Genomic DNA, 115,343 nt, shown 5'->3' on the forward strand with positions numbered 1-115,343 from the left:
ATCGAGGGGGGCGCTATCGCGTGCCAGACTGGCATCCCAGATACGCTCATCCATATAGGAGTAGAGTCCATATAGATCTTCGGCCATGGTGCCCTGGCTCATGTCGAGTGCATCCTGCAATCCATGCAACAGCCCTTGCGCCTTGGAGACTGCAATGGATTTTGCCTCCATATCATGCCGCTCAATGGCACCCTTGGCCTGAGCCAGTCGCTCGAGAAAGCCTTGCATCATGAGCTGAATGACACGGTGAGGATCGGCAACCGCCAAATCAGCCGTGATGCTGGTTGCCTTATATGCCTTCAGATTACGGTTGTACATAACATGAGTCCTCGTAATATCACGCTCAATCAATTCTTATTGTTTATTTGTAACGACGTCAGGGCGGATGCCGAGTTATTCATTTTAACAAGCAGGGCATCCAGGCTGCCGTATTGGGCTCGCAAAGAGGCTTCATATTTTGCCAGCTGCGCGCTGGCCGTCGCCGTTTTTTGAGTGAGGCTGCGTAAATCTGAATTCAACACATCTTCTCGTTGTGCCAGCATGCCGCCACTCTTGGTGTACTCTTTCAACCCTGTGTTCAGGGTGGCCGCCAGGCCCTTGTCCCCACCAAACAGCGCTACAACCTGGTCGAAGTTCTTGTCGACGGCCTCGCCAAACTTCGTCTTGTCGAGAGACAGCTTGCCCTTGTTATCCATCTTGACGCCGATCTCGAAGATGGTGGAATAGGTACCGCTGTTCTGGGAAGGGCTGACCAGTAGATTACTCATGAAAGATTCGATGGCTCGGGTGGTCGAATCACCGGCCAGGGCGCCACCATCATCCTGCTTCACCCCCCCCACGAAGGTGCCACGCTTGCCCAGGGTGCCCATGCTGTCTTGCAGGGTGTTGTAACCGTCTACGAACTGCTGGACAAGTTCCTGAATAGAGGTCTTGTCGGTCGTGATATCGACCTTGTTTGACTTCAGTGCTCCCGGCGTGGTGCTGTCTTTGTCCAGGTCCGAGACACGCAACACTGTTATCTTGAGATCCTGGACGGAGTCGTCAAAGGTATTGGTATCGCTCTTGAGGGTGTTGCCATCCACGATAATCTCGGCACTTTTAGCCGGCTGTGTCTGCTTCATGACACCGCCCCCCGCCTCGAAGATGGGGAGCCCAGTGATGGTCAGATCCTTGCCATCCCCCGATACACCGGAGTCAATCATCAGCTTGGCCTTGCCATCGGCGGTATTGACGATGTTGGCACTGAGGCCAAAGTTGTCCCCATTGCTGTTGATGTTCTTGCGGATGTCTTGCAGGGTATCGCCGGCTTTCACATCCACCTTGAAGGTCTTGCCGCCGGCGCTGAAAGTCAGCTGACCATCCTGGGTGACCAGCGGGGCAGTCGAGCTGTCGAAGGTCCCTTCCTGACGACTCGTCTGCGCCAACTTGTTGACGGTGATGTTGTATTGACCGTTGGAAGCGCCTGACTTGCTCTCCACCTTCAGCACGGGATCGTCCTTGCTTTGGGTGATGTTGATGGCGCGCTTGTTGAAAGCGCCGGGGGCACTCAGTTTGTCGAGGATGTCGGTGAAGGCGGAGAGTGAGGATTTGAGCTGGCCTATGCCAGACAAGGTGATCTTGGTACTGTTTTGTTTGGTGATGATCGGTTGCTGCAACTGGGCTTTCTTCGCCGCCACACTCGCCGAAATCACGCTTTCAAGATCGAGTCCAGAACCCGCCCCTGCAGAGGTAATCGCCATACATCCTCCTGTCTATCAACTTAAAAAATAGGGTCACACCTGACCATCGAACAGCAGTCCCGGGAGACTGGCCGGATTGCTACTCGCCTGCTCCATAGCCTGTAACCTCTTGTTCATCAAGAGCATTTCCTCACTCGGGATCTGGCGAATAACCTGCTTGGTATCCGCGTCTATCACCTTGATCACCGGTTGTTCGAGTTCGGGGACCAGAGTGAAATTGATTGTCCATCCCTTCAACTTGCTCAAACTATCCAATCTTTCTTGCAATTCTTGGGCCTGTTTTTCTATATAGGCCTTATCTATACGCGACTCTGCTGGTTTGGTATGCGCCGGCGGATCCTGCGATACCCTGGCTGTCGGCTCGACACTTGCCTGTTCGACCGAGTTATCCCCACCTGATGCGGGAGAAACAGTCATGGCGGCCTGAGGGCCGCCATGTTGAGTGAGCGTCGAAGTAACAGAAGGCAAGGTTATCGATTCATTGACCATCTGCTGCTCCTTATATCAGTGGCTGAAGATGGTACCGGCTTAGCCCAGCAGCGACAGGGCCGACTGCGGACGCTGGTTGGCCTGGGCCAGGATGCTGGAGGCCGCCTGTTGCAGAATATTCTGCTTGGTCATATTGGCGGTCTCAGTCGCAAAGTCTGCATCACGGATACGGGAGCGCGCGGCACTGACGTTTTCCGAGATGTTGGACTGGTTGCGAATGGTCGAATCCAGCCGGTTCTGCACCGCACCCAGCTCGGCACGCTTGCCATCCACCACACCCAGCATGGAATCGACGGCAGCCAATACGTTTTGAGCCGCGCTCTGGGTGGCAATGTTAATGCCACCTGCACTGCCGCCAACGAAAATAGCTGACACCAGCACGGTACCGCCAGTGGCGGTCGTGATTGACGTGCCCGCAGCAGCGGCAATGCCCGAGATACTGAAGCCTGCAGACTGATTCAGGCTAAAGCCGATGGTCTGGTTGGCATCGGCGCCCACCTGGAAGGAGCCGCTGTAGTTGCCATCCAGCAACTTGGTGCCGGCGAAGGTGGTGTCTGTAGAGATGCGGTTGATCTCCGATCCCAGCTGATCCACTTCCTTTTGCAGAGCCTCGCGATCCTTGGCGGAGTTGGAGCCGTTGGCGGATTGCTGAGCCAGGGTGCGCATGCGCTGCAGCATGCCGGTCACTTCATCCATGGCGCCTTCCGCGGTCTGCGCCAGGGAGATGCCGTCGTTGGCGTTGCGGTTGCCCTGATCCAGGCCATTGACCTGGGAGGTCAGACGGTTGGAGATCTGCAGACCCGCCGCATCGTCCTTGGCGCTGTTGATGCGCAGACCGGACGCCAGGCGGGTGTACGAGGTATCCAACGACTTGGTGGTGTTCATCAAGTTACGCTGGGCGTTCAATGATGAAGTGTTGGTATTGATAAACATGGCCATAAAAGATTTCTCCTGATGAACAAGAAACTGCGGGCTCTGCTTGTGTCAACACAGTCAGGATCCCACCGTTCAGATGGACAGCTTGAACGGGTCTGTACCATCTGGCGGGTCCTCTGTTTGAACGGACATCAAACCCGCAGTTGCGCAAATGTTGGACTTCCGAACACCCCTCATTTTGCTTCACATTCTGTAGCGGCATTTTCAACAAAAGCTTTAGGAGATTTATTGCCGCCCTCATCAACCCAGAGGTAAATACTCGCCGCCCGGCGTGATCTGGTTGACGAAACATCACACCGTAAGACCGCTCTGATACGGAGAATAGGCAGCGCGATTGCGGATCAGGACTAGATAGGGAATGGCATGATTTGTGCTTTCTTTATAGGGAGCCGATTTCTCGGCACCCATAAGAAAGGCCGACAGTGTCGGCCAAAGAAGAGCTTACGCTCAGGAGAACAACCTCGAGGGTGACAGAGTGAACGATCTGCGCAACACTCGAGGGGTATACCAATAAGAGAATCATGCTTTCGATAGAACAAGGCGTAAATCCGAACACCCCGTTGTTCCATCTTTCTTACCAGGGCGGCCTGAACAACCGCCCTTTTCTTTTTCTTGGAACTTATCGAGTTAGCCCAGCAGCGACAGGGCCGATTGCGGGCGCTGGTTGGCCTGCGCCAGGATGCTGGAGGCCGCCTGTTGCAGAATATTCTGCTTGGTCATGTTGGCGGTCTCGGTCGCAAAGTCTGCATCACGGATACGGGAGCGCGCGGCACTGACGTTTTCCGAGATGTTGGACTGGTTGCGAATGGTTGAATCCAGCCGGTTCTGCACCGCACCCAGCTCGGCACGCTTGCCATCCACCACGCCCAGCATGGAATCGACAGCGGCCAGCACGTTCTGAGCATTGCTCTGACTGCTGATGCTGATACCACCGGGATTGGAACCGCTGGTGAAAATGGTTGAAACCGCGGTAACGATAGAGCCCGCAGGACCACTGGTAAAATTGGACGCCGCCGTCGCAATCCCAGAAATACTGAAACCACCGACCTGACTCAGACTGAAACCTATAGTCTGGTTGGCATCGGCGCCCACCTGGAAGGAGCCGCTGTAGTTGCCATCCAGCAACTTGGTACCGGCGAAGGTGGTGTCTGTAGAGATGCGGTTGATCTCCGATCCCAGCTGATCCACTTCCTTCTGCAGAGCCTCGCGATCCTTGGCGGAGTTGGAGCCGTTGGCAGATTGCTGAGCCAGGGTGCGCATGCGCTGCAGCATGCCGGTCACTTCATCCATGGCCCCTTCCGCGGTCTGCGCCAGGGAGATGCCGTCGTTGGCGTTGCGGTTGCCCTGATCCAGGCCATTGACCTGGGAGGTCAGACGGTTGGAGATCTGCAGACCCGCCGCATCGTCCTTGGCGCTGTTGATGCGCAGACCGGACGCCAGGCGGGTGTACGAGGTATCCAACGACTTGGTGGTGTTCATCAAGTTACGCTGGGCGTTCAATGATGAAGTGTTGGTATTGATAAACATGGCCATAAAAGATTTCTCCTGATGAACAAGAAACTGCGGGCTCTGCTTGTGTCAACACAGTCAGGATCCCACCGTTCAGATGGACAGCTTGAACGGGTCTGTTCCACCTGGCGGGCCCTCCGTTTGAACGAACATCGGGCCCACAGTTGCGCAAATGCTGGATTTCCGAACCCCCCTCATTTTGCTTCACGTTCTGTAACGGCAGTCCCATCAGAAGCTTTAGGGTGACCCTATCAATAAAGAGGTTGTATATCTCCATCTTGAATAAAGTGATGGCAAAGAGGGCTCTTTATCATCCCCTGGCACCCTGCACTTAATTCGCAATCTAAGGCTGATATCAGGTATCAACGGGGATAGTTAATACGCTCTGATTTATGGTTCATCGTTTTACCGGTACCAATAAGAAAGCCGACAATGTCGGCCAAAGAAGAGCTTGCGATCAGGAGGACAGCCTCGAGGTGACAGTGTGAACGGCTGCCAACCCTCGAGGCGATATATAATAGGATCTCTCTTTCGAGAGAATAAGGCGTCAATCCGAACACCCCGTTGTTCCATCTTTCTACCAGGGCGGCCTGAACAACCGCCCTTTTCTTTTTCTTGGGACTTATCGAGTTAGCCCAGCAGCGACAAGGCCGACTGCGGGCGCTGGTTGGCCTGCGCCAGGATGCTGGAGGCCGCCTGTTGCAGAATGTTCTGCTTGGTCATGTTGGCGGTTTCGGTGGCAAAGTCCGCATCGCGGATACGGGAGCGCGCGGCACTGACATTTTCCGAGATATTGGATTGGTTACGAATGGTCGAATCCAACCGGTTCTGCACCGCACCCAGCTCGGCACGCTTGCCATCGACCACTTCCAACATGGAGTCGACTGCCGCCAGGACATTTTGAGCATTGCTCTGACTGCTGATGCTGATACCACCGATGTTGGAACCGCTGGTAAACACACTGCCAACCGGCGCGCCACCTGCTGCAGTCACCGCAGTCGCAATGCCTGAAATGCTGAAACCGCCAGCCTGGCTCAGGCTGAAGCCAATGGTCTGGTTGGCATCGGCCCCCACTTGGAAGTTGCCGCTGTAGTTGCCATCCAGCAACTTGGTGCCGGCGAAGGTGGTGTCTTTGGAGATACGGTTGATCTCCGATCCCAGCTGATCCACCTCTTTTTGCAGGGCCTCACGATCCTTGTCGGAGTTGGAGCCGTTGGCGGATTGCTGAGCCAGGGTGCGCATGCGCTGCAGCATGCCGGTCACTTCATCCATGGCCCCTTCTGCGGTCTGCGCCAGGGAGATGCCGTCGTTGGCGTTGCGGTTACCCTGATCCAGGCCATTGACCTGGGAGGTCAGACGGTTGGAGATCTGCAGACCGGCCGCATCGTCCTTGGCGCTGTTGATGCGCAGGCCGGATGCCAAGCGGGTGTACGAGGTATCCAACGACTTGGTGGTGTTCATCAAGTTACGCTGCGCGTTCAATGATGAAGTGTTGGTATTGATAAACATGGCCATAAAAGATTTCTCCTGATGAACAAGAAACTGCGGGCTCTGCTTGTGTCAACACAGTCAGGATCCCACCGTTCAGATGGACAGCTTGAACGGGTCTGTTCCATCTGGCGGGTCCTCTGTTTGAACGGACATCAAACCCGCAGTTGCGCAAATGTTGGACTTCCGAACACCCCTCATTTTGCTTCACATTCTGTAGCGGCATTTTCAACAAAAGCTTTAGGAGATTTATTGCCGCCCTCATCAACCGAGAGGCAGATAGTCGCCGCTCGGCATGATGCGGTTGACGAAGAATTGCGCCGTAAGACCTCCCTGATGTGGAGAATGCACACAGGGATTGCAGATCAGGGCTAGATCGAGAATGGCATGGTTTGTGCTTTGTTTTATGGGACGTCAGTTTTCTGGCATCCATAAAAAAGGCCGACAGTGTCGGCCAAAAAAGAGCTTACGCTCAGGAGAACAACCTCGAGGGTGGCAGAGTGAACGATCTGCGTAACACTCGAGGGCGATACCATTAAGAGAACTTCTCTTTCGATAGAACAAGGCGTAAATCCGAACACCCCATTGTTCCATCTTCTTTACCAGGGCGGCCTGAACAACCGCCCTTTTCTTTATTCTTTAATTACCGCTTAATTCTGCAGCAGGGAGAGTGCGGACTGCGGACGCTGGTTGGCTTGCGCCAGAATGCTGGAAGCCGCCTGTTGCAAAATGTTCTGTTTGGTCATATTGGCGGTCTCAGTCGCAAAATCTGCATCACGAATACGGGAACGCGCGGCACTGACGTTTTCCGAGATATTGGACTGGTTGCGGATGGTGGAATCTAACCGGTTTTGCACCGCACCCAGCTCCGCACGCTTGCCATCGACCACAGTCAAAAGGGAGTCAACTGCGGCCAATACGTTTTGAGCAGCGCTCTGGGTAGCGATGTTAATACCACCAGCACTGCCGCCAACGAAAATAGTTGACACCAGCATAGCGCCAGTAGCAGTCGTGATTGACGTGCCAGCTGCAGCCGCAATTCCGGAGATGCTGAAACCATCGGCCTGGCTCAGGCTAAAACCGATAGTCTGGTTGGCATCGGCCCCCACCTGGAAAGTACCGCTAAAAGATCCATCCAGCAGTTTGGTACCCGCAAAGGTAGTCGCGCTAGAGATACGGTTGACCTCAGCCCCCAGTTGATCTACCTCTTTTTGCAAGGCTTCACGATCCTTGGCGGAGTTGGAGCCGTTGGCGGATTGTTGGGCCAGGGTGCGCATGCGCTGCAACATGCCGGTCACTTCGTCCATGGCGCCTTCTGCGGTCTGCGCCAGTGAGATGCCATCGTTGGCGTTGCGGTTGCCCTGATCCAGGCCGTTGACCTGGGAGGTCAGACGGTTGGAGATCTGCAGACCGGCCGCATCGTCTTTTGCGCTGTTGATGCGCAGACCTGAGGCCAGCCGAGTGTAAGAGGTATCCAGGGATTTGGTGCTGTTCATCATGTTACGCTGAGCGTTGAGCGATGAAACGTTGGTATTGATATACATACTCATGACTATTCTCCTAAGCTATTAAATTTTATCTTTAATTCACTCAGGCTTTATTTTGTTCGTGCCTGATATGTTTAGTTAACGGCGCTCTTTGGTGAGACTTTAATTTGTTTTTTACAGCCTTCATGGCCGTAATTGCCGCCTAACCTATATATCGGCCTGTATTTCTCAGCCTTGAGAAAAAAGTTCAGGATTTTTTGTGGCGACTCCGAAGCCGCCCTCCTCGGCCAAGAGCCGTCTCTCCCTCCCGATGGGTGGGAAACGGTCATTTCGCCGGCACCTCCTGACCGCCAGCCCCTGGAAACTGGGCCTGGCTCCCATTTTTACACTCCAGGATTGCTCACTCGCCTGACTTGCCCCTAAAATCGCCGCCCCATCATCTATCGGACGTGAGTTGTTCTCCATGCAGACACTGGTTGAGCAGATTGTTTACATCAGCGACATGTTTGGTACTGCGGTCTTCGCGTTCTCCGGGGTACTGGTGGCCGGCCGGCTGCGCATGGACGGCTTCGGTGTCATGGTCTTGGCGGCGGTGACCGCCATCGGCGGGGGCACCATACGTGACATGATCCTGGGGGCCACCCCGGTATTCTGGGTGCGCGATCCCCTCTATATCTGGGTGGTCATCGCCACGGCGCTGATCGGCATGTGGATGGTCAAGCTGCCAAGGCGCATGCCCTGGTACGTGCTGCCGGTGGCGGATGCCTTCGGCCTGGCCCTGTTCACCGTGATCGGCGCACAGAAGGCGCTGAACTTCGGCACATCGGGCCTGATTGCTGTGCTCATGGGCACCATGACAGGGGTGGCGGGCGGCATGATCCGGGATGTGCTGGCGCGGGAGGTCCCCATGGTGCTGCAGAAGGAGATCTATGCCACCGCCTGCATCCTGGGGGGCATCCTCTACACGGTGGCGCTGGAGTGCGACGTGGACAGGGTCGCCGCCATGCTGATCAGCATGCTCGGGGTGTTCGGTTTGCGGGTAGCGGCCATCTACTGGCACCTGTCGCTGCCCACCTTCTCGCTGCAACGCCACTGAACCCGCCCTGGATGAGCGATATCGCACTCCCGGACAGGTAGCATTGAACCAAGCCGGCTTTTCTGTTGTCATACAGTGGTCGTTTTAAGCCGGAATACCTCATGCAAAAACTTGGGCTCATTACCACGCTAGTTCTGATGACGGTGGCGGCGGCTCATGCCAGCGCACAGGTCCTGTTCGGCCGCCTGGCCTCGACGCCGGTGCAGCAGTTCAACCAGCAGATCCGTCAGGCGAATAGCAGCCAGCAGGGCTGGGTCAACGACTATCGTGAAGTGGCGCGACGTTTCGTCGGCCATAGCGACGTTCCCAGTCGCATCCACGCCCAGCAACTGGATAATGATCTGGTGCTTTCGGTGGCCCTCGATGGCAACAAGAGTGACATGATCTATATCCTGACCCTGTTCCGCAGCAACAATCTGTGGCAGATGCGTCAGGCCGAGATGGGCTGGCGTTGCCAGGGCCAGGAGACATTTACCCCTGTGCCCTGCCCCTGAGCGGCTACCTCTGTGAAATAAAAAAATCCGGCACTTGGCCGGATTTTTTTATTTGGCGGCAATCCCACCGTTAAGGGCGATAGACCTTCACATTGTCAAAGCCCTGCTCCTTCAGATAGAGCGCCTGCAGCTTGCTCATCACGCCGCGATCGCAATAGAGCAGATAGGTCTGCTCCTTGGGCAGATCACCAAAGGTGGTCGCCAGCTTGAAGAAGGGCAGATGTATCACCTCGCGACCTTCCACCACCAGCGGCTTCTCATCACGCTCATCGCTGGAGCGGATGTCCAGAATGACTTCGCCTGCGGCCAGCTCCTGGGTGGTCTCCACCTCTTGCACCTGAGCTGTGGTCTCCTCGCCGATGCGGCGGATGTCGAGATAGCGCGCCTCGCTCACCACCTTGTCCAGGATCGCGAAGTCGAAGTTGCCCTCTTCCGCCTCGATGTTGGACAACACGGCCTTGATGGTCGGCTTCTTGGAGATGACGCCGCAATATTCCGGCATGGTCTCGGCGAACTCCAGGGTACCGATGCGGCGCGCCTCGCTGATGATGTCCGGCTTGTCCCAGGTGATGAGCGGACGCAGGATCACCTTGTCGGTCACCCGGTCGATCACATTGAGGTTGGTCAACGTCTGGCTGGAGACCTGACCCACGCACTCACCGGTCACCAGCGCCGGGATCTGGAAGGTTTCCGCGACCTGGCCGGCGGCGCGCATCATCATGCGCTTGAGCACCACCCCCATCTGACCGTTGTCGATCTTCTCGAGGATCTCGGCCACCACTGGCTCGAAGTCGATGGCGGTGAAACGCACCTTGTGGGAGGCACCGAACTTGCTCCACAGGTAGTAGGCCACCTGCTTCACGCCGATCTCGTGGGCGGCACCGCCCAGATTGAAGAAGCAGTAGTGCACCCGGCAGCCGCGCTTGATGAACTGGTAGGAGGCCACGCCGGAGTCGAAGCCGCCAGAGATCAAGCTCAGCACATCTTCCTGGGTCGCCATGGGGAAGCCGCCCATGCCGTGGTGCACGGCGCTGATGATGTAGAGTTCATCATTTTCCACCTCCAGATTGACCTGGACATCGGGCTTCTTGAGGCGCACACCGGCGGTTTCGCAGTGCTGGTTGAGACCACCGCCCACGTAGCGCTCAAGCTCCAGCGAGCTGAAGTCGTGCTTGCCGACCCGGCGAGCCCGTACGCAGAAGGTCTTGCCCTTGAGGCGATCGCCCCAGACCGCACGGGTCTGTTCGAAGATGTCGTGCAAGTCGGTGAAGTTGCTCAGTTTCACTTCGAGGAAGTACTGGATGCCGGGGATGCAGGCCAGGGTCTCCAGGTACTGGGCGTGGAACTGATCATTGCGGGAGCTCACGACCAGCTTGTCCCAGTCCATCCGTACGCGGGCATCGTCGTCGAAGCGGCGCAACACGTTACGGATGTTGCCCTGCAGCATCTTGGTGAAGCGCTGACGCACTGACTTGCTCTTGATGGTGATTTCCGGGAACAGCTTGATAATGAACTTCATGATGATGACTCGGGTGGCCTCGATTTAAGGGCGCGAATTATATCAGAAGTTTAGGGTCAGCGCCTACTGGCTGAGCACCGGCTCACATTTCCCCACGCAATGTTTGCGACGCGGCGGCGTTCTTGCGTATATTCCCGAGCCTGCGCCTTGGCAACATGCTCGACAACAGATCGATTCGATGAAGACCTATATCTACTACCCCGGCATGGAAGTACGGGATGAGCTCTGGCTCAAGTTTGCCCTGATCTACCTGGAGCGGCTCGCCTTCGTCTTTACCGTGAGTGAGAAGAGCGGCCTTACCGCCCTGCTGGAGCGCCTGCGCCAGCAGACCGATCTGCTGGCCGAGCGGCCGGATGCCAGCTTCTTTGCGGCCATCACCCCGCAGCTGGAGAGCCAGCTCGGCGGCCTCCTCGCCCCCGATTTCGCCCGCCACAAGGTATTTGGCAACCGGGAGCTCATCGACCGCTGGCGTGCGAGCTCCAACCACGACTGCTTCTGCCCGGCCCAGGCCGGGCTGGAGCGGCTGCACGGTTTCTGCCTCGCGACAGGCTTCGCCAGCCAGGACGAGGGCGGGATCAGGATGGCGCGGCGCTTCGCGAATCTGCTCTCCATGCGCCTCGCCCGTGAGTGGGCACTCGCCAATGAGGGGGCGCTCATCACCGATCACGACTACCTGGATCGCCTGTTGCATCTGCTGGAATCCCGCTACCACCACAGGGGCGGCCAGGATTGCTTCCATCTCGAGATCCCGTTGCAAGTACCCACTCACCTTGGCGAGATAGCCTTTGACGAGTTGATCGCCCTGCGCGCCCGCAGCGGCTTTCGCCAGCAGCTGGCCGAGTTTCACCAGGCGCTCGATGCCCTGCTCGCCATGCTCGGCAGCGGTTATGCCGAGCCCGCCGTGCTGACCCGCTTCGAGCAGGCCCAGCAAGGGCTCAATCTGCTGCTGGGGGGCGAGACCCGCAGCCTGCCGCTCACCACGCTGATCAGCACCGGCTTGCCGGCCATGGCGATGATCCATCGGCTCAAGGAAAGCCATCCGGACACAGGGCTCGTCTTCCACCCCATCAAGAAGAGCCACTTCCACCAGCGCAAGAGCCAGCACTTCTTCACCCGGCTCGGTCAGGTCAAGCCCTGACCCACGCAGCAGCCCATATACCCTCACTCGACCGGGTCGGGCCAAGTCCAGCGAAAGTCCCTCCTGCTCAGGAGGGATTCTCCAGTCGAAACTCGATACGATCGCTATTGCCCGCCTCGTCCACCACCACCAGCTGGTAACGACCCACCTCGCTCAACACCTGATCACCGTCCCAGCGCAGCCGTTGGCCGTTGAGGAACCAGTGCGGCTTGCCGATCCCCCCCAGCACCCTGGGCTGCAGACGATAGCGCTGACTGCGGATGAGGTTGCCCTCCCCCAGGGCCACTATGCGAATCGGCGCCTGCAGGTCCGCCTCCCGCGCCTCCCCGGCGCAGCCACCGGCGAGCAGGGCCCCGCGCCGCTCGGCAGGATCCCGCCAGGGCTCCAGCGACAGGGGCCAGAGCGCCCGCCAGGCCGAGTCACTGGCATTGCCGCAGCGGGCCAGGGTCGGTTTGCCCTCCGCCGTCAGCGCGACCTTGCGCAGCGGCGACGGCCAATCCATGGGATCGGGCAAGGTGGGGGGATCCCGCTCCTCCAGCAGCCAGGCGCGCTGATGCTGCAGGCAGGCCTCCGGCAGGGTGGCGCGCTCACTGCGCCCCAGTGGCCAGCAGATGTTGGCCTCGCTGACGGTATTGGGTTGCACCGGCAAGGGGCTGTTATCCCCGAGCCGTGAATAGACAGAGAGCAGCAGCGGTATGGCCGCACTCTGGCCGTAGAAGCCGGGCAAGGGGGTGCCATCGGGACGCCCCAGCCAGACGCCTAGGGTCCAGCGACCGGACACCCCCAGCGCCCAGCTGTCGCGATAGCCGTAGCTGGTGCCGGTCTTCCAGGCCAGTCGGTTGACCCGGCCGGTCGCCTCGCTGGCGAAGGGCTGATCCGCCCGCCCCTGGGCGCTCAGGATCTGCCAGATGATCCAGGCGGCACCCGGGCTCAGCAGGGGGCGCGAGATGGCCTGCTGGCCCGCCTGCCAGACCGGCATCGCCACCTGCCCCTGCCGGCTGAGGGCACTGTAGAGCGCCACCAGCTGCTCCAGCCGGATGCCCGCCGCCCCCAGCGCGATGGCGGGATTGGGTTTGTCGGAGAGCGCCAGCCGCACGCCGGCGTTGTCCAGCCGGTTGACCAGGGTGTCGGGGCCCAGCGCCTCCAGCACCTGCACCGCCGGCACGTTGAGGGATTGCTGCAACGCCTGGGTCAGGGTGACCGGCCCCTGGAAGGCGCCGCTGAAGTTGGCGGGCCTGTAGTCAGAGCCGAGGCGCGGCGCATCGGAGAGCAGTGAGCCCCCGTGCACCAGCCCGGCATCCAGCGCCAGCCCATAGATGAACGGCTTGAGGGTGGAGCCGGGGGAGCGGATCGCCTGCACCATGTCGAGGTAGCCGTGGCGCCGCAGGTTGCCGTACTCGGCGCTGCCCACGTAGGCGCGCACCGCCATGGTCCTGTTGTCCACCAGCAAGAGCGCCGCCGAGGTCTGCTCCGGGAAGCGGCGGATATAACTCTCCACCCGAGCCTCCAGCCAGCGTTGCAGATCCCCGTCTATGGTGGTGTGCACCAGGGCGCCCGGTTGGCTGCTGGCGGCGAGGCGGGCAAACAGCGGCGCCTCCATGGGGGTGAAATGGCCCCGCGCCAGCACGGGCTCGATGCGCCCCTGAGTCCAGACGTTCTCGGGCCAGGCCCCCTGCGTGACCAGCCGCAGCATCACCTTGTCGCGGGCGGCGCGCGCCCGCTCGGGGTGGCGATCCGGGCGGTAACGGCTCGGCGCCTGGGGCAACACCGCCAGCAGGGCGGCCTCGGCATGGCTGAGTTTGGCCGCGCTCTTGCCCAGATAGGCGAAGCTGGCCGCCTGCACCCCCTCCAGATTGCCACCGAAGGGGGCCCGGTTGAGGTAGACGGTGAGCAGGGTGCGCTTGTCATAGTGCCACTCCAGCTGCAGCGCCCGCGCCATCTGGCGCAGCTTGCCCGGCACGCTGCGGTGATAGGGCTCGATCAGCCGGGCCACCTGCATGGTGAGGGTCGAGCCGCCGGAGACCGCCCGCCCATAGCGCAGCCACTGCCAGACCCCGCGCACCATGGCGACCGGATTGACCCCGGGATGTTGCCAGAAGTGGCGATCCTCGTAGCCGAGCAGCGCCTCTATATAGCGGGGGGAAACCTGCGCCAGGGTCACCGGGTAGCGCCACACCCCGCTGGTGTCGGCGAAGGCTCGCAGCGGGCGCCCCTGCATGTCGAGCACCACCCGCGCATAGGCGGGATCCAGCGGTGGCGGCGGGAAGAGGCGATCCAGCGTCGCCAACAGCAGCAGCAGACCGCACAGGCCGCCGCCGGTGATCCGCAGCCAACGGGGCCAGCGTGACCAGGCACGCCACCCCTTGCGGACGAGCGCCAGACCCCGCTGGTTGGCCGGACGGCTCGCGTCCGGCGATGGGGCCTTATTCAGAGATGATCACCTCGTGGATATCCTGTCCCACCGCGCGCAGTTCGGGGCGGTACATGTCCTCCACCTGGGTCGGCGGCACCCGATAACGGCCCGGCGTCACCGCCCGCATCAGGTAGACCAGCTGCTGGTTGCTTCCCTCGCTCAGATCCAGCGCCGCCGTGTAGCGATCGTCTCTGTACTCCTGATGCTTGAGGTAGTCGTTCCACTCGCTCTGCCAGGCCGGTTTGCCTTCGATGCTGAGCTCCTCCAGCTTGATGCTGTTGCCAAGGGCCGGATTTTCCAGCTCGAACCCCGCCGGCAGCATCTCCACCAGCAGGGCGTCGGGCACCGCCTGCTCGCTCGCCACGTTGAGTCGCACCACCACCAGATCGCCGACCCTGACCTTGGCGGGATCGAAGCGCTGACCCTCGGCATTGAACCAGCTGCGGGTCACGCTCATCCCCTGGCTGATACGCTCGGGCGCCTGCTCCGGGTAGCCGATCAGGGTACGCTGCACATAGAGGGAGCCCTTGCCCTCGTTGGTGACACTGGTCACCCCCAGCGCCTCGGGCGCCCCTAGCTGCGCGCTGGCCCGGCCGGCCAGGGGTTGCCCACCGGTGGCCGAGCCCAATTTGGCCTGCCAGTCGGTGGCGGGATCGGCCTGCGCCAGCCGCAGCAGGGCGAGCCGCTCCTGGGTGCTGAGCCACTGACGATGGGCCAGCACCTCCGCCAGCCTGGCGCTCAGCTCGGGCCAGCGCTCGGCGGCCAGCCGGTGCTGGCGCAGCAGAGCGAGTTCGAGGGCCTCGTCCCGCAGCGGCGAGCCGTAATCCCCCAGATAGTCATCCCCGCGCTCGACGCCGAGCGCCTGGGTCAACGCCTTGGCGGCGCTCTGCTCATCCCCCATGGCCGACAGGGCCAGGGAGAGGTGCAGCAGCGGCAGGCCGGAGCGGGCGTGATCCGCCTGCTGCTCCCAGATGAGGCGCAGGGTGGAGAGCGGTGCCTTGCCCACCCGCGCCAGCACGAAGGCGCTGTAGGCCTGATAGGCCAGGCGGCTGTGCTCGGGGGCTCTGCTCCAGCGCTCGCCATACTGGCTGTCGGTGAGGTAGCTCTGCAGGCGACCCAGCGCCTGATTGAGCATGGCCTCCGGCACGGCCTCGCCGGCCTCCTTGCGGGTCAACAGGTAGTCGGCGGCATAGGCGGTGAGCCACTGCTCCTCATCGGAGCGACCATCCCACAGGCCGAAGCCGCCACTCGGCAGTTGCAGCCGTTGCAGACGCTGCAGCAGGGCCCGCTGCACCTCGGCTTCGCTCAGCGGTTTCTCTGTCTTGGGCAGATTCTGTGACCAGGCCTCCCGCTCGGCGGCGGTGCTGAGCTGATAGGGCCAGGCACGCGACAGGGTCTGCTCCAGGCAGGCATAGGGGTATTGCGCCAGCGCCTGCCACTGGGCCGCCGGATCCCAGGGCGGGGTACCGGAGAGACTCAGCAGCCCTTGCAGATTGGCGGGATCCAGCCCCGCCAGCTCAGTCTGGGCAAAACTCATCTGCTGCGCCGGCACCAGCATCTGGTAGCGCTGGCGCGTCTGCGCCGGCCAGGGGGAGCGCAGTGGCAGCGACCAGTCGCGGCTCACGGCAAAATCCTTGCCGCTGGCGGCCAGCTGCAGGCGGGCCACCCCGCTCGCCCCGGTCACGGTGAGCGGCAGCGTCAGCCAGCGCTCCTCGCCATTCTTGAGGTTGAGGGTCTCGGGCAATTCGCCGCCCGCCTGCAAGCCACCACTCAGGGTCCAGGCCAGCGACAGGCTCTGATCCGCACCGCTCATGTTGCGCAGCTGCACCAGGGCACGGGTCTCATCCCCCCTGGCACCGAAGCGCGGCCAGCCTATCTCGGCCACCAGGGGGGCCACCACCTTGACGGCGCGCTCCGCCTGGCCGACCTGCTGCTCGTTCCAGGCCAGCGCCATCAGCGCCAGCTCACCGTTGAAGTTCGGCAGATCCAGCGGGATGCTCGCCTTGCCCGCCTCATCGAAGCTCACCTCGCCACTCCAGAGCGCGGCGATCTCGACCCGGCTCTCCAGCGCCCCGCCTTTCTTGAGGGCCGGCGCATCGCCACCGTAGCTGAGGCGAGCCAGCTTGCCATCCTGAGGCGGGATCACCTGACCGTAGTTATCGAACAGATCCTGGGCGAAGCGCTTGCGCCCGAAGAAGATCTCGAACGGATCGAGGGGCTTGTAATCGCTGATGTTGAGCACCCCCCGATCCACCGCCGCCAGCACCACCCGACCCTGGCTGTTCGGCGTCGAGGCCACCGCCACCTCGAACCGGGTGAGCGGCACCGCCTTGTCCGGCGCACTCAGGGTGAGCTGCAGGCGACGGGACTCTCTATCCAGCACCAGAGGAACCAGACCGACAGATCGCAGACTCTGCACGCTTTTCTGGCTCATTGGCACCGACTCGCTGTCGGGGGCGGCGATCTGCGCCGAGATATGCAGGTCGTGACGTTGCCAGTCGGGGCTGACGGGGATCTCGAACTCGCCGCGCCCCTCCTTCAACTCGATGCGCTGCCACCAGCGCAGGCCGTCGCCATCCTCCACCAGCAGCAGCCCCTTGCCGGGACGGGGAGCGACCAGGGTTACCCTGGCCTTGTCGCCGGCCTGATAGGCCCGCTTGTCGAGGCTGATGGCAATCTTGTCAGGCCGCGCCTGCTCGCCCCCACCGCCCCAGGTGTAGCTGCCGATCTCTACCCTCAGGCTGGATTGATGGCCCTGGCTGTTTTCCACCTCGAGCCGATACCAGCCAGCGGCCAGTGGCAGGCTGAGCCTGGTCGGCTCCTTGCCATCCAGTTGCAGGCTCTGCTCCTGCTCCAGATAGGGCTGGCTGTTGAACTCATACTTCCACCCCTCCCCACCCGCGTAGTGCCAGTAATAGTCCCGATACTCGTTGATGAGGCGCACCTTCACCTCACCGGCCACCGGCTGGCCCTGCTCATCGAGGTTGAGGATCTGGAAGGGCAGCGGCGCGCCCCCCTCCACCCTGTCTGCCACGAAGTCCGCCTTGAGGGCCGGCCACTGGCTCCCCTCGGGCCAACCATACTGGGTGCGGCCACGATTGACCGCACGGCCACCCGGCTCGGACAGGGACACCCGATACGCGACCTCGAGCGGCCCCAGCGCGGCTACGCTCTCCAGCTGATCCCCCAGGGCGACCTGCCCCTGCCCCCTCTCGTCGAGAGTCAGGCTGACGGGTTCCAGCTCCCTGATCTGCTCGCTCAGCAGCACATCCCCCAGGGTGAAGCCCTGCCACTGGGTGAACGGCATCTGGGCACGACCTATCTTCACCTCCGCCTTGGCCTTGGTGCCGCTGGCGGGAGCGCCGTAGAGGTAATCCCCCTGCAATGGCAGCGTCAGTGCCGCTTCTTGGGTCAGCAGCTCCCCGTCCGGTCCGCGGCCGAGCTGCAGCTTGAGCCGCTCCGGCAGGAACTCCTCCACCAGGAAGGGCCACTCGAAGCGGCTGCCGGCGGCGGTCTTCAGGGTGATGTTCCAGCGCCCGAGCGGCGCATCCTCCGGCAACCGCAGGCCGTAATGGGCGGCGCCAAGATGGTCCGGCAGCAGCCGCTTCTGCTCGAGCAGCTGACCGTCCGGCTGTTTCACCTCCAGCTCCACCGCCATGCCCGGCAGCAACTGGCCATCCTGCCCCTTGAGCAGGATCTCGCTGTCGAGCCGCTCGCCGGGACGATAGAGATCCCGGCCGCTGAACAGATAGAGTTGCTGGGCCTGCCAGGGCTGGGTGCCCAGATCGAAGGAGGAGAGATCGAGGGCGGCGCCGTCGAGACGTAGCACCGCCAGATGGCTGCCCTGCTCCGCCAGCAGCAGACGCGCGCCCTGCACCTGTTCGAAGCGGCGATGGCCCTGGGTGTCCGAGCTTTGCACCTGCAGCCGGTTGCCCTTCTCATCGAGCAGGGAGAGCTGCACATCCTTGAGCGGGGCGGCGCTGGCGAGGGAGCTCACGAAGACTTCCAGCTGATCCGGGTAGCGGCGGGCACTGAGCCCCATGTCGCTCACCGCGAAGTAGGTGGTCTCCTTGCGCCAGCGGTAGTCACCGAGGGGCGACATCACCGCAAAATAGACCCCGGCCTCGGCCAGCTGCGGCTCCTTCACGTTGATGAGGCGAGTCTCGCGGCGGTTGGGATCCAGCTCAAGGGCGTAGCGGCCGCTGAACACCCGCTTGGCACGGGCCGTGATCTGCTCCAGCTCCCAGTTGCCCATACCGGCACCGGGCCTGTATTCGGCGAGAAAACGCGGCAGATAGTCGGCGTCTATCCGGAAGAAGTCGATGTTGACCTCATCCACGTTGACCCCGTTGATGGGCAGGCGCAGCTCCTGGCGCAGCGGCAGCACCATGCCGCTGGCGGCGAAGGAGGCACCGGCCTCCAGCGGCCGGGTCTTGAGGGTCCAGCTCTGGGGCGCAGGGCCCAGGCCCGCCTTGAGGGTCACCTCATAACTCTTGTTGGGCTGAACCTGCGGGAAGTAGAGGGTGCGACCATCCTCGGCCAGGATCCAGTCCCCCTGCACCTGCTTGCCCCCCTCGGTCACCCCGAGCCAGGCTTGCCAGCTCGATCTCGGCGCCAGCGGACCGGAGAAGACCAGCGCCAGCGCCGGTGCATCCCGGTACTGGCGGGCATTGGCCTGGCTGATCTCGGTCGGGGTGCCCTCCTCCTGCCGCGCTGCGGGCGCCTGAGCGGTGGGCTCGGGCTTGTCAGGGCCACAGCCTGCCAGGACCAATACCGCCAGCAAGAGCGCAGGCCAGGGGCGCGACAGATGCAAGAAGCGGGAAACGAGGTTGGAATCGGAGAGGTGCATAGGTTTGGTCCCGGATTGGGTTGCCGCATTCACGGCATAATGGCCAATAGAATAAGGGATCCGGACCGGGTAACACAAAACCCATTTCGGGGTGATCCGCACCGATAACAGTAAGCATCACCCCATGTTGCTTTTAAACAAGCGAAATTTACACATAACCCATACGAATCTCCTTGTTAGATAACTATTTTATAGTTAATGATGTCCACCAGTTTTCTGAACCCAAGCTAAACTGGGAGCTATAGATCGCTTGTGCCGATTTTGGCTACTCTTTATTCTCTGCGCTCGACTACGGGTCGAGCCCAGAGAAGAGAAGAGATGCACAGCGCGAGGTGGGGTAAACACTTAATAATTATGATGTTATCTTGACCCCACCCTGCAGTGAGACTTATCTGTTCCATGGATGAAAACAGGTGACGAGACTCTACAAAACACTCATCTCCATATTGAAATACTTTCTAGCTTATTTTATTGCGACTGCAGTTATCCGCAGGCCTGGACTTAGTGCTGGTCACGGATGGTTGTGCACTCATTACTGATTGGGATAACACCACAATGGAAAATAACGATCTGTCCGTAGTCGAAAAAAGGTTGGTTGCCAGATTCCTGGATATGTTCATCAAGTTCGGTCTTATCCTGGCATTGGGCTCTTTCTGCTTTACCGTATTCTCCCCCTTCATGAACATGATGTTGTGGGCCCTCATTCTGGCGGTCACCCTCTATCCGCTCCACCAGCGTTTTGCCACGCGGCTGGGCGGGAAACAGGGCAAGGCAGCGACCCTGCTGGTCCTGCTGGGAGTATTGCTGATCGTCGCCCCGACCGTCGCCATGCTCAGCTCCCTGGGTGACAGCGTCAGCACCCTGGTCGACAAGGTGAACAACAACACCCTGGTGATCCCGGCACCTTCCGCCAGCATCGCCGAGATCCCGCTGGTGGGTGGAAAAGTGCACGCCATGTGGCTGAAAGCCTCGATGGATCTGCCCAGCCTGATCAACAGCTACCGCCCGCAGTTAGGCGATCTCGCCAAGCAGGTGGTGGGCATGCTGGCCAGCATGGGTGGTGGCTTGCTGGGCTTTGTCGCCTCCTTCATCGTGGCCGGCATCATGATGGCCTGGGGTGCTCCGGGCGCAGTCAGTGCCGATCGCATCGCCATGCGCATCACAGATGAACGCAAGGGGCTGGCGCTGACCAAGCTCTGCACCAGCACCATCAGGGCCGTGGCTCAGGGCGTCATCGGGGTGGCCTTCATCCAGGCGCTGCTGGCGGGCATCGTCATGTCACTGGCAGGGATCCCGGGCGTCGGCATCTTCTTCATCCTCGCCCTCATCCTGGGCATCGCCCAGGTGCCTGTCATTCTGATAACGGGTCCGGCCATCGCCTACATGTGGGCGACCGGGGATAACGGTACCGTGGCCAACATCATCTACTCCGTTCTGCTGGTCATCGCAGGCATGGCGGACAACGTGCTCAAGCCGTTGCTGCTTGGCCGTGGGGTCGATGCCCCCATGCCGGTAGTGCTGCTGGGTGCTCTTGGCGGCATGGCAACCAGTGGCATCCTCGGGATGTTTATCGGTGCCACCCTGCTCTCCATCGGTTATCGTATCTTCATGGCCTGGGTCAACGAAGGTCCGGCTGCGGCGGATAAAGTGGCTGCGGATAAATAAACGCATGATCCCCGATCGTTACCTTATGCGCCCCCTGCTCACAGGGGGGGCATGTCTGTTGCTGAGCGCCTGTACCGTGCTCGGCCCGGACTATCAGCCCCCCCAGGTCAAGGAGATGGCGGGCTGGCAAAGCGCCAGCGAGAGCCAGTTCAAGGATTCCCCCCGCGCCGCTGACTATCGCCAGTGGTGGACCCAGTTAAATGATCCCGTGCTGAGCGCTCTGGTCGAGGAGGCCCTGGTCAAGAATCCGGATGTGCGGATCGCCGGCCTGCGCATCCTCGAGGCCCAGGCCCAGCTCGGCATCGCCGAGAGCCTGCTCGGTCCTCAAGCCACGGTCGCCAGCGGGGAATGGCTGCAAGCCGGCCAGACACGCAACGGCCACAGCACTTCAGGAAGCAGCTATGGCGCCGCCTTCAACCTGGGTTGGGAGCTCGATTTTTGGGGCAAGTTCCAGCGTGGGGTGGAAGCGGCGGATGCCAACTACTTCGCCACCCTGGCGCAGTACGATGACATCCAGGTCCTGATGATCGCCCAGGTGGCCCAGCTCTATGTGAGCATACGGACAGTGGAGGCCCGCCTTGAGATCGCCCACGAGAACGCCCGTATCCAGCAACGTAGCCTGGAGATCACCGAGCGGCTGTTCAAGAGCGGCAACAACGCCGAGCTGGACGTGCAGCAGGCCAAGACCCAATACCTGGGGACCCTCTCCAGCATTCCACAACTCGAAACCAGCCTGCGCCAGAGCCAGAATGCCCTGAGCACCCTGCTCGCCAGGGTGCCAGGTCCGCTCCCCGAGATGCTCCCCGGCACCGGCGTGATCCCGCAGGGCGAGCTCGCGCTGGTCGCCGAGATGCCTGCCGATCTGCTGCGCCGCCGTCCCGATGTGCGGGTGGCGGAGCGGCAGCTGGCCGCCCAGTCGGCGCTGATCGGGGTGGCCGAGACCGAGCTCTATCCCTCCATCACCCTGCTCGGCACCCTGGGGGTGAGCGCCACCGGCGGTGGCAGCGAGACTTTCTCCTGGGCTGCCGGCCCCGCCATCAGCTGGGATCTGCTGGATCGCGGCCGCCTCAGCAATCAGGTGCTGGTGCAAGATGCCCGCTTCCAGCAACTGCACGAACGCTACCGCGACACCGTGTTCCGGGCGGCCCGCGAGGTGGACGACTCCGCCGTGGCCTATGCCAACGGCCAGGATGAGATCGAGCTGTTGGGCCAAACCGGCGCGGCGGCTCGCCGCTCTCTGGATATCGCCAACACCCAGTACCGCGAAGGGATGGCCGACTTCCAGCGGGTACTCGATTCCCAGCGCGCCCTGTTCAACCAGCAGGAACGGCTGGTCAACAGCCGCGGCGCCCGGATGCGCGATCTCATCACTCTCTACAAGGCACTGGGTGGCGGATGGGAACAGGGGCGACAGCGTCCCCTGGTGACGCCAGAAGTCGATGCCCAGTTCAGGACCAACTCAGATTGGGCGCCCCTGCTCGATGCAACTCAGCCCCAGCCCACGGCTCAGAAGGTAAAATAGAATGACTGACAGTTCCGCTTCCCCCGGCCAGGCCAGCCGCCGCTCCACCCTGGGGCTGCTTGGGCTGATCGTCCTCCTGTTGATCTGGTATCTGCTGGCCGATCGGTTGACGCCCTACAGCTCCCAGGCCAGGGTGCAGGCCTTCGTGGTCCCCGTCGCCGCCGAGGTATCGGGCCAGATCCGCCAGGTCTATGTGAAGGACAATCAGGACGTGTCGGCAGGGGCCTCCCTGTTCGAGATCGATCCCGAACCCTACGACATCGCCCTCGCCAAGGCGCGCTCCGACTACCAGACGGTGCTCAGCAGCGTCAAGGCGAGCGGTGAAGGCATCAAGGCTGCAGAGGCAAGCCTGCAGGCCATGCGCGCCGCCTATGACAATGCGGCCAAGGATGCCGATCGCCAGGAGCGCCTCTATCGGGAAGATCCGGGTGCCATCTCGGTCCGCCGGCTCGAGGTCGCCCAGGCCACCCGCGAGACGGCCAAGAGCCAGGTGGCCGCGGCCGAGGCCGATGTGCGCCGCGCCATCGAGGCCGCAGGGGTGAACGGTGAGAACAACTCCCAGTTGCTCAGCGCCCGCTCGGCGGTGCACAAGGCGGAGCTGGATCGGAAGAATACCCTGGTGGTGGCGCCCGGTAGCGGCCTCATCACTGACCTGAGTACCGACGTCGGCCAGTTCATCGGCGCCGGCGCACCGGCCATGACCCTGATCGCCATCCACGACGTCTGGATCTCCGCCGATCTGACCGAGAACAACCTGGCCAACATTCAGCCTGACGATGAGGTCGCCATCCTGCTCGACAGCCTGCCCGGCCGTATCTTCAAGGGCAAGGTGCGCAGCATCGGCTACGGGGTGGGTGATGGTCAGAGTCAGCCGGCGGGGTCGCTGCCGACGGTGGACAACAACCGTGACTGGCTGCGCCAGGCCCAACGCTTCCCGGTCAAGGTCGCCTTCACCGAAGACGATCTGCCACCGGTTGCCGCGCTGCGGGTCGGCGGTCAGGCCGACGTGCTGGTCTATGCGGATGAGGGCGGGCTGATGAACCTGTTGGGCGCCCTCTACATTCGCCTGATGAGCCTCTGCTCCTTCCTGTACTGATGAGCCCTATGCATAACGGAGATCGTGCGGTACTCAGGATTGGTGTTGGCATCGCGCTCGCCACCCTGATCTGCTATGGGCTGGCCCTGCCCATGCCACACCTTGGCTGCATCATGGCCTGGGTGGTGCTGTGCCGCCCGGGGGAACCGCTCGCCCTGCGCAAGGGGCTGGTCGGGGGGATCATGCTGCTGGCCATCATGGTCGGTGGCGTCTTGCTGGTCCCCCTGCTGACCCACTATGCCCTGGCGGCCGTGCTGCTCATTACCCTGCTGCTCTATCTGCTGATGCAACAGTCGATGGCCGGCAAGGGAGCCTCCGCCATGCTGCTCATCATGGCCATCACCGTGATCCCGGTGGCGGGCCTCATCGAGCAGACGCTGGCCATCTCCATCGCTCAGATGATGGGGGTGGGGATCCTGATCGGCACCCTGGTCAATCTGCTGAGCCATGCGCTGTTCCCTCCCCAGCCCACGGCCGCCGCCGCGGGCAAGGCCCCCTCTCGCCCCGAGCAGCCGACCCGGCTGGCGATGCGAGCCGTGGTGATAGTGCTGCCGGTCTGGCTGCTGGCACTCGGCAACCCGGCCTTCTACATTCCCGCCGTGATGAAGACGGTGGCACTGGCGCAGCAGAGCACCTCAATCAATGCCAAACACGCGGGCAAGGAGCTGGTGCTGTCGACCCTGATGGGTGCCCTGCTGGCCTTTGTGCTCTGGATGGGGCTCAGCATCTGGCCCTCCCTGCTGATGCTGGTGTTGATGCTGGGCCTGATGACCCTCTGGCTGGCCAGGCGCCTGGTGCGGTTGGTGCCGGGTCGCTTCCCGCCCTCGTTCTGGAGCAATGCCTGGATCACGGCGCTGATCCTGTTTGGTCCGGCCATCGAAGACAGTGCGACCGGCAAAGACGTCTGGCTGGCGGCCGCGATGCGGTGCGGCCTGTATCTGCTGGTGGCCGGTTATGGCTGGTTGTGCATCGTGACCCTGGAGCGCTGGTGGCCCGTTGGCCGACCGGCGGCAGAAACACAGATAGGAGAGTGATATGTTATCCATTTTACTGGTCGGCATCCCCGTTATCCTGGCCAATATGCTGCTGCAATCCGCGGTGTCCGTCGGCGGTATTCGCTTCTACATCAATCACTTCCATGAACGGGAAGGGGTGCTGGCCGGGGTGTTGGCCCTGTTTGGCATCATCATCATAGTGCTGACGGGCAACCTGCTGCAGATCACGCTCTGGGGCGCCCTGTTCCTGTGGCTGGGGGAGTTTGCCACCCTGCAGGAGGCCATCTATCACTCCGGGGTCAACTTTGCCACCCTGGGCTATGGCGACATCGTCATGAGCGCACAGTGGAAGCTGCTTGGCCCGCTGGAGGCGGTCAACGGCGCCCTGATGATCGGCCTGTCCGGCGCCAGCATGCTGGCGGTCCTGCAGCATCACATTCGCAAGCAACTCGGCCAGTAGTGCCACGAATAGCGCCTCTCGCCGGGCGTTCGAAAACATAAAAAAGAGGGGAGCCAATGGCTCCCCTCTCTCATTTCAGGTGGCTTGGGGCCGACCGCTCGCCCGTGCCCCTAACCTCAGCTCGCGGCGATCTGTTCGGTCGCGGTGGCGGAGCCCTTACGCTTGATCTCCCGTACCAGCAGGGTGGAGAGGGCACTAAGGGGCTAATGCCGGAAATGGGCTTCCATTGGAAACCTTTAATCCTTCATCAGATTGGGCGAACACGAGGGGGCGGGTTTCTGATGGCGTGAAATTTCGTTTGGGCCGGTTTTGCAGTATTCTTGCCATCCGACAGTTGTTCAACAGGATAGTGCCAGTTCATGTCGTCTACCGCGCTCAGTCACCTCCCCTCTGCCAGCCAGGCACCGCTGTTTTTTCGCCTGGACACCCGCAGCCAACGGCTGGTCGCCCTGACCGATGTGATGCAGACCCCGCTCCACTGGCTGGATGAGCCCAGGAGCGCCTGGCCAAGCCAGTTGCCGGATGCCCTGCGCCTGCCCGTAGAGCAACGGCTCGCCAGCGGCCAGGGTGGCAAGTTGCTGGTGCGCTTCGCCGATCAGCAGTGGCACATCTCGCTCTCTCACGAACAGGACGCCTTCTGGCTCATCTGCCTGCAGACCCAGCGCCATGAGAGTGCCGCCAATCTGGCGTTGCAGTTGCCACGGTTGAGCCAGATGGCCAGCCAGCAGCAATATGCGGCCATGCTGGAGAGCCTCAAAGAATGCCTTGGCGCCGATCGGCTGATCCTCTGGCACTACCAGGCCAACGGCCCGCTCGGCAGCGAGCAACTGAGCCCGGTGTTCAGCCTGGGGGTTGATTCTCTCGGTGCCATCCGCGGGGATAGCCGCTATATCCGGGCCCTGCGCACCCGCGGCGCCTTGAGTTTCTCGGAGGCGGCCCATCAGCCCATGCTGAGCCAGCACTATTACCTGGCCGATACCCAGGTCAGCTCCCGCCTGGATGGCGCCCTGCTGGAGCAGGAGAAACTCATCGGGGTACTCAGCCTCGAATATGCCGAGACGACCCAGCTCGGTGAGGAGGTGCTGCAACTGGTACGCCACTGCGCCCAGCTGCTGGGCCACTGGCAACCGGCACAGGCCGAGCCTGAGCCTTCCCTGTCGCTGCCCGCCGAGCTGGCCAGCAAGACCGGCCACGACTATTGCCGCGCCCTGATCGGCTGGGCCATGGCCAGCAGCGGGGCCCGCATCGGCTGGCTCGGTGAATACCAGCCGAGGGGGCAGGAGCTTTGGCTGATCCCACACTGCGTGCACAAGGATGGCGCCTTCGTCTCCCGCAGACCGGTCAATATCAACCTGGGGCCGGGTCAGGATCTGTTCCTCCATGGCCAGGCGCTCTATGTGGAAGACCTGCCCCTGCGCTACCCGCAGGCGACCCGCCTGCTGAAGACCGAGGCCAAGGCTTACGTCGGCATCCCCCTGGCCATAGGCTCGGCCTCTCCCCTTGGCCAGCTCACCCTGTTGCTCGACGCCCCCCTTGCCGACCCCATGCCCCTGCTCGATGCCCTCAACAGCCAGCGTGAACGCGCGGCCATCGAGCTGCAGCGCCTCGCCAGTGACGATGCCCTGCGCCTGGCGGAGGTGGCCTTCAATACCCACGATGGCTTGCTGGTGATGGATGACAACGGCATCATCCTCAAGGTCAATGCCTCCTTCACCCGCATCACCGGCTTTCGGGACGATGAGATGATCGGCCTTCACTTCGAGTCGCTGCGACCCACCTACTATGGCGACAGCCTGAGGGACGAGGTCATCTCGGCTGTGCTCAGGCAGGAGTTCTGGCTGGGCGAGGAGCAGTGCCTGCACAAGAGCGGCCACCTCTTCCCGGTGCGGCTCATGGTGAGCGTGGTCAAGGATGGGGCCGGCGGTATCTCCCATTTCGTCTGCAGCTTCTACGACATCACCGAGGAAAAAGAGGCGGCCCGCCACATAGAGCAGCTCGCCTATTACGATGATCTGTCCGGCCTCTACAACCGGCGCAGCCTGAACGACATCCTGCAGCGCACCCTGCTCGCCCCGAGCGGACAATGGGGCGCCCTGCTGCTGCTGGATCTCGACAACTTCAAGTCGATCAACGACTCCCTCGGCCACGCCTGCGGCGATCTGCTGCTGCGGGCCGTGGTGGAGCGGCTCAAGTCCCTGCCACAGGAGAATCTGGTGCTGGCCCGCACCTCTGGCGACGAGTTCGCGCTGCTGTTCACGGCCCTGGGCCAGGGCTATGTCACCGCCAAGATCCTGGCGGAGCACTTCGCCCGCGAGTTGATGGGGATGTTCCGCAACCCGTTCGATATCGACGATAACAAGCTGCACTGCAGCGCCTCGGTGGGGATCAGCCTCTTCTGTGACGAAGACCGGGATCATATGGTCCTGATGCAGCAGGCCGATACCGCCTCCCACATGGCCAAGCGCTCTGGCCAGGGCAGCTATGTCTTCTTCAGCGAGGCCATGGCCGAGAAAGAGAAGAACAAGCTCTCCCTGAACAACCAGTTGCGCGACGCCCTGCGCAACAACGAGCTGGAGTTGCACTATCAGCCCCAGTACCGGGTCGACAACGGCGCGCTCTCCGGCGCAGAGGCCCTGCTGCGCTGGCAGAAGAGCGACGGTACCATGGTACCCCCCGGTGAGTTCATCCCCATCGCCGAGGAGACCAGTCTCATCCAGGAGATAGGCTACTGGGTGATGAAGACCGCCTGTGCCCAGTACAGTTTCTGGCTCAACCAGGGTCTGGTCATCCCCCATCTGTCGGTCAACGTCAGCGCCCGCCAGTTCCACACCGCCGGTTTCGTGCAGCAGGTGGAGTACATTCTGCGTGATACCGGGGTGCCTCCCTCCCGCCTGCTGCTGGAGGTGACCGAGTCAGTGGTGCTGGAAAACCGGCTGGAGAGCATCGCCAAGATCCGCCAGCTCAAGGCTCTCGGCCTCCTGATCTCCATCGATGACTTCGGTACCGGCTACTCATCCCTCGCTTATTTACGCGATTTGCCGGCAGATGAGGTCAAACTGGATAGAAGCTTCATCCAGACGCTGGTCCACAGCGAACAGGACAGGGCCATCGTCAAGGCGATCCTGGATCTCGCCCAGGTATTTCGCTTTACGGTGACCGCCGAAGGGGTGGAAGATGAGGAGCAGCTCAAGGTGCTCAAGCAGCTGGGCTGCCAGCACTACCAAGGCTTCCTGACCAGTCGCCCGCTCACGGTCAAGGCGCTCGAACGGTTGCTGGGGGCCCCATCCCCGGGCTAAACATGTAGGATTTATAGGGCTTTATGTAATAAAATAACGGCCTGCTCGAATCATTGGAGTCGTCTATGTCAGTCATAAACCGGATCCCTGCCGTTGAAACCAGCGGCTCTGCCGAGAGTTGCGGAAGCACGCACCGGAGCCCTGCCGCCAGCGATGCCAGCAGTACCGATGTTATTGGCCGGATCCATTCCGTTGAGACCTGCGGCACGGTCGACGGCCCCGGCATCCGATTTATCGTGTTCATGCAGGGCTGCCTGATGCGCTGCAAGTATTGCCATAACCGGGATACCTGGGACACTCAGGGCGGCCGCGAGGTCACTGTGCCCGAGTTGATGAGCGATCTCACCAGCTATCGCCACTTCATGAATGCCTCCGGCGGCGGCGTCACGGCCTCCGGTGGGGAAGCCATGCTGCAGCAAGAGTTCATCGCCGAGCTGTTTGCCGCCTGCAAGGCACAGGGGATCCACACCTGCCTCGATACCAACGGCTTCGTACGCCATTACGACGAGCTGCTCGATCGGGTACTCGACAACACCGATCTGGTGCTGCTCGATATCAAGCAGATCAACGACGACAAGCACATCCCGCTCACCCACGTCAGCAACAAATACACCCTGGAGTTTGCCCGCTATCTGGCGGCAAGGGGCCAGAACATGTGGATCCGCTACGTGGTGGTACCCAGCTGGTCCGACGATGACGAGAGCGCCGAAGGCCTCGGCCAGTTCATCGCCAAGCTGGGGGACTGTGTCGAGAAGGTAGAGCTGCTGCCCTACCATGAACTCGGCAAACACAAGTGGGACGTGCTGGGTGATCACTATGATCTGACCGGGATCAGCCCCCCCAGCAAGGAGACCATGGACAGAGTCCAGGGCATCCTCGGCAAGTACCACCCCAACGTCAAATACTGATGACAAAGGGCTGACTCGGAAGGGGCAGCCCTTTTCTTCACCCGGGCCATCCTGTCGATACGCTCGTCTTTCGTTCATCCGCTGAGGATTCGATGCCAAGGAAGATGCCATGACTGAAGGACAAGTCGCCGCCCTCCTGCTCTGGCTGGTGCTGCTCATCTTCAGCCTGCGGGGCTCCCTGCTGCGCACCCTGCATGACCACCCCCTCTATCAACACCTCTGCCTGGGCGGTGCCATCGCCCTGGTGCCGCTCTGGACCCTGCGAGCAGGCCTGCATGAGGGGCTGGAGATCCATTTTCTCGGCCTCACCAGCCTGACCCTGCTGCTGGGTTGGCGCCTCGCCCTGCTCGCCCCCTGCCTCACCCTGCTGATCCTCGGCTACTTTGGCATCACCGATCTGGCCGATCTGGGCTGGCAGGCACTGATTGGCATAGGCCTGCCGGTCGCTACCAGCTGGTTGCTGTTTCTAGCGAGCTGGGCCTGGCTGCCCCGCCACCTGTTCGTCTACCTGTTCGTGGCCGCCTTCCTCGGCGGCGCCCTCAGCATCACGGTCAAGATGATCGCCAGCGCCCTGTGGATGGGGCTGGATGCGCGCTATAGCTGGCAGGTGATAGGCGCCGACTATCTCTCCATCTGGCCACTGCTGCTCTTCCCCGAGGCTCTGCTCAACGGCATGGCCATGACCCTGCTCGCGGTCTACCGGCCTCACTGGGTCAACACCTTCTTCGATCGGGAATATCTGGGAAGATAACGCCAGATCTGGCGTGCATCGACACAACGTCTGGCGTGAACCATGCCACGCCGGCACCTGCGGTCTCGCGATGGGGATAGCAAAAGCCCCTGCTATTCAGGGGCCCGATTGCAAATCCCACAACTATCTAAAATCGATATTCGATATGCAGGGTGTGGCTGTCCAGCGAGGGATTGTGATCGTACATTTTCCCATTGGACATGTGTTCGTACTGATAACCAATCATCCAGTGGGCATCGAAGAGATAGCCCAACCCCAAGCCCGTCGACAGCTGGAATGGGCCACCGTAGTCCTTGAAGCCATTCCCCCGGTGCCCGTACTCATACGGACTCAACCAAAGCAACTCAAATGGCATCCAAACCACCCAACTGCTCATCTGGCACTCGGCCCGAGCCCCCGCTCCCAACCTAGCGCCTACCTCCCCCCCGACATCCAAGATGCCGCCACGAGCCCCCAGACCAAACTGGCAACCTGACTCACCCCATTGCCAAAACATATGGTGATACTTGATATCTGCGGTAAATATGTCCTGCTTTTCATTTTCGGCCGGTGTTCCCAGCTGCACGGCGACGATATCGTCCTTGGCCATTGCCCCTGTGCTGGTAACCAACAAAGCCAGCAATCCTGAGAGCAAGAGAGTGTTAGCGTCCATGTCCCCTCCTACATCATCCTTGTTATGGTGCCATCAAAGTGTCAAATGGGCACACATCAGGAATAGTCTGTAGAAAAGAGTTTTGTCAATCAGATGTAACAAACTAAAAAAACCTAATCTTTTAGGAGAATGGTCTACATATATCCAGCTATAGGTCAGAGAATCAGATTAACTCATCATGATTGGTCGTTATTTATACATATGACGAATTTTTTATAAATCATAAAATTGATATTAATGCAAGGTGAGTGTGGAGCTTAATTTGAATATGGTGATACCGGTTGCATATTTAGAAGAGAATTTTCTGGTACCTATACGAGTAGAATTAAATGTAGTTCAAAACTGAACAAGATCTGAACAAAACCACTAAAAAACCTTCTTTAACAATGCATTATGATGTTATACCAATGTTTTGTGACTCAATATGGCCTGTTGACTCAATCGCGCCTCATGGGTACTATTCGCATCCAATTAATCAGCCGTGATATACGTCACAAGTTGGCGTACGTGAAGCGCGGATAATAACTTACCTTGGTAAGCCAATTCTCCGGGTCATCATTTTCTTCAGCCTCTGATTTATGAAGTTCCTACATTTTTCTACGTTTCTCGTCCGGAGCAATGTAATTTCCGTGCGGTAGCTATGTCCTTCGCAAAATTAAATTTAAACATATTGGCAGCAATTGGTGTTCTATGTCGTTGCAACCACCACGCTTTATCCTAAGCAGCCTCTCCTATTCATCCATAGGGTGAGCACAGGCCTGCCACTCGTGATAGAGTCAGGCTAGTTTCCGCCTACGCATTTTATGATTAAAAATCGCACATCTTTATTCTGTCTGCTCAACATCGCGTTTCTCTAATGGTATTCACGGATGCAACCTCTATGCAGGCTAGGGGAGTATTAAAGGCAAACTTCAGCAGCTATCGCATCAGATTTGCTTGGATGATCATGGCTCTCTTCATGGCCGCGACATTTTCGTGCAGCCACCTGCCTCGATATGATTATCACTGAACCTCCAGGCAGAAAAGCTTCCAGCAATAATAGCAACATAAATTTTACATATTGAGTTTCGACTCCATGGGAAATATTGACACATGAACTACGCAAGCCGATTCCTGGCGATCTCGCTAGCTCTACAGATTGGTGGCTGCGCATATGAGCCAAAACAGGTCGAAGCATCTCGGCCCCTCGTCAATCCGATAGCCTCTTCCGAACTACAGGTCATGCCCGCAAACCTGCAACAGTCTCTCGATACCCTGCCCCAAGGGGCCGCGCTCAGTACCAACAGCGTCACCTTCACATTGGGCCAACGCTATGTATCAGCCCTGGGGCGTGAATGTGTTGAACTGTTGTTCAACAACATCCAAGGCCATTCACAAAGAAGCGCAGCATGCAAGATCGAAGAACAGTGGTATCTGATACCCCAATTGGAACAAGCATCTATCGGCAACCTGCTTGCTGAGCAATAAACGTGAAGGTATGTGTTTTGAAGAAAATGAACATTCGTCAGCTGGGTACCCTCCTGTTTCTCGTCAGTGCCTCCTGTACATCCATGGCTGCCGTCGCATCAGACCTGGCACAATCAAACGGACAGTCATTTGGCTATAGCCTTTCGGGTAATGCAGGTGACAGCAGCAGACCTCAGCTTGGCGGTCAGTCAGCCTTGAACGCTCAAGCCAACACGAATTCCACGACCGGCAGCTTTACTCAACAGAATCGGCAGGGAATGCTGCTGCCGGGTGAGTCAGATGTACGGAAGTTACTGCCGCAATCGGAGGCGGGGCTACCGCCGCCCTATGGCGCCAACCTGTTTGCTGGGGGATATGAAACCGAACGCAGCGATGGCTTGAACGACAATTACCTGATCGCACCAGGGGATAAGCTGAATATCTGGATCTGGGGAGCTGTCAACTTCTCCAATGTCGTGACCGTCGATAATCAGGGCAATATTTTCATTCCTGATGTCGGGCCGATCAATGTCAAAAATGTGCCCGCCAGCCAAATCAACAACCTGGTAACCAGCAAGATTGGCGACGTGTTTACCAACAACGTCAATATTTACGTCAATCTACTTACGACTACCCCAGTCAGCGTGTTTGTTACTGGTCCTGTGATCCGCCCAGGCCAATACGCAGGCCAATCTTCCGATAGTGTGCTCTATTTTCTCAAACGGGCGGGTGGCATCGACTCGGAGCGTGGTAGCTACCGTCAGATAAAGATTTTGCGCCAAAACAAAACTATCCAGCAGATCGATCTGTACGAGTTCATGCAGCAAGGCCGGATGCCCAAGCTGTCGTTGAAAGATCAGGATGTGATCCTGGTGGAGCCGCAGGGACCGATGATCAATGTGGCGGGCAAGGTGCGAAATCCCTTCCGCTTTGAATTGAAGAAGCGCAATACACAAGGCTCTGAGCTCATCGACTATGCTCTTCCCCTTGCCAAGGTGAGCCACGTCGGGGTCATAGGTGATCGTCCCAACGGCCCCTTCTCTATCTATCTTCCGTACAAAGATTTTGCCCGAGTCCAACTCAAGGATGGGGACAAGGTCCTGTTTAACGATGATATGCATGCCCAGGTCTACGATGTGCAGGTCACCGGCAGCTATATGGGTCCCTCTTATTTCACCGTTCGTAAAGAGACCAAGCTGCACGATCTGCTCAATCACATTCCTATCGATCCCCAACTGGCCGATTACCAATCCATCTACCTGATGCGAAAGAGCGTCGCGGCCAGGCAAAAAGAGATGCTGGATGAATCACTCAACCGGCTGGAACGTAGCGTATTCACCGCGCCAGCAAGTTCGGATGGGGAGGCCGCCATCCGCGCCAAAGAGGCAGAATTGGTCATGCAGTTCGTAGACAAGGCTCGCAAGATCCAGCCCCTTGGCAAAGTCGTGGTGGCAGATAAAGGCATCATTGCCAACATTCAGCTGGAACAGGGCGATCAAATCGTTATCCCGAACAAGACCGACCTGATCCAGGTGGGTGGCGAAGTACTGATGCCACAAGCCGTGGTCTACAACGCCAATGCCGACCTCGACGATTATGTCGCCTGGGCGGGTGGATTTACCGAACGTGCGAATGACAAGCGCATCGCGGTGGTACATGCCAACGGGCTGGTGGAGTTTAAAGGTCAGGGTAGTGTCCAGGCAGGAGATCAGATCCTGGTCTTGCCGAAGGTTGATAGCAAGACCATGCAGTCAGTCAAAGACATCACCCAAATCATCTATCAGATCGCCGTGGCGGCGGACGTAGTTCTTAACTAACCCTCCTCCAAAGACAGACTCGCCCGGTGGCGAGTCTGTCATAGGGTAAAACGACTCAATGCATAAACCCATTCTCAATCAAACACCTCGAACGCCCTTGCAGGTGCTGCGCGATGTGACCTTTGGCCTGCTGATCCGTGAACTGAAAACCCGCTTTGGCAGTTACCGGCTTGGCTATGCCTGGGCCCTGCTCGATCCCTTGCTGATCATTGGTGCGTTCAGTCTCATTTTTGGCATGCGCGGCCATAGTGGTTTCGGGGGGGCGCCGGCGCCGCTGTTTATTACCGCCGGCTATTTGCCTTTTATCTTTTTTAAAAATGTTGTAGGCAAACTGCAATCCGCGGTCAGTGCCAATATGGGGCTATTCTGCTATCGGCAGGTGACCCCTTTCTCCACCTTTGTTGCCCGTTTTATGCTCGAAACCATGATTGGAATGATGGTGGGCATTATTCTGGTGCTGGGGCTAATCTGGTTTGGCTTTGATGCCATCCCGGCCGATCCCTTGCAAGTCATCCTTGTCTATTTATTGTTAATGGTGTTCTCGTTTTCCCTCGGCATCGTCTTCTGCGTTATCTGCACGCTATTTCAGGAGGCAGACAAGTTCCTCGGTCTGCTGATGATGCCGCTGATGTTTATCTCTTGCGTGATGTATCCACTGATAAGCATACCTGCTCAGTATCAACACTGGTTCTTGTGGAACCCGCTGGTGCATGCCCTTGAGCTGATCAGAAGTGGCTGGATCGCGGGTTACAGCAGCCCCAATGTCAGCGGAGCTTATCTATCTGGCGTCACCTTGCTGCTACTGACCTTTGCCATGAGCAGCTATCGCCTGAGCCATCGCCGGCTAATTGCCAGTTGATCGCCAATGAGTGCGGAATAAGATGATCATTCTCGACAATGTAACCAAGTATTATCCGACCAAGTTTGGCCGCAACTATGTGCTGCGTGATGTAAGTATCGAGCTACCACGGGATCGCAATATCGGTATTTTGGGCATCAACGGCGCGGGTAAATCTACTCTGCTACGCCTGCTGGGGGGTATGGATATGCCTAACCAGGGGAAAGTCACTCGCCAATGTCGCGTCTCTTGGCCCCTCGCTCTAGGTGGCGGCTTTCAAGGCAGTATGACCGGACGGGAAAATACCCGCTTCGTCTGCCGCATTCACGGGGTGCGCGATACCCTGTCAATAGAGGAGTGGGTCAAGGAATTCTCCGAAATAGGTCAACATTTCGAACTGCCCATCAAGACCTACTCCAGTGGCATGAAGTCCAAATTCTCCTTTGCCGTCAGCATGGCCTTCGACTTTGATATCTATCTGACCGATGAGATCACCTCGGTGGGGGATGCCCGCTTCAAACAGAAATGTATCGACGTCTTCAATCAAAAACGCCAAACCGCCAGCCTGATCATGGTATCGCATGACATGAAAAACCTGCGCCAACAATGTGACATGGGTATTTTGCTGCGCAATAGCACATTGGAAGTATTCGACAATATCGATGACGCCATCCGCATCTATCAAAATCTATAAAAGCAACATCAAACATGACTCAACCTATCAGACCCGCCAGACCATCACGCCTCGCGCGTAAACTGCGCAAGCTCAGTAATGAGCCAAAGCGTTTCTTTATCGACTCCAGCGGTTTTCAGATTGCTCATCGCTCCTGGCAGCAGAGCCTCAAGCTCGGCAGTTTTCTTTGGGTGCTAGCCTGCTTTTCCATCGCCGTACTCTATTTGGGGTTCATCGCCTCTGACCGTTACGTGAGCCGGGCAGATATAATTATCAAGCAAGCTGATCAAATCAAGATGTTACCCGATGCCCTGTCGATGCTGGGTATTGGTGGCAGTAATCATCAGGATGTATTGTTGACTCAGGATTATCTAAAATCTTGGGATCTGTTAGCCAAGCTGGATGAAGAGCTTGACCTAAAATCTCATTACCAGAGCGATAAGGCAGACTATTTCTCTCGCCTGCCAGAGAATGTCAGTCGGGAAGACTTTATCGAGTATTATCGCAATCATCTGACGCTGCGCCTGGATGAACTGTCGGGTGTGCTTACCATCGAATTGCAGGCATTTGATCCCGAATATGGTCAACGTGTTGTCGGTCTGATGCTCAAAGAGTCTGAGCGTTTTATCAACAAACTGGGGCATCAGGTCGCGCTGGATCAGCTGGCGTTTGTCGAGAAAGAGGTCGATCGGGCCTATCAACGCGTGCAGGATGAAAAAACCAAGGTGCTGGCCTTTCAAAACAGCCATCAACTGATCAGCCCGGAATCCACCAGCAGTGCCCGTCTTGGGGTGGTCAGTCAGATCGAGGCCGAACTGGTGAACCAGCAGGCTCAGCTCAAACAACTGCGCAGCTATATGAGAGAGAACGCCCCCGGCGTCATCTCGGTGCAGAGCAGAGTCAATGCCTTGACCAGGCAGCTGGAACAGGAGCGAGCCAAGCTCACCGGTCTTGATAAAGATGCGATGAACGAAATCACCTCAGGGTACCTGGATGTGCAAACCCAGGCCACCTTGGCTGCGGATCTCTATAAAACCGGTCTTATCAGCCTGGAACAGGCCAGGGTCGAGGCTTACCGTAAACTGAAACACCTGCTGGTCATCAGTCAGCCGACCCGGGCCGAAGATGCCGAATACCCTCGCCGTCTCTACAATCTGGCCACCGTAGGCGTACTGCTTCTCCTCTTCTATGGACTGGTTGTAATGGGTCTCGCTACCCTGCGTGAACACCAAGACTGACGGAAAACTAATGTCAAATCGATTGGCTCGGTAGATGGGGACCTCATCTGCCCGAATACCATCTTAATGGGCAGTAAGTGCATCGTGCGCCAAATTACATAAACCTGTCGGTGGTTTTATCCAGAAATCAGATACTCAAAAAACAATGAAATCATCATCAAGCCAAGTAGTGAGACTTTCATATTCACCTCAGTCGACACCGAATCATTGTATTTATTTTAAACGTTATAACTCTACCATAAGAAGTGACTGTGCCAGCAAGGAGACTGGCTGTGGTGTAAGTCTGCATGATATTATTCAATACGTGATTAATTTAAAATAATATGCGCATAGGGATAATTTAAAATGATTAAAAACCAACAAACGGTTGATATCCGTAATTTTTATGATGATGTTCCTTTTGATGGGGATATAATAGATAGCATCAAGCAGACATTTCAACAACAGGGCGATACGTTACTGAGTCTGGCTGCCGAATTTAACAGGGCCCAATACAAATTGGCTCTCTCATTGATGATCCAGTGTAAAGGCCATGTCATTATTTGTGGTATGGGTAAATCAGGTCATGTGGGGCGAAAAATATCTGCCACATTAGCATCCACCGGGACCCCAAGCTTTTTTGTTCACCCGGCAGAGGCATTTCATGGCGACTTGGGCATGATCACCCGTGATGATGTCGTGATATTGATCTCTAACAGTGGTGAAACTGATGAGATTTTAAAACTCATTCCCTCTCTTAAGAATTTTGGCAATCGCGTGATTGCTATCACAGGTGGGTTGCAATCAACCTTGGCCAAAAACGCAGATGCAGTGCTGGAAATCAGGATGCAAAGTGAATCCTGCCCCAATAATCTTGCTCCAACCACATCCACTACTTTGACCATGGCAATCGGTGATGCACTGGCATCAGCCTTAATGAACAAGCGCCACTTTATGCCCAACGATTTTGCCAAATTTCATCCTGGTGGCAGTCTGGGCCGACGTTTATTGACTCGGCTAAAAGATGTGATGAGTCAGCGCCTAACCAAGGTAACACCGATAGCACCGCTTAAAGAAGTCATCGTCGGCATGACACAAGATCAACACGGTATTGCACTGGTTATGGAAGAGCATAACCTGCTTGGGGTAATTACTGATGGTGATTTACGAAGAGCTATGACACGTCAAGATTTCGATTTGGACACATTTAAAGCAAAAGACATCATGACACAAAGCCCGATCACTGCCTCCCTGAACTCCATGCTTAGTGATGCAGAGGAATTGATGCGCAACCATCAAATCAAGCAACTACTGGTGGTGGATGATGCCAATCTGCCGGTAGGGGTTATAGATTTTTTCAACTAAGTTAAGACCTTGGGTGATACATAGCTAACGACGATACGTCTTATATCCGAGGGGGGGATATCAACATGGATGGCTTCCCCTACACGCTCCAAAAGATTGATAGCCTGAAACTGACCTGAATACATACCTAGCGCCATCCAGCTCTATCGGGAGTCGGTCAAGGTACGCCAGAAGGAGATGTTGAATTCCTCACTCAAGGCGCTGGAAGCCAGTATTCTGACTGCCCGCTCCTCTTCCGAGGGGGAAGCCAAGCTGCGCAACAGCGAAGCCCAACTGCTGATGCAGTGGGTTGAGCGCGCCAAGGATATTCAACCCAACGGGCAGGTGGTGCTGGCCAATCGCACCAATATGGAAGATGTGCGACTCGAACCGGGCGATATCATACGTATTCCGCGCCAGACCAACCTCATCATGGTACACGGCGATGTCATGTTCCCGAATGCCATCCTGATGGACAACAAACGTACCGTGGCCGATTACATCAATCTGGCCGGCGGCTTTACCCAGAAAGCCAGCAACTCCCGTATTCTGTTGCTGCATCGTGATGGCACCTTCAGCCAGATCGAGAAGAGCGATCTTGAGAACAAAGAAATAATAATAAAACCAGGTGATGAGATCTTCGCCCTGCCACAGGTCGATACCAAGTCACTGCAGATCACCAAGGATATTACCGAGGTGCTTTATCAAATTGCCATTTCGGCACGGGCATTAGTTCTACTATAAAAAGGAAAAGAGATGACTTTGGTCATTAATCATGTGATGTCAGCAGAGATCTCTAGCGGAATATTCTCTGATCTTCTGTCTTACTACAAATCATTTTGTGATAGAGATATTAAGATAATTGAAACTGTAAAACCTATTGAGCGAGCGGATATCTATCATTATCATCGCCCTCACTTAGAAGATAAGCTAAGGAAAGACTCAGTAGTAACAGTTCATCATGATTTAAATGATACTGATAAGTGGCTAAGTTATGACAAATTCCATGATCGTTATGCAGAGGCCTCTACCATTTTTTGTTTAAATAAAACCCAAGAAAAACATCTTCACAAAAAAGGATTGACACACACAAAAGTTATTCCACATGGATATAATAAGAAAATATTTAGTAACATTTCGGTACCAAAAATCATTAATGGTAAAGTTACCATTGGGATAGTTTCTAAACGGTATGGTAGGAAAGTGAAAGGGGAAGCATATCTCCTAGAATTATATAAGAGACTAGATTCGGAAAAGTTCAAATTCATATTTGTTGGTGCTGATAGAGGTATCTCTTCATGGAAAGCCAGAGAATATGGATTTGAAACAGAATGCTTTGAACGCCTTCCATATCTCTGCTTTGGTGATTTATATAAGCATTTGAATTTTTTGTTGGTAACCAGTTTATATGAAGGTGGCCCTGCCAATATACCAGAAGCAATTGTGTCCGGTACGCCGATCATATCAAATCCCATTGGCATGTCTAATGATTACATTCAACATGGTGTAAATGGCTTATTTTTAACTGGAAATGTAGACCATGACGCAGATGTTATTTCTTCATATGCTGAAGAGAACTTTTATAAACGACTTTCATTAGGCGCAATTAAGCAACAAAAGACGGCAAAAACTTGGGAAGAAGTAATGAAGATGACTTCGACCGAGTACAAAAAAATCTCAAAAGGATCTGTCTAAATGAAAGACATAAGCATTTTGTTCCCTGACAGCGTACATTTTCATGAACGTAATTTTAAAAGCTTGTTTGATTTAATCGCCCGTCATGCAATACCGCATACTTTTATAAAAGATAGAAACTCTTGGGTAGCTGCATACGGTGATTATAAAAATCTCAAAGATGATTTGATCGTTTATTACAATAAATTAAAAGTGCTGGACACCAATGAATTAAGTGAGTTCACGGTCAAAGGAATTAACTTATTTGATGTTTGCCGAAATGAGGCTTTGACTTTCTTTCTTCCAAAGCAGTCATTCAGAGAAAAAATCAGTGGTGTTCCCAATAATAAAGACCTAATAAGTACAATGTACTTGGTAAATAAAGAAGTACTACTGTTAAACTTAAGTGCAGCATGGTCTTGGCTAGATTACTGGGGTGAAAAATTATCTCAATTTAAAAATCATACATATGCATGCATTTTTTCAGGAGCTCAGATATACAATGCTGCATTACTGGAGATATTAAAAACGCATCCAACGACACCTCTAGTCATGGAGCACTTTTTCACAGGCAATGAGTATTACATCGAAGAAAAATATGAAGCCATACCCAATAATACAAATTTAAAGCATGCGAATGTTTATAAAACAGTTGATGTCGAAGAGCTTGACTTTGAATTAAATAGAACAAAGATAAAATCCATAAATAAAGTTATTTTATCAAAAAATAAAAATGTTACTCAACCAACCGGTGACTTTATTATTGAGAACAATGGGAAGAAAGTAATTTCAATAATAGGTCAGGTAGTTAATGATTTCTCCATAATATGTACAGCTAAAAAATATCTATCATCTATAGATTTTTATATAGAACTGATTGAACAGTTATTAACTGATGAAAATAACTTTGTTGTATTTAAGGCTCACCCATGGGAGAGACAAAAAAATAATGTAAAATCTGCCATGACTTTGGACTGCATTGCAGATTATGTATCTAAGTTGGATGGTGATAAATCAGCAAGGGTGTTTTTAACTGAAGACTTCAACTTATCAGACCTTATAAAACAGTCTGATCATATAGTTACTCTTTGCTCTCAGTCGGCAATTGAGGCCGCATTTTTAGGTGTCAAGCCAATACAACTCGGCCAAGCTTTTTATGGCAAGAAAGGCTTCACCTATGATTTTGATACTATTGATGAGTTCATATCTGAACTTAATAGCCAAAATTTAAGCAAAACACTTTCATTGGACGAATATAAATCACTAGAATTATTTTTGATTAAATTCCTAGAAAAAAGCTTAGTATCTGTACATAAATCTGGAATTCTGTCTCTAGAAAAAAAGCTGAAAAAAATCCCTCATATCTCCTTGGTTAAAGCAGCACCATTACCACCAAAAAGCAATAACAGAATTGTAATATCTGTACCGCATTCTAGTGTGACGAAAAAAAAGATAGATAAATTGAAGAGAAATCCTAAAAAATTCTTTATCGATTCCCGCTATCGAATATTTAATTTCATTGGAAAGATCGCATTTAAATAATGAATGAACTAATCCACAAAAATAAAAAATACGTGTATGAGAAGTATGGTCACGATCGACTGCTTATCATATTGAATACTCACAACCAAGGGGATAGATACTTTGGTTATACTTCTCTAACAAGCGCACCTAAAAGTGATCTTCTTTTTATAACTGATCCTAATAATGGCTATTATTTAGATGATGATCAAGGGCATACTTATGCTGAATTGTTGGCCAATATCTCCAGTTCGTACAATATAAATAATGTTTGTATTTTTGGTACATCAATGGCTGGGTATGCAGCACTGCTTTTTGGCTCAAAACTTGGCTTTCACATTATTGCATCAAACCCACAACTTGACTTTGACATTACATATAAATTGTCTTGGGAGAACCTCAGGGAATCTTTAGATAAGATTACGAATAAAATAAACATTAAAGATGCAATAAGAAATGAATATAATGGCGGAAATATTTTTTTCATCTATGGCGAGCATAGATTGGACCTTGCTAACGCTGAAATATTCAAGTCTATCGACCTAAGTGAAAGACTAGTAATGATGAAGAAAGTAAAAAGTCTAGAACATGGTTTCTTTATTAAAGATCTTAATAATTTATTTTATATTCAAGAACAATTAATCTCTTTTAAACAAGAACTATAAGGCTATATTATGTTTTTAATCGCGGGCCCCTGTGTTATTGAATCCGAGCAACTGGTTATGGATGTTGCAGGTCGAATTAAAGAAATCACCGATAAACTGGGTATGGAATATATTTTCAAATCCAGCTTTGACAAAGCCAATCGCAGCTCTACCGGCAGTTTCCGTGGCCCGGGTATGGAGCGTGGTCTGCAAATACTGCAGAAAGTTAAAGAGACCTATGGCTTGCGGGTACTCACCGACGTCCATGAAGATACTCCGGTAGAAGAAGTTGCCAGCGTCGTCGATGTCTTGCAAACACCAGCCTTCCTGGTTCGCCAGACCAACTTTATCCAGCGGGTGGCTCGCTGCGGCAAGCCGGTCAATATCAAAAAGGGCCAGTTCCAGGCCCCTTGGGATATGGAACAGGTCGTCAAAAAGTGCCATGAAGTAGGTAACCAGAATATCTGGTTGTGCGACCGTGGCACTTCGTTTGGCTATAACACCCTGATCTCGGATATGCGGGGCTTGCCGATCATGCGCCGCACCGGTTGCAAAGTCGTGTTTGATGCAACTCACTCAGTACAGCAACCGGGTGGCCAAGGTGCCACCAGTGGGGGCCAACGTGAATTCGTGCCCGTCTTGGCTCGTGCTGCCATCGCCGTCGGTGTGGATGGTCTTTTTATGGAAACCCACCCAGAACCAGCCAAGGCACTGAGTGATGGCCCCAATATGTTGCCTCTCTCTGTCATGGAAGAGATGCTGACCGTATTGGCTGAGCTCGATCAGGTCACCCGTGCCCACCGTTTTCTGGAAGATGCGCTGGTCTAAGTGCTTAGACTCAGACATTATTTCCATCTTATATAAAAAGAGGGGGTACCTGCGGGTGCTCCTTTTTCGTTTTTGATCGAACTGAATTTCTGGATCTCATATGTCGTACAAGATTGTAATTCCGGCCCGATATGGCTCAAGCCGTCTACCAGGAAAACCACTTGCACTGATCCGTGGACGCCCCATGGTGTGGCATGTTTGGCAACGAGCATTGGAGACTGGTATTCCCGCTACCGATATCTGGGTTGCAACCGATGATCAGCGCATTTATGACGCCGTTGCAGCATTTGGGGCAAATGTACTCATGACCAGTGTTGACCACTGCTGTGGCACCGACAGGCTGGCTGAAGTGGTTGCGCTACGGGGATGGGATCAAAGCGACATTGTGGTCAATGTTCAGGGTGATGAACCTTTATTGCCCGCTCATCTTATCCAACTGGCAGCAGATACACTCGCTGCGGATTGTGAAAGCGGCATTGCCACACTGGGTTGTCCTATCGTGGATTTTGAGCAAGTCATGGCCCCTCAATGTGTCAAAGTAGTGACAAATATGGCAGGCCAGGCACTCTATTTTTCCCGAGCGCCGATCCCGTGGGATCGAGATAAATTCACACAGTTGCAGTCTACCGAAATCCACGCTGTTCAAGACGGCATTATTGCTCCACATTGGCTGCGCCATATCGGTCTATACGCCTACCGCGTCAATACGCTAATGGCGCTTAGCCATCTGGCTTCCTCTCCTCTGGAACAGCTGGAATCACTAGAACAGTTGCGAGCGCTCTGGCATGGCATCAAGATCGCCGTTGCCCGTGTTGAACAAGCACCTCCACACGGAGTAGATACCCCAGCTGATCTGGCCCGTATCCAACGCCATTTCGAATCTGAGGTTGTAACGGCAGAATGACGATTTGGGTCGGCAGCAAGGGGATATATGCCCGCAACCATCAGATTGCACCTTTGCTTGGTCAGGTGGTTGCACGTTATACGTCACAATCACGACTGATGTCTGGTGATCTGTTTGCGGGCTGGGGCCAAAAGGCCAACACCCGTCAGATCAAGCAGCAGGCGCAAGAGTTGGGCTTGCCCTATTGGCAGTTGGAAGATGGCTTTATCGGTTATATCGGCCATCCCGCCAAGGGGGGAAAGGCGGTGTCGCTTATCGCCGACCCCGTCGGTATTTATTACGATGCGCGCCAGCCCAGTCAGCTTGAGCAGTTGATTGCTACTCCAGTAGATGGCGCCCTGCTTGAGCGGGCACAGCGACTGATAAGTGAACTGGTGCGCCTCGGGGTGACCAAGTACAACTGCTATGCCACGCCCCCTGCCCCTCTCTCTTCCCATCCGTCGGCCAGACTATCTACCAGTAACAAGGATGCTGGCGGATTGCCAGCGGCGCTGGCCCAGCGTCTGCTGCAAGACGCCAGACCCAGGGTGCTGCTGGTGGATCAGGTGGCGGGGGATCTCTCCATTCCGGGGGCGCTCGCCAGTGAGGCGGACTTTGTGGCCATGGTGGAAGCGGCGCGCCGCAATCACCCCAATGCCCGCCTGCTGCTGCGCACCCACCCGGACACCCGCTTTGGCAAGAAGAGTGGCGTGCTGGCCCGACTGCAACTGGATGATGTGGAGGTCGTTGCCGATCACTGTCATCCCCATGCCCTGCTCAAGATGGTGGAGGCAGTCTACACCGTCTCTTCCCAGCTCGGGTTTGAAGCCCTGCTGCTCGGCAAGCCGGTCTATTGCTTCGGCATGCCGTTTTACGCTGGCTGGGGCCTGACCCATGACAGCAAGCAGTGCGAGCGACGTGGCATCCACATCTCGCTGGCTCAGCTGGTCGCGGCGGCGCTTATCCGCTACCCACGTTATCTGGATCCCGTGCTGGGTCAACGCTGTGAGGTGGAGGAGGTACTGGCCATCATATCCCGCCAGCAGAAGGCCGCCCCTCGCTGGAGCCGGCTCTATCTGGTGGGCTTCTCCCTGTGGAAACGCGCCTTTATGCAGGCGTTTTGCCATCACCTGGCCGACGAGCTGCATTTCGTGCGCAAACCGCCCAAACGCCTGACCGGCGATGAGCAGGTGTTGGTGTGGGGCAGTCGCCACCCCGATCTCACCTCGGCCATCCGGGTGGAAGATGGCTTTATCCGCTCCAAGGGGCTTGGCTCCAATCTGTGCCGCCCCTCTTCCCTCTCCCTCGATCCGGTCGGGATCTATTTCGACAGCCGCACACCAAGCGGGCTCGAGCAGTTGCTCAACTATCAGCAGCTGACCGAGCAGGACGTTAACCGGGGCGCGGCGCTGATCGAGCTGCTCCGTCAACACAGAGTCAGCAAATACAATGTCGGCGAGCCGCAACACTACCAGCCTCCTGCCGATGGTCGCCCGCTGGTGCTGGTGGTGGGCCAGGTAGATGGCGATGCTTCCATCCTGACCGGCAGCCCGTCCATTCGCAGCAATGAGCAACTGCTGTGGGCCGTGCGCGCCGCCAAACCCGAGGCCCATATTCTTTACAAACCCCACCCGGATGTGGTGGCGGGCAATAGAGCAGGCGCCATTTCGGCTGAGTGTCTGGCGGAGTGTGTCGACAGCCAGGTGCTGGATATCGGCCTCACCAGCCTCTATCCCCATGTGGATGAGCTGCATACCATGACCTCCCTGAGCGGGTTTGAGGCGCTGGTGCAGGGGGTCAAGGTCACTACCTGGGGCCAGCCTTTCTACAGTGGTTGGGGGCTGACGACCGATGCGCATCCCCCTCTGCGGCGTCAGCGCAGCCTGCCTCTGGCGGCGCTGGTCTACCTGACGCTGGTCGCCTATCCGCTCTATATCGATTGGCAGACCGGCCTCTGGATTAGTCCGGAGCAGTTGATCCGCCAACTGGCAACGCAGGGGCAATCCGCACCCCGGAAATCGAGTCGCTGGCAACGCTGGCAGATCAAGCTTGGTTATCTGACACAGACCCTATTGCAACGTCCCTCCCTCCCCCAGTTCATGAGATGAGCCGTACATGAAGATTTTGTTGTTGCAAGGACCGCTCGGCCCCTTCTTTAAGACCCTGAGTCAGACCCTGAGCGAGGCTGGCCACGAGGTTTACAAGATCCATTTCAATGGTGGGGACGAATGCTGGCCCTGCGTGGGCCATAACGAACGCTTCACCGGCAAGCCAGAAGCGTGGAATACCTTTTTCCGCCGTTTTATCAAGCGCCATCGCATCGACAGTCTGATCTGCTACGGCGATTGCCGCTATTACCATCAGCAGGCTATTCGCATCTGCAAGTTGAAGAAGATCGCCGTCTGGGCCATGGAAGAGGGCTATCTACGTCCCGACTATGTGACCCTGGAACCGGGGGGCGTCAATGCCTTCAGCCCGCTCTATGCAAAACGCGATAAGCTGACCGGGATACGCTGGCCAACACCGTATAAAGCACCATTACAGGTGGGCAAGACTTTCGCCCGCCGCGCCTGGTATGCCAGCCGCTACCACATCAGCAAGAGCCTGCTGCACTGGCGCTACCCGTATTTTGTCAATCACAGGCCCTGGAACCTCTATCAGGAGGCCAGGGGCTGGGTAGCGGGCGGCGTGGTGAAGTGGTGGCACAAGTGGGCCGATCGCAGCCTGCTCAAGGCGCTACCCCGGTACAAGGGGAAAATCTTCTTCGTCCCGCTGCAGGTCACCGAAGACTTCCAGATCCGGGAGCACTCCGACTTGGGCGGGGTGGAAGAGATGGTCGCCCAGGTGATGAACTCCTTTGCCCAGCATGCCAGCAGCGAGGACGTCTTGCTGTTCAAACACCACCCCATGGATCGGGGTTATGTCAGCTATCAGTCCCAGATAAACCGGCTGATGACACTGCTCGGCTTGGAGGGACGGGTGTTTTATGGCTACGAGTTGCCCCTGCCCACCCTCTATCCGCTACTCAAGGGAGTCATCACCATCAACAGCACGGTTGGTCTCTCCGCCCTGCTGCACGATGTGCCGACTTACTGCATGGGGCGCGCCCTGTACGATCTGCAGGGTCTCACCACCCGTGGCACCCTGGAGCAGTTCTGGCACAAGCAGAACCCGGTCTGTCGTAAAGCCTTCGAGCGGATGCGTCAATCCCTGCTCCATCTGACCCAGCTCAATGCCAGCTTCTATCGCCATCTGGATATCAGTGCCATGGCAGTGGTGCAGAAGATCCACCAGCACAGCGAGCAAACCGTTCCTTCCAGGCAAGGCAAGCACTCGCTGGTTTCCTCCGGCGTTGTCGGGGCCATCGGTGCGCTGAGTGCCTTGGGTTTCATGGCCGAAGAGATGCTGACACCGATGGCCATGCTGTAAGCCATTCCTACCCATAAAAAAAAGCCCGCAATATGCGGGCTTTTTTGTCTCTGCTTTATACGCTCCATTACACGGAGCGGGGGCGCAGGTGGGCGTGCCAGCGGGTCTCCCACTTCTTGAACAGCCAGACGATGACGAAGGTCAGCAGCATGTAGAGCAGGCCGGCGGTCAGGAACGCCTCGAACGGGCTGTAGTAGCGGGAGTTGATGATCCGCGCCGCGCCGGTCAGGTCGACTATGGTGATGATGCCCGCCACCGCCGAGCCCTGCAGCATGAAGATCACCTCGTTGCTGTAGGCGGGCAGCGCACGGCGGAACGAGTTCGGCAATATGATGCGGGTGAGGGTCTGCCAGCGGGTCATGCCGAAGGCGTTGGCCGCCTCGATCTGCCCCTTGGGCATGTTGAGCACGGCGCCGCGCACTATCTCGGCGGTGTAGGCACCGGTGTTGAGGGTGAACGCCAGCAGGGCACAGAACCAGGCCTCGGAGAACAGCTCCCAGGCGACGCTGTTCTTCAGCCACTCCCACTGGGCGGCGCCGTAGTAGATGATGAACAGCTGCACCAGCAGAGGGGTGCCGCGGAAGAAGTAGATATAGGCCCAGATCGGCCCCTTGATCAGCCAGTTGTGACTGTTGCGCAAGATGCCCATGGGCACCGCCAGCGCCAGACCCAGCGCGAGGGACGCCGCCACCAGCAGTATGGTGGTGTATAGGCCCTGCCAGTAGGTGGGCCACTCATCGAGAATGATTGAGAAATCCATGGCTTACCTCGTCTTTATCGCATAGTGACGCTCGGCCCACTTGAGTGCCGAGGTGGAGACCGCAGTGAAGATCAGGAAGATCAGGGCCACCGCCATGTAGAAGGTGAATGGCTGCTGGGTCGAGCCCGCCGCCAGGGACGCCTTGCGCACCATGTCATCGAGCCCGATGATGGAGACCAGCGCCGTGGTCTTGAGCAGCACCAGCCAGTTGTTGCCAAAGCCCGGCAGGGCGTGGCGCATCATCTGGGGGAACAGGATCCGCACAAACACCTGGCTAGCGCGCATGCCGAAGGCACGGGCCGCCTCCAGTTCGCCCTTGTCCACCGCCAGGATGGCGCCGCGGAAGGTCTCGGTCATGTAGGCGCCGAAGATGAAGCCGATGGTGGCCACCCCGGCCGCGAAGGGGCTGATGTCGATGTAATCGGGCAGCAGGGAGACCCACTCCTGGTTCGGATTGCTCTCCAGCAGCCAGTTATTGTAGGTCTCGTTGACCCAGGTACAGAGGTTGTTGATCAGCACCTGGCCGCCAAAGAACAGCAGCATCATCAGCACCAGATCGGGGATGCCGCGAATGACGGTGGTGTAGCCGGTGGCGATGCCGCGCGCCCACTTGTAGGGTGAGAGCTTGGCCAGCGCTCCCAGCATGCCGAGCAGCAGAGCCAGCAGCAGCGAGGCCAGCCCCACCTCCAGCGTGACCCAGGCGCCCTCCAGCAGGGAGGTTTCATATCCTTTCAAATCAAACATATGCAGCTCCATCGCAACTAATTGAGTGGGCTCGCCCTTCCCAAGCAGAGGCTCCATATCCTTTCAAATCGACCACATGCAGCTCCATTGCAACTGAGCGGGCCCGTAAACTCCCCTGGGGAGGCCACGGGCCCGAAGACTACAGACGGGGATCAAACTGTCTGGATGACTCGCCGTGAGCGTCTCATCCTGATCCGTCGTAGACGGCGTTCTTACTCGCCGTAGACGTCGAAGTCGAAGTACTTGTCGTTGATCGCCTTGTACTTGCCGTTGGCGCGCAGGGCCAGGATGGCGGCGTTGAATTTATCCTTCAGATCCTTGTCCGCCTTGCGTACCGCGATGCCGGCACCCTCGCCAAACCACTTGGGATCGGTCAGTTTCGGGCCGACGAACTCGAAGGCATCGCCCCCTTCCTTCTTCAGCAGACCGTCGCTGATGGCGGCGGAGTCGGCCATCACATAGTCAACCCGGCCGGATTTCAGATCGAGATAGGCCTCGTCTGCGGTGCCGTAGCGCTTGATGGTGGCGTTGGGGAAGTTGTCGGTGATGTAGGTGTCCATGGAGGTGGCGCGCTGTACGGCGACTGTCTTGCCGTCCATGAAGGCCTTGTCGAGCTGCACTTCGGTGCCTTTCTTGGCGGCGAAGCGGGCCGGAATGTGCTGGTACTTCTGGGTGAAGTCCACCTTCTTCTTGCGCTCTTCGGTGATGTCCATGGTGGCGATGATGGCGTCATACTTGCGTGACAGCAGCGCCGGGATGATACCGTCCCAGTCCTGCTTGATCAGGGTACACTTCACTTTCATCTCTTCACACAGGGCGTTGGCGATGTCGATGTCGAAGCCTTTCACCTCGCCACTTGGCTCGGTCCAGGAGAAGGGAGGATAGGCCCCTTCCACCCCGATCCGCACCTCTTTCCACTCCTTGGCCATCAGGCTGCCGGAACACAGAGCAGTCACCACGGCGGTCGCCAGCATCAGCTTGTTCATGTATCTCTCCTTGATAAACACGTCGATCGTTGAAAACGAAGATTGTTGAATATTGAAATCCCGCCCATCAATAGATGGAGGAGATGAATTGCTTGAATCGTTCCGACTTGGGATGGGCGAAGATCTCCTTGGGATTGCCCTCCTCCTCCACCCTGCCCTGGTGCAGGAACATCACCTTGTTCGACACGTCGCGGGCAAACGACATCTCGTGAGTGACCACCAGCATGGTGCGCCCCTCTTCGGCCAGCTCGCGCATCAGCCCGAGCACCTCCCCCACCAGCTCGGGATCCAGCGCCGAGGTGGGCTCGTCAAACAGCATCACCTCGGGCTCCACCGCCAGGGCGCGGGCGATGGCCGCGCGCTGCTGCTGGCCGCCGGAGAGGTGACCGGGATAATAGTCACGCCGCTCCCACAGGCCGACCCGGTTGAGCAGTTGCTCCGCCTTGGCGATGGCCTCGGCACGGGGCACCTTCAGCACCTGGATAGGCACCTCGATGATGTTCTGCATGATGGTCATGTGCGACCAGAGATTGAAGCTTTGAAACACCATGGCCAGCCGGCTGCGAATACGCTCGACCTGGCGCATGTCCTCCGGCAGCCGTTCACCGGCCCGGTTGGCTTTCATGCGAATCAGCTCGCCATGGAGTGATACGGTGCCGGAAGAGGGGGTCTCCAGCAGATTGATACAGCGCAGAAAGGTCGACTTCCCCGAGCCGGAGGAGCCGATCAGGGAGATCACGTCCCCCTTGTGGGCCGTCATGTCGATGCCCTTGAGCACTTCGTGGGTGCCAAAATATTTGTGCAGTTCACGAACTTCCAGTGCGGCAACGTCGCTCATCCATTACAACCTTGTCTGTCCCTAGACGCCGCTACGGCGCGACTCCACCATCGCAAATTTAACAAAAAGTTAACCGATGGCAACCTTCAGCGAAAATATCATTCAGGTAGTTAAAAAACAATACAGAACCGAGGTATTTAGTGGTTTATCTGTATTTTTATTGGCCTTGACGGTATTTTTCAGCACTTTGTCTGCATAAAATCCGCTTTTCACCACCTCTGAGATACCGCCTTTTTATACCCGGAACGCACCAGTGGCAAGAAGATTCAGCCATTTCAGTCAGAAGCCGTTCAGAGTCACTTTATTCATACCTGTTCAGTCGAACAAAACGCACTTTTTTCGAAATGGAATTGATTTCATTGGCGATGACGACCCGAGGCCAGGGCACTTCGGGAAGGGGGCTTCGCAATGAAAAGGTAACAATCCGATAAAAAAAGGGCCGAATGAAACATACAAACTCATGGATATATGACTCTTGGCCCATAAGTAGTGGTAATGTGTCGTTTTCCCAGTTTTGTGACCGAGGCCCCAATGTTGCTGAATGTGTTGCTGATCCTGCTGCCGCTGGTGATTGGCTATCTTGTCCCCCTCTCCTCCACCCGGCTCATCAAGCTGATCAATCAGTCCCTCGGCAAGATGGTCTACCTCATCCTGTTTCTGATGGGGCTGGGGCTGGCCTATGTGGAGAACCTCGGCAGCAACCTGGCGGTGATCTTCAAGGTGGCCGGGGTGATGCTGGCCGCCATCACCGCCTGCAACTTGCTGGCGCTCTGGTGGCTGGACAAGCGCAGCCCGCCGACCCACGAGGCACCCGATGCCAGGATGCCGAGCAAGCTGCATCTGTTGTGGGAGTCCCTACAGCTCTGCTTCGTGGTGCTGGCAGGGGTCGGCCTCGGCCTGCTGGTCGATCTGCGCGCCCTGCCCATCGACAAGTGGAGCGAGTGGGCCCTGATGCTGTTGCTGCTGCTCATCGGCATCCAGATGCGCAACTCCGGCATGCGGCTGCGCCAGATCCTGCTCAACCCCTGGGGCATGAAGATAGCCGCCACCGTCATCCTCAGCAGCTGGCTCGGCAGCCTGCTGGCGGCCCAGTTGCTCGACATGCCGTTCAGCCATGCCCTGGCGCTGGCCTCCAGCTTCGGCTGGTATTCGCTGTCGGGCATCCTGGTGGCCGACAAGCTGGGCCCTGTGCTCGGCTCCGCCGCCTTCATCAACGATCTGGGGCGTGAACTCATCGCCATCCTCATCATTCCCATGCTGATGCGCCGTCACCCCTCCGCCGCCATCGGCTATGGCGGCGCCACCGCGCTGGACTTCACCCTGCCGGTGATCCAGAAGTCCGGCGGCATCCAGGTCGTGCCGGTGGCCATCGTCTCCGGCTTCATCCTGAGCCTGCTCGGCCCCATCCTGATACTGGCCTTCCTCGCCATCTGAGCCGGGCCTGCCACGGCCCCTCCCTGCGCCGGCGGATCTGCCGCCAGCCCGAAGCCATAGGCAAGGGCCGGCAGATCCGCTAGGCTCAGCCACAGTCCCCCTCAGCCACGGTCAACGCCCGCCCCCATGAACTATCTGGCTCACCTGCATCTGGCCGCCCACACCCACAGCTCCCTCACCGGCAATCTGCTGGGAGACTTCGTCAAGGGACCGCTGCCCAGTGCCCTGGGTCCCGCCTTTGACGAGGGGATCTGGCTGCATCGCAAGATAGATGCCTTCACCGACGCGCATCCCGAACACAGGGCCGCCGTCGGCCGCTTCGAGGCGCCCTGGCGCCGTTTTGGCGGCATCCTGGTCGACATGCTCTATGACCACTGGCTCTGCCGGCACTGGCAGCAATTTACCGCAGAGCCCCTGCCCCGCTTCCTGAGCGAGAGCTATGGCCAACTGCTGGCGGATCACGTTCTGCTGCCGGACGGCCTGCCCCTGCCCCTGCGGCGGATGGCGGAGCAGAACTGGATCGCCTCTTACCACAGCAAAGAGGGGCTGACCCGCGCCCTCAATGGCATAGGCCACCGGCTGCGCCGCCCGCTGCCACTGGGGGAGGCGCTCAGCACCCTGGATGAGGCCAAGTGGCGAGCCTGCGAGCAGGGCTTCCTGCGCTTCTACCCCGAGCTGATCCTGTTCAGCGAGCATCAGCTGACGGCCCGTCGCCACGGCGCGCCGGCATAAAAAAACGCCCCATGCGGGGCGTCTCGTCAGGGCTGAAGCTGGCCTATTCGGCCTGATCCTTCTTCTTGCGAATGCTGAGGCCCAGCTCACGACCGCGCAGGCGGGCGTAGTAGATGGTGCCGACGAAGGCGAGCGTAGTGAACACCAACTCCACCACCGCCAGCGCGCGCTCCCCCTCGTCCGTGGTGATCAGGGTCAGGGCATGGAGGAAATAGGGCATCAGCACGAAGTTGCCCCAGGCATGGGTATAAGGGTTGCCTTGCGCTATGCCCTTGAGCGGGAACAGCAGCGGCACGGTCCAAATAACCGGCAGTAGCCAGGGGTTGAGCCCAGGGTGGGGCGAGAGCCACAGGTGCCACAGGATGACCCAGGCCAGCAGGCCGAAGAAGCCGACCAGGGTCAGCAGGCGGGCGAAGCGAGTGGTCACTTGAGGATCTCCAGCACCTGCTCCGGCGGGCGACCGATGCGGGCCTTGCCATCGCGGATGACGATGGGGCGCTCGATGAGCTTGGGGTGCTGGTGCATGGCGCTAATGAGCGCATCGCCGCTCTGGGCGGCCAGTTCCAGCTCCCGATAGAGATCCTCCTTGGTACGCATCAGCTGGCGGGGATCCTCGAACCCGAGCTGCGCCAGCAGGGTCCGAATTTGTGCCTCGCTCGGCGCCTGTTCCAGATAGAGCACCACCTCAGGGGCGATCCCGTGCTGCTCCAGCAGGGCCAGGGTTTCACGGCTCTTGGAGCAGCGCGGATTGTGGTAAATTTGGGTCTCGCTCATGGTAACTCCCTGATTGAACGCAAGATGGGACAAGAAACGGCGCTATTGTAGGGGAAACGGATGCACAGGGTAAGCGCAAGGGGACTGGAAATGAAACGAATTTGTTGGCTGTTTGTGGCCACTCTGCTGGGGGCCTGTTCGCCGCCCCCCGGCTTCACCGATGCCGCCGGCAAGCAGGTTGCGCTGGCCGAATTCGCCGACAAGCCGCTGCTGGTCAACTACTTCGCCCCCTGGTGCGCCCCCTGCCTGCGGGAGATGCCGCTGCTCGCGGCGCTGCAGCGGGAGGGCAAAATCAGGGTCATCGCCATCAACTATGATCCGGCCTCCCCCGCCGAGCTGACCGAGCTGGCCCAACGCTACCGGATTGCCGTGCCCCTGATGATCCCCCTGGATGAGGCCAGCCTGCCCTTCCCCCGTCCGAGCGCGCTGCCCACCAGCTATCTGCTCGATGAAGAAGGACGGTTGCAAGAGACCCTGCAGGGGGAGCTCGACGAAGCCAAGCTCGCCGCCCTCAGCGCCTGGGCGGCGAGAGGCCGATAGCGGCTCGGCGCTTGCCTCGTCGAGGGCATGTCGGGGGGCACAGGGCTGACCAAAAAGAGAACGGGGCGCACCCTCGCAGGCACACCCCGTTTCATTGTGCTATCCCCTGGCCTATCAGCCCTTCAGGCTGTCCAGGTCCTTCTTCGCCCGCTCCAGCTGGGTGATGCGGGCCTCGATGCGGGCCAGGGTCAGCTTGTCGCTGGTGGTGCCACGGGCCACGATCAGCTCGTCGATGGCGGCCTGATAATCCCCGCGCAGGGAGAGCGTCTCCGCCCTGGCCATGTGCAAGTCCGTCATCCGTCCGGCCTTGCGATAGGCATCGGACAGCAGGCTCCAGGCCAGGCTGTTCTCCTCGTGCTCCCGGGCATAGGGGTCGAGGATGGCGATGGACTTCTTGTAGTTCCCCGCCTCCAGATAGGCGTTGCCGAGGTTGACCACCACCACCTCGTTGTCCGGCATGCGGGTGCGGAACCGCTCCAGCCGGGCGATGGCCTGGGCGCTGCGCCCCTTGGCGAGATCGATGTCGGTCAGGGCATCCACCATGAACAGGTCTTCGGGATGGCGCGCCGCCAGCTGCTGCATCAGGGCATCGGCCTCGTCGGTGCGCTTGAGCTGCAACAGCACCAGCGCCTTGCCGTAGAGGGCGGCATCCTTGAGGGGATAATCCCCCTTCTGCAACCGGCTGTCGAAGTAGGTGAGCAGCCCCTGTGGGCTCTCAGTGCCGTAGCGCACCTGGATGCGCACCTTGGCCAGCCAGAAGTCGAGGCTGGGGGGCAGGGTCCGTTGCCCATAGCTGCTGGCACGGGAGCGGGCCTCGCTGATCCGGGTCTCGGGCAGCGGGTGAGTGAGCAGCATCTCAGGCGGCTTGCTGGCGTAGCGGTACTCGGCCGCCAGCTTCTGGAAGAAGGTGGCCATGCCCATGGGATCGAAACCGGCGTCATACAGGGTCTTCATGCCGATCCGGTCCGCTTCGTATTCGTTGTCGCGGGTGTAGTTGATGGCCGACTGCATCGACAGGCCGAGCGTCGCCTGCAGGGCGGCGATACCGGCGGTGGGGTTGATCACCGCGAGTGCGATGGAGCCCACCAGACCGGCCAGGGTCATGGCCGAGCTGCTGGCCTGCGCCTCCATGTAACGGGCGATGTGGCGCTGGGTCACGTGGGTGATTTCGTGGGCCAGCACCGAGGCGAGCTCGCTCTCGCTGTCGGCGTAGAGGAACAGCCCGGTGTGCACCTTGACCCGGCCCCCCAGGAAGGCGGCCGCGTTGATGCTGGGGTCGTTGATGAGGAAGAAGGTAAACGGGAAACGTACCCCATCGGCGTTGGTGAGCAGGCGCTGACCCAGATCATCGATATACTCGCTCAGCACGGGATCGTCGATGATGGGCAAGCCCGCCCTGGCGAAACGCATGAAGGCATTGCCATAGCGCACTTCCTGCTCGATGGGCAGGGCTGCAACTCCGGCGGTACCGATGTCGGGCAGCTGGTTGCTCGCCTGGGCATGGAAGGTGGCCCCCATCAGGGAAACCAGCATGGGAAGCGATGCCATCAAGGGGGAAAAACGGGCCACGTTATCTCTATCTCCATCGGAAAAGGCTCTGGCAGAATACCCTTGCCTATCAAGGCTCACAAGCGTTGTTTCATACTGGTATCACGGCCATAATGGCGGCCACTGCGCGCGATGGAGCCTCCCCTTAATATGGAACAGCAATGGGAACAGCTCGACCTGACCCCCTGGCGTTGTCCCGAGCCCCTCATCCGGCTCAAGCTCTGGCTGCGCCGCGCCCAACCCGGCCAATCCCTGCACATCCTGCTGGGAGATCCCGGCTCAAGACAGGACATACCGGCCTGGCTGCGTCGCCAGGGCCATCAGGTTCTGCAACTGCAGGAGTCCGAAGCCTGCCTCTCTTTGCAGCTAGTCGTCGGGGTCATGCCGTCGTCATGATCCCAGTAATGTAAGGAAGCTCCGATGTTAGAAGTCTTGAAGCGCTGGTATCAGACCCGTTTTTCCGATCCGGCTGCCGTCACCCTGTTCCTGCTGCTGGTGTTCTGCTTCGCCGTGCTCTGGCTGTTCGGCGATCTGCTGGCGCCGCTACTGGTGGCGCTGGTGATGGCCTATCTGCTGGAGTGGCCGGTGATCCGGCTGCAACGGGCCGGGCTCTCCCGCACCCTGGCCACCAGCCTAGTGCTGCTGCTGTTCGTCGCACTGACCACCATGGCCCTGCTGGGGTTGATCCCGACCCTGGTGAGCCAGGGCATCAACCTGGCCAAGGAGGCGCCCGCCATGCTGGCCCACGCCCAGGACTATGTGCGTGGGCTGCCGGATAAATACCCCGACGTCGTCGACATCAGCCTGGTCGAGACCCTGATCGACAACATCCGCCAACGCATCCTGACCGGCGGCGAGCAGCTGGTGAGCGCCTCCCTGAGTTCGCTGGTCAATGTAGTCGCCATCCTGATCTACGTCATCCTGGTGCCGCTGATGGTGTTCTTCATGCTCAAGGACAAGCAGGTGCTGATGGGCAGCCTGCGCCGCTTCCTGCCGCGCAACCGCACCCTGGTCAACCGGGTCTGGGTGGAGATGAACGATCAGATCATCAACTACATCCGTGGCAAGGTGATCGAGATCCTCATCGTCGGGGTGGCCACCTACATCCCCTTCGCCCTGATGGGACTGCGCTACTCGGTGCTGCTGGCGGTGGCGGTCGGCCTGTCTGCGCTCATCCCCTACATAGGGGTCGCGGTGGTGACCATCCCCGTCGCCATGGTGGCCCTGTTCCAGTGGGGGCTGACCCCCGACTTTGCCTGGCTGATGGTGGCCTATCTGGTGGTACAGGGTCTGGATGGCAACCTGCTGGTGCCCCTGCTGTTCTCCGAGGCGGTCAACCTGCACCCGGTCGCCATCATCATCGCCGTGCTGGTGTTCGGCGGCCTGTGGGGCTTCTGGGGGATCTTCTTCGCTATTCCGCTCGCGACCCTGGTCAAGGCGGTGCTCAATGCCTGGCCCAAGCGGGACGACTCCATCCCGGCCGCCTGATCATCTTCCTCAGGTTTGCCGCGCAGCCGATCGGTGGCAAGCTATGATAGTGAGGACGCAAGCCCCTTAGAGGCCGGTGATGAGCAGTATCGGCCGCTGATGAAAGCACGCTATCATGCTCGGCCAGGCCCCACAGGGATGTGGCCAATACGACCTGTTCACCATGCTTTGGAGAGACGATGACACCAATCCGTCAGCTTGCCGCCACCTGTTCCCTCTTGCTGTTGCTTTCCCCCGTCGCCCGGGCCGAGGTCGATCTCGGTTCACTCGATATCTTCGTGCAGGACAGCCCGACCAGCCCGGTGCCCAAGGGGCTGGTGCTGGGCGGCGCCGTCATCGGCGGCAATGCCCGCTATCAGGGCCAGGACGATACCGCCCTCGCACTGCCCGGTTTCATCTACTTTGGCGAGCAGTTCATGTTCCTCGGGGACAGGGCCCGCTACTACTTCCACAAGGATGACAGCTTCGCCGCCTACGGTTACGGCAGGGTGCGCTTTGGCAACCTGGACCCCGACGATGCCCCCGAGCTGGCGGGCATGGAGGAGCGCGAGTGGGAGCTGGAGGGTGGCGTCGGCGCCAGCCTGATCACCCCCTATGCCCTGCTCAGCACCCGGCTCAGCACGGACGTCACCGGGACCAGCAACGGCCAGGAGCTGCTGCTGTGGGCCGACTTCCCCATACTGCGGGACAAGCTGCTCATCATGCCCGGCATGGGGGTGATGATCCGCAGCAGCAAGCTGGCGAACTACTACTTTGGCGGCGTCTCGGGGAACGAGGCCACGGCGCAGCGTCCCGAGTGGGACACCGGCACCACCTTCTCCCCCATGGCCGCCCTCATCACCAGCTACCGCTTCAGCCCCCACTGGATCGGCATGTTTGCCGCCAACTACGAGTTCTATGACAAAGACGTCGCCAACAGCCCCATAGTCCAGCACGATGGGGAGCTCTACGCCGGCTTCGCCGTGGGTTACATCTGGTAGGCCCCACCGTCGGCCAGCAAAAAGGGAGCCCAAGGCTCCCTTTTTTACTGTGGCCCTCAGCGACCGGCCGTCATCACAGGCTGGCCAGAAACTCGGCCAGCGCCCGGTTGACGAACTCGGGATTCTCCAGGGTCGAGATATGGCCCGCGGCCGGGATCTCCTTGAAGGGGCAGGCCAGCGTCTCGGCCATCAGATAGCCTTCCAGCACGGGGCGGGCCTTGTCCTCACAGCCGGTCATCACCAGGCTCGGCACCGTGATCTCTTCGAGCCACTCCATGCGATCCTCGCGGGTCACGAAGCTGCGCCCCACCGCCACCAGGCTCGCCACCTTGTCCGCTGGCCAGCTGGCGAGGCGTGCCTTGAAGCCCGCCATCAGCGCCGCATCCGGTTGATGGGCGAAGAACAAGGGCGCCACCTGCTCCACGATGGGCGCCGGTATGCTGCCAAGCTGCTCGATGGCGGCGAGCATGGCGAGATAGCGCTCGCAGGGGATCTGGGGCTCCCAGCCGACGAAGCTGTCCATCAGCACCAGTCCCTTGAGGCGCGTAGGCGCCAGCCTGGCCAGCTCCACCCCCCACATGCCGCCGATGGAGAGCCCTACCAGCACGAACTCATCCACGCCGAGGGCATCGAGCAGGGCCAGGTGATCCCGGGCCAGGGTCGCCAGGGTACAGGGCCCTTCCGGCAGCGCATCGGAGTCGCCGTGCCCCCACAGCTCGGGCACTACGCAGCGGTACTGCCCCTTGAGGGCGGCCACTTGCGGCGCCCACATGGCACTGTCCCACAGATAGCTGTGGCCAAACAACAGGACCGGGCCCTGGCCCTCGTCCAGATAGGCCAGCTGACGACCTGCTATCTCCATCAATTGTTTCATGTTTTCTCCTGTTGCCGGCAAACGGGGCGGCAGTGTAGCACGACCCTGTTGGCCCTGGCCTCCCCCACCGCAAGAGGACGCCGCCCGTGACGCAGAAAGCACCAGGCCATCGCTCGCCACGGATTTGCCGAGTGCCGGGCAATAAAAAGCCGGTCTGATGACCGGCAAAAAGGCATTGAATACAAGGAAAACCTGGGCGCCCTCAGGCGCGGATATATTTCGCCGTGCGCGGGAAGGCCTGCTCCCTGGCATCGAACAGATAGCACGCCTCGGCCGGGATGCCGACGCTGTACTGCTGGCCGGTGGCCACGTCGATATCTGAGTGCGCCTTGACGGTGAAGTCGTGGCCATCCACGTCCATATAGACGAAGGACTCGGCCCCCAGATGCTCGGCCACCTGCACTATGCCGGTCACCTTGCTGTGGGCATGGGGGTGATCCAGAGTCACCAGATGCTCGGGGCGCACCCCCAGCTCGACCTTGTCACCGACCGCGCCGCTGCGGGCATCGATCCGGGCACGCACGGTGTCGCCTGAGGTCAGCCGAACCACACACTCCTGCTCGCCTATCTCCTGCAGCTCGCCCGCCAGGAAGTTCATCTTGGGAGAGCCGATGAAGCCCGCCACGAACTTGTTGTCCGGGTTGTGGTAGAGATCGAGTGGCGTACCGAACTGCTCCAGGTTGGTCTCGGCCTCGCCCTTGAGCGGGCTCAGCACCACGATGCGGTTGGCCAGGGTCATGGCCTCCACCTGATCGTGGGTCACGTAGATGATGGTGGAGTTGAGCTCCTTGTGCAGCTTGGCGATCTCGATGCGCATCTTGACCCGCAGCGCGGCATCCAGGTTCGACAGGGGTTCGTCGAACAGGAACACCTGCGGCTGCTGCACTATGGAACGACCTATGGCCACCCGCTGGCGCTGACCGCCGGAGAGTGCCTTGGGCTTGCGGTCCAGCAGCGGCTCAAGCCCCAGGATCTCGGCGGCGCGCATCACCCGCTTGTGGATGTTCTCCTTGTCCATCTTCTTGAGCTTGAGGCCGAAGGCCATGTTCTCGTAGATGTTCATGTGCGGGTAGAGGGCGTAGGACTGGAACACCATGCCGACGTTGCGCTCCACCGGCGGCACGTCGTTCATGTAGCGGCCGCCTATGGTCAGCTCACCGCTGGTGATGTCCTCCAGGCCGGCGATCATCCGCAGCAGGGTGGACTTGCCGCAACCGGACGGGCCGACGAAGACGATGAACTCCCCTTCCTTGATGGCCAGGTTGATGTTGCGCAGCGTGTCCTTGTGGACCGCCGGATCGTAGTTCTTGCGAACGTTGTTGAGTACTACTTCAGCCATGACGAGCTCCGCTCTTGAATCTTTGCAAATCGTGATGGCGGGGGGAGCCTGCTCCCCCGGCCACAAACCTTAACCTTTGACGCCACCGGCGGTGAGACCGCCTACCAGCCAGCCCTGTGATAGACCAGCAGGAACACCTTGGTGTTGGCGGCGTGGCACATGCGGCAAGCACACTTAACCTTTCACCCCGCCAGCGGTGAGACCGCCCACCAGCCAGCGCTGAGCCAGCAGGAACACCACTGTGATGGGCAGACCGGACAGCACGGCGGCGGCCGCGAAGTCACCCCACAGATAGTTCTGCGGATAGAGGTATTGCTGGGCACCGACCGCCAGGGTCAGGTTGTTCACATCCTGCAGCAGGATGGAGGCCACGGGCACCTCGGTGATGGTGCCGATGAAGGCCAGAATGAATACCACCGCCAGGATGGGCACCGACAGGGGCAACAGGATCAGGCGGAAAGCCTGCCACGGGGTGGCGCCGTCGATGGCCGCCGCCTCCTCCAGGGAGGAGTCGATGGTCTCGAAGTAGCCCTTGATGGTCCAAACGTGCAGCGCTATGCCGCCCATATAGGCCAGGATCAGGCCGCCGTGGGTGTTGAGACCCAGCCAGGGGATGTAGTCACCGATCTTGTTGAACAGCGCATAGATGGCCACCAGCGCCAGCACCGCCGGGAACATCTGGAAGATCAGCATCCCCTGCAGGATGGTCTGCTTGCCACGGAACCGCAGGCGGGCAAACGCATAGGCACAGGTGGTCGACAGCGCCACTATCATCACGGCGGTGATGCCCGCGATCTTGATGGAGTTCCACAGCCAGGTCAGCACCGGGAAGGGTGGCGGCGTGATGCTGCCATCGGCGTTGGTGATGGACATGCCCAGCGCCAGCTTCCAGTGATCCAGGGTCGGATCGGAGGGGATGATCTCCCCCACCGAGAAGTTGCCGTTACGAAACGAGATGGCGATAACCATGATCACCGGGAAGATGATCAGCGCCAGGAAGCCCCACATGACCAGGTGGGTTGCCCACACCCGGTATTTGACTGACTTGGGTTGTACGATTGCCATTTAGAAGCCTCCTTACAGTTGCTTGTCGGCTTTGGACAATTTCAGGTTGAGCAGTGCGAGCGCGCCGACGATCAGGAAGATGGCGGTGGCGATGGCACTGGCCAGACCGTAGTCCTGACCACCCGAGCCCTGGAACGCGATCCGGTAGGTGTAGTTCACCAGCAGATCGGTGGTCCCGGCGGGCGTACTGGCCCCTATGATGTCCGGCGCCCCGTTGGTCAACAACTGGATGAGGACGAAGTTGTTGAAGTTGAACGCAAAGGATGCGATCAGCAGCGGCGTGAGCGGCTTCATCAACAGCGGTACCGTGATCTTGAAGAAGTTCTGTACCGGACCCGCACCGTCCATGGCCGACGCCTCGTAGAGGTCCTCCGGGATCGCCTTGAGCAGCCCCATGCAGAGGATCATCATGTAGGGGTAGCCGAGCCAGGTATTGACGATGAGGATCATCACCTTGGCCAGGAAGGGGGTGGTGTACCAGTCCGGCTTGATGCCGAACGCCGCTTCCAGGAACAGGTTGATCTCACCGAAGTTCTGGTTGAACAAGCCCTTGAACACCAGGATGGAGATGAACGCCGGGATCGCATAGGGCAGGATCAGCATGACCCGGTAGAAGCCGCGCCCCCTGAGTTGCTCCCACTGCACCAGACAGGCCATCACCATGCCGATGGCCAGGGTGAAGACGACCGAACAGGCGGAGAAGATCACGGTCCAGACGAAGATCTGCATGAAGGGACCCTGGATGCCCGGGTCTGTCATTATGCGGGCGAAGTTCTTCCAGCCCACGCTCACCACGAAACCGGGGGCCATGCCCTTGCCGACAAACTGGCCATCGGCATCGATGTACTGGTAGAAGCCGGTGTCACCGTTGGGCAGCATCAGCTCGCCACTCTGGTTGTCACGCAGCAGATTGCTGTCCTTGATCACCACCCCGGACTTGAGCACGGCGCCGTCCACCAGCTGGGTATAGAGCGGCTTCTGGGCGGCAAACTTGCGCAGGCTGCTCATGGTCAGGTGGATCTTGCCATCCGGCAGCACCAGATCCAGCGCATTGAGGTTGGTACGGTGATCGACGATGGCCCGGATGGGTGCCGCCTGGCCGACGGACTCCCCGTTCAGGGGCTGCAACTGAACAACCTGGACGCCATCCTGCACCTTGCCCTCGCGGACGGCCTGGGTGCGAGCCTGGTTATTCAGCAGGGTAAGGGGTTGACTGATAAAGGATTGGTCGTCCTGTTGCAACAGCAGCTGAAACTGATTGTTCTCACCACCCAAGAGGGTGAAATCGAATTCACCGCCGGTCACCTTGTAGCTTTTTTTCAGATGGTATTCCCGTGCCTGCTCGAGGGAGAGCAGGTTGGCACCCGAGTAGTTGGTGAAGGCGATGCCGATCGTGTAGGCAAGAGGGAAGATGATAAAAACAACCATGCCAGCCACACCGGGGAAGATATAGCGGTGGGCATAGGTCTTCTTGTTCATGAAGACATACAGACCGACGGAGACCACCACCAGATCGAGCAGAGCGAATACCCACTCACCGCTGGCGTACATCATCACGGCTGCATAACCGTTGAGGATGGCTACCAGGGCTGCGAGGGTCCACTTAAGCCAGGTGTGCTTATCCTTCGGACCGGCATAGGATTCAATAGAAGGTACTACTTCCATGCCAATTAACCTTTATAACGCCAAGAGAGATTTGAGAGAGTGGGAGGCCCGAAGGCCTCCCTGGTGCGTGCTTACTGAACGATACGCTTGGCAGCGGTATCCAGGGCTTCATCAACGCTCTGACGGCCAGAGGTGACGTTCTTGAGGGCAGTTTCGAAGGAGGACCAGAAACGGCTCATCTCAGGCACGGACGGCATCGGCTCGCCATTCTGGGCGTTCTGCATGGTGGCCTTGATGTTCGGATCCGATTCCAGGGTCTTCTGGAAGGACTTCAGTGCCACGGCACCCAGCGGCTTGTCGGCGTTCACCGGCGCCAGACCGGCATCGGTCAGCAGGTAGTTCTCGAGGAACTCGATGGCCAGATCCTTGTTCGGGCTGGCGGCGTTGATGGTCGCGCCCAGCACGCCGACGAAGGCCTTGGCCGGCTTACCCTTCAGGGTCGGCAGCGGCGCTACGCCGTACTTGATGCCGCTCTTGTCCAGGTTGCTCCAGGCCCAGGGGCCGTTGATCATCATGGCCACTTCGCCCTTGTTGAACTTGGCATCCATGACACCGTAGTCGATGCCCTTCTCCAGGTGACCGGACTTGATCATCTCGGAGATGTAGCCGACGCCTGCCTTGGCACCCGCGTTGGCCACGCCGGTGTCTTTCACGTCATAACCGGTGGCGGTCTTCTTGAAGGCATAACCACCGTTGGCGGCCACCAGCGGGTAGCTGAAGTAGGGGGTGTCATAGGCCCACATGATGGCGCGCTTGCCACTCTTCTTCAGGTCTTCGTCGATCTTGGCGATCTCTTCGAAGGTCTTCGGCGGATTGGGCAACAGATCCTTGTTGTAAATCAGGCTGACGGCTTCGACCGCGACCGGGTAACCGTAGGTCTTGCCATCGACGGTCATGGCATCCCAGGCGAACTGCTCGAACTTGGCCTTCTCGGCGGCGTTCGGGGTCACGGGGACCAGCAGACCGGCCTTGACCCACTCACCGTAACGGTCGTGAGCCCAGAAGAAGATGTCCGGACCGTTGCCGGTGGCGGCAGCTTGCTGGAATTTCACCTCGACCTGATCCGGGTGAGCGACGGTGACCTTGATGCCGGTCTCGGCTTCGAACTTCTTACCTACTTCGGCCAGGCCGTTGTAGCCCTTGTCACCGTTGATCCAGATGGTCAGTTGACCTTCGTCAATCGCAGCAGTGGCTGAGCAAGCCACGCCCAGAGTAGCCAGACCGATCAGGGATGACAGCAATTTCTTTTTCATGAGCCTTTCCTTGTATTAGTTCCGCGCTGTAAGAGCATTGTGTGCGAGATGAATATTATCCCAAGCCGCCACCGCCTCACATGACACGCCTCGCATTTTTGAAATGCAATTACGTATTTTCTTCCAGAAAGTTCTGAAAACATTTTCTTATTTCAGGAGGTTAGGGGGATTTATTGGCATATTTTTGGTTGTTGACCGAAAAATAATTACCAAACAGAAATAAATTTACACCATTGAAAGGGGTTTCACTCCAATGAAAACCCTTTCATCCCCATTATTCTGTGCAATGTGTTAACAAAGTACCGAGTCGGTTTCCATGCACGCCAACCCCTTAAATAAAAAGACACCACAGCGGGCTGTGGTGTCTTTTTAGCAAAAATGGAGCCTGGATCACATTATGACTGACGCAGCAGCTGATCCTTGAGGTTGGGCGGCACGCCACGAATGGTCAGGGTATCGGTCTGCGGATCGTAAAAGATGCGGCTGTTCAATAACTTCTGCTCAAAACTCAGGGTCAGACCGCCGCCGGAGCCGACAAATTTGGTCAGCCCACGCAGGGTGGAGCGATCGGCCGGGAAGCGCTCTTCCAGCTCATATTCCTGGCCGAGGAAGCTATAGAAGTCGAGATCGCCCTCTCCCGGCAATTCGGCGGAGAGCTCCTTGATCTCTATCTCCTCGCCGGCGCTGGCCTGCTCGGTGCAATATTTGAAGACCTGCTTCTTGTAGTCATTGCGTTCGGCGGGTTCGAGCTGACGGCTGTCGCAATAATCGTCCACCGCCTGCAACAGGCCTTTATTCTGCACCTTGGCATCCATCCCCTCGCGGGCACCCAGCAGATCCAGGAAGAAGTCCCCCAACTTGCGGCCGACCCGCCCCTTGCTGAAGGTGATATAACGGCGGGATTCCGGCTGGGTTTTCCACTCGGTCAGATCGATGCGGGCCACCAGGTTGAGTTTGCCGATATCCAGGTAGTGAATATGGCGCAGGTCCAGCGCCTCGCTGACGGTGACGCTCTCCTTGCCTTCCAGCAGGGCAATCATCAAATAATCGACGCCGACATAGTTGTACTTGGCAAACAACAGCACCCCTTGCTCATCCAGGGCGTGCTCCACCAGGTTTTTCACCAGCAACTGGGTCATGGTCACCGAGAAGGGGACAAATTCGGTCTGCTCGCCGAGCAGTTGCTCGAGGGCGATGCGAAAGGCGGGAGAGGGCTGTTTCGGGGCGTCTTCGCCGTCGGCCAGCTCGGCAACGGCCGTTTCCGGGTCGGCAAAGAAACCGAAGCCCTTGCCGCCCTTGCCGTTATAGATGCGATGCAGTTCTGCCATCAGCCCTTGCACCGCCTCGTCGGCAGGCAGGGTCTGGCTGCGGGTGTCGGCGTGCGGTTGACCATCGTTGCCCTGGCGCAGGGAGTGAAGAATGATCTTGTCGATATCGAGACTCATGTCACAAAGCCATAGTGTTAGCCGAAAGGGTGAAGTATTATAAGGCGCTTTGAACCGAGATGAACTGAAGATTATGCCCATCGTATCAAAGTACACAAACCAGCAATTTGATGACCTGATGAATGACCTGATCACCGTACTGGAGAAGCACAAAGCGCCAGTCGACCTCAGCCTGATGGTGCTGGGCAATCTGAGCACCAACATCATCAACAACATGGCTCCGGCACAACGTCAGGCTATTGCTGAAAAATTTATCCAGGCTCTGACTTCTTCGGTCGACAATCGCCACGACGCACATTGAGTCGCCGACTTTTTTGACGTTTCTCTACGCAGATGGATCACTATGGTCGAAACCGGCAACCCCTATCGTGATAATGTCTCTCGCCTGATCACCTGGGGGCATTGGTTCTCCTTCTTCAACATCATCCTGGCCATGCTGATCGCGACCCGTTACCTGGGTTCCATCAGTTGGCCATCGACCACGCTCGGCGTGACCTATCTCATCATCAGCTGGATAGGTCATTTCTCGTTTCTGAGCTTCGTCACCTACCTGCTGACCATCTTCCCGCTGAGCTTTGTGCTGCCCAAAGAGAGGCCGCTGCGCTTCATCTCGGCCATCATCGCCACCCTGGCGCTGGTGCTGCTGCTCATCGATACCCAGGTGTTCCAGCTGTTCAAGTTCCACCTGAACGGTCAGGTGTGGCAACTGCTGCTGGATCAGGCCCAGACCGAGGAGGGCTCGATCTGGAGCATCATCTTCGTGGCGGTGCCGACTATCTTCCTGCTGCAGCTGCTGCTATCGGCCTATGTGTGGCGCAAGATCAACAAGCGCAAGCGCCGCCAGTACGGCAACCAGGTCGGGCTGGCTCTGCTGGTCTGCTTCATGCTGACCCATCTGGTCAACAGCTGGGCCGATGCGACCCTGTATCAGCCCATCACCATGCAGCGCGCCAACTTCCCGCTCTCCTACCCCATGACCGCCAGAAGTTTCCTGGCCAAGCATGGCTGGCTGGATCTCGAGCAGTATGAGAAGAAGGCCGAGGATCAGGGTAACGGTGAGCACCGGCTGCTCTACCCGCTGCGCCCACTCAACGTGAGCGCCCCGTCCGAGCACAAGAACCTGCTGGTGGTGGTGGTCGACTCGCTGCGGGCCGACATGCTCAACAGCATCAACATGCCCAACCTGCAGCGCTACGCAGACAACCATCTCAATTTCCGCAACCACATGAGTGGCGGCAACGACGATGTGATGGGGATGTTCAGCCTCTTCTACGGGCTGCCCGGCCACTACTATGACGACATCCGCACCGACAAGCGCCCACCGGTGCTGTTCGACGAGATGCTGCGCCAGGACTATCAGTTCGGCCTGTTCGGTTCGCTGGAAGATGCCCAGCAATACCAGCAGAGCCTGCTCGCCGGCCTGCGCAAGCAGGTGTTTGTCTCCGAGCAGATCGATGACACTCGCCTCATCGGCGACTGGCAGCAGTGGATGCTCAAGCGCACCGACGACCGCCCCTGGTTCTCGCTGGTCTATCTGTCGAGCCCGGGAGATTATCAGGTGCCCGCCGGTGTGAAGGGGCCCTTCCAGCCCGAGCTGACCCGCTTCAATCCGGCCACCGCCTACCGGACCGAGAACCTGCAGAAGCTGGAGAATCGCTACAAGAACACGGTGTTCTATACCGACCAGTTGCTGGCGCAGATGCTGGATCAGCTGCAGCAGCAGGGGCTGAGCGAGCAGACCATAGTCGTCGTCACCTCCAACCACGGTCAGGAGTTCAACGAAACCCAGAGCAACAGCTGGGGCTATGGCAGCAACTACTCGCCCTATCAGGTGCAGGTGCCTCTGGTACTCGCCTGGCCCGGTGCCGAGAGCAAGTCACAGGAGCAACCGAGCAGCCACCTGGATCTGGTGCCGACCCTGATGAAGGGCATGCTGGGGGTCCGCAATCCGCCGCGGGACTACAGCATAGGCCGCAGCCTGTTCGACACCAGCCCGCGCAACTGGTTGCTGGCCGGCGATCAGAATGATTTCGCCATCTATCAGGACAACACCATCACCCACTTCAACAAGCAGGGTGACTTCGAACTGCTGGATCGCGACAGCTATCGCCGCATCAAGCACGGTACCCCGGACATGGGCGCCATGATTCAGGTGATGAACGAACTCAATCGCTTCTACCGTACCCCCTGACGGGGTTTATCGAGTCTGAAAAGCCCGCCACCCCGGCGGGCTTTTTATTGCCTGTGGCTCCATTCGTTACAGGTTCTTTCCTCTTCCCTCCCCCTCCCTTTTCCTTCATTGCTAACCTATCTATCCGCAAACGTCTGTCTTCCCCTACTGACTTACCAGTCAAAAACATCAATCCAATCAAGATCATAAAAACCAAATGATAATAGTTATCAATCATTGATCTGGCTGGACCACTCTGCAATAATCCGCGCCCTTCAGGCTTAAATAATAATCATTATCAACAATGAAAACACCATTGCACTACTGGCCCATGCTGCTGTCCGGCACAGCCCTGGCCGCCAGCGATCCGGTCGGGATCGACTCAACCGGGATCAACCCCACCCTCAAGGTGCGCGAGACCATAGTGGTCAAGGGCCAGCGCATCGAGCAGAAGCTGTCCGATGTCTCGGGCTCCATCACCGTCATCACCGAGGAGGATCTGGATCGCCAGGTGGCCACCGAGCTCACCGACGTGTTCAAGAACGAGCCCGGCGTCTCGGTGACCGGCTCCGCCGGCCGGCCGCAGAACATCATCATCCGCGGCATGGGTGGCAACCGGGTGCTGATCATCAAGGATGGGGTGCGGGTCAGCGACGGCTTCGGCGCCGACGATCTCAACGACAAGGTGGGCCGCTTCAGCTTCGACCTCGATGACGTCAAACAGATCGAGGTGGCCAAAGGGGCGGGCTCCTCCCTGCACGGCTCAGACGCCATCGGCGGCACCATCGTCATCAGCACCAAGCAGCCGGAAGACTACCTGCAGGGCCAGGATGCCTACCTGAGCGGCAAGATCCTGCAGGATGGCAGCAGCGACAAACAGAAGCTGAGCGCCACCGGCGCCGCCCGGGTGCTGGACAGCGAGCACCTGCTGCGCCTCTCCGGCTGGCAGGGACACGAGACCGCCAACTATGACGAGAGCCGCATCCCGGCGGATCTGGACGGCCTCAGCGCCTCCACCAGCTCCCGTTTCGAGCTGAATGAACACCACCTGCTGCGTCTCGAGCTCGACTACTTCGAAGACAATGCCGAGCGGGATCAGGGACCGCGCGAGGTGCCCCAGCCCGATGGCAAGTGGCAGGTACGCCAGTACCGCGAAGAGGCATCGCAGGCGAGCCAGGGAGGCAAGCTGAACTGGGAGGCGAGCAGCCTCGATCATCTGCTGGCGGATCGGTTCAGCTGGAGCCTCTATGGCGGCCATGCCAAGAACACCGCCAACAAGCGCAGCCTGCTGCAAAACGATCTGCTGAGCGGCTACCCCCGCTATCGCAGCGAGCGGGAGCTGGCCACCTTCACCGAAGACCGTGTCGGCAGCGAGCTGGATGTGCGCCGCGACCTCCACACAGGCGCCCTCGCCCACCAGCTGAGTTACGGCATGGAGCTGGAGCGCACCCGCCACGAGCGGCCGGTGGACAAGCTGAGCCTGGAGGCCGGCGTGCCGCAACCCCAGCAGTCGGCGCCCTTCAGCCGGGCCCGCACCGACAGGGCCGGCGTCTGGCTGAGCGACGTGGCAACCCTGGGCCAGTGGCAGTTCACCCCGACCCTGCGCATGGATCATCAGTGGCTGACCCCGCTGGACGGCAGCAATGGCGAGAACCACAGCTGGCACATCTCCCCCAGCCTGGCCGCCAGCTACCGCGTCAACGAGCAGTGGCGCAGCTGGCTCAGCTACGCCAACGGCTTCCGAGCCCCCTCCTACGACAAGGTGTACGGCAACATCCCCCACTACTTCGCCCTGCCGCCGTTCGAGATCATCGCCAACACCGAGCTGCAGGAGGAGACCAGCCACAGCTTCGAGTGGGGTCTGGGCGGCGAGGGGGAGAACTGGAGCATCAAGCCCGCGATCTTCTACAACCGCTACTACAACTTCATCGACTGGCGTGAGGTGGGGCTGCGCCTGAGCGACGGCGTCATCCTGCGCCAGTACCGCAACGTGGCCAAGGCCGAGACCTGGGGCGCCGAAGTGGCCGCCAGCTACTGGCTGACCCCGGAGTGGGAACTCGCCACCAAGCTCGGCTGGGTCGACGGGGAAGACAGCCAGGGCGAGGCGCTGCGCACCCTCACCCCGCTGGAGGGCAACACCCGCCTCAGCTATCAGGCCAACGACTGGAGCCTGGGGCTGCAGGCCGACTACGCCGCCGCCATGAACCGGGTCCCCAGCTGCGGCAACAGCCTGACCAAGCAGCAGGGGGCGTGCATGCAGAGCGCCGGCTGGTTCAGCTTGGGCATGACAGCCGACTGGCTGATCACCGACGCCCTCAAGGTCAACCTCAAGCTGGATAACCTGTTCGACACCCGTTACACCCGCTATCAGGATGTGGCCGGGCTGGAAGCCGGCACCGACGCCTCCCTCTTCACCCAGACCGGCCGTTCCCTGAGCGCCAGCCTGCGCTACACCTTCTGGGGGATCTGATGCAGCACTTACTGATCCTGGCCGCCCTGCTGGCGGCCCCTGCCCCCCAGGCCGCCGAGCCGGCGCCCCTCATCCCCCAGCGCCCCTTGTTGATGAAGGGCGAGATAGCCCGGCTCGATCCCTATGGCGGCTGGCGTGACGACAGCCGCCGCTCTCCCGAGCTGCTGGCGCTGCTGCGCGAGCAGAACCGCTGGACCGAGCAGCGGCTCAGCGGCCAGCAAGGGCTGGCACGGCAGCTGCAAACCGAGTGGCAAGCCCGGGGGCGAGGCGAACCCATGCCCGAGGAGTGGCTGCACCAGGCCGGCAGCCAGTGGCGCATGCAGGCGGACGGCAGCCTGTGGCAGCGGACCGATGAGCAGGCCGCCCCCCGCCAGCGGCTGGCCCCGCGCCAACCAAGCAGCGGCTACTACGAGCTCGCCGGCTGGTCCCTGCACCCCGACGGGCGCTGGCTGGCGCTGGCCGAGGACAGCCGTGGCGATCGGGATTACCGCATAACCCTGCTGGATCTGGAGAGTGACAAGACGCTCACCACCCTGACGCACCGCGCCAGCGATCTGCTCTGGAGCCTGGACGGCAAGACCCTCTACACGGTCGCCAACGAGCGCAACACCCTGCGTCCCTGGCAGCTGTGGGCCTGGCAAGAGGGTAAAGAGGTGCTGGTGCATCAGGAAGCGGACGCCGCCTGGTTGCTCAGCCTCTATCGCACCACGGACAAGCGCCACCTCATCTTGCAGAGCAACAACCACAACGGCTCCGAGCAATACCTGCTGGACGACGGCAAGGCGGCCCTGATCAGGGCCCGCCAGCCCGGGGTGGAGTACTACCTGGACACCCTGGATGAACGGGTACTGTTCAAGAGCAATCAGGATGGCGAGCTCGGTCTCTACCAGGCCGCCAGCCTGGCCGAGGCGGGCCGGCAACCCTGGCGCCGGCTCTGGTCCGGCCAGGATAAAACCCTCGAGAAGTGGCGCCTGTTTGCCGATCACACAGTGCTGCAATACCGCAAGGAGGGCGATGACTGGCTCGATGTGCTGGATGCCGACGGCAGGCTGGTGCACAGCCTGCCGCTCACCGAGGGTGCCGGCACGGCCTGGATCCAGGGCTGCCAGGATCCCACCAGCGCACGGGTGCTGATCCGCCGCCAGGGCATGGCCGAGGCCCCGCACCAGCGCTGGCTGGATCTGGCCTCGGGTCGATGGTCGAACGATGCCGCCCAGGCCACGGAGTCCCCCTATCAGAGCGAACGGCGCTGGGTGCAGGGCAAGGACGGCGCCCGGGTGCCGGTCTCCCTGGTGTGGCGCAAGGATGTCACCCGTCCCAAGGCGCTGCTGCTCTATGGCTATGGCGCCTATGGCACCCCCATGCGCCCCTACTACCAACCCCAGGTGCTGAGCCTGCTCGATCGCGGCTTCGTCTACGCCATCGCCCACGTACGCGGCGGCGGTCTGCTGGGGGATGACTGGTACCAGGAGGGGCGTGGCCTGCACAAGCAGCACAGCGTGGACGACTTCCTGGCGGTCGCCGATGCCCTGGCCCAGGATCCCGCCATCGACCCCGCCCGCCTGTTCGCCATGGGCGGCAGCGCCGGTGGCCTGCTGGTGGCGGCGGCGCTCAATCAGGCGCCGACCCGCTTCGCTGGCGCCGTGCTGCAGGTGCCCTTCGTCGACCTGCTCGGCACCATGATGGATCCCGAGCTGCCCCTCACCCGCCAGGAGTATGCCGAGTGGGGCAACCCGGCCAGGCCGGCCGACTATGCCGCCATGCGCAGGCTCAGCCCCTATGACAACCTGCACGCCGCCCCCTACCCGCCCCTCTATGTGACGGCCGGGCTGTACGACAGTCAGGTGCCCTACTGGGAGCCGCTCAAGTGGCTGGCCCGCCTGCGGGAGCACAGCACCGGGACGGGTCCCTACCTGCTGAGCACCGAGCTCGACGGCGGCCACCAGGCCAGCCCCCGCACGGCGCAGCAGCAGGCCGCCCGTGAATATGCCTTCCTGCTCAGCCTGGCCGGGATCAGCCGCTGATGCCATGGCGTCCTCTTTCATCTCTGTTTTGGAGTCAACTATGAAACCCTCTTCCCTGGCCCTCTGGCTGGCGGCGACCCTGCTCGCCCAGCCCCTCTGTGCGGCGGAGCTGCTGTTCGTCGATGCAGCGCCGCTGACCACCACGCCGCAGCAGTGGCTGGAGCAGCGCCTCGGCGTGACCCTCGTCCCCGACTACGACAGGACCAGCCTGCTCGGCCATCACCATAGCTTCCACCAGCTGGTCAACGGCCTGCCGGTGGCCACCACCCAGGCCGCCGTCAGCATCGATCCGGCCGGCAAGCCCTGGCGCCTCTACCACAACCTGCGCCCCCTCACCGCCAGCCAGCCGGGTTGCGATGCCAGCGGCAACCTGGAGCCCCTGCTGACCAGCCTGCGCGACGCGGGCAGCCAAATAGATCCGCTGGGACCGGTCGAGGCCTGGTACTGGCGCGCTGGGGAGACCCTGGTGCCGGCCCTGCGCCTGCGTGTACGCGAGCACAAGGAGGGCAACGCCAAGGCCTCCCATGTGCAGCTGTTTTCGAGCTGTGACGGCAGTCAGGAGCTCGGCCGCTGGGGCGACATCGCCACCACCCAGGCGCTGCAGGTAGCCGACGCGGGCGAGGTGTCGGTGCTGGCCCGGGTGTTCGATCCGGATCCTCGCACCCAGCTGCAAGATGCCAGCCTGGTCTGGCACGAAGCTCTGGTGCTGGCCGATGCCGCCTATCAGGACAAGGTGGCGCTGCCCGTCACCCTGTCTGGCAGTGACTACGTGCTGAGCGGCCCCCATGCCCGAGTGGTGGATGCCATGGAGCCCAGCACGGCCCCCTACCGCGCCGACAACCCGCTGGCATTTCGCCTGACCCGGGACGATGCCGGCTTTGCCGACATCAACGCCTACTACCACCTGGACCTGGCCCAGCGTCACCTCGAGGCGCTCGGCTTTGCCGACCTCATCCCCGGCGCCCTCGACATCGACACCGATGCGGGCTTTCAGGACAACTCCCTCTACGATCCGTTCGAGCGCAGGCTGGAGCTGGGCCGCAGCGGCGTGCCAGATGCCGAGGATCCCATGGTTGTCTGGCACGAGTTCGGCCATGCGGTGCAGCACCACATAGTGCCGGATCTCGGCGATGAGGGAGACTGGGGCGCCATCGGCGAAGGCTTCAGCGACTATCTGGCGGCCAGCCATCGCCAGCGCAGCGAGGCCGGGCGCAACTTCGAGCCGGCCATGGTGTTCAACTGGGATGCCCGCTTCACCGACAGGGCGCCGCGCCAGCTGGACGATCTGCGCGCCCGCTACCACCCGGACTACAACTACCCGGCCCACCGCACCATCAACGGCAGCAACGGGGATCAGCTGTGGGGCACGCCCCTGTTCCAGGCCCTGCTGGCGGCGGTGGCCGAGCACGGGGAGCTGGCGCGGGACGAGTTTGATCGCCTCGTCATCGAGGCCCACTTCGGCCTGGGCCCGGCCATCCGCATGCCGCAGCTGGCCCGCCTCACGGTGGACACGGCCGAGCGGCTCTACCCGGCGCGCCACTATGGCCGTCTGCTGGAGCAGGCATTCCGCCAGCACGGCCTGCTGCAGGCGCCGGTCAACATAGCCCTGGCCGACGGCAGCGCCATCGAACTCGGCAAGCGCCAGTCCGTGGTGCTCAGCCTCAGCAACCCCGGCACCACGGCGGTGACCCTGCACAGTCTGAGCCTGGCCCTGCCCGGCGGCCTGCAGGCCGATCCCTACCAGTGGCAGACCAGCACCCTGGCGGCAGGTGCCAGCATGACCACCACCCTGCGGCTGCTGGCCCAGAGCCCGCTCGCCTGTGGCGATGTCGCGGCGCTGCCGGTCAGCCTAGCCCTCACCGGCGCCAGCCCGAGCGAGCGCCAGTGGCAGCAGCAACTGAGCCTGCCCATCGGTACCCCCGTGATCAGCCGGGCCAACGGCCAGTCACTGACCCTCAGGGATGCGTTGAGCTCCGATGAGAAGGGGCTGAGCCAGACCAGCCTGATGGTGGAGAAGACCCTGGCCCGGGTGAGCGGTGAGCTGCAACTGAGCCTGGATCTGCAACACCAGGCCCTGGACGAGCTGGAGATCTGGCTCAACTCCCCCTCCGGCACCCGGGTCCAGATCTGGGACAAGGGCTACAGCCCGCTGCCGCGCCTCAAGGGGGTGTTCCCGACCGAGCTGCAATCCTTGCAGCCCCTGAGTCAGCTCATCGGTGAGCCGCTGGCCGGCCGGTGGACCCTGGAGCTGGTGGACAACGCCCCCGGCAAGCAGGGCCGCCTCAATGGCTGGAGCATCAGCCAGCGCACCGGTGCCCGGTGCGGCGAGCCCATAGCGCCGCCGGATGACGGCATCATCCACTTCGACACCGCGGACAGCGGCGGGGGCGGAGCCTTCAACCCGCTCTGGCTGTTGCCGCTCGCCCTCTGGCGCCGCCTCGCCCGTCGCAAGACCGTTCGTTCCTATTAATAGCAGCGAGGGGCCAGGCCCCTCCAAGGACCATAAATGAAGATGAGAATTAGCCCGCTGGCCTGTTTGCTGGCGCCCCTGCTCACCGCCTGCGGTGGCGGCTCGGACGAGGCGCCCCTGGCCGCGCCGGACTATCGCCTGACGGCCAGCCTGCCCCAGGCGGGCACCCTGTGCGTCAACCTCAATCAAAACGATCGCTGCGACGCCGGTGAACCCGCCGTCAGCGGCGCCGCCGGTGCCCGCCCGCTGACAGGCCGCTCCCCCGCCTTGCTGACCAGCCCCCTGCTGTTCATCCCAAGCGACCCGGCAGCCCTGACCCTGACCCACCCGGCGGCACGCCAGGATGGGCAGCAGCTCACCCCCACCCCCCTGAGCAGCCTGTTGCAGACCCGCATCGGCGAGGGATTACCACCGGCCGAGGCGCTGGCCGCCCTGCTGCTCGCCCTGGCGCCGCTGCAGCCGGGCCAGGATCTGGCCGCCCTGGCTCGGTTGGAAGAGTTCAACCAGGCCCTCGGTGAACTGGCGCTGGCCGCACTCGATGACGCCACGACCCTGCCGGGGATCACGGTCGATGAACGCCGGCGCCAGATCTGGCAGGGGCTGGTCACCCTGCTGCCCGAGCTCAGTCAGCATTTTTCCGACAGTCCGGAGCTCCTCAGCCTGCAACCCCGACTCGGCGCCGTATTGCAACAGCAGCAGCCAAGAGCCCTGGTCACCGCCAGCGGCGTCACGACGTACAGCGACGGAGTGGATTATCTGCTCACCAGCGAGCCCGCGGATCACCCGGGCCAGGATGCCAGCCTCAAGCAGGCTCCCCTGCGTTATCGCAAGCTCGACAACAAGGGGCAGCCGCTGCCGGACAGCGCAGCTCAATGGGATTGTGTGGAGGATCTCAACAGCGGCCTCGTCTGGGAGAAAAAGCTGGATGACCCGGACAGTCCGCGGGATCTGCATCGGGTCTTCGCCTGGGAATTCGGCAACTACCATCCCACCCAGAAGGAGCTGGACTACGCCTGCCCGAATGGCGAGGCCATCTGCTCAACCGAGCAATACCGTCAATGGCTCAATAGCCAGCAACTGTGCGGCATCCAGAACTGGCGTCTGCCCCACATTCAGGAGCTGATGAGCCTGCAGCATTTTGGCTCCCTCAGTCAGCAAGACGGCCAGGTCGTCAGCATTGATGTGCGCTATTTCCCCGATGTCGGCCCTTCCAACGGTGACTACCATGGCATCTACTGGAGTCAGACCCTGACCCCGTCCCGTCGTCTCGAGAGCGTTCCCATCGCGGTCCTTGGTCCCCAGTTCCTGGGGGAGGATCCGGGCGCCGATTATCCCTATGCCGTCCAGAATCCCAATGAAGTCAATGCCCTGCAACTGCGCCTGGTGGCCGAGGTAACCCGATGAACAAGTTTCTCCTGACCCTGCTGCTTTGTCTGTGCAGCCCGCTGGCACTGGCCATCGCCATCTGCGACGACAGCATGCCCAGAACCAGCCCCAGCTCACGCTTCCTCGATCGCGGCGACGGCACAGTGACGGACAGAGCCTCCGGCCTGACCTGGATGCGTTGCCAGCTCGGCCAGAGCTGGCGCAACCAGAGCTGCAGCGGCGAGCCGACCCGGCTCTACTGGCAACAGGCGCTGCTGACGGCGGAGCGGATCCGCACCGAACCCAACCACGCCCTCTATGGCTTCGGCGGCCACCATGACTGGCGCCTGCCCACCATCAAGGAGCTGGCCAGCCTGCTGGAATCCGCCTGCTACAAACCGGCACTGAATGAAACCATCTTTCCCCGCGCCATGGCCGGCGAGGGCAAGGAGGTGAATGACGGCTACGTCTATCTCTGGTCCTCCACCCCCTTCCCGGCGGGCAAGACGGTGGCCTATCTCGACATCACCAGCGGCGCCATCGGCATGCGGGCACCCAGTGCCTGGGCCAAGCAGGTGCTGCTGGTACGCTAGCCGGACGGTGCGGGGCCTCGGCCGGCCGCGTTGGCCCCGCCCCCTCGGCGAGGGATAAGAGCATTGGTGGGATTTGATATCAAAAAAGCACCAGATCACGTCATTGTGTGCCTGATCCCGCCGGATTTGGGCCGCAGAGCGCTGGCATGAAACCGGCAGAGCGGTTAGTCTAGCGGCGTTGAACCAACCCCATGAGGTACAGATGAAAACCGTATTGCGTTTTAGCCTGCTGGGCGCCTTGTTATTGGGTGGCCATGCCTTCGCCGCCGAGCCGAAAAAATTTGATATCAGCATGTTCCCCGCCGCCGAAGTGAACCAGGAACGTGTCGTGATCCGCCTGCCGGAAGTCGAGAACGAAGCCGACATGATGGTCGAGCTGCAGGTCGGCAAGAAGATGCCGGTTGACTGCAACCTGCCTCGCTTCGCCGGCAACCTGGAACAGCACAGCGTCAAGGGCTGGGGCTACAACTACCTGACCCTGGGTCAGGTCTCCGGCCCCATCAGCACCCTGATGGCCTGCCCGGACGGTCAGAAGAAAGAGACCTTCATCCAGATCTATGGTCAGGGCTTCTTCGTGAACTACAACTCCAAGCTGCCGTTCGTCATCTATGTGCCGCAGGAGTATGAAGTACGCTACCGTCTGTGGCGTGCCGACAACCTGGCTCAGCCAGCCATGATCGAGTGAGTGACCGGATATCGGGTTCAGCCGATTCATGACGATCCCAAATAAAGCGCCATATGGCGCTTTATTTTTAGCTTTTTTATCTGCGGCCATTCTCTCCTTCCTTTACAGAAGCTGACATAACTCCACTATTTTTCAGGCTTTTTGTGCTGCTCACCGCAAAATTCCCGCGCGGGGTGAGACAAACCCAGTTCGATGAAAGATATTTATTAACATAGGAAGAAAATTGATTTTGCACTCTGCGACGGCCTGATGATACTTGCCCGCAAAGGTCAAACTAACCAGAACAAGAGCACTATGAGCTTCGAATCAGACAAGCGTTTCAATGACTTCAAACATTTCCCCCGTGGCCTGCGTCGCAGTGGCGAATTCACCGTGGCCGAAGCGGACAGTCTGGAAAAGTTCGGCACCGTCATGCTGGCGCTCTATCAGGGCAACCTGGCGCCGCGCGATGAGGTCGAGAGTGCCTTCCTCGAACAGGTCAAATCCGGTGAGGCCGGTGGCAACCCGCACGCCAAGGTGTGGTTCAAATATCTGAAGGTGATCGGTCCCAAGCGGGTGCACCGCCTCTGCACAGTCGCGGGCGGCGCCAACGAAGACACCGGCGGCGGCTTCGAGAGTGGTGGCGGCGGCGGTGGTGGCAGCGACGAGTCACTCGATTAATGGATACCGAACTGCTGCGGACCTTCATCGAGGTCAGCAAGACCCGCCACTTTGGCCGGGCGGCTGAGAATCTCTATCTGACCCAGTCGGCGGTGAGCTTTCGGATCCGCCAGCTCGAGCAACAGCTCGGGGTCAGTCTGTTTGCCCGTCATCGCAACAACATCCGGCTGACGGCCTCCGGTGAGCGTCTGCTGCCCTACGCCGATGCCATCTTGCACACCCTGGGCCGCGCCAAGCAGGATGTGGCCCTCTCCCCCGGTTTCAGTCAGCAGCTCGCCATCGGCGCGCCAGCGGTGTTCTGGGAGCTCGATTTCAACGACTGGCTCAACCATGTCTATGCGCTGGCCCCCGGCCTCGCGGTACGGCTCGAGACCGCCTCCCGCGAGCACCTGTGCCGCCAGCTGCTGGAGCGCTCCCTCGATCTGGCCCTGCTCTCGGAGCCGACCAAGATCGACGAGATCGCCCTGCACCCCATCGGTGAGCTGGTGTTCGAGCTGGTGAGCCGGGATGGGGCCGCCAACGCCGACAGCCTGATGCAGATGCCGCACATTCACCTCGACTGGGGCACCAGCTTCGAGCCGCAGCCCAGCCGGCTGCAGAGCCTGCAGAAGACCCCGGTGTTGCATTCGAGCTCCGCCAGCATGGCGTTGCAGTTCGTGCTGGCCAACGGTGGCGCCGCCTATCTGCCACGGCGGATGGTGAGCCCCTTCCTCGAGCAGGGACGGCTTCATCTGGTGGAAGGGGGTCAGCCGCTGAGTCGCCCGCTCTACCTCGCCTACCTGGAGAAGTCCGATCGCCGGGAGCTGATCGATCAGTTGCTGACCCTGCCGCTGGGCTGGGCCGATGCCGATCTGCGCCTGCCGCAGCCGGAATAATCCCAGACTGGATAGCACAGACAGCAAAAGGGGCCCCGAGGGCCCCTTTTGTATGGATGCACGCCGCCTCAGCCGTGCTGGCGGCGGTCGTTGGCCTGGGCCAGCAGCATGCGGCTCTCGCGCAGGAACTCGTCGGCATGTTCGCCGAAGAAGCCGGAGACCTGCGAGAAGGCCTCGATGAAGCCGGCCCTGTCCCCCTGCTCCAGCAACCCCAGCACCTCACCGAAGTTCTGGTAGTAGCGGCGGATCATCGCCAGATTCTGCGGCGACGAGAGGATGATGTCGGCATAGAGCTCGGGATCCTGGGCGAACAGCCGTCCCACCATGGCGAGCTCCAGCCGGTAGATGGGGGAGCTCAGGGCCAGCAGCCTGTCCAGATTGGCCCGCTCTTGAGAGAGGTGCCAGCCGTAGGCGAAGGTCGCGAAGTGACGCAGCGCCTGAATGAGGGTCATGGCCTCATCGTGGGCGCGGGCCTCGACCTGCTGCAGGCGGGCGCCCCAGATGGTCATCTGATCCAGCAGCCACTGGCTGGCGGCCGGGTCCCGGCCCTGGCAGCAGACGATCACCTGCTTGGCGAGGCTGGCCACGTCCGGCCCGAACATGGGGTGCAGCCCCAATACCGGCCCCTGGTGTACCGCCAGCATGTGAGCGAGCGGCTCCCCCTTGACGCTGGTGACATCCACCAGCAGGCAATCGGCGGGCAAGTGGCCGAGCCGGTCGATGATCTGGCAGGTGATGTCGATGGGTACCGCCACCATCACCAGGCCAGCACCGGCCAGGATGGCATCGGCCCTCGGCCAGTCGGCCTGCTCCAGGGTCTCGACGCGATAGCCGGAGAGGCTGAACATATGGCCGAACAGCCGGCCAAGCTGGCCCTGGCCGCCGATGATGACCACCTTGCCCAGAGTCGGCTTCATGCACTTGAAGCCGGTATCTTTCTCGCTGGCGTAGGATTCGCGCATCACCCGGCGCAGCACATCCTCGATGAGATCCCCCGGCACCCCGAGCGCCTCGGCCTCGGCCCGGCGGCGGGCCAGCATGCTCGCCTCCCGATCCGGCGCGTAGATGGGCAGGCCGTGCCGACTCTTCACCTCGCCCACTTCCCCCACCAGGGCCAGACGCTCCGCCAGCAGATCGATCAACTGCCGATCTACCGCATCAATCTTGTCTCTGAGGGCATTCAACTCTTCAGCCATATCCGGTCCCTGCTGGCGCCGCTGGCGGCGGCGCCCTGTGATTCAATCGATGACAACAAGATGTCACGAGAACGGCACAGCCAAGGGGTGTGCCGTTCTCGACTTTCCGTCAGACAAGATACCACGGCTTAAGACGAGGTTCTGCCCTTGAGAGGGGTCGCCAGCTGGCTGTGGCAACGTGCCAGCAGGGTGGCGGTGGTGTCCCAGTCGATGCAGGCATCGGTGATGGAGACCCCGTAGCGCATCTGCTCCTTGGGCTGCTCGCTGGACTGATTGCCCTCCAGCAGGTTGGATTCGAGCATCACCCCTATGATGGAGCTGTTGCCCTCCTGGATCTGGTGGATGACGTTGTCGGCCACCTTGGGTTGCAGGCGATGATCCTTGCTGGAGTTGCCGTGGCTGCAATCCACCACCAGTCCGGGCAGCAGGCCCGCCTTCTCCAGCGCCTCTTCCGCCAGCGACACATTGACCGAGTCGTAGTTCGGGTGCTTGCCGCCGCGCAGGATCACGTGGCCGTCCGGGTTGCCCTGGGTCTGCAGCAGGGCGACCTGACCCTGCTGGTTGATGCCCATGAAGGCATGGGGGCTGGAGGCCGCCTGCAGCGCGTTGATGGCGGTGCCGAGGTTGCCGTCGGTGCCGTTCTTGAAGCCGACCGGCATGGAGAGGCCGGAGGCCATCTCTCTGTGGGTCTGGGATTCGGTGGTACGAGCGCCGATGGCAGACCAGGAGAACAGCTCCGCCAGGTATTGCGGGCTGATGGGGTCCAGCGCCTCGGTCGCCAGCGGCAACTCCAGCTCCGCCAGCCAGCAGAGCAGCTCACGGGCGCGATGCAGCCCCAGCTCCACGTCGAAGGTGCCATCCAGATTCGGATCGTTGATGAAGCCCTTCCAGCCGACCGTGGTGCGCGGCTTCTCAAAGTAGACCCGCATGACTATGTAGAGAGAATCCTGATAGGCGTCATGCAGCGCTTTGAGTCTGGTTGCGTACTCTTTGGCGGCGTCCATGTCGTGGATGGAGCAGGGTCCACAGATCACCAGCAGGCGGTGATCGCGACGATGGATGATGTCGGCTATGGTGCTGCGGGCCCCTTGCACGAATGCCAGCGCCTGGGCAGAGATGGGTAACTTCTCCTTGAGCTGGGCAGGCGTGATCATCACTTGTTCGGACTGGATATGGATGTTGTTCAGGGGGTCTCTCTGCATGATCTCATTCTCTCTACTGTATTAAGCCAAAAAGCACGAGGTGTATTTTATTGTTTACACAAGTCAGCACTTTGTTACGCAACCGTCCCCACCTTACCAAGGAAAAACAAACAATCAAGTGAAACCAGTGGTCACATTCTCCATTCGGTGGATAAACAACCAACGCAGCGACAGGAAGCACCCGAAAGTAGCGTAACAAAGGCGTCTGAACCATCAAAATCGTAAACATATGATTACACCTACTATCCTAAGTAGGATCCCCCATACCGACCCTCTTACCCTCCCCGGCCGCGGTCCAGATTCTCAATATGCCATAAAAAAGCGGGGCACCTTGGCCCCGCTTGCGTTCCCGTGTTGCTCTTCTTTTATTATTTGCCGTGCGCCTTGATGACCGCGACCGCCTTGTCAGGGAAGTCGCTGAACACCCCGTCCACATCGGCCTGATAGAGGAAGATGTTGAGCAGGTCGGTGAAGTCTTTCGCATAGGCCGGGATCTGGCCCTGATCCTGGCGGAAGGTATAGGGATGCACTTTGAGGCCGGCGGCGTGGGCCTCCTTCACCATGCCGGTGAACACCGGCTTGCCCGGGGTGCCCGGCTCGGTGACTATCATCGGCTTCCAGGGGCCTATGCCGTCGGCATAGCCGGCGATCGTCTTCATGGCGCCCGGCTTGAACATCCAGCCGTAGTCGTAGGGGGTCGCCTTGCCCTTGGCGTCGTAGACCATGGTCTCGTTCCAGTCGGTCTCGGCCATCAGCTGCACCAGCTTCAAGTCCATGCCCAGCGCCGGCATCAGCTCGCCGTCGATGCGCTTGAGCTCATCGGCATCGAAGCTCTGCAGGTAGATCTTGCTCTCCTTGTTGGTGTAGCCGTACTGCTTGAGCACCTGCAGCACCGCCTTGGAGATGTCCTTGCCTTCGTGACGGAACAGCCAGGGCGCTTTTATCTCCGGGTAGATGCCGATGTTGTTGCCGGTGCTCTTGTTGAGCCCCTGGATCATCTCTATCTCTTCCTGGAAGGTGTGGATCTGGAAGCTGGACTGCCACAGCGGGAAACGGGCCGGATAGACAGGCACCTGCTTGCCATCCACCAGCTGGAACGGCTCCGTCATGCGCAGCGATCGCACCTCGGCCAGGGTGAAATCTACCACGTAGTAACGACCATCCGGACGGGCCCGGTCGGGGAAGCGCTCGGCCACGTCCGTGATGCCATCGAGGAAGTGATCGTGCATCACCACCAGCTGGTCATCCTTGGTCATCACCAGATCCTGCTCCAGATAATCGGCGCCCATGCCATAGGCGAGCGCCTTGGAGGCCAGGGTGTGCTCAGGCAGGTAACCGGAGGCGCCGCGGTGGGCGATCACTATCTTGCCTTCGTCGGCCGCCAGGGCGGGCAAGGCGAGGACGGCCCCGAGGCCAAGGGCGACCAGGGAGAGAGGACGTTTCTTCATAGGTGATGCTCTTTATTATTGTGTGTTGAATGTAGGTTATTGTTATAGCAGAGGTTTATTTCAGTTTTACGGCGGACGGCCGAGAGGCCGCCCGCCCGTCGATCAGCCCGCCTTGGAGAGGGCGTGGTGCTGATGTTCCAGCCAGGCCAGCAGTTGCTGCTGTTCGGCATCGGAGAGGCGCAGCCCCAGCTTGCTGCGGCGCCACAGGATATCTTCCAGCGAATGGGCCCACTCGCGGTGCATCAGGTAACGCACTTCAGACTCGTACAGGCCTGCACCAAAGTGCTGACCGCGCGCCTCGTGCAGCCAGAGGCGGGCGTGGCTGCCATAGGCCTCGGCGATGCGACGGGCGCTGCGCTCGTCCAGCCAGTCGAACTCGAGCAGATAGGCGCGGGCCAGCTCGGCGGTGGTGCAGTCGAACTCGCCACCCGGCAGCCGGCTGAAGGCGGTCCAGTCCTCCCCCATCTGGCCGAACCAGGGCTTGAGCTTGTTGCAGGCGGCCTGGGCCAGCTTGCGATAGGTGGTGAGCTTGCCGCCAAACACCGACAGCAGCGGCGCGCCATCGGATTCGCCACTGAGTTCGAGCGTGTAGTCGCGGGTCACCGCCTGGGGCGAGTCGGACTCGTCATCGCAGAGCGGGCGCACCCCGGCATAGGTCCAGATCACCTCGGCGGGCGAGATCTGGCGGCTGAAGTGAGCGTTGACCACCTGGCAGAGGTAATCCACCTCGGCGACGCTGATCTTCGCCTCGCGCGGATCGCCCTTGTGCTCCACGTCCGTGGTGCCAATCAGGGAGTAATCCTGCTGGTAAGGGATGACGAAGACGATGCGGTTGTCCTCGTTTTGCAGTATGTAGGCCTCTTCGCGCTCGTGAATGCGCGGCACTATGATGTGGCTGCCCTTGATCAGGCGGATACCGCGCGGGGATTTCTCGTGCAGGCTCTCGTCGTAGAAGGTCTTGACCCAGGGGCCGGCCGCATTGACCAGGGCGCGGCAGGTAACACTGAACTGCTCGCCCCCCGCCCGCTCCAGGGTCAGGGTCCAGTGCTTGGAGCCGCGCACCGCCTTGATGCAGCGGGTGCGAGTCTGCACCTCGGCGCCCTTGTCGCGGGCCATCATGGCGTTGAGCACCACCAGCCGGGCGTCATCGACCCAGGCATCCGAGTATTCGAATCCCTTGCCGATGCCGCTCTTCAGCCCATCCTGCGGCAGGAAGCGCACGCCGCAGCTGCCCTTGAGCCGGTCGCGCTTGGCCAGGTTGTCATAGAGGAAGAGGCCGGCGCGGATCATCCAGGCCGGGCGCAGGTGCGGGCGATGTGGCAGGCGAAAGCGCATGGGGCGGGCGATGTGGGGCGCCATGCCGAGCAGCACCTCGCGCTCGGCAAGGGCCTCTTTCACCAGCCTGAACTCGTAGTGCTCGAGGTAGCGCAGGCCACCGTGGATCAGCTTGCTGGAGTTGGAGGAGGTGGCAGAGGCGAGATCCTGGGCCTCGAACAACGCCACCTTCAGCCCCCGCCCCGCCGCATCTGCCGCGATGCCGACTCCGTTGATACCGCCGCCGACGACGACCAGATCATAATGTTCGCTCATGTTCACCTACTTTCTTATTTTGGGTTTGCCAGGCCGGCAATGTTTGATTTCGCTCATATTAGAACATGAAAAAATGATAAACGAACATTTTATGAGGGAAATGTGATCGCGATTGTTCTGACAATGCTAAAAATGCTGCCAGTCGGTGACGGAATAGCCAGGAAGGGATGAGGCGTGCACAGGGTGCGAACCAGGGGAGATGCCGGGGTTGACCCGGGCGCGGGTACAGAGGGCAGAAACAGGGATAAAACAGAAAGGAAGCGGCCGCCAGCGTGGCGGCCTGATGCCGGTGCGGGTTAAGGGGTTATCAGCAGATGTGGCACTCGATCTGGTGCTGGGACATCAGCCGCATCAGCTTCTCCGGCGGCTCCTGATCGGTGAACATGGCGTGGATCTGGTTGAGGTTGCCGAGGTTGACCATAGCATTGCGACCGAACTTGGTGTGGTCGGCGGCCAGGAACACCTGGCGGGAGTGGGCGATGATGGCCTGGGCGATCTTCACCTCGTGGTAATCGAAATCGAGCAGGGAGCCGTCGTTGTCGATGCCCGATATGCCGATGACGCCATAGTCCATGCGGAACTGGCCGATGAAGTCACGGGTCGCCTCCCCCACTATGCCGCCATCCCGGTTGCGGATCTCGCCACCGGCGATGATGACGGTGAAGTCATCCTTGGCGGTGAGGATGCTGGCGACGTTGAGGTTGTTGGTGACGATGCGCAGCTCACGGTGATCGAGCAGGGCGCGGGCGATGGCCTCGGTGGTGGTGCCGATATCGATGAAGAGGGAGGAGCCGTCGGGAATGTGGGCGGCCACCTCGCGGGCGATGCGCTCTTTCTCCTTGAGTTGCATCACCTTGCGGGCGCTGTAGGCGGTGTTGACGGTACTCGAATGCAGGGAGGCACCGCCATGATGACGCCGGATCTTGTTCTGCTCGGCGAGATCGTTCAGATCCCGGCGAATGGTCTGGGGGCTGACGTCGAAGTGGGTCACCAGATCGTCGGTCGAGACAAAGCCCTGCCGCGTCAGGACGTCCAGGATCTCCAGATGTCGTTGGGTTTGCTTCACGCTTGCACTCCGGTGATGAGACGAAAAAAGGCCCCGGCAATGCGGGGCCTTTTGGAGTTTACCTTATCCCCTTTGGGATCGATAAGGTCAGGATCACGTTTTATGCCTTATTGGCGGCCGCCTTGGCAGCCACGGCCAGGTTCTCGTGCTTGAGGGTCATGGCCAGCAAGATGATGGAGAGCACGCAAGACGCGGTCAGCACCATGAAGCCACCATCCCAGCCGAAGTGATCGACTGTGTAGCCCAGCATGGCGTTGGCCGCCACGGCGCCACCCAGATAACCGAACAGCCCGGTGAAGCCGGCCGCGGTACCGGCCGCCTTCTTCGGTGCCAGCTCCAGGGCGTAGAGACCGATCAGCATGACGGGGCCGTAGATCAGGAAGCCGATGGCCACCAGCGCCAGCATGTCGACGGTCGGGTTGCCAGCCGGGTTGAGCCAGTAGACCAGCACGGCGACGGTCACCAGCACCATGAACAGGATGCCGGCCGGGGCGCGGCGGCCCTGGAACAGCTTGTCGGAGATCCAGCCGCACAGCAGGGTGCCCGGGATCCCCGCCCACTCATAGAGGAAGTAGGCCCAGGAGGAGTGATCCACGCTGAAGTCCTTGGCCTCCTTGAGGTAGGTCGGCGCCCAGTCCAGCACCCCGTAGCGGATGAGGTAGACGAAGGCGTTGGCGATGGCGATGTACCACAGCAGCTTGTTGTGCAGCACGTACTTGACGAAGATCTCCTTGGCGGAGAACTCCTGCTCGTGGCTCTCGTTGTAATCCTTCGGATAATCTTCCTTGTACTCCTCGATGGGCGGCAGGCCGACCGATTGCGGGGTATCGCGCATCACGAAGAAGGCGATCACCGCGATGGCGGCAGCGGCGGCGGCCGGCACATAGAAGGCGCTGCGCCAGTCGTTGAACCAGCCCATGCCGAGGATGAACAGCGGACCTATCATGCCGCCGCCCACGTTGTGGGCCACGTTCCAGACCGCAACCACTTCGCCGCGCTCCTTCTGGGACCACCAGTGCACCATGGTGCGACCGCAGGGCGGCCAGCCCATGCCCTGTACCCAGCCGTTCAGGAACAGCAGAACGAACATGATGGCGATGCTGGAGGTGGCCCAGTGCACAGTCCCCATCATGAACATGATGCCGGCCGAGAGCAGCAGGCCGGCGGAGAGGAAATAGCGCGCGTTGGAGCGATCCGACACGTTCCCCATCAGGAACTTGGACAGACCGTAGGCGATGGAGACGCCGGACAGGGCCAGGCCCAGATCACCGCGGGAGAAGCCCTGCTCGATCAGGTAGGGCATCGCCAGACTGAAGTTCTTGCGTACCAGGTAGTAACCGGCGTAGCCGAAGAAGATCCCGAAAAACATCTGCCAACGCATGCGTTTGTAGAAGGGATCGACCTGGTCGGCCGGCAGCCTGTCGATGTGGGGTGCAGGCCTGAAGAGACTAAGCATGTTCTGCTTCCTTATTGTTGTTATGGGCGGTTGAGGGTGCCCTGGTCTTGCCACGACCAGATGAGTCCTGATTCGTAAGCGAGCCTATTGTGCTCATATGTGAACATTCAATCTGTGATGGAGACTCAAATATTGCATATTTATTACAAAATAAATCATGTAATGAGTGATCGCTCATTGGCTTCCATCCCATATATGGCAAGGCATAGGGATACCCCCTAAGTAGTATTTACGCCAATCACTGTTGCTTTTCGTCACATTTTCTTAGCAATGAGTGGGATCTTGTCCACATTTCCGGTGGCAGGGGGATGGTGAATTCACCCAGAAGGTTTATTTTCTCTCTCGTCCAAGAACGAGCGCAAACGAGCATAACGTTTGCGCCGACTCAAAAAACAAGAAAAACCGTTTTCGGGCGCAATAGATGGGACAAAAAGATAACGAGATGGAACATCAAACCTACTCTGGGTGGATATAAGGAAAAAAGGTATGAGCATACAAAGACCCAATACCCTGCTTGGCGAGTGCATCGCCGAGTTTATCGGAACCGGCCTGCTGATCTTCTTCGGCGTCGGTTGTGTGGCAGCCCTGGTGCTGGCCGGTGCCAACTTCGGACAATGGGAAATCTCCATTACCTGGGGTCTGGGTGTCGCCATCGCCATCTATGTCACCGGTGGCATCTCAGGTGCCCACCTGAACCCGGCCGTGACCCTGGCGCTGATGACCTTCGCCGGCTTTGACAAGCGCAAGGTGGTGCCCTTCATCATCGCCCAGATCGCCGGTGCCTTCTGCTCCGCCGCTCTGGTCTACTTCCTCTACGGCGGCCTGTTCACCCAGTGGGAGCTGACCCACAACGTGGTGCGCGGCAGCGTCGAGAGCCTCGGCACCGCCGGCATCTTCTCCACCTACCCCAATGCCCTGCTCTCCAACATGCAGGCGTTCGCGGTCGAGCTGGTGATCACCGCCGTGCTGATGCTGGGCATCATGGCACTGGGTGACAACAACAACGGCGCCCCCAAGGGCTTCGCCGCCGCCCTGCTGATCGGCATCCTGATCGCGGTGATCGGCGCCTCCCTCGGCCCCTTGACCGGCTTCGCCATGAACCCGGCCCGTGACTTCGGTCCCAAGCTGTTCGCCTTCGTCGCAGGCTGGGGTGATGTGGCCCTGACCGGCGGCCGTGACAACCCCTACTTCTGGGTGCCCATCCTCGGCCCCATCGTCGGTGCCCAGCTGGGTACCGCCCTCTATGTGAAAGTATTGGCCCCCTGCGTGCCGGGCAACCGTGTTGCCGCCACCCAGGACGCAGCCCAACTCGCTAACGACAAGGCCGCCGCATAAGAGCGGCCCCAAAAAACGTGGAGAACATCATGTCTGCTGAAAAGAAATATGTCGTCGCCCTGGATCAAGGCACCACCTCGTCCCGTGCCATAGTGTTCGATCAGGATGCCAATATAGTCGCGACCTCCCAGCGCGAATTCACCCAGCACTACCCCAAGGCGGGCTGGGTCGAGCACGATCCCATGGAGATCTGGGCGACCCAGTCCTCCGTCTTCACCGAGGTACTGGCCAAGAGCGGCCTGCACAGCGAACAGATCGCCGCCATCGGCATCACCAACCAGCGTGAAACGACCGTGGTGTGGGAGAAGGCCACCGGCAAGCCCATCTACAACGCCATCGTCTGGCAGTGCCGCCGCACCGCCGCCATCTGCGAGGAGCTCAAGGCCCGCGGCCTGGAAGAGTATGTGCGCGACAACACCGGCCTGGTGCTGGATGCCTACTTCTCCGGCACCAAGGTGAAGTGGATCCTCGACAACGTGGAAGGGGCCCGCGAGCAGGCGATGAACGGCGAGCTGCTGTTCGGCACCATCGACACCTGGCTGGTGTGGAAGATGACCAACGGCGAGGTGCACGTCACCGATCCGACCAACGCCTCGCGCACCATGCTCTACAACATCCGCGAGCTGAAGTGGGACCAGAAGATGCTGGACGAGCTGGGCATCCCGCTCTCCATGCTGCCCGAAGTCAAACCCTCCTCCGAGGTGTATGGCTACACCACCCGTGGCGGCGGCGCCCGCATCCCCATCGCCGGCATCGCCGGTGACCAGCAGTCCGCCCTGTTCGGCCAGCTCTGCTTCGAGAAGGGCATGGCCAAGAACACCTATGGCACCGGCTGCTTCCTGCTGATGAACACCGGCACCGAGCCGGTCCGCTCCAACAACGGCCTGCTGACCACGGTCGCCATCGGTCCTAAGGGGGAGGTGAACTATGCCCTCGAGGGAGCCGTGTTCATGGGCGGCGCCACCATCCAGTGGCTGCGCGACGAGCTGAAGATCATTCACGATGCCCGCGACACCGACTACTTCGCCTCCAAGGTGGGTGATACCAACGGCGTCTACCTGGTGCCGGCCTTCGTCGGCCTGGGCGCCCCCTACTGGGATCCGTACGCTCGCGGCACCATGGTCGGCCTGACCCGCGGCGCCAACCGCAACCACATCATCCGCGCCGCGCTGGAGTCCATCGCCTACCAGAGCCGCGATGTGCTCGACGCCATGCAGCAGGACTCCGGCATCAAGCTGGCCTCCCTCAAGGTGGACGGTGGCGCCGTCGCCAACGACTTCCTGATGCAGTTCCAGTCCGACATGATGCACACCCCTGTGGTGCGCCCGACCCGCATCGAGACCACCGCCATGGGCGCCGCCTTCCTGGCCGGTCTGGCGGTCGGCTTCTGGAAGAGCTCGGACGAGCTGCAGGACAAGTTCAGCGTGGATCGCGAGTTCATCCCGCAGATGGATCACGCCGATCGCGACAAGCGCTATCGCGGCTGGCAGAAGGCGGTAGAACGCTCCCGTCGCTGGGCCGAAGAGGATTAATCGGGCAACCCATGCATCCTTGAGATGAAAACGCACGAGGCCGACAGCGATGTCGGCCTCTTTTTATTGGCAAGCGCGGGTGTTCTGACCGCACCTGACCCCAGCCCTCTCCTTGCCAAGGGGTGGGAGAAAATGACCCCTCCCCCTCGTGGGGGGGGAGGGGGTTGGCACTGTCGACATGCCCTCTACAACGCCTCGGCGCCAAGCTGCTCTCTCAGGAAGTCGAGCCAGACCCGCAACCGGATGTCGCGTTGGGCATCGGAGTAGAAGACCCCGTTGATGGGGCGCGAGGCGCCGCTGTTGCTGCGGGCCAGCACCTCCACCAGGGCGCCGCTCGCCCGATCCGGCCCTGTCATGAAGTCCGACAGGCAGACGATCCCCTGCCCCGCCAGCGCTAGCTGGCGCAGGGTCTCGCCGCTGCTGGCCCGCAGGGTCGGGCTGATGGCGAACCTGTCCCCCTGCTCTTCGCTGAGCAGCGGCCAATGATTGAGGTGATCGGGATGCAGAAAGCCGAGCAGCTCGTGGCCCGCCAGCAGATCCGCCGGTTGGCGCGGGGTGCCCCGCTCGCTCAAGTAAGCGGGAGAGGCCAACAGCCGCAGCCGCGAGCGGCCGAGCGGCAGGGCGCGCAGGGAGGAGTCGGTCAGCTCGCCGATGCGAATGGCCATGTCCACCCGCCGCTCCATCAGGTTGATGAAGCCCTCGGAGCTGTGCAGTTGCAGCTCGATGCCGGGGTAGCGGCGGCGGAACTCGCCGATGATGGGCACCAGCCGGTGCAGGATGAAGGGGGTGGCGGCATCAACCCTCAGTATTCCCTCCGGCTGTTCCCGGCGCATCAGCAGGTGGCTCTCCGCCTCGCTCATCTCGGTCAGCACCTTCACCGCTCGCTGATAGAACCAGCTCCCCTCCTCGGTCAGGCTGACCCGCCGGGTGGTGCGATTGAGCAGCACTGTGGCGAGCTTCTCCTCCAGCCGCTTGATGCCCCGGCTCACCACGGAGTTGTCCATTCCCAGATTCTCCGCCGCCTGGCGAAAACTGCCCGCCTCCACCACGGCCACGAACAGGGTCAATTCATCGGAATGGGTCTTCATTGTTGTTATCTCAGCAAGAGTAATGCGTCTTTATAGTCATTATGGCGGTGAGTTGGCAAGCCAAATGACCCGCATCGACTCGCCGGCTGGTGCGCCAACCCGGGCCCCGACAAGCCGCCAGTGCAGACTGGCTATACTGAGTCGGCTCGCGCATCCCGTCTGAATGCGCGTGGAGGACAATGACTGAGGGCCATCCGCAGAGGGCCGGTTCGCCGCCTGCCGGGGCTCACAACAACCAACGAGGAGTCCGGTGATGAAATACAAGGGAAGCTGCCACTGCGGCAGGGTGGCATTTGAAGTCGAAGGGGAGCTGACCCAGGCCCTGGCCTGCAACTGCTCCATCTGCCAGCGCAAGGGATCCCTGCTGTGGATCATGCCCCACGACAGGCTGCACCTGCTGACCCCGGACGAGGCGGCCAGCACCTACACCTTCAACAAGCACGTGGTCAAACACCGCTTCTGTCCGCGCTGCGGCATGCACCCCTATGGAGAGGGAGTAGATCCCAAGGGCAACCACATAGTCGCCATCAATATCCGCTGCCTGGAGGGGATAGACCCCGACTCGGTGCCGGTGCACCACTACGATGGCCGGGCCCTGTGACAAGGGTTGCCGCCTTAGATAATCACTCAGGCCAGAGGCTATCTGTTTCCCCTCTGGCCTGACATTCTCCTCCTGGCCTGTTCCCACCCGTTGTCTGCATGGTCGATGTGATCCGGCGCAAACACCCGAGCCCATAAAAAGGCTACAATCGACACCCCTTTAGCCACGTACCGGTCTGAACGCTTATTGACTAGCCCCGCCTGTACCCCTCTGGTTATCACGGAAGAAGAGAAGCATGTCATACGAACGTCGCCTGAACAGCGCCCATCAGGAGCTCGAAAACAAAGGCGTGTGGCCCACCAGCTACAATCCGCCACTGATACTGCTGCTGCGCAAACTGGGCCTGCGGCTGAGGCCACCCCACTATGAGCGCTTTATGGTCAACCTGCTCGTTCTGGGGCTACCGACGGGCATCATCTGGGGTCTGTTGATGTGGTTCTTCGGCTGGCAATATGAGGTGAGCCCGGCGTTTGCACTGCGCCAGAGTGCCCTGTTCGGCATCGGGTTCGGTGTGCTGATGGGGATCATCTTCCTGGTGCGCCGAAAGCAGCTCAAGCTGACCCCATGGGAGGCACTGCCCCGCTCCACGCTCCGGACTCAGAAGCGCTGGCAACTCAGGCAGCCAACGACCAGTCACGCATCACCCATCGATAAGCCAGGGAGTCAACCATGACCAAGGCCCATGAAAAACTGAACTATGTGGAGTTTGCCGCCAGGGATCTCGCGGCCACCAAGGCCTTCTTTCAGACCGTGTTCGGCTGGCAGTTTGTCGACTATGGCCCGGACTATGCGGCCTTTGCCGATGAGGGGCTGGATGGCGGCTTCTACCGAGCGGATCTGTGCAGTCACAGCGCGCAAGGCGGCGCCTTGCTGGTGTTCTACAGCGCCGACATAGAGGCGACCCAAGCCAGGGTCAGCGCCCATGGCGGCACCATCAACCGCCCGCTGTTTGATTTTCCCGGTGGCCGCCGCTTTCACTTTGTCGAACCCAGCGGCAATGAGTTCGCGGTCTGGTCAGAAGCGGCCGCCTGATGGCGAGGGGTGAGCGCCCCAGCCCATCCAGCTCTCTGCTTTCCTCTGGATTGCTCCCCGGCGCCGGCTACCCGCCGGTCTCTTTTCTCTCCCTATTGCTGCGCTCATCTCAATAGTGTTTTGCGAGAGCGGCTATGTTTCGCCCCCCTCGCCGCAGGCATACTGGCCCTCGTCTTAGCAAGGAGGTGCAGATGCCATCCCCCCTGATCGTGATTGCCCAGCTCGAAGCCATACCCGAATACGGTGCCCAGTTCCGGGCCGCCCTGACGCCGCTGATAGCGGCCACCCTGCAGGAGCCTGGCTGCCTCACCTATCAGCTGCATCAGAGCCTGGATAACCCCCACGGCTGGCTGCTTTATGAGCTGTGGGAGAGCGAAGAGGCGCTGCTCGCCCACCAGCGTCAGCCCCATTTTCTCGCCTTTGTGGCCCAGGCCGAGCCCTGGTTTGCCAACAGCAGCATCCGTCGCTACCACAGCCTGCCGGCCTGACGCCCCGCGGCGGCGCGCCAATACTAATTGCACTCCCCCCTTCACCAGTGAAGGGCCGGGAACCGTTGAGAACACCATTAAGGAACATGATGATGAAAATGCCTGCCATGGGTCTGGGGACCTTCCGCCTGAAAGCCGAGCCTCTGCTCGCCACCCTGAATACCGGCCTGGAGCTCGGCTATCGCCACATCGATACCGCCCAGATCTACGACAACGAGTCCGAAGTGGGCGAGGTGCTGGCCACGACTTCGGTGCCCCGCGGCGATATCTACCTGACCACCAAGGTGTGGACCAGCGAATTTGGTCAGGGCAAGCTCATTCCCAGCCTCAAGACCAGCCTGGAGAAGCTGCGCACCGACTATCTGGATCTCGCGCTCATCCACTGGCCCTCCCCCAAGGATGAGGTGCCGATGGCGGTCTATCTGGAGCAGCTGGCCGAGGCGAAGGCCCAGGGCCTGACCCGGGAGATCGGGGTCTCCAACTTCACCGTGGCCCAGCTCAAACAGGCCATCGAGATCCTGGGGCCAGGCGCCATCGCCCACCAGCAGGTGGAGATCCATCCCCTGCTGCAAAACCGCAAGGTGGTGGAATTCTGTCAGGAGCAGGGCATCGCCCTCACCGCCTACATGCCGCTGGCCTATGGCAAGGTGCTGAGCGAACCAGTGCTGATGGAGATCGGCGCACGCCATGGCGTCTCGGCGGCCCAGGTGTCGTTGGCCTGGCTGCTGGCCCAGAACATGACGGTGATCCCGAGCTCCACCAAGCGGGAGAACCAGGCCGCCAACCTGGCCGCCCTCAAGGTGCAACTCAACCCCGAGGAGATGGCCGCCATCGCTACCCTGGAGCGGGGCGAGCGCTGCGCCAACCCGGACTTCGCCCCGAATTGGGATTAAACGGGAGAGGACGCATTGTATCTCTCGCTTCAGCGGCGGATACCGGCAACCCTCACGAGCCTATTGCAACCACGAGCGATCCCATCCCCCTCATCCCCGCCCCTTCTCCCGCCAGGGGAGAAGGGAGTCAATAACGATCTGGGATATTTATCCAACCCCTAGCGGGAGGCACCATGCCTCCCGCTTTTTTTGGTTTTATGTGCCATCCATGCAATTCCCCGCCCGATAAGACCCGATCCATCGCGATGATTGCTGCTGATTAAGCAAAAGTCTTTTGATCTCATCGTCATTTTTGCCAACAAACAAGCTCGGCATACTGCCGCCATTCTCCCGTCGGGAGTCACAGTCCAAGGAGTTTGTATGCCACTGGCGTTGTTTGCCCTCACCCTGAGTGCCTTTGCGATCGGCACCACCGAATTTGTAATAGTGGGGCTGATCCCAACCATAGCCGAACAGCTCAATGTCTCGCTCCCCTCGGCGGGCCTCTTGGTCAGCCTCTATGCCCTGGGCGTCGCCATAGGCGCGCCTGTGCTGACGGCGCTCACCGGCAAGCTGCCGCGCAAGTGGCTGCTGGTGGGGTTGATGGCGCTGTTCACCCTCGGCAACCTGCTGGCCTGGCAGGCCCCCGGCTACAACAGCCTGATCGTCGCCCGGGTGCTGACCGGCCTGGCCCATGGGGTCTTCTTCTCGGTGGGGTCGACCATCGCCACCGGTCTGGTAGCCAAAGAAAAAGCAGCCAGCGCCATCGCCATCATGTTCAGCGGCCTCACCGTCGCGCTGGTCACCGGCGTGCCGCTTGGCACCTGGATTGGTCAGCAGTTCGGCTGGCGCGAGACCTTCCTGGTGGTGAGCGCACTCGGGGTCATCGCCATGGTCGGCAGCCTGCTGCTGATCCCGAGCAACCTGCCCAAGGGGACAGCGTCGACCATCCGCGAGCAGCTCGCCGTGCTGACCCACAAGCCCCTGCTGATGGTCTACGCCAAGACGGCGCTGGGCTACGGCGGCGCCTTCACCGCCTTTACCTTCCTCGCCCCCATCCTGCAACAGGTGAGCGGTTTCGGGGCCAATGCGGTGAGCCTGATCCTGCTGGTGTACGGAGTCTCGGTGGCCGTCGGCAACATCTGGGGCGGCAAGCTGGCGGACAAGATGGGCCCGCTGCCCGCGCTGAAGCTGATGTTTGGCGGGCTGGCACTCATCCTGCTGATGCTCACCTTCACGGCGCCGCACCCTGTGCTGGCGGTGCTGACCGTGCTGGTGTGGGGCGCCTTCGCCTTTGGCAACGTGCCGGGCCTGCAGGTGCTGGTGGTGAAACAGGCCGAGCGCCATACCCCGAACGCCGTGGATGTGGCCTCCGGCCTCAACATCGCCGCCTTTAACGTCGGCATAGCGCTGGGATCCGTGGTGGGCGGTTTTGTGGTGGAGCACCTGGGATTGATGCACACCCCCTGGATTGGCGCGCTGATCGTGCTGCTGGCCTATGGCCTCACCCATGCAAGCGAGAAGCGCGAAGCCAAACTGGCGCTGGCAATCTAATCCGCCGCGCAAAAAAACAAAAAGGCCGACACCTGGTGTCGGCCTTTCTCATTTTCAGGGGCGGGATCAAGGCTCCTTGAGATCCTCATCCGCGGCCCAGCGCGCCTCCAGCCAGAGCAGATTGACCAGGCCGCAGAGCAGGGCAAACCCGAGCCCCAATATCCAGGTGAAATACCACATAGTCGAAGTCTCCCTTAGGTAGAAAGCGGGTTAGTAGAGGCTATGGCCCTGCTGGCGCACCTGCTCGGTGCTCATCTTGCCGCGCACCACCCGGTAGACCCAGAGGGTGTAGCCAATGTTGATGGGCATCAGCACGCCGACTATCCCCAGCATGATAAAGAGGGTCCGCTCGCTGGAGGTGCCGTCCCACAGGGTCAGGCTGCTGGAGGGATCCAGCGACGAGGGCAGCACGAAGGGGAACAGGGCGATGGCGATGGTCAGCATCATGGCGGCGCAGGCGCCACCGCTGGCGAGGATGGCCAGCCGCGGCTTGCCCAGCATGCCGGCCAGGGTGCTCACCAGGGGCAGCAGCAGGCCCAAGGCGGGCATGGCCCAGAGCCAGGGCTGCGCCACGAAGTTGCCAAACCAGCCATTCGGCGCCGTCGTGACCCGCTTCATCAGCGGGGTGAGGGCAGCGTTGAGATCGCCGATCGACTCTATCTGGTAGCCCCCCATCTGGCTGAGCCAGACGCCGCCGAGGGCAAACAGGCCGCTGGCCAGGGGGCCGAGCCAGAGGCTCTGGCGGGCACAGCGCTGCGCTATCACCCCCTGAGTCTTGCACTGCAGGAAGCTGGCGCCGTGCAGCATCAGCAGGGCCAGCGCCGTACCCATGCAGGTCAACAGCAGCGGCCAGTGGAACAGGAAGGCGCCGTAGTGGATGCGCAGGGCCGAGTCGAAGCGAAACGGCAGCCCCTGCAGCAAGAAGCCCAGCGTCGCGCCGAACACCAGGGTCGGCAGCAGGGCACCGGTCACCAAGGCCCTGTCCCACCAGCGGCGCCACTGTGTGGAGGCCAGCTTGCTGCGATAGTCGAAGCCGACCGGGCGCAGGAACAGGCCGAACAGCAGGAACATGAAGGGCACGTAGAGCGCCGAGAAGGCGGCGGCATAGACCAGCGGCCAGGCGGCGAACAGGGCACCGGCCCCGGCGATGAGCCACACCTGGTTGCCCTCCCACACCGGCCCCACGCTGTTGAGCAGCACCCGCCGCTCCTCATCGGTCTTGCCGACGATGGGCAGCAGCAGGCCCACCCCCAGATCGAAGCCATCCATCACCACGAAGCCGATGAGCATGAACAGCACCAGCCCCCACCAGACCAATTTCAGGGTTTCATAATCCATCAGATGGGACTCCCGCTTTGCAACACTTCACCTTGATAACGACCCGTCTGCAGGCTGGCGGGCCCTTTGCGGATCACATGACGCAACAAGAACAGCTCCACCACCAGCAGCGTGCTGTAGATGAGGAAGATGGCGATGAGGCTGAACCAGAGTTGGCCCGGCTGCAGCAGGGAGACCGAGGCCGACACCGGCAGCACGTCGCTGATGGTCCAGGGCTGGCGGCCGAACTCGGCCACGAACCAGCCCGCCTCGATGGCGATCCAGGGCAGGGGTATGCACCAGAACAGCGCCTTGAGCAGGCGGGTCGATTGCACCAGCTTGCCCCGGCACAGTTGCAGGAAGGCGGCGCCAAACAACAGCAACAGCACCACGCCTATGCCCACCATCAGCCGGAAGCTCCAGAACAGCGGCGCCACCTGGGGGATGGAGTCCGCTACTGCCTTGGCGATGGCCGCCTCGTCCGCCTTGCCGATCTCCTTGGCGTAGGGGGTGAGCAGCAGGCCGTAGCCGAGATCGGCGCGGTGGCGCTCGAAGGTGGTGCGGGCCTCGGCATTGCCGCCGTCCGCCCGCATGGCCTCGAGCGCGTCATGGGCCAGCATGCCGCTGCGGATGCGCACCTCGTGCTGCGCCTTGAGATCCTTGAGGCCCGTCACCTGCTCATCGAGGGAGCGGGTGGCGATGATGCCCATCAGGTAGGGAATTTTGATGGCCGCGTGGGTGGTCTCGGCACCCTGATCCGGCAGGCCGAACAGGGTGAAGGCGGCAGGGGCGGGCTCGGTCTCCCACTCCGCTTCGATGGCGGCGAGCTTGACCTTCTGCACCTCCCCCGAGCGGTAGCCCGACTCATCCCCCAGCACTATGACCGAGAGGATAGCGGCCAGCCCGAAGCCGGAGGCGATGGCGAAGGAGCGCAGGGCGAAGCGCACCTCCATGCGGCGCAGCAGATACCAGCTGCTCACCCCCATCACGAACAGGGAGGCCGCCACATAACCCGCCGCCACTGTGTGCACGAACTTCACCTGGGCCACCGGGTTGAACAGCACGGCGGCCACGTCGGTCAGCTCCATGCGCATCGTCATGGGATTGAACTCGGCGCCGACCGGGTTCTGCATCCAGCCGTTGGCGATGAGGATCCAGAGTGCGGAGAGGTTGGAGCCAAGCGCCACCAGCGCGGTCACCAGCAGGTGCTGGCCGCGGGAGAGCTTGTCCCAGCCGAAGAAGAAGAGCCCCACCAGGGTGGACTCGAGGAAGAAGGCCATCAACCCCTCCACCGCCAGCGGGGTGCCGAAGATGTCGCCGACGTAGTGGGAGTAGTAGGCCCAGTTGGTGCCGAATTGAAACTCCAGGGTGATCCCCGTGGTCACCCCCATCACGAAGTTGATACCGAACAGCTTGCCCCAGAAGCGGGTGATGTCCTGATAGATCACCTTGCCGGTCATCACGTAGGCGGATTCGGCGATCACCAGGATCCAGGACAACCCCAGGGTGAGGGGCACAAACAGAAAGTGGAACATCGCCGTCGCCCCGAACTGTATTCGGGAGAGGCTGACCACATCATCCAGGCTTATCATGCATGACTCTCTATGTTGCATTTAACAGACAGGTTTTCGCCCGTTAAGTACAACACGCCCTATGACACCTATAACAGATGCAGTTATAGTGAAATACACCTATAACAGTTAGGACGCACCATGTCCCGTTACGGCCAGCTGGCAGCCTTGCTGCAACAGCAGATAGAGAGCGGCCTCTGGCAACCGGGGGAGCGCATCCCCTCCATCCGCCAGAGCTGCAAGACCCACACACTCAGCCCCATGACGGTGCTGCAGGCCTATCAGCTGCTGGAGAGCCGCGGCCTGATCCTGGCCAGGCCCCAGTCCGGCTACTACGTCAAGGCCGCCACCTCCCCGCTGCAGGCCAGCGTTCCCCAGCAGGCGCACTACACCGGCTCGGTGGACATCAACGATCTGGTGTTCGAGGTGCTGCAGGCGAGCAAGTCCCGCGAGCTGGTGCCGCTCGGCATGGCGGTGGCGGATCCCGCACTCTTCCCCCACCCCCAGCTCGGCCGGGCGCTGGCCAGCTGCATGCGCCGTCTCGACCCCTTCAGCACGGTCGCCGACCTGCCCCCCGGCAACGAGGCGCTGCGCCGCGCCATCGCCCAGCGTTACGCCGGCGACGGGCTGGCGGTCGACCCCCAAGAGATCATCATCACCACGGGCGCCATGGAGGCGCTCTCCCTGAGCCTGCAGGTGCTGACCGAGCCGGGGGACTGGGTGGTGGTGGAATCCCCCACCTTCTACGGCGCCCTGCAGGCCATGGAGCGGCTCAAGCTCAACGTGGTGGAGATCCCGGTGATCCCCGGGGTCGGCATCGATCTCGCCCTGCTGGCCGAGGCGCTCGCCCAGCGCCCCATCAAGGCATGCTGGCTGATGGGCAACGTCCAGCATCCCCTCGGCCACACCATGCCCGATGGGCACAAGCAGGGGCTGATGCAGTTGCTCAACCGCCATCAGGTGCCGTTGGTGGAGGACGACGTCTACGCCGAGCTCTATTTTGGCCGCGAGCGCCCCAGGCCCATCAAGCATTGGGACGCCCGGGGTGACAGCCTGCTGTGCGGCTCCTGGACCAAGTGCCTGGCGCCGGGCTTTCGGGTCGGCTGGGTGGTGGCTGGGCCCCATGCCGAGCGCATCCAGCGGCTGCAACTGATGTCGACCCTGTCGACCAATGTGCCGAGCCAGCTGGCACTGGCCGACATGCTGCGCCAGGGCGGGGTGGATGCCCACTTTCGCCGCCTGCGCCACACCCTGGCCCAGCGCCAGCAGCAGATGCGGGCGGCCCTGCTGCGCCTCTTTCCGGATGAGGTGCGCATCTCGACCCCGGACGGCGGCTACTTCCTCTGGCTGGAGTTTGACCCGACAGTGGACAGCCGATCGCTGCACGCCCAGGCGCTGGCCTGCGGCTTCTCGCTCGCGCCGGGGGCCCTGTTCTCGAGCAAGGGTCAGTACAACCACTGCCTGCGCCTGAACAGTTCCCACCCCTGGAGTCCGGCGCTGGAGGCGGCCCTGACCCGGCTGGCGGCGCTGATCCACCGGCAATAGGCCCGCCAAGGCCCCCCTGGCGCCTCGGCAGATTTATTTTCCGACCACTGCATCCAATTGCCTCCCTGCTTCGTCTCTCTGATGACCCTCAATCAAGGAGAGATGATGAAACCACAATTCCCCTGGCTGCTGCTCTGCTCGGTCTGCCTGCCGCTGCAGGCGGTCCCCGCCCCCCATCAGGCCGCTGACGGCACCCTCCGCCTCTATGGCCCGGGCGGGCCGGACAGCGCCCTCAAGCGGGCGGCCCACGCCTTCCAGCAGGAGACCGGGATCCGGGTCGAGGTCACCGCCGGCCCCGAGGCGAGCTGGCGCGACAAGGCCATCCTGGACGCCGACCTGATCTTCGCCGGCGCCGAGCAGTCCATGTCCGCCTTTCTCGAACGCTACCCCTTCCTCGATCGCCAGAGCGCCCACTCCTACTACCTGAGGCGCAGCGTCATCGCCGTGCAGAAAGGCAATCCGGCCGGGATCACCGGCATCGAGGACTTGATCAACCGCCCCCTCAAGGTGGTCGTGACCGAGGGGTTGGGCAGCTACAACACCTCGGGCACCGGGCTCTGGGAGGACGTCGCGGGGCGCAAGGGCAAGCTGGCGGATGTGCAGAAGCTGCGGCGCAACATCGTCGCCTTCGAGCAGGGCAGCGGCGCCAGCTTCCGGGCCTTCACCGGCCAGCAGGCCGATGCCTGGATCACCTGGGTGCACTGGCCCCTGAACCACAGGGACAAGGCCGATTTCGTCGAGATCGAGCCCGAGCGGCGCATCTATCGCGGCCTGCTCATCGCCAGGGCCGAGGGAGCCGATACCAGCACCCAGACCTTCCTCAACTTCATCAACAGCCCCAAGGGCGAGCCGTTCTTCACCCAGGATGGCTGGACTCGTTAACCCAAGGAGATACCCATGAAAAACACCCTCATCGCCCTCGCGCTGCTGCCGTTTGGTTCACTCCGGGCCATGGAGATCCAGCCGATCCCCAGCGCCGAGCAGTTGCCCGTCGCCCGGATAACCGAGCACGGCAAGGCCTATCTGGTCGATCCCCTTGGCTTTAGCCTCTACCGCTTCGACAAGGATTCCCAAGGAAAATCCACATGTTATGCTGAGTGCGCGCAAAACTGGCCCCCGCTCCTCGCCAGTGCAACCGAGGTCAAGGCGGGACTGGGCAAGGCGGCCGACGCCGGCTTTGCGCTGCTCCAGCGACAGGACGGGCAATATCAGTGGAGCTACCGCGGTCATCCTCTCTATCGCTGGGTCAAGGACTCGGCCCCCGGCCAGAGCAGCGGGGATGGCGTGAAGAATGTCTGGCACCGCGTCCAGCTATGAGGTCTGAGTGAACATCGACAGCCAACAACTCACCCACCTGCTGGCGCGCTGCCGGCTCAGGGACAAGCGATCGTTTGAAGCCCTCTACCAGCTGACGGGCCAACCGCTGTACGGCATGCTCTATGGCCTGCTCAAGGACAAGCAGTGGGCCGCGGACATACTGCAGGAGGGCTTTCTGAAGATCTGGCATGGCCAGAGTGCCTATCCCGTCGACTATCCCTGGGCCTGGCTCTGCCAGTGCATGCGCAACCTGGCCATCGATGCCTTGCGCACCCGGGCCCGCCAGGGGGAAGTGCCATGGGATGAGGGGGCCGAGGGCCATACCGAGGGGGCACATGCCCCCTCTTTCGCCCTCGATCGCTGCCTGGCGCAGCTCTGCGCCGACAAGCGCAACGCCATCGTGCTGGCCTATCGGCACGGCCTGAGCCATCAGGAGATAGTCACTCACACCCAAAGCCCGCTCGGCACCGTCAAGTCCTGGATCCGGCGCGGGTTGGAGGAACTCAAGCAATGCCTGACCCAATGACCCCCCGTCGCTATCGGGATCCGGCGCTGCGCGAGCGGCTCGCCGGCGAATATGTGCTGGGGACCCTGAGCCCACGGGTGCAGGCCCGGCTGACCAGCCTGATGGCGCGGGATCCCGACTGGTGGCAGTGGGTCGAACAGTGGCAACGACACCTGGATCCCCTGCTGCGCGGCGGCGACAGCGCCCCGCCCCTGCCCCGCCAGCTCTGGCACCGCATCGAGCAAGGCATCTCTCCCTCGCCCAGACCCCGGCGGCTGTGGTGGCCGCTGGCCATGGCCGCCTCCCTGCTGCTGGGGCTCTGGCTGCAGCCGCTGCTCCCCTGGCAGGCCCCGACCGCCATCGAACCTGTGCGCTATCTGGCCATGATGTCCTCCGCCCAGGAGGAGGCCCCCTTCGTGCTGGTAGCCTATCAGGGCAAGCAGCCGGGTCAGTCCAGCATCCGCCTGCAGCAGAACCAGGCGAGCCCGCTCGCCCTGCCCGCCGATGCCATGCTCTGGATGCGGGACAAGGGCTCCAAGGCCCTGGTGCCGCTCGCACCGCTGAGGGAGGTCATGGGCGGCCGCTTCCTGACCCCGGGGGAGTGGCAGCAGCTCAAGGCGAGCAGCGAGCTGCTGGTGATGAGCGGCGAGCAGGGCAGCGAGCGCCTGCTCTATCGCGGTCACTGCATCGAGCTCGGCCCCTGGCCGGCGCAGAGTTAGACTACTGGGGCGGTACCCGCCCCCGGCAGCTCTGAGTGCAAGCCTCCCAGGATAACAACAAGGCCCCGTGTTGGGGCCTTGTTCGTCGGAAGAGACCCGGCTTATCGGGCGTAGATCTCGGACTGTCGTTTAAAGCCGAGGGACTCGTAGAGCGACTTGGCCCTGTCGTTGAATGACATCACCTCCAGCCTGATCTGCGTCGCATCGCGGGCCCTGGCCCAGTCGTCGCAATGGGCGATCAGCGCCTTGCCGATGCCGCGGGATCTGTGACCTTCATCCACCACCACGGAGCCGATGCGGCAGATGGGCAGCCTGGTGAGGAAGGGGACGGATTCATTGATGTCGATCCTGGCGCTCAGAAAACCCAGCACCCGATCCTCTTCCACCGCCACGCAGAACAGCCGTCCCTCGGCCGCGATGGCGTCGAGCAAGAAGCCTCTCTCCGCCGCCGAGGGGGGACAAAACACCTCGGGGGCCTGCGCGAAGTGGATCAGCCCTATTTGCCGATTCAGCTCCATGATGGCGTCAATATCCTGCTCGCCTGCCTTGCGTATCTCCACTGCCTGCTCCTTGTCCTGTCGCTTCCCTGTTGGGTCAAACTGCCCTCTCACCCTGGGGTGAGAGGGCCCATCATAGTGGGAGGATCACGCAATAAGAAGGGGGCGCGGCTAAAAGGTGGCTCAAATGAGCAACAAGAATGACCACGGCCCCAGGCCGGCACGCTAGTGCGAGCGCGGGTTACAGCGCCGCCACCTGCCGCTCTATGCTCCCCTTGAGGTTGTCATCGAGCTTGAGGGCCCGCGCCAGCTCATCCAGATAGCCGCGCTCCATGAAGTGATCCACGTCGATGGCGAGCAGGGAGGCGAGGTAGACCTCGGTGGCCTGCTCCATGTCGGTCACTTCCCGCGCCAGCGCCTGGGGATCGAGGGGGCGAGCCAGCTCGGCGTCAATCCAGCGCGCCGCGTCGCGCTGGCCCTGCTCGGTCAGGTACTGCTGGATCTTCTGGCGCTCGCTATCGTCGATGTGGCCGTCGGCCCGGGCGGCCGCCACCATGGCGCGCACCAGCAGGGTCGAGCGGGCGTCAAGCGCCTGCCCTTGCAGCGTATCGAGGGGCTGGGCAGGCTGGCTCGCGCCCCCCTGCTGGGCCTGCCAATCCTGATAGAGCTTGTAGGCCAGCCCGCCGAGGGCCGCCGCACCGCCCACCGCCGCCACCTTGCCGCCATATTTGCGCATCTTCTTATTGCCCAGCAGTAAGGCCATGGCCCCGGCCGCCAGGCCGCCCTGCGCCACGCCCTTCATCTGCGCCTTGCGGCTGTCACCGCCGTCGTTGAGCCAGCCCTTGCCAGCTCCCATCAATTGCTCCAGCATCTGTTTCATGAGACCTCCTCTTTGCATGGGTTTCCATGCTGGTCCGCGCCCACTGAACTCAAGGTGAATGGATGCCACTGCCCCGCCTGCTGCTGCTGACCCTGCTGACGCTGACCGCGTTCGCCGCCAACTCGGTACTCTGCCGCCTGGCCCTGTTCGAGGAGCGGATGGATCCGGCCCTGTTCACCCTGCTGCGGCTGACCAGCGGCGCCCTGATGCTGATCCTGTTGTGCCGGGTCCGCCACCAGTCGCCGCGCCAGGGGGACTGGGGCGGTGCCCTGGCCCTCATCGCCTACGCCGCACTGTTCTCCTTCGCCTACCTCACCCTGACCGCGGGCACCGGCGCCCTGCTGTTGTTTGCCGCCGTCCAGCTCAGCATGCTGGCGCCCCCCCTGCTGCGTGGGGAGCCCCTGCCACGGCGCCAGTGGGTCGGCCTGCTGCTCGCCATGGCGGGGCTGGTGCTGTTGCTGCTGCCCGGCATCCGGGCGCCGGATCCCCTGGGGGCCGCCATGATGATCGGCGCCGGCATCGCCTGGGCCTGCTACACCCTGCGGGCCTCGCGCTTTGGCGATCCCATCGCCGCCAATGCCGGTCACTTCCTGCGCGCCAGCCTGCCCGCGGCCCTGCTCTACCTGCTGCTGGGCCGGCTCGAGGCCAGCCCGGCCGCCATCGGCTACGCCCTGACCTCGGGCGCCCTCGCCTCCGGCCTGGGTTATGCACTCTGGTATCTGGTGCTGCCCCAGCTGGGGCGCACCCTGGCCGCCAGCGTCCAGCTGCTGGTGCCCCTGCTCGCGGCCCTGGCCGGGCTCATCTGGTTGGATGAGTCCTGGTCGCTGCGGTTGTTATTGTCATCACTGGGCATTCTGGGCGGCATTGCCCTGGTCATCTCGGGACGCCCCCCTTCAGGAGACAAACCATGAAGATCGCCATACTGCTGCTCGGTTGCAGCCTCTCCACCGGCCTGCTGGCCGCCATCGAAGACAGGGAGGCCCAGCAGGCCAAGCTGGATGCCGCCTGCCAGCAGGCCCAGCAACAGCTGATCGGGCAGGGCAAGCAAGAGCGTGTCGACGGCTGCATCGAGGAGGGTGGCAAGGCGGCCAAGTGCCAGCAGGAGTTTGCCAGCTTCGGCCAGCGCGAGGGCAACAAGCGCCCCGATTTTTCCACCGTGCCCGCCTGTCAGCAGGCCGAGGCCTATCGCAAGAGTGTCCGGCAATGAGCCGAGGAGAGAGCATGACCCCACCCCGCGAGCTGACCCTGCAGTTTCTGGCCGAGCCCGCCGACGTGAACTTCGGCGGCAAGGTGCACGGCGGCATGGTGATGAAGTGGATCGATCAGGCGGGTTACGCCTGCGCCGCCGGCTGGTGCGGCGGCTATGCGGTCACCGTCTACGTGGGGGGCATCCGCTTCCTGCGTCCCATCCAGATAGGCCAGTTGGTGGAGGTGCACGCCCAGGTGATCCACACCGGCACCACCAGCATGCACCTGGCGGTGGATGTCTACAGCCGCCACCCGGCCAACCGGGAGCGCCACAAGACCACCCACTGCATCATCATCTTCGTCGCCATGGATGAGACGGGTACCCCGACCAAGGTGCCCCAGTGGCAGCCGGTCTCGGCCGCCGACCACCAGTTGCAGCAGTACGCCAAGAAACTGATGGCCCTGCGGGCCGATCTCGACAAGGAGATGCGCCAGCATCTGTGACCCCGCTCGCCTTGCCCGAGGCGGGTGATGGCCCTGTATAATGGCCGCTCTGAGACAGGAAGAGGGGAAAAACGATGTCACTGGAAAACGCGCCGCCCGAGGTAAAACTCGCGGTGGATCTCATCGAGCTGCTGGAGACCAACCAGATAGATCCGGCCCTGGCCCTGGCGGCGCTGGCCATAGTCCAACGGGACTATGAGCGAAAGATCCAGCAAGGCGCCAAGCAAAAAAGCCAGCCGGGTGAAGGTCAGGATCACTGAGTCCGGTCCACACAAACCCCGCCGCACCATCAGGAGGATCTATGACAGCCCCCATTCGTTTCGAGAACGGCCGCCCTATGTTGCTGGGTGGGCTGCGCCGTCACCATCTGTTCCAACAGGGGGATTTCGGTGGCCAGTGGCGCGACTTCGGCGCCCTGGGCCCGTTGCCGGGCCAGCTGGGAGAGCATGCCTACGGCGTCATCTGCGGCGCCGACGCCACCGGCTGCGAGTACATGTGTGCGGTGGAGGTCGCCGCGCTGGAGGTGTTGCCCAAGTCCCTTGGCCGGATGCGCATCCAGGCGCAGAGCTACGCCGTCTTCCTGCATAGGGGCCATGTCGATGCCCTGCCGCAGACCTGGCAGCAGGCGCTGGACTGGCTGGCGCACTCCGATTACGAGTCTGCCCACAGGCCGGATTTCGAGCGCTACGGCGCCGCCTTCGATCCCCTCACCGGCAGCGGCGAGGTGGAAGTCTGGCTCGCCGTGCTGCCCAGACAGGCCATCGCCTGAGCGAGCCCAGCCCTCAATCGCTGACTCAGCCTGGCCCCATCACCTGATCGCACAGATCGATCAGCGCCTGGCTGAGCCGGGTCAACGGCTCCCCGCCGCCCGCCCCCAGATGCAGCGCCAGCTCAATCGGCTGCACCGACGGCCAGTGTGACAGCTCCAACTGACCCGGCAGCAGCAAGCGCCGTGGCAAGAGACTGACACCGATCCCCGCACTGACCGCCCCCTGCAGGCTGGCGAGGCTGGCACTGACGTAGGCGATGCGCCAACGCCGCCCCAGCCCGTCGAGGGTCTCCGTCAGTTGCCGCCGATAGAGCCCCTCGCTCGGAAACACCACCAGCGGCACCGGATCCCGCTCCCCGGCAGGCCAGTCGCGGCTGTCGACCCAGGCGAGCGGCTCGCGCCAGCTGGCGATGGGGCTGCCCTGACCGCGCCCCTGCTTGACCAGCGCCAGATCCAGCTCCCCCGCCTCGAATCGCTGCCACAAGGCGTGGCTGAGATCGCTCTGCACCTCCAGCCGGACCTCAGGGTATTGGCGGGCGAAGGCCGCCAATACCGAGGTCATGGCCCCGGCGGCGAAGTCCTCCGGCACCCCCAGACTCAGCGGCTGGCTCGCCTCGCTCAGCTGCTGCTCGGCCTGGGCCAGCAGCGCCAGGATGCGGCGTGCCAAGCCCAACAAGGTCTCCCCCGCCACTGTGGTCACCACCTGGCGCCCGCTTCTGTCCAGCAGCGGGCAGCCGAGCTGTTGCTCGAGGCGCCGCATCTGCTGGCTGATGGTGGACTGGGTCAGGTGGACGCGCTCACCGGCACGGGTGAAACTGCCGGTCTCTATGATGGCGACAAAACTGCGCAGCAACTGGGGATCCAGCATGGCGACTCCATTTACATAATCACTGATTGCTATTCTATCATTTAATTTCCAAATGACCCGATGACCCGCTAGGCTGCCGCCACTCCCTCTCTGCGCAGGATCTGCCATGTCACCCGCCCCTCAGTCCGGCACCCGCCTCGTCAACTCCCTGACCGCCCTCTCGGATCCCACGCATCAGGAGTGGCTGGAGCAGGTGCTGCACCTGGCCCTGACCCATCGCCGGCAAGGGGGCCGCCCCTTCGCCGCTCTGCTGGTACGGGACAACCGACTGGTGGCGAGCGCCGTCAATCGCATGCTGGAGAACGGCGACCCCACCCGTCACGCCGAGCTGGAGGTGCTGCGTGAGGGGAGCCAGCAGGGGCCGCTGGCGGGCACCATCGTCTACGCCAGCGGCCACCCCTGCCCCATGTGCCTGAGCGCGCTGGTGATGAACGGCATCAGTGCCGTCTACTACGCCTTCGACAATCAGGATGCGGCCCCCTTCGGCTTCGACAGCACGGCGGCCTATCAGAAGCTGGGGTTGGCCCTCAAGCCGCCGCCCCTGCCGCTGATCAAGCTGCCGAGCCCCATCCCGGCCGCCACCCTCTACGGCGATCCCTGCCATGAGTAAGCAGGGGGCAGGCGCCCTACTGGTGCTGGTGATGCTGATCGGCATCAACCTGCGCCCCTTCCTCACCGCCATAGGGCCGCTGGCGGGGCGGATAGATGCCCGGCTGGCGCTCGGCATGGACAGCCTCGCCTGGGTGACCCTGCTGCCCCTGCTGCTGATCGGGGTCGGCGTGCTCTTCACCCCCACCTTGCTGCGGCTGACCAGTCCACGCCGCCTGCTGGCGGCAGCGCTGTTGCTGCTGGCGCTGGGCAGCGCCCTGCGCTTCGATCTGACCAGCGGCGCCCTGCTCATCGCCAGCGCCGCCCTCTGCGGCCTGGGCTCGGCACTGGTGCAGGGGGTGCTGCCCGGTCTCATCAAGGGGGCCTTCGCCCGGCGGGTGCCGCTGGTGATGGGGATCTTCTCTGCCTGCATGATGGGAGGCGGGGCGCTCGGCGCCATCCTCAGCCCCCATCTGGCAGAGCGGTTCGACTGGTCGCGGGTGCTCGCCTTGTGGAGCCTGCCGGTGCTGCTGGCGCTGATCTGGCTCGGCTGGCGGGTGCGACTGCCGACGGTGACCAGGGCCCCGCAACCGCAGGGGGAACAGCGGCTGATCGGCCTGCCCCGCAGTTGGCTGCTGATCGGCTGCTTTGGCATCATCAACAGCGGCTATGGCATAGTCGTGGCCTGGCTGGCACCGGCCTACATGGCGCAGGGCCTGAGCGCCCAGCAGGGAGGTGAGCTGGTGGCCTGGCTGGCACTGGCCCAGACCCTGAGCGGTCTCGGCCTGCCCATGCTGGCGGCGCGCAGGCTGGATCGGCGCCCCTGGATGGGGCTCGCCATCGCAGCGCAGGCGCTGGGCTTCGGCGGCCTCTGGCTGGCGCCAGCCAGCGCCCCCATCCTCTGGTGCATGCTGTGCGGCGCCGGGCTCGGCGGCAGCTTCTCCCTCATCATGGTGATAGCGCTGGATCACCTGCCAGACCCCAGACGCGCCGGCGCCCTCAGCGCCCTGATGCAGGGCTTCGGCTTCATGCTGGCGGCCACAGGCCCCTGGGTGGCGGCCAGGCTCTATCACGCCAGCGGCGACTTTGCCGCCGCCTGGCAGTGGCAGCTGGGGGGGCTGGTGCTGATGAGCCTCTTGGTGCTGCGCCTCGATCCCCGCCACTATGCCCGGGTGATGCGTCACCCCCTCAATCCAGCCGATATCACAACCACATTGGCTCAAGACCACAGATCGACTTAGTCCTGGGTATGGGAGTGCAATGAGATGGCGAGTGCTGCGCCTCCATTTCCTCCGTCACTACGCCCGGGTGATGCGCCTGCCCGTCGCGGCCGAAACTAACTCCCCGGCCCCCCTGCCAGCCCAAAGCAATACACCGGCCTAGGGCCGGTGTATTGGGGAGTGCAAGCTGGGCTGGCACGAGTCAGCGGGGCCTGTTAGCGCCCCTTCTTCTGCCGCCCGGCCTGGTTGGCGCGCGGCTTGGCCGCGGCGGGTTTGCCGCCCTTGCCGGGGGCTCCCTTGCCAGGCGCCTTGCCCGCAGCCCCCTTGGCGGGGCCCTTGTTCTCGAACGCCGCCGGGCCCGGCACATTGGGGCGCCCGCCAATCTCGTGATCATCATCCCGGCGCGGCTTCTTGCCCGGCGCCGGTTTGCCATTCTGACCCGCTTGGACCTTGGCGCCCTGGGCGCCGGCCGCCTTGGGTTTCTCCCCCTTGGCCGGCTTCACCTCGGAGGAGGAGTCCTCGATCAGCTTGAACAGCTCGATCAGCTCGTCGTCGGTGAGATCCCGCCACTCCCCCACCGGCAGCCCCTTGAGGCTGACGTTCATGATGCGGACACGCTCGAGCTTGGTGACCTCGAAGCCGAAGTGTTCGCACATGCGGCGGATCTGGCGGTTCAGCCCCTGCACCAGGGTGATGCGGAACACAAAGGGCGCCTCTCTCTTCACCTTGCACTTCTTGGTGACGGCGCCGAGGATAGGCACCCCGGCGCCCATGCCCCGGATAAACTCGTCGGTGACCGGCTTGTCGACGGTCACCAGGTACTCTTTCTCGTGATCGTTGCCCGCCCGCAGGATCTTGTTGACCAGATCACCGTGGTTGGTCAGGAAGATCAGCCCCTGGGAATCCTTGTCGAGCCGGCCTATGGGGAAGATGCGGGTGCTGTGGTTGACGAAGTCGACTATGTTGTCCTTCTCCCCCGCCTCTGTGGTGGAGACTATGCCCACCGGCTTGTTGAGCACGATGAACACCAGGCTGTCGGCCTCCCGCGCCTCTATCACCTGACCGTTGACCTTGACCAGATCCCCGGCGAACACCTGATCCCCTATCCCGGCCCGCTTGCCGTTGATGAAGACCTGGCCCTGCTCGATGAAGCGATCGGCCTCACGGCGCGAGCAGATGCCGCTCTCGCTGATGTACTTGTTAAGGCGCATGGATTCATCAGCCAGCATGGGTCACCTGCCAGAGTATTGGGTTGAAGAGGGTCGTCGGCTGGGTCAGCCACATCATCGTCGGGTTAGTCTGCATACCATTCCATCTGCAAAAAGCATCTTCAAAAAGGGCAAAGCCTGCGCATTCACCAAAAAAACGCCGCTACAGTAGCATATTGCCCCGCGCCATACGCCGGATAGTTGCGCCCGGCCGCCTCAGGCCGTCGCCGTCGGCCCCATCCATCCCTGTTCGCCAAGCCATTTTTGCCCCTGCCACTCGGCGCGCCTTGATCCCCGCGCGGGCCAAACCCAGCCCCAAGCCGGGTGGTGACACAAGTAAGGGCGCCGACCGAAACCTGCCGAGAGACTAGCTGGCGCTCCAGACCGGAAAGAGAGAACTATCACTTGCTATTTATTTAACAAAAATGCATAAAAAGATTTTCAGCGGCGCAAATTATTATACCTGTTTCGGCCATGATAGGCGCCAGCTCGTGATTGTCGGCATTACTCGCTGTCTAACAAATTTTTATCCGTATTCACTTTCTAACTCGAACATAAATCTGAATGCGGGCCATGAACCCTTCTCTGGCATGACGCCAATATGATCTTTCACTACAGGAGTTACAGATGAGTCATTCCCTCTCCCAGGCGGCGTTTCTCGACCAGGTGGCCCAGCGCAATGTCCATCAGCCGGAGTTCATTCAGGCGGTGAGCGAGGTGGTTGCCTCCATCTGGCCTTTCATCGAGCGCCACCCCCGTTACCTGCAACACGGTCTGCTGGAGCGACTGGTGGAGCCGGAGCGACTCATTCAGTTTCGCGTCAGCTGGGTGGATGATCGGGGCCAGGTGCGGGTGAACCGCGGCTACCGCATCCAGCACAGCTCGGCCATCGGCCCCTTCAAGGGCGGCATGCGCTTCCACCCCTCGGTGGATCTCTCGGTGCTGAAATTCCTCGCCTTCGAGCAGACCTTCAAGAACGCCCTCACCACCCTGCCCATGGGTGGCGGCAAGGGTGGCAGCGATTTCGATCCCAAGGGCAAGAGCGAGGGCGAGGTGATGCGCTTCTGCCAGGCGCTGATGCTGGAGCTCTATCGCCACCTGGGGGCCAATACCGACGTGCCGGCCGGTGACATCGGCGTGGGTGGGCGCGAGGTGAGCTACATGGCGGGCATGATGAAGAAGCTCACCAACAGCGCCGAGTGCGTCTTCACCGGCAAGGGGCTCTCCTTTGGTGGCAGCCTGATCCGCCCGGAGGCCACCGGCTACGGCCTGCTCTACTTCGTCGAGGCCACCCTGGCCCACCGTGGCCAGTCCCTTGCGGGGATGACGGTGTCGGTGTCGGGCTCGGGCAACGTGGCGCAATACGCCATCGAGAAGGCGATGGCACTCGGCGCCCGGGTCATCACCGCCTCCGACTCCGGCGGCACCGTCTATGATCCGGACGGTTTCACCCCCGACAAGCTGGCGCGCCTGATGGAGCTCAAGAACGAGCAGCGCAAGCGGGTCGCGGATTACGCCCATGAGCTGGGGCTGGAGTTCTTCACCGGCCGCACCCCCTGGCACCTGCCGACCCAGGTCGCCCTGCCCTGCGCCACCCAGAACGAGCTGGATGCAGAGGATGCCGCCGCGCTCATCGCGGGCGGTGTGCTGCTGGTGGCCGAGGGGGCCAACATGCCGAGCAGCGCCGCCGCCATCCAGGCCTTCCACGCTGCCAAGGTGCTGTTTGCGCCGGGCAAGGCCGCCAACGCGGGGGGCGTCGCCACCTCCGGGCTCGAGATGAGCCAGAACGCCCAGCGCCTCGGCTGGAGCCGGGAAGAGGTGGATGCCCGTCTCAAGGGGATCATGACCAGCATCCACGCCACCTGTGTGCGCTACGGCCAGGACGAGGAGGGCCATGTGAACTACGAGAGCGGCGCCAACATCGCCGGCTTCGTCAAGGTGGCCGATGCCATGCTGGCGCAGGGAGTCTGCTAATACTGCGGGGAATGGCTTAGGGCCGATGCCTCAAGCACCCAAACACAACACGGCAGCCTCAGGGCTGCCGTGTTGTTTACGCCTTGGCCGCTCCCTGTCATTCAGGGCGCCGCACCTCGGCTCAGAGGTAGCAACTGATCTCGATAAGGTTCTGGTCCGGATCCAGGCAGTAGAGCGACTCTATGGGCCCGCAGGCCCCGGACTTGGTGACGGGCCCCTCCACTATCTCGACCCCGTGACTGGCGAGCTGGGCCATGACCAGATCCAGGGGCCAGCGGGTGATGAGGCAGAGATCCCCAGAGCCGACACAGGCCCGATTACGCGGCTCCTGCCCCAGCAGCTGCAGGTTGATCTTCTGGTTGCCGAAGCGCAGCGCCCGCCGCCCCGAAGCTGATGGCCTCCATCTTGAAGGCACCGCTGTAAAACGCGACCGAGCGATCCATGTCGCTCACCGTCAATACCAGATGGTCGATATGGCTGATCATGCTTCCTCCCTGTGGTGGTAATCGCTGCCCCATCATAGCCAGCCCCCTTGGCAGAGACTGTGCCTTGGCGCACATCAATTATCCATAAGCATTTCTTTTATCAGGGAAATACGCCTATCGCACGGCGGCACAGGCCTTGTCGCGCTGGGCAAGCAGGGCTTCGTCTTCGCTCTCCATGGCCGCCAGAATGGCCTGATTGCAGGCCCGCTCCGCGAGCTTCGCCGGGCTCTGCTTGGCATCGGCGATCTCCGCAATCATGGGGCGATAGCCGATGGCAGCCGAGCAGTACATGGTGCGGTACTTAGGGAGCTGCCAACCACTGTCATCCTGGCGCGATAACTCATCGCACAGCTTGCCAAACAGCGCCCTTGCCTTGACCGTACACTGGCTAAAGCGCCGCACATCCTGCTCATAGGGACGACAGACGCTGTTCTGTTTGATCTGCCAGAGCTGATAAGAGAAGGGGACTTGCTCCCCCTCATACTGCACCACCAGCGTCTTGGGCTCGCTGCCGTAGTGATCAGACACCTGCTGCTGTACCAGATTGAGATAAGCCGAAAAAAGATAAGAAACCGGATCCATTACCACCTCCCTGTGGTTGTCACTGCCGGGCTGTATCACGAAAAAACGGAGCGATTTTCAAACGAGTAACAGGCGACAACAGCTTACTGATTTGGGAACAAAAAATAATCACTTTTCACAGGCAGTGGAAGCTGGGTTGAGAGTGCTATCCGGTCAGCCATGTGGATGGAAATGATCCATTGCGATCTGCAGTTCGCGGCCACCGGCAATCTCGCCATGACTGACGCCGCTGGTCAGCCACCAGCTGATAACCAGTAACAACCGTTCCGGGTCATGGCGAAGGCGGCCTTTAAGGGCACACTCCCAGATGGTAAGACGGCGGATACCCAGCTGTTCCAGCTCGGCCAGATGACGGGCATCACGCGCACGATTGCTCGCGATCTTGGTTTGCCAGAAGTCGGTTCTGCTTGATGGCATCTTGAAGAGATGACAGTCATGACCATGCCAAAAGCAGCCATTCACCTCGATCACCGCACGATAGCGTGCCAGCCAGAGATCCGGCTTGCCCGGCAAGGCGGTATTGTGCAAGCGATAGCGAAACCCGGCACGATGCAACATGGCACGCACCCGCTTCTCGGGACGGGTATCCCGGTTACGAATACCGGCCATCATCTCGCTGCGCTTTTGGGGCTTCACGATATCTGTCACAATGTCGCCTCGCTTGTGATGTCGCATTAAATACTGTATAAAAAACCAGTTTAGTCACTGACTATTGATGATTAAGAAATAAGTGAGTTATCTCTGTGAAAACCTTCTTGAAAAAATATGAAGATGCATTAAGCGCCCTGGCACATGAACATACCCCCACAGGAAGTGACCCACGAGCATTAATTCATCAATGGCTGCACGCCATTGCATCTGACACTGAACTGGCATGCCAATCAGCAAAGATCAACAAAAAAATCATCATCTCGGAACTCACCAAGCATGATTTGATTGCGATCCCGTCCGAGCTGAAAAAAACTCTGCATTCTCTTGTGGTAAGTCCACCATCAGATAAAAACGTTTTTACTTTTATAGATTTATTTGCTGGCATTGGTGGTTTTAGAACAGCCCTGCAAAGCCTGGGGGGAGTTTGTACATTCAGCAGTGAGTGGGATAAATCTGCACAGCAAACATATCTCAATAATTATGGCGAACTGCCATTTGGTGATATCACAGCTTTCACAAATGATAATATTAGTGACAAGCAGTTGAATACTCTGGTCCCTTCACATGATATTCTTGCTGCAGGTTTCCCCTGCCAACCGTTCAGCGGTGCAGGTGTATCAGCCAGAAATGCTGTCGGCAAAGAACATGGTTTCAAATGTGAAACTCAAGGTACTCTTTTCTTTGATGTGATGCGTATTGCATCAGTAAAAAAACCTAAAGTTCTCTTTCTGGAGAATGTCAGAAATATTACCAGACATGATAAAGGTCGAACTTTTGATGTAATCAAAAGGTCTGTAGAGGAAATCGGTTATACATTCAAATATGAACTAATCGATTCATCATCGCTCGTACCACAACGCAGAGTACGTTGCTACATGGTATGCACTCGCAATGATCTGAATATCGACTTCAAATTCCCTGAATTTGACGGTCAACCTCTACCACTTAGGTCTATTCTGGAGCCGACTCCAGACGCAAGATTCACTATTTCTGATGCTCTCTGGCAAGGACATATAAAAAGAACCGAGAGAAACCTTGATAGAGGAACAGGCTTTACAGCCTTTACTGCAAATCTGGATAAGCCATCAAACACACTGGTTGCAAGATATGGTAAAGATGGTAAGGAATGCCTAATACCTCAGGAAGGTAAAAACCCGAGACTATTGACACCAAGAGAATGTGCAAGATTACAGGGATATCCTGAGAATTTTGTTATTCCTACAGCAAAAACTCCAGCCTACAAGCAATTTGGTAATTCAGTCGCGGTACCCGTTATCAGGAAGATTGCTGAAAATATAGTAGAGGCCATCATATGAGCTTTGAGGATTTCTGCACAAAATCAATGCGTTATGACAAGCAAAGGGTTCAATGTCAAGAATCCTTTGTCATCAGCTTCAATAATGAAAAAGATGAATGCTTTACCATAAAACCTGAGACGCTGATTGCATTTCTTCAATTCATGCTGGAAAACTACAATCAGATTGAAAATGCTTGGGGCTCTGTCCCAAGCAAAAAAAACAGCTTAAATATATACGAAGAAAAATCATATCGCGCAATTTATGGAAAAGCTTCAGACATCGATGAGTTGAAAAGCATCGGTTCTATAGGTCGCAGCCAAACGAAAGCAATAACAAAAGTAATATCTAAATTTATAGCCTATCTATTAGATGAAGAGTATGTCGGCGTTGAATCAAACACTTTTTTTGTTGACTCATATTTAAAGTCGGCATTAGAAAAGGTCGCATCAGGATTCAAAGAATATGAAAATAAAAAAGCGCTATCTTCTTCTACTCCTCAACTAAAAGTGCTTTTCGAAAACTGGCTTGCGAAACAAAACCTTAGCACTAACACTATAAAAAAATACTCGGAGCAGAGTATTGCTAAAGCTGATGAAGTAGTGTC

At 60.3% G+C, this 115,343-nt stretch carries 104 protein-coding genes and 1 pseudogene (2 of these 105 only partly in view); 64 read left to right on the top strand and 41 right to left on the bottom strand.

The genetic code is table 11. The annotated features are described in order from the left end of the window. The 7 genes from fliS to KW825_RS01990 form a co-directional block, all read right to left on the bottom strand. On the bottom strand, positions 1-318 hold the 5' portion of the coding sequence (gene fliS, locus KW825_RS01960; protein WP_042654486.1) for a flagellar export chaperone FliS. It extends 105 nt beyond the left edge of the window; the window shows 318 of its 423 coding nt (coding positions 1-318); its start codon is at positions 316-318; its stop codon lies off the left edge, out of view. A gap of 29 nt (positions 319-347) precedes the next feature. Then, positions 348-1,739 (bottom strand): flagellar filament capping protein FliD, encoded by a 1,392-nt coding sequence (gene fliD / locus KW825_RS01965; RefSeq protein ID WP_218328034.1) that lies wholly within the window; start codon positions 1,737-1,739, stop codon positions 348-350. A gap of 33 nt (positions 1,740-1,772) precedes the next feature. Continuing rightward, on the bottom strand, positions 1,773-2,228 hold the full coding sequence (locus tag KW825_RS01970) for a flagellar protein FlaG (RefSeq protein WP_256353727.1): 456 nt from the start codon (positions 2,226-2,228) through the stop codon (positions 1,773-1,775). Between the two features lie 39 nt (positions 2,229-2,267). After that, entirely contained in the window at positions 2,268-3,167 is a 900-nt protein-coding gene (locus tag KW825_RS01975) for a flagellin (protein WP_042654484.1), read from the bottom strand. A gap of 624 nt (positions 3,168-3,791) precedes the next feature. Continuing rightward, positions 3,792-4,697 (bottom strand): flagellin, encoded by a 906-nt coding sequence (locus tag KW825_RS01980; protein WP_042651513.1) that lies wholly within the window; start codon positions 4,695-4,697, stop codon positions 3,792-3,794. 606 nt (positions 4,698-5,303) lie between these two features. Next, positions 5,304-6,188, bottom strand: a complete 885-nt coding sequence (locus KW825_RS01985; protein ID WP_042651511.1) for a flagellin — start codon at positions 6,186-6,188, stop codon at positions 5,304-5,306. Between the two features lie 623 nt (positions 6,189-6,811). Further along, a complete protein-coding gene (locus KW825_RS01990) occupies positions 6,812-7,711 on the bottom strand; it encodes a flagellin (protein ID WP_042651510.1) in 900 nt (299 codons plus the stop codon). Between the two features lie 400 nt (positions 7,712-8,111). On the opposite strand from KW825_RS01990, the gene KW825_RS01995 reads away from it, so the two are divergent. Both KW825_RS01995 and KW825_RS02000 read left to right on the top strand, forming a co-directional pair. Further along, positions 8,112-8,744: a trimeric intracellular cation channel family protein gene (locus KW825_RS01995; RefSeq protein ID WP_218328035.1), complete on the top strand. Its 633-nt coding sequence runs from the start codon at positions 8,112-8,114 to the stop codon at positions 8,742-8,744. Between the two features lie 101 nt (positions 8,745-8,845). Next, the gene (locus KW825_RS02000; protein WP_042651508.1) at positions 8,846-9,238 is read left to right on the top strand and encodes a hypothetical protein; all 393 of its coding nucleotides are present in this window, start codon (positions 8,846-8,848) and stop codon (positions 9,236-9,238) included. Between the two features lie 70 nt (positions 9,239-9,308). On the opposite strand, the gene thiI is transcribed toward KW825_RS02000, so the two are convergent. Continuing rightward, complete coding sequence (gene thiI / locus KW825_RS02005; RefSeq protein WP_042651507.1) at positions 9,309-10,757, bottom strand: tRNA uracil 4-sulfurtransferase ThiI; 1,449 nt, start codon at positions 10,755-10,757, stop codon at positions 9,309-9,311. A 178-nt stretch (positions 10,758-10,935) separates the two neighbouring features. On the opposite strand from thiI, the gene KW825_RS02010 reads away from it, so the two are divergent. Further along, positions 10,936-11,895 carry a hypothetical protein gene (locus tag KW825_RS02010; RefSeq protein WP_218328036.1) on the top strand — a complete coding sequence of 320 codons (960 nt, stop codon included), beginning with the start codon at positions 10,936-10,938 and terminating at the stop codon, positions 11,893-11,895. A gap of 67 nt (positions 11,896-11,962) precedes the next feature. Here KW825_RS02010 and pbpC read toward each other — a convergent pair whose 3' ends face one another. Together pbpC and KW825_RS02020 are read right to left on the bottom strand one after the other, a co-directional pair. Then, positions 11,963-14,275: a penicillin-binding protein 1C gene (gene pbpC / locus KW825_RS02015; protein WP_256353748.1), complete on the bottom strand. Its 2,313-nt coding sequence runs from the start codon at positions 14,273-14,275 to the stop codon at positions 11,963-11,965. 43 nt (positions 14,276-14,318) lie between these two features. Continuing rightward, complete coding sequence (locus KW825_RS02020) at positions 14,319-19,157, bottom strand: alpha-2-macroglobulin (RefSeq protein WP_218328037.1); 4,839 nt, start codon at positions 19,155-19,157, stop codon at positions 14,319-14,321. Positions 19,158-19,712: 555 nt separating this feature from the next. Between KW825_RS02020 and KW825_RS02025 the strand changes: the two genes are divergently transcribed. The 8 genes from KW825_RS02025 (at position 19,713) to KW825_RS02060 (ending at position 29,850) form a co-directional block, all read left to right on the top strand. Further along, positions 19,713-20,822 (top strand): AI-2E family transporter, encoded by a 1,110-nt coding sequence (locus tag KW825_RS02025; protein WP_042651504.1) that lies wholly within the window; start codon positions 19,713-19,715, stop codon positions 20,820-20,822. 58 nt (positions 20,823-20,880) lie between these two features. Beyond that, a complete protein-coding gene (locus tag KW825_RS02030) occupies positions 20,881-22,344 on the top strand; it encodes an efflux transporter outer membrane subunit (RefSeq protein ID WP_232018918.1) in 1,464 nt (487 codons plus the stop codon). A 1-nt stretch (position 22,345) separates the two neighbouring features. Then, the gene (locus KW825_RS02035; protein WP_042651502.1) at positions 22,346-23,440 is read left to right on the top strand and encodes an HlyD family secretion protein; all 1,095 of its coding nucleotides are present in this window, start codon (positions 22,346-22,348) and stop codon (positions 23,438-23,440) included. An 8-nt stretch (positions 23,441-23,448) separates the two neighbouring features. Further along, positions 23,449-24,474, top strand: coding sequence for a DUF2955 domain-containing protein (locus KW825_RS02040; RefSeq protein ID WP_218328038.1), 1,026 nt, complete (start codon positions 23,449-23,451; stop codon positions 24,472-24,474). Position 24,475: 1 nt separating this feature from the next. Then, positions 24,476-24,895: an ion channel gene (locus KW825_RS02045; RefSeq protein ID WP_042651500.1), complete on the top strand. Its 420-nt coding sequence runs from the start codon at positions 24,476-24,478 to the stop codon at positions 24,893-24,895. Between the two features lie 359 nt (positions 24,896-25,254). Then, on the top strand, positions 25,255-28,191 hold the full coding sequence (locus KW825_RS02050; protein ID WP_218328039.1) for a GGDEF and EAL domain-containing protein: 2,937 nt from the start codon (positions 25,255-25,257) through the stop codon (positions 28,189-28,191). A gap of 65 nt (positions 28,192-28,256) precedes the next feature. Further along, the gene (pflA, locus tag KW825_RS02055; protein ID WP_218328040.1) at positions 28,257-29,099 is read left to right on the top strand and encodes a pyruvate formate lyase 1-activating protein; all 843 of its coding nucleotides are present in this window, start codon (positions 28,257-28,259) and stop codon (positions 29,097-29,099) included. 109 nt (positions 29,100-29,208) lie between these two features. Continuing rightward, positions 29,209-29,850 carry an energy-coupling factor ABC transporter permease gene (locus KW825_RS02060; protein WP_218328041.1) on the top strand — a complete coding sequence of 214 codons (642 nt, stop codon included), beginning with the start codon at positions 29,209-29,211 and terminating at the stop codon, positions 29,848-29,850. A gap of 127 nt (positions 29,851-29,977) precedes the next feature. Here KW825_RS02060 and KW825_RS02065 read toward each other — a convergent pair whose 3' ends face one another. Further along, complete coding sequence (locus KW825_RS02065; protein WP_218290308.1) at positions 29,978-30,502, bottom strand: acyloxyacyl hydrolase; 525 nt, start codon at positions 30,500-30,502, stop codon at positions 29,978-29,980. 1,092 nt (positions 30,503-31,594) lie between these two features. Here KW825_RS02065 and KW825_RS02070 point away from each other — a divergent pair. The 14 genes from KW825_RS02070 to KW825_RS02135 all read left to right on the top strand — a co-directional run bounded on the left by KW825_RS02070 (position 31,595) and on the right by KW825_RS02135 (position 46,816). Then, positions 31,595-31,969, top strand: coding sequence for a hypothetical protein (locus tag KW825_RS02070; RefSeq protein WP_218328042.1), 375 nt, complete (start codon positions 31,595-31,597; stop codon positions 31,967-31,969). Between the two features lie 26 nt (positions 31,970-31,995). After that, the gene (locus KW825_RS02075; RefSeq protein ID WP_218328163.1) at positions 31,996-33,765 is read left to right on the top strand and encodes a polysaccharide biosynthesis/export family protein; all 1,770 of its coding nucleotides are present in this window, start codon (positions 31,996-31,998) and stop codon (positions 33,763-33,765) included. A gap of 58 nt (positions 33,766-33,823) precedes the next feature. Continuing rightward, entirely contained in the window at positions 33,824-34,624 is an 801-nt protein-coding gene (locus KW825_RS02080; protein WP_218328043.1) for an ABC transporter permease, read from the top strand. Between the two features lie 22 nt (positions 34,625-34,646). Continuing rightward, positions 34,647-35,297 (top strand): ABC transporter ATP-binding protein, encoded by a 651-nt coding sequence (locus KW825_RS02085; protein WP_218328044.1) that lies wholly within the window; start codon positions 34,647-34,649, stop codon positions 35,295-35,297. Between the two features lie 14 nt (positions 35,298-35,311). Then, positions 35,312-36,514 carry a sugar transporter gene (locus KW825_RS02090; protein WP_218328045.1) on the top strand — a complete coding sequence of 401 codons (1,203 nt, stop codon included), beginning with the start codon at positions 35,312-35,314 and terminating at the stop codon, positions 36,512-36,514. Positions 36,515-36,859: 345 nt separating this feature from the next. Then, complete coding sequence (locus KW825_RS02095; protein ID WP_218328046.1) at positions 36,860-37,858, top strand: SIS domain-containing protein; 999 nt, start codon at positions 36,860-36,862, stop codon at positions 37,856-37,858. 177 nt (positions 37,859-38,035) lie between these two features. Next, positions 38,036-38,581 carry a hypothetical protein gene (locus tag KW825_RS02100; RefSeq protein ID WP_256353728.1) on the top strand — a complete coding sequence of 182 codons (546 nt, stop codon included), beginning with the start codon at positions 38,036-38,038 and terminating at the stop codon, positions 38,579-38,581. A gap of 12 nt (positions 38,582-38,593) precedes the next feature. After that, the gene (locus tag KW825_RS02105) at positions 38,594-39,532 is read left to right on the top strand and encodes a glycosyltransferase (protein ID WP_218328047.1); all 939 of its coding nucleotides are present in this window, start codon (positions 38,594-38,596) and stop codon (positions 39,530-39,532) included. Then, positions 39,533-41,053 carry a hypothetical protein gene (locus tag KW825_RS02110; protein ID WP_218328048.1) on the top strand — a complete coding sequence of 507 codons (1,521 nt, stop codon included), beginning with the start codon at positions 39,533-39,535 and terminating at the stop codon, positions 41,051-41,053. Beyond that, positions 41,053-41,697 carry a hypothetical protein gene (locus KW825_RS02115; protein ID WP_218328049.1) on the top strand — a complete coding sequence of 215 codons (645 nt, stop codon included), beginning with the start codon at positions 41,053-41,055 and terminating at the stop codon, positions 41,695-41,697. The genes KW825_RS02110 and KW825_RS02115 overlap by 1 nt, the downstream gene beginning before the upstream one ends. A 9-nt stretch (positions 41,698-41,706) precedes the next feature. Then, positions 41,707-42,504: a 3-deoxy-8-phosphooctulonate synthase gene (kdsA, locus tag KW825_RS02120; protein WP_218328050.1), complete on the top strand. Its 798-nt coding sequence runs from the start codon at positions 41,707-41,709 to the stop codon at positions 42,502-42,504. A gap of 100 nt (positions 42,505-42,604) precedes the next feature. Further along, positions 42,605-43,408: a 3-deoxy-manno-octulosonate cytidylyltransferase gene (gene kdsB, locus KW825_RS02125; RefSeq protein WP_218328051.1), complete on the top strand. Its 804-nt coding sequence runs from the start codon at positions 42,605-42,607 to the stop codon at positions 43,406-43,408. Between the two features lie 98 nt (positions 43,409-43,506). Beyond that, positions 43,507-45,495: a capsular polysaccharide biosynthesis protein gene (locus tag KW825_RS02130; protein ID WP_371315764.1), complete on the top strand. Its 1,989-nt coding sequence runs from the start codon at positions 43,507-43,509 to the stop codon at positions 45,493-45,495. A gap of 7 nt (positions 45,496-45,502) precedes the next feature. After that, a complete protein-coding gene (locus KW825_RS02135) occupies positions 45,503-46,816 on the top strand; it encodes a capsule biosynthesis protein (RefSeq protein ID WP_218328053.1) in 1,314 nt (437 codons plus the stop codon). Between the two features lie 67 nt (positions 46,817-46,883). On the opposite strand, the gene KW825_RS02140 is transcribed toward KW825_RS02135, so the two are convergent. From KW825_RS02140 to KW825_RS02155, 4 genes are all read right to left on the bottom strand, one after another. Beyond that, positions 46,884-47,576, bottom strand: a complete 693-nt coding sequence (locus KW825_RS02140; RefSeq protein ID WP_042651497.1) for an ABC transporter permease — start codon at positions 47,574-47,576, stop codon at positions 46,884-46,886. A gap of 3 nt (positions 47,577-47,579) precedes the next feature. Next, on the bottom strand, positions 47,580-48,320 hold the full coding sequence (locus KW825_RS02145) for an ABC transporter permease (protein WP_042651496.1): 741 nt from the start codon (positions 48,318-48,320) through the stop codon (positions 47,580-47,582). Between the two features lie 212 nt (positions 48,321-48,532). Continuing rightward, entirely contained in the window at positions 48,533-49,306 is a 774-nt protein-coding gene (locus KW825_RS02150) for an ABC transporter substrate-binding protein (RefSeq protein ID WP_042651495.1), read from the bottom strand. Positions 49,307-49,373: 67 nt separating this feature from the next. Beyond that, a complete protein-coding gene (locus KW825_RS02155; RefSeq protein WP_218290287.1) occupies positions 49,374-50,144 on the bottom strand; it encodes an ABC transporter ATP-binding protein in 771 nt (256 codons plus the stop codon). Between the two features lie 531 nt (positions 50,145-50,675). Here KW825_RS02155 and KW825_RS02160 point away from each other — a divergent pair. Next, complete coding sequence (locus KW825_RS02160) at positions 50,676-51,578, top strand: lysine exporter LysO family protein (RefSeq protein ID WP_042651521.1); 903 nt, start codon at positions 50,676-50,678, stop codon at positions 51,576-51,578. A gap of 126 nt (positions 51,579-51,704) precedes the next feature. Next, complete coding sequence (locus KW825_RS02165) at positions 51,705-52,310, top strand: ACP phosphodiesterase (RefSeq protein ID WP_218328054.1); 606 nt, start codon at positions 51,705-51,707, stop codon at positions 52,308-52,310. Positions 52,311-52,353: 43 nt separating this feature from the next. Here KW825_RS02165 and KW825_RS02170 read toward each other — a convergent pair whose 3' ends face one another. Together KW825_RS02170 and arsC are read right to left on the bottom strand one after the other, a co-directional pair. Further along, positions 52,354-52,737 carry a DUF2069 domain-containing protein gene (locus KW825_RS02170; protein WP_042651492.1) on the bottom strand — a complete coding sequence of 128 codons (384 nt, stop codon included), beginning with the start codon at positions 52,735-52,737 and terminating at the stop codon, positions 52,354-52,356. Beyond that, positions 52,734-53,084: an arsenate reductase (glutaredoxin) gene (gene arsC / locus KW825_RS02175; protein ID WP_042651491.1), complete on the bottom strand. Its 351-nt coding sequence runs from the start codon at positions 53,082-53,084 to the stop codon at positions 52,734-52,736. The genes KW825_RS02170 and arsC overlap by 4 nt, the downstream gene beginning before the upstream one ends. A gap of 60 nt (positions 53,085-53,144) precedes the next feature. Between arsC and KW825_RS02180 the strand changes: the two genes are divergently transcribed. Then, complete coding sequence (locus tag KW825_RS02180) at positions 53,145-53,624, top strand: TlpA disulfide reductase family protein (protein ID WP_218328055.1); 480 nt, start codon at positions 53,145-53,147, stop codon at positions 53,622-53,624. A gap of 114 nt (positions 53,625-53,738) precedes the next feature. Here the strand turns inward: KW825_RS02180 and KW825_RS02185 are convergent, their stop codons facing one another. Next, complete coding sequence (locus KW825_RS02185) at positions 53,739-55,193, bottom strand: M48 family metalloprotease (RefSeq protein WP_371315765.1); 1,455 nt, start codon at positions 55,191-55,193, stop codon at positions 53,739-53,741. Between the two features lie 129 nt (positions 55,194-55,322). On the opposite strand from KW825_RS02185, the gene KW825_RS02190 reads away from it, so the two are divergent. From KW825_RS02190 to KW825_RS02200, 3 genes are all read left to right on the top strand, one after another. Continuing rightward, positions 55,323-55,568, top strand: coding sequence for a sulfurtransferase TusA family protein (locus KW825_RS02190; protein WP_042651488.1), 246 nt, complete (start codon positions 55,323-55,325; stop codon positions 55,566-55,568). 24 nt (positions 55,569-55,592) lie between these two features. Beyond that, on the top strand, positions 55,593-56,660 hold the full coding sequence (locus KW825_RS02195) for an AI-2E family transporter (protein WP_218328056.1): 1,068 nt from the start codon (positions 55,593-55,595) through the stop codon (positions 56,658-56,660). Between the two features lie 179 nt (positions 56,661-56,839). Continuing rightward, complete coding sequence (locus KW825_RS02200; RefSeq protein WP_042651486.1) at positions 56,840-57,640, top strand: MipA/OmpV family protein; 801 nt, start codon at positions 56,840-56,842, stop codon at positions 57,638-57,640. Between the two features lie 73 nt (positions 57,641-57,713). Here the strand turns inward: KW825_RS02200 and KW825_RS02205 are convergent, their stop codons facing one another. The 6 genes from KW825_RS02205 to yejK all read right to left on the bottom strand — a co-directional run bounded on the left by KW825_RS02205 (position 57,714) and on the right by yejK (position 65,281). Continuing rightward, complete coding sequence (locus KW825_RS02205; protein ID WP_218328057.1) at positions 57,714-58,514, bottom strand: alpha/beta fold hydrolase; 801 nt, start codon at positions 58,512-58,514, stop codon at positions 57,714-57,716. Positions 58,515-58,716: 202 nt separating this feature from the next. After that, positions 58,717-59,853 (bottom strand): ABC transporter ATP-binding protein, encoded by a 1,137-nt coding sequence (locus KW825_RS02210; protein WP_218328058.1) that lies wholly within the window; start codon positions 59,851-59,853, stop codon positions 58,717-58,719. 174 nt (positions 59,854-60,027) lie between these two features. Continuing rightward, on the bottom strand, positions 60,028-60,918 hold the full coding sequence (malG, locus tag KW825_RS02215; protein WP_033131921.1) for a maltose ABC transporter permease MalG: 891 nt from the start codon (positions 60,916-60,918) through the stop codon (positions 60,028-60,030). 12 nt (positions 60,919-60,930) lie between these two features. Next, the gene (malF, locus tag KW825_RS02220) at positions 60,931-62,583 is read right to left on the bottom strand and encodes a maltose ABC transporter permease MalF (protein WP_042651483.1); all 1,653 of its coding nucleotides are present in this window, start codon (positions 62,581-62,583) and stop codon (positions 60,931-60,933) included. Positions 62,584-62,654: 71 nt separating this feature from the next. Continuing rightward, positions 62,655-63,836 (bottom strand): maltose/maltodextrin ABC transporter substrate-binding protein MalE, encoded by a 1,182-nt coding sequence (malE, locus tag KW825_RS02225; RefSeq protein WP_042651482.1) that lies wholly within the window; start codon positions 63,834-63,836, stop codon positions 62,655-62,657. Between the two features lie 395 nt (positions 63,837-64,231). Continuing rightward, positions 64,232-65,281, bottom strand: coding sequence for a nucleoid-associated protein YejK (gene yejK, locus KW825_RS02230; RefSeq protein WP_218290276.1), 1,050 nt, complete (start codon positions 65,279-65,281; stop codon positions 64,232-64,234). Positions 65,282-65,354: 73 nt separating this feature from the next. Here yejK and KW825_RS02235 point away from each other — a divergent pair, with 73 nt between their 5' ends. The 10 genes from KW825_RS02235 (at position 65,355) to hdfR (ending at position 78,593) form a co-directional block, all read left to right on the top strand. After that, positions 65,355-65,582 (top strand): YejL family protein, encoded by a 228-nt coding sequence (locus KW825_RS02235; RefSeq protein WP_042651480.1) that lies wholly within the window; start codon positions 65,355-65,357, stop codon positions 65,580-65,582. A 42-nt stretch (positions 65,583-65,624) separates the two neighbouring features. Further along, positions 65,625-67,472 (top strand): DUF3413 domain-containing protein, encoded by a 1,848-nt coding sequence (locus tag KW825_RS02240; RefSeq protein WP_218328059.1) that lies wholly within the window; start codon positions 65,625-65,627, stop codon positions 67,470-67,472. 283 nt (positions 67,473-67,755) lie between these two features. Then, positions 67,756-69,921: a TonB-dependent hemoglobin/transferrin/lactoferrin family receptor gene (locus tag KW825_RS02245; protein ID WP_218328060.1), complete on the top strand. Its 2,166-nt coding sequence runs from the start codon at positions 67,756-67,758 to the stop codon at positions 69,919-69,921. Next, complete coding sequence (locus KW825_RS02250) at positions 69,921-71,945, top strand: prolyl oligopeptidase family serine peptidase (RefSeq protein ID WP_218328061.1); 2,025 nt, start codon at positions 69,921-69,923, stop codon at positions 71,943-71,945. The genes KW825_RS02245 and KW825_RS02250 overlap by 1 nt, the downstream gene beginning before the upstream one ends. Positions 71,946-71,985: 40 nt before the next feature. Beyond that, positions 71,986-74,415 (top strand): proprotein convertase P-domain-containing protein, encoded by a 2,430-nt coding sequence (locus KW825_RS02255; protein WP_218328062.1) that lies wholly within the window; start codon positions 71,986-71,988, stop codon positions 74,413-74,415. A 36-nt stretch (positions 74,416-74,451) separates the two neighbouring features. Further along, positions 74,452-75,819 (top strand): DUF1566 domain-containing protein, encoded by a 1,368-nt coding sequence (locus tag KW825_RS02260; protein ID WP_042651475.1) that lies wholly within the window; start codon positions 74,452-74,454, stop codon positions 75,817-75,819. Continuing rightward, the gene (locus KW825_RS02265) at positions 75,816-76,373 is read left to right on the top strand and encodes a DUF1566 domain-containing protein (protein ID WP_042651474.1); all 558 of its coding nucleotides are present in this window, start codon (positions 75,816-75,818) and stop codon (positions 76,371-76,373) included. The genes KW825_RS02260 and KW825_RS02265 overlap by 4 nt, the downstream gene beginning before the upstream one ends. Before the next feature lie 202 nt (positions 76,374-76,575). Next, positions 76,576-77,058: a serine protease inhibitor ecotin gene (eco, locus tag KW825_RS02270; RefSeq protein ID WP_042651473.1), complete on the top strand. Its 483-nt coding sequence runs from the start codon at positions 76,576-76,578 to the stop codon at positions 77,056-77,058. A 294-nt stretch (positions 77,059-77,352) separates the two neighbouring features. Continuing rightward, positions 77,353-77,718, top strand: a complete 366-nt coding sequence (locus KW825_RS02275) for a DUF413 domain-containing protein (RefSeq protein ID WP_042651472.1) — start codon at positions 77,353-77,355, stop codon at positions 77,716-77,718. Further along, positions 77,718-78,593, top strand: coding sequence for an HTH-type transcriptional regulator HdfR (hdfR, locus tag KW825_RS02280; protein WP_042651471.1), 876 nt, complete (start codon positions 77,718-77,720; stop codon positions 78,591-78,593). Before KW825_RS02275 ends, hdfR begins: the two co-directional genes overlap by 1 nt. Positions 78,594-78,661: 68 nt before the next feature. Here hdfR and tyrA read toward each other — a convergent pair whose 3' ends face one another. From tyrA to glpT, 6 genes are all read right to left on the bottom strand, one after another. Continuing rightward, on the bottom strand, positions 78,662-79,789 hold the full coding sequence (tyrA, locus tag KW825_RS02285) for a bifunctional chorismate mutase/prephenate dehydrogenase (protein ID WP_042651470.1): 1,128 nt from the start codon (positions 79,787-79,789) through the stop codon (positions 78,662-78,664). Positions 79,790-79,917: 128 nt separating this feature from the next. Continuing rightward, positions 79,918-80,991: a 3-deoxy-7-phosphoheptulonate synthase gene (locus KW825_RS02290; protein ID WP_218328063.1), complete on the bottom strand. Its 1,074-nt coding sequence runs from the start codon at positions 80,989-80,991 to the stop codon at positions 79,918-79,920. 368 nt (positions 80,992-81,359) lie between these two features. Continuing rightward, on the bottom strand, positions 81,360-82,439 hold the full coding sequence (glpQ, locus tag KW825_RS02295) for a glycerophosphodiester phosphodiesterase (RefSeq protein WP_218328064.1): 1,080 nt from the start codon (positions 82,437-82,439) through the stop codon (positions 81,360-81,362). A gap of 102 nt (positions 82,440-82,541) precedes the next feature. Further along, complete coding sequence (gene glpD, locus KW825_RS02300) at positions 82,542-84,029, bottom strand: glycerol-3-phosphate dehydrogenase (RefSeq protein ID WP_218328065.1); 1,488 nt, start codon at positions 84,027-84,029, stop codon at positions 82,542-82,544. A 307-nt stretch (positions 84,030-84,336) separates the two neighbouring features. Further along, positions 84,337-85,095: a DeoR/GlpR family transcriptional regulator gene (locus tag KW825_RS02305; protein WP_218290261.1), complete on the bottom strand. Its 759-nt coding sequence runs from the start codon at positions 85,093-85,095 to the stop codon at positions 84,337-84,339. A gap of 100 nt (positions 85,096-85,195) precedes the next feature. Further along, on the bottom strand, positions 85,196-86,551 hold the full coding sequence (glpT, locus tag KW825_RS02310) for a glycerol-3-phosphate transporter (RefSeq protein ID WP_218328066.1): 1,356 nt from the start codon (positions 86,549-86,551) through the stop codon (positions 85,196-85,198). 486 nt (positions 86,552-87,037) lie between these two features. Here glpT and KW825_RS02315 point away from each other — a divergent pair, with 486 nt between their 5' ends. Next, complete coding sequence (locus KW825_RS02315; protein WP_042651464.1) at positions 87,038-87,886, top strand: MIP/aquaporin family protein; 849 nt, start codon at positions 87,038-87,040, stop codon at positions 87,884-87,886. A gap of 29 nt (positions 87,887-87,915) precedes the next feature. Then, positions 87,916-89,418: a glycerol kinase GlpK gene (glpK, locus tag KW825_RS02320; RefSeq protein ID WP_042651463.1), complete on the top strand. Its 1,503-nt coding sequence runs from the start codon at positions 87,916-87,918 to the stop codon at positions 89,416-89,418. Positions 89,419-89,603: 185 nt separating this feature from the next. Here the strand turns inward: glpK and KW825_RS02325 are convergent, their stop codons facing one another. Then, complete coding sequence (locus KW825_RS02325; RefSeq protein WP_218328067.1) at positions 89,604-90,506, bottom strand: LysR substrate-binding domain-containing protein; 903 nt, start codon at positions 90,504-90,506, stop codon at positions 89,604-89,606. Positions 90,507-90,759: 253 nt separating this feature from the next. On the opposite strand from KW825_RS02325, the gene KW825_RS02330 reads away from it, so the two are divergent. From KW825_RS02330 to KW825_RS02355, 6 genes are all read left to right on the top strand, one after another. Then, positions 90,760-91,107: a GFA family protein gene (locus KW825_RS02330; protein WP_218290257.1), complete on the top strand. Its 348-nt coding sequence runs from the start codon at positions 90,760-90,762 to the stop codon at positions 91,105-91,107. A gap of 235 nt (positions 91,108-91,342) precedes the next feature. Next, positions 91,343-91,780 (top strand): DUF6404 family protein, encoded by a 438-nt coding sequence (locus tag KW825_RS02335; protein ID WP_218328068.1) that lies wholly within the window; start codon positions 91,343-91,345, stop codon positions 91,778-91,780. Next, the gene (locus KW825_RS02340) at positions 91,777-92,139 is read left to right on the top strand and encodes a VOC family protein (RefSeq protein ID WP_218328069.1); all 363 of its coding nucleotides are present in this window, start codon (positions 91,777-91,779) and stop codon (positions 92,137-92,139) included. Before KW825_RS02335 ends, KW825_RS02340 begins: the two co-directional genes overlap by 4 nt. A 191-nt stretch (positions 92,140-92,330) precedes the next feature. Then, on the top strand, positions 92,331-92,627 hold the full coding sequence (locus KW825_RS02345; protein WP_218328070.1) for a putative quinol monooxygenase: 297 nt from the start codon (positions 92,331-92,333) through the stop codon (positions 92,625-92,627). A gap of 89 nt (positions 92,628-92,716) precedes the next feature. Then, on the top strand, positions 92,717-93,520 hold the full coding sequence (gene dkgB / locus KW825_RS02350; protein WP_218328071.1) for a 2,5-didehydrogluconate reductase DkgB: 804 nt from the start codon (positions 92,717-92,719) through the stop codon (positions 93,518-93,520). 360 nt (positions 93,521-93,880) lie between these two features. Beyond that, positions 93,881-95,053 (top strand): MFS transporter, encoded by a 1,173-nt coding sequence (locus tag KW825_RS02355; protein WP_218328072.1) that lies wholly within the window; start codon positions 93,881-93,883, stop codon positions 95,051-95,053. 66 nt (positions 95,054-95,119) lie between these two features. On the opposite strand, the gene cydX is transcribed toward KW825_RS02355, so the two are convergent. Genes cydX through KW825_RS02370 form a run of 3 tightly spaced genes read right to left on the bottom strand, consistent with a single transcriptional unit; the run spans position 95,120 to position 97,962 of the window. Next, positions 95,120-95,233: a cytochrome bd-I oxidase subunit CydX gene (cydX, locus tag KW825_RS02360; RefSeq protein ID WP_025326454.1), complete on the bottom strand. Its 114-nt coding sequence runs from the start codon at positions 95,231-95,233 to the stop codon at positions 95,120-95,122. A gap of 30 nt (positions 95,234-95,263) precedes the next feature. Next, positions 95,264-96,391: a cytochrome d ubiquinol oxidase subunit II gene (gene cydB, locus KW825_RS02365; RefSeq protein ID WP_218328073.1), complete on the bottom strand. Its 1,128-nt coding sequence runs from the start codon at positions 96,389-96,391 to the stop codon at positions 95,264-95,266. Beyond that, positions 96,391-97,962, bottom strand: a complete 1,572-nt coding sequence (locus KW825_RS02370; RefSeq protein ID WP_218328074.1) for a cytochrome ubiquinol oxidase subunit I — start codon at positions 97,960-97,962, stop codon at positions 96,391-96,393. The genes cydB and KW825_RS02370 overlap by 1 nt, the downstream gene beginning before the upstream one ends. A 120-nt stretch (positions 97,963-98,082) precedes the next feature. Here KW825_RS02370 and KW825_RS02375 point away from each other — a divergent pair, with 120 nt between their 5' ends. The 5 genes from KW825_RS02375 (at position 98,083) to KW825_RS02395 (ending at position 102,027) form a co-directional block, all read left to right on the top strand. Beyond that, positions 98,083-99,486 (top strand): PLP-dependent aminotransferase family protein, encoded by a 1,404-nt coding sequence (locus KW825_RS02375; protein WP_218328075.1) that lies wholly within the window; start codon positions 98,083-98,085, stop codon positions 99,484-99,486. Positions 99,487-99,591: 105 nt separating this feature from the next. After that, complete coding sequence (locus tag KW825_RS02380) at positions 99,592-100,368, top strand: substrate-binding domain-containing protein (RefSeq protein ID WP_218328076.1); 777 nt, start codon at positions 99,592-99,594, stop codon at positions 100,366-100,368. A 15-nt stretch (positions 100,369-100,383) separates the two neighbouring features. Next, positions 100,384-100,803, top strand: coding sequence for a hypothetical protein (locus tag KW825_RS02385; protein ID WP_218328077.1), 420 nt, complete (start codon positions 100,384-100,386; stop codon positions 100,801-100,803). Between the two features lie 7 nt (positions 100,804-100,810). Further along, a complete protein-coding gene (locus tag KW825_RS02390; protein ID WP_042651452.1) occupies positions 100,811-101,329 on the top strand; it encodes an RNA polymerase sigma factor in 519 nt (172 codons plus the stop codon). After that, positions 101,314-102,027 (top strand): hypothetical protein, encoded by a 714-nt coding sequence (locus KW825_RS02395; RefSeq protein WP_218328078.1) that lies wholly within the window; start codon positions 101,314-101,316, stop codon positions 102,025-102,027. The genes KW825_RS02390 and KW825_RS02395 overlap by 16 nt, the downstream gene beginning before the upstream one ends. A 101-nt stretch (positions 102,028-102,128) precedes the next feature. Here KW825_RS02395 and KW825_RS02400 read toward each other — a convergent pair whose 3' ends face one another. Both KW825_RS02400 and KW825_RS02405 read right to left on the bottom strand, forming a co-directional pair. Next, a complete protein-coding gene (locus tag KW825_RS02400) occupies positions 102,129-102,587 on the bottom strand; it encodes a GNAT family N-acetyltransferase (RefSeq protein WP_218328079.1) in 459 nt (152 codons plus the stop codon). A gap of 178 nt (positions 102,588-102,765) precedes the next feature. Next, complete coding sequence (locus KW825_RS02405) at positions 102,766-103,404, bottom strand: tellurite resistance TerB family protein (protein WP_218328080.1); 639 nt, start codon at positions 103,402-103,404, stop codon at positions 102,766-102,768. Between the two features lie 62 nt (positions 103,405-103,466). On the opposite strand from KW825_RS02405, the gene KW825_RS02410 reads away from it, so the two are divergent. From KW825_RS02410 to KW825_RS02430, 5 genes are all read left to right on the top strand, one after another. Beyond that, positions 103,467-104,315 (top strand): DMT family transporter, encoded by an 849-nt coding sequence (locus KW825_RS02410; protein WP_218328081.1) that lies wholly within the window; start codon positions 103,467-103,469, stop codon positions 104,313-104,315. After that, complete coding sequence (locus KW825_RS02415; RefSeq protein ID WP_218328082.1) at positions 104,312-104,611, top strand: hypothetical protein; 300 nt, start codon at positions 104,312-104,314, stop codon at positions 104,609-104,611. The genes KW825_RS02410 and KW825_RS02415 overlap by 4 nt, the downstream gene beginning before the upstream one ends. A 14-nt stretch (positions 104,612-104,625) precedes the next feature. After that, a complete protein-coding gene (locus tag KW825_RS02420) occupies positions 104,626-105,096 on the top strand; it encodes an acyl-CoA thioesterase (RefSeq protein WP_042651446.1) in 471 nt (156 codons plus the stop codon). Positions 105,097-105,170: 74 nt separating this feature from the next. Then, positions 105,171-105,356: a pleiotropic regulatory protein RsmS gene (rsmS, locus tag KW825_RS02425; protein ID WP_218328083.1), complete on the top strand. Its 186-nt coding sequence runs from the start codon at positions 105,171-105,173 to the stop codon at positions 105,354-105,356. 41 nt (positions 105,357-105,397) lie between these two features. Beyond that, positions 105,398-105,865: a GyrI-like domain-containing protein gene (locus tag KW825_RS02430; protein ID WP_218290236.1), complete on the top strand. Its 468-nt coding sequence runs from the start codon at positions 105,398-105,400 to the stop codon at positions 105,863-105,865. A gap of 25 nt (positions 105,866-105,890) precedes the next feature. On the opposite strand, the gene KW825_RS02435 is transcribed toward KW825_RS02430, so the two are convergent. Further along, a complete protein-coding gene (locus KW825_RS02435) occupies positions 105,891-106,733 on the bottom strand; it encodes a LysR family transcriptional regulator (protein WP_218328084.1) in 843 nt (280 codons plus the stop codon). A 106-nt stretch (positions 106,734-106,839) separates the two neighbouring features. Between KW825_RS02435 and KW825_RS02440 the strand changes: the two genes are divergently transcribed. Together KW825_RS02440 and KW825_RS02445 are read left to right on the top strand one after the other, a co-directional pair. After that, positions 106,840-107,343, top strand: coding sequence for a nucleoside deaminase (locus tag KW825_RS02440; protein WP_218328085.1), 504 nt, complete (start codon positions 106,840-106,842; stop codon positions 107,341-107,343). Beyond that, a complete protein-coding gene (locus tag KW825_RS02445; RefSeq protein ID WP_218328086.1) occupies positions 107,336-108,562 on the top strand; it encodes an MFS transporter in 1,227 nt (408 codons plus the stop codon). Before KW825_RS02440 ends, KW825_RS02445 begins: the two co-directional genes overlap by 8 nt. A 194-nt stretch (positions 108,563-108,756) precedes the next feature. Here KW825_RS02445 and rluF read toward each other — a convergent pair whose 3' ends face one another. Then, a complete protein-coding gene (gene rluF / locus KW825_RS02450) occupies positions 108,757-109,770 on the bottom strand; it encodes a 23S rRNA pseudouridine(2604) synthase RluF (RefSeq protein WP_218328087.1) in 1,014 nt (337 codons plus the stop codon). A gap of 606 nt (positions 109,771-110,376) precedes the next feature. On the opposite strand from rluF, the gene gdhA reads away from it, so the two are divergent. Then, positions 110,377-111,723, top strand: a complete 1,347-nt coding sequence (gene gdhA, locus KW825_RS02455) for an NADP-specific glutamate dehydrogenase (protein WP_218328088.1) — start codon at positions 110,377-110,379, stop codon at positions 111,721-111,723. A gap of 121 nt (positions 111,724-111,844) precedes the next feature. On the opposite strand, the pseudogene KW825_RS02460 reads toward gdhA, so the two are convergent. From KW825_RS02460 to KW825_RS02470, 3 genes and pseudogenes are all read right to left on the bottom strand, one after another. Further along, positions 111,845-112,208, bottom strand: a pseudogene (locus KW825_RS02460) (VOC family protein). Positions 112,209-112,322: 114 nt separating this feature from the next. Further along, the gene (locus tag KW825_RS02465; RefSeq protein ID WP_218328089.1) at positions 112,323-112,790 is read right to left on the bottom strand and encodes a hypothetical protein; all 468 of its coding nucleotides are present in this window, start codon (positions 112,788-112,790) and stop codon (positions 112,323-112,325) included. A 153-nt stretch (positions 112,791-112,943) separates the two neighbouring features. Then, positions 112,944-113,438 (bottom strand): DNA mismatch endonuclease Vsr, encoded by a 495-nt coding sequence (locus KW825_RS02470; protein WP_218328090.1) that lies wholly within the window; start codon positions 113,436-113,438, stop codon positions 112,944-112,946. 95 nt (positions 113,439-113,533) lie between these two features. Between KW825_RS02470 and dcm the strand changes: the two genes are divergently transcribed. Further along, positions 113,534-114,757 (top strand): DNA (cytosine-5-)-methyltransferase, encoded by a 1,224-nt coding sequence (gene dcm / locus KW825_RS02475; protein ID WP_218328091.1) that lies wholly within the window; start codon positions 113,534-113,536, stop codon positions 114,755-114,757. Next, positions 114,754-115,343, top strand: partial view of an McrB family protein gene (locus KW825_RS02480; RefSeq protein WP_218328092.1) — the 5' portion only. Its footprint extends 1,471 nt past the window's final position; 590 of the gene's 2,061 nt are visible here — the first part of the coding sequence; it begins with the start codon at positions 114,754-114,756; its stop codon lies beyond the right edge, outside the window. Before dcm ends, KW825_RS02480 begins: the two co-directional genes overlap by 4 nt.

Origin of the sequence: Aeromonas sp. sif2433, assembly GCF_019218705.1 — a bacterium.
Taxonomy (GTDB): Bacteria; Pseudomonadota; Gammaproteobacteria; order Enterobacterales; family Aeromonadaceae; genus Aeromonas; species Aeromonas encheleia.

Coding starts and splice junctions, on each gene's coding strand:
- fliD (WP_218328034.1), bottom strand. CDS start 1,739: ATGGCGATTACCTCTGCAGGGGCGGGTTCTGGACTCGATCTTGAAAGC.
- KW825_RS01970 (WP_256353727.1), bottom strand. CDS start 2,228: ATGGTCAATGAATCGATAACCTTGCCTTCTGTTACTTCGACGCTCACT.
- KW825_RS01975 (WP_042654484.1), bottom strand. CDS start 3,167: ATGGCCATGTTTATCAATACCAACACTTCATCATTGAACGCCCAGCGT.
- KW825_RS01980 (WP_042651513.1), bottom strand. CDS start 4,697: ATGGCCATGTTTATCAATACCAACACTTCATCATTGAACGCCCAGCGT.
- KW825_RS01985 (WP_042651511.1), bottom strand. CDS start 6,188: ATGGCCATGTTTATCAATACCAACACTTCATCATTGAACGCGCAGCGT.
- KW825_RS01990 (WP_042651510.1), bottom strand. CDS start 7,711: ATGAGTATGTATATCAATACCAACGTTTCATCGCTCAACGCTCAGCGT.
- KW825_RS01995 (WP_218328035.1), top strand. CDS start 8,112: ATGCAGACACTGGTTGAGCAGATTGTTTACATCAGCGACATGTTTGGT.
- KW825_RS02000 (WP_042651508.1), top strand. CDS start 8,846: ATGCAAAAACTTGGGCTCATTACCACGCTAGTTCTGATGACGGTGGCG.
- thiI (WP_042651507.1), bottom strand. CDS start 10,757: ATGAAGTTCATTATCAAGCTGTTCCCGGAAATCACCATCAAGAGCAAG.
- KW825_RS02010 (WP_218328036.1), top strand. CDS start 10,936: ATGAAGACCTATATCTACTACCCCGGCATGGAAGTACGGGATGAGCTC.
- KW825_RS02020 (WP_218328037.1), bottom strand. CDS start 19,157: ATGCACCTCTCCGATTCCAACCTCGTTTCCCGCTTCTTGCATCTGTCG.
- KW825_RS02025 (WP_042651504.1), top strand. CDS start 19,713: ATGGAAAATAACGATCTGTCCGTAGTCGAAAAAAGGTTGGTTGCCAGA.
- KW825_RS02035 (WP_042651502.1), top strand. CDS start 22,346: ATGACTGACAGTTCCGCTTCCCCCGGCCAGGCCAGCCGCCGCTCCACC.
- KW825_RS02040 (WP_218328038.1), top strand. CDS start 23,449: ATGCATAACGGAGATCGTGCGGTACTCAGGATTGGTGTTGGCATCGCG.
- KW825_RS02045 (WP_042651500.1), top strand. CDS start 24,476: ATGTTATCCATTTTACTGGTCGGCATCCCCGTTATCCTGGCCAATATG.
- KW825_RS02050 (WP_218328039.1), top strand. CDS start 25,255: ATGTCGTCTACCGCGCTCAGTCACCTCCCCTCTGCCAGCCAGGCACCG.
- pflA (WP_218328040.1), top strand. CDS start 28,257: ATGTCAGTCATAAACCGGATCCCTGCCGTTGAAACCAGCGGCTCTGCC.
- KW825_RS02060 (WP_218328041.1), top strand. CDS start 29,209: ATGACTGAAGGACAAGTCGCCGCCCTCCTGCTCTGGCTGGTGCTGCTC.
- KW825_RS02065 (WP_218290308.1), bottom strand. CDS start 30,502: ATGGACGCTAACACTCTCTTGCTCTCAGGATTGCTGGCTTTGTTGGTT.
- KW825_RS02070 (WP_218328042.1), top strand. CDS start 31,595: ATGAACTACGCAAGCCGATTCCTGGCGATCTCGCTAGCTCTACAGATT.
- KW825_RS02075 (WP_218328163.1), top strand. CDS start 31,996: ATGAACATTCGTCAGCTGGGTACCCTCCTGTTTCTCGTCAGTGCCTCC.
- KW825_RS02080 (WP_218328043.1), top strand. CDS start 33,824: ATGCATAAACCCATTCTCAATCAAACACCTCGAACGCCCTTGCAGGTG.
- KW825_RS02085 (WP_218328044.1), top strand. CDS start 34,647: ATGATCATTCTCGACAATGTAACCAAGTATTATCCGACCAAGTTTGGC.
- KW825_RS02090 (WP_218328045.1), top strand. CDS start 35,312: ATGACTCAACCTATCAGACCCGCCAGACCATCACGCCTCGCGCGTAAA.
- KW825_RS02095 (WP_218328046.1), top strand. CDS start 36,860: ATGATTAAAAACCAACAAACGGTTGATATCCGTAATTTTTATGATGAT.
- KW825_RS02100 (WP_256353728.1), top strand. CDS start 38,036: ATGTTGAATTCCTCACTCAAGGCGCTGGAAGCCAGTATTCTGACTGCC.
- KW825_RS02105 (WP_218328047.1), top strand. CDS start 38,594: ATGACTTTGGTCATTAATCATGTGATGTCAGCAGAGATCTCTAGCGGA.
- KW825_RS02110 (WP_218328048.1), top strand. CDS start 39,533: ATGAAAGACATAAGCATTTTGTTCCCTGACAGCGTACATTTTCATGAA.
- KW825_RS02115 (WP_218328049.1), top strand. CDS start 41,053: ATGAATGAACTAATCCACAAAAATAAAAAATACGTGTATGAGAAGTAT.
- kdsA (WP_218328050.1), top strand. CDS start 41,707: ATGTTTTTAATCGCGGGCCCCTGTGTTATTGAATCCGAGCAACTGGTT.
- kdsB (WP_218328051.1), top strand. CDS start 42,605: ATGTCGTACAAGATTGTAATTCCGGCCCGATATGGCTCAAGCCGTCTA.
- KW825_RS02130 (WP_371315764.1), top strand. CDS start 43,507: ATGTCTGGTGATCTGTTTGCGGGCTGGGGCCAAAAGGCCAACACCCGT.
- KW825_RS02135 (WP_218328053.1), top strand. CDS start 45,503: ATGAAGATTTTGTTGTTGCAAGGACCGCTCGGCCCCTTCTTTAAGACC.
- KW825_RS02140 (WP_042651497.1), bottom strand. CDS start 47,576: ATGGATTTCTCAATCATTCTCGATGAGTGGCCCACCTACTGGCAGGGC.
- KW825_RS02145 (WP_042651496.1), bottom strand. CDS start 48,320: ATGTTTGATTTGAAAGGATATGAAACCTCCCTGCTGGAGGGCGCCTGG.
- KW825_RS02150 (WP_042651495.1), bottom strand. CDS start 49,306: ATGAACAAGCTGATGCTGGCGACCGCCGTGGTGACTGCTCTGTGTTCC.
- KW825_RS02155 (WP_218290287.1), bottom strand. CDS start 50,144: ATGAGCGACGTTGCCGCACTGGAAGTTCGTGAACTGCACAAATATTTT.
- KW825_RS02160 (WP_042651521.1), top strand. CDS start 50,676: ATGTTGCTGAATGTGTTGCTGATCCTGCTGCCGCTGGTGATTGGCTAT.
- KW825_RS02165 (WP_218328054.1), top strand. CDS start 51,705: ATGAACTATCTGGCTCACCTGCATCTGGCCGCCCACACCCACAGCTCC.
- arsC (WP_042651491.1), bottom strand. CDS start 53,084: ATGAGCGAGACCCAAATTTACCACAATCCGCGCTGCTCCAAGAGCCGT.
- KW825_RS02180 (WP_218328055.1), top strand. CDS start 53,145: ATGCACAGGGTAAGCGCAAGGGGACTGGAAATGAAACGAATTTGTTGG.
- KW825_RS02190 (WP_042651488.1), top strand. CDS start 55,323: ATGGAACAGCAATGGGAACAGCTCGACCTGACCCCCTGGCGTTGTCCC.
- KW825_RS02195 (WP_218328056.1), top strand. CDS start 55,593: ATGTTAGAAGTCTTGAAGCGCTGGTATCAGACCCGTTTTTCCGATCCG.
- KW825_RS02200 (WP_042651486.1), top strand. CDS start 56,840: ATGACACCAATCCGTCAGCTTGCCGCCACCTGTTCCCTCTTGCTGTTG.
- KW825_RS02205 (WP_218328057.1), bottom strand. CDS start 58,514: ATGAAACAATTGATGGAGATAGCAGGTCGTCAGCTGGCCTATCTGGAC.
- KW825_RS02210 (WP_218328058.1), bottom strand. CDS start 59,853: ATGGCTGAAGTAGTACTCAACAACGTTCGCAAGAACTACGATCCGGCG.
- malG (WP_033131921.1), bottom strand. CDS start 60,918: ATGGCAATCGTACAACCCAAGTCAGTCAAATACCGGGTGTGGGCAACC.
- malF (WP_042651483.1), bottom strand. CDS start 62,583: ATGGAAGTAGTACCTTCTATTGAATCCTATGCCGGTCCGAAGGATAAG.
- malE (WP_042651482.1), bottom strand. CDS start 63,836: ATGAAAAAGAAATTGCTGTCATCCCTGATCGGTCTGGCTACTCTGGGC.
- yejK (WP_218290276.1), bottom strand. CDS start 65,281: ATGAGTCTCGATATCGACAAGATCATTCTTCACTCCCTGCGCCAGGGC.
- KW825_RS02235 (WP_042651480.1), top strand. CDS start 65,355: ATGCCCATCGTATCAAAGTACACAAACCAGCAATTTGATGACCTGATG.
- KW825_RS02240 (WP_218328059.1), top strand. CDS start 65,625: ATGGTCGAAACCGGCAACCCCTATCGTGATAATGTCTCTCGCCTGATC.
- KW825_RS02245 (WP_218328060.1), top strand. CDS start 67,756: ATGAAAACACCATTGCACTACTGGCCCATGCTGCTGTCCGGCACAGCC.
- KW825_RS02250 (WP_218328061.1), top strand. CDS start 69,921: ATGCAGCACTTACTGATCCTGGCCGCCCTGCTGGCGGCCCCTGCCCCC.
- KW825_RS02255 (WP_218328062.1), top strand. CDS start 71,986: ATGAAACCCTCTTCCCTGGCCCTCTGGCTGGCGGCGACCCTGCTCGCC.
- KW825_RS02260 (WP_042651475.1), top strand. CDS start 74,452: ATGAAGATGAGAATTAGCCCGCTGGCCTGTTTGCTGGCGCCCCTGCTC.
- KW825_RS02265 (WP_042651474.1), top strand. CDS start 75,816: ATGAACAAGTTTCTCCTGACCCTGCTGCTTTGTCTGTGCAGCCCGCTG.
- eco (WP_042651473.1), top strand. CDS start 76,576: ATGAAAACCGTATTGCGTTTTAGCCTGCTGGGCGCCTTGTTATTGGGT.
- KW825_RS02275 (WP_042651472.1), top strand. CDS start 77,353: ATGAGCTTCGAATCAGACAAGCGTTTCAATGACTTCAAACATTTCCCC.
- hdfR (WP_042651471.1), top strand. CDS start 77,718: ATGGATACCGAACTGCTGCGGACCTTCATCGAGGTCAGCAAGACCCGC.
- tyrA (WP_042651470.1), bottom strand. CDS start 79,789: ATGGCTGAAGAGTTGAATGCCCTCAGAGACAAGATTGATGCGGTAGAT.
- KW825_RS02290 (WP_218328063.1), bottom strand. CDS start 80,991: ATGCAGAGAGACCCCCTGAACAACATCCATATCCAGTCCGAACAAGTG.
- glpQ (WP_218328064.1), bottom strand. CDS start 82,439: ATGAAGAAACGTCCTCTCTCCCTGGTCGCCCTTGGCCTCGGGGCCGTC.
- glpD (WP_218328065.1), bottom strand. CDS start 84,029: ATGAGCGAACATTATGATCTGGTCGTCGTCGGCGGCGGTATCAACGGA.
- glpT (WP_218328066.1), bottom strand. CDS start 86,551: ATGCTTAGTCTCTTCAGGCCTGCACCCCACATCGACAGGCTGCCGGCC.
- KW825_RS02315 (WP_042651464.1), top strand. CDS start 87,038: ATGAGCATACAAAGACCCAATACCCTGCTTGGCGAGTGCATCGCCGAG.
- glpK (WP_042651463.1), top strand. CDS start 87,916: ATGTCTGCTGAAAAGAAATATGTCGTCGCCCTGGATCAAGGCACCACC.
- KW825_RS02325 (WP_218328067.1), bottom strand. CDS start 90,506: ATGAAGACCCATTCCGATGAATTGACCCTGTTCGTGGCCGTGGTGGAG.
- KW825_RS02330 (WP_218290257.1), top strand. CDS start 90,760: ATGAAATACAAGGGAAGCTGCCACTGCGGCAGGGTGGCATTTGAAGTC.
- KW825_RS02335 (WP_218328068.1), top strand. CDS start 91,343: ATGTCATACGAACGTCGCCTGAACAGCGCCCATCAGGAGCTCGAAAAC.
- KW825_RS02340 (WP_218328069.1), top strand. CDS start 91,777: ATGACCAAGGCCCATGAAAAACTGAACTATGTGGAGTTTGCCGCCAGG.
- KW825_RS02345 (WP_218328070.1), top strand. CDS start 92,331: ATGCCATCCCCCCTGATCGTGATTGCCCAGCTCGAAGCCATACCCGAA.
- dkgB (WP_218328071.1), top strand. CDS start 92,717: ATGATGAAAATGCCTGCCATGGGTCTGGGGACCTTCCGCCTGAAAGCC.
- KW825_RS02355 (WP_218328072.1), top strand. CDS start 93,881: ATGCCACTGGCGTTGTTTGCCCTCACCCTGAGTGCCTTTGCGATCGGC.
- cydX (WP_025326454.1), bottom strand. CDS start 95,233: ATGTGGTATTTCACCTGGATATTGGGGCTCGGGTTTGCCCTGCTCTGC.
- cydB (WP_218328073.1), bottom strand. CDS start 96,391: ATGGATTATGAAACCCTGAAATTGGTCTGGTGGGGGCTGGTGCTGTTC.
- KW825_RS02370 (WP_218328074.1), bottom strand. CDS start 97,962: ATGATAAGCCTGGATGATGTGGTCAGCCTCTCCCGAATACAGTTCGGG.
- KW825_RS02375 (WP_218328075.1), top strand. CDS start 98,083: ATGTCCCGTTACGGCCAGCTGGCAGCCTTGCTGCAACAGCAGATAGAG.
- KW825_RS02380 (WP_218328076.1), top strand. CDS start 99,592: ATGAAACCACAATTCCCCTGGCTGCTGCTCTGCTCGGTCTGCCTGCCG.
- KW825_RS02385 (WP_218328077.1), top strand. CDS start 100,384: ATGAAAAACACCCTCATCGCCCTCGCGCTGCTGCCGTTTGGTTCACTC.
- KW825_RS02395 (WP_218328078.1), top strand. CDS start 101,314: ATGCCTGACCCAATGACCCCCCGTCGCTATCGGGATCCGGCGCTGCGC.
- KW825_RS02405 (WP_218328080.1), bottom strand. CDS start 103,404: ATGAAACAGATGCTGGAGCAATTGATGGGAGCTGGCAAGGGCTGGCTC.
- KW825_RS02410 (WP_218328081.1), top strand. CDS start 103,467: ATGCCACTGCCCCGCCTGCTGCTGCTGACCCTGCTGACGCTGACCGCG.
- KW825_RS02415 (WP_218328082.1), top strand. CDS start 104,312: ATGAAGATCGCCATACTGCTGCTCGGTTGCAGCCTCTCCACCGGCCTG.
- KW825_RS02420 (WP_042651446.1), top strand. CDS start 104,626: ATGACCCCACCCCGCGAGCTGACCCTGCAGTTTCTGGCCGAGCCCGCC.
- rsmS (WP_218328083.1), top strand. CDS start 105,171: ATGTCACTGGAAAACGCGCCGCCCGAGGTAAAACTCGCGGTGGATCTC.
- KW825_RS02430 (WP_218290236.1), top strand. CDS start 105,398: ATGACAGCCCCCATTCGTTTCGAGAACGGCCGCCCTATGTTGCTGGGT.
- KW825_RS02435 (WP_218328084.1), bottom strand. CDS start 106,733: ATGCTGGATCCCCAGTTGCTGCGCAGTTTTGTCGCCATCATAGAGACC.
- KW825_RS02440 (WP_218328085.1), top strand. CDS start 106,840: ATGTCACCCGCCCCTCAGTCCGGCACCCGCCTCGTCAACTCCCTGACC.
- KW825_RS02445 (WP_218328086.1), top strand. CDS start 107,336: ATGAGTAAGCAGGGGGCAGGCGCCCTACTGGTGCTGGTGATGCTGATC.
- rluF (WP_218328087.1), bottom strand. CDS start 109,770: ATGCTGGCTGATGAATCCATGCGCCTTAACAAGTACATCAGCGAGAGC.
- gdhA (WP_218328088.1), top strand. CDS start 110,377: ATGAGTCATTCCCTCTCCCAGGCGGCGTTTCTCGACCAGGTGGCCCAG.
- KW825_RS02465 (WP_218328089.1), bottom strand. CDS start 112,790: ATGGATCCGGTTTCTTATCTTTTTTCGGCTTATCTCAATCTGGTACAG.